Here is a 115,343-nt window from a genome sequence, read left to right as displayed (position 1 = left end):
CATTCCTTGCTTACCAGCAAACCGATATGAAGCGCTTACTTGCGTATACGTCTATTTCGCACATGGGTTTCATCTTACTTGCAATCTATGCAGGTAATATCCTGACATTCCAGGGCCTCATGATCATGATGTTGGCACATGGCTTGTCATCTGCTGCATTGTTCATTATGTCGGGTCAGGTGTATGAGCGTTTACACACACGTGATTTACGTTTAATGGGCGGTCTGCGTGGTCAGCTGCAATACTTGCCATTCTTCCTGATGTTCTTTGTAGCAGCATTGGTTGGTGTACCAGGTCTAGGTAACTTTATTGGTGAATTCCTGATCTTGATGGGTTCATTCAAAGCTTATCCAGCTTTCACCATCATTGCAGCAGTGAGCCTGGTATTTGCTGGTCTTTACGGTCTGATCCTGATTCACAAAGCATTGTTTGGTGAGCCAAACCCAGAGCAAAAGCAACACTACAAAACTCCTCTGAAAGATTTATCAGTGCGTGAAGTTAGCATTTTGATGATCTGTGTGATTGGTCTGGTTTGGTTAGGTATTTACCCGCAAACATTCCTGGATATGTCACATTCAAGCATGCAGTGGTTAGTAAATAGTTATATGCCAGTACAAGAAGTTGTTGAAACTGTTCAACAGGCTGCAACTCAACTTGAACATGTGGAGATGCAATAAACCATGAACTTCACAATTTCTTTTTCTGAGCTGATGCCTTTAGCTCCCGTGATGATTGTGGCACTGACCGCAATCGTCGTGATGTTGTTGACTGCGATTAAACGTAATCACAACCTCATTGCGACCACTTCGGTTGTCGGTTTAAACCTTGCTGCAATCTTTATTGCATACACCATGTTTACTGGGCATTTTGCCCCAGTCAACGTGATGGGCATGTTTATGGTTGATCCATTTACCATGCTCTATCAATTCCTGATTCTGATTGCTGCCTTGGCGTGCTGTACTTTGTCTCATGCGTATATCGAGACCTATAAGGAAAACCGCGAAGAACTTTACATCTTGCTGCTATCTTCAGTGGCAGGGGCAATGTTACTGGTGGCAAGTTCGCACTATGCAGCATTCTTCATCAGCCTGGAGTTGATGTCGATTCCTGTATACGGCATGTTGGCATATACCTATCAGCGTAGCCAGTCTTTGGAAGCGGGGATTAAATACCTGGTACTTTCAGCGACTGCGTCTGCAATGTTGTTGATGGGTATGGCGTATATCTATGCTTATACCGGTTCATTGTCATTCTATGACTCTGTTCAGGCATTGTTTACTGCAATCAAACAACCCATGGTGTTATTGGGCTTAGGCTTAATTATCTTTGCTGTTGCATTCAAACTTTCACTTGCGCCATTCCATAAATGGACGCCAGATGTATATGCCGGTGCACCAGCGCCAATGGCTACCTTTTTGGCTACGGCTGCGAAAGTGGCAACGATCGGTTTATTTGTGCGTTACTTACTCACTTCGGGTGCGATCCTGATTGAGTCGATTGTGACAGTGATTACCATCATTGCAGTCTTGTCGATTGTGGTGGGTAACTTACTTGCAGTACGTCAAGTCAACTTGAAGCGTATCCTCGGTTATTCATCAATTGCACACTTTGGTTATTTGCTGATTGCTTTGATCAGCATGACTTATGCAAGCCTCGGTAGCGTAACGGTTTACGTGATTACCTATGTACTCACTACTATCGGTGCGTTCGGTGCAGTTGCATTAATGTCGAGCCCGTACAACAACGTGGATGAAGCACAAAGTCTTGCCGACTACCGGGGTTTGTTCTGGCGCCGTCCGATCTTGACTGCAACATTAACGGTAATGATGCTGTCTTTAGCGGGTATTCCATTAACTGCAGGCTTTATTGGTAAGTTCCTTGTAGTGATGGCTGCGGTCACCACTCAGCACTGGTTCCTGGCTGCCATGATCGTGGTAGGTAGTGGTATCGGTTTGTATTACTACTTACGTGTGATGGTGGTGATGTACATGACACCACCAGATGTACCACGTATTGATGCCGATGCACACTGGGGAACTAAAGTAGGTGGCTTGATGGTGCTTGCTGCTGCATTACTGGTGTTCGTGATGGGTGTCTATCCAGATCCGATGATTAATCTGGCTTTGAAGGCTGAGATATTGTCTCCATTGCACTTTATGTTGTCTCAACAACAGTAATCGTCTGATTTGTACAAAAAAGCCTCCAAAATTGGGGGCTTTTTTATTGCCGAGTAAAAAAACGCTTTATAATAGGCAAAGATTAACATTACCTAGGTACTCACTCGTGTCGATTCAAGAAATTCGTCATCCGCTAATTCGCCATAAACTTGGTTTACTACGTCGTTCTGACATCAGTACCAAGAACTTTCGTGAATTAGCGCAAGAAGTCACGATGTTACTGACTTATGAAGCAACAAAGGATCTTCCTGTTGTTGAGCATGAAATTGATGGGTGGGCAGGGAAAGTCTCAACTCAGCGTATCGCAGGGAAGAAAATCACCATTGTACCGATCTTGCGTGCGGGTATTGGGATGCTGGAAGGCGTATTGAGCCTGATCCCAAGTGCCAAAGTGAGTGTTTTGGGTTTAGAACGTGATGAAGCAACTTTAGAAGTTCGTACTTACTATAAAAAGTTAGTACCAGATGTTGCCAATCGCCTGGCCATGATTATTGATCCAATGCTGGCGACGGGTAATTCACTCATCGCTGCGATTGATGTATTGAAAGCCAGTGGCTGTAAAGATATTCGTGTTATGGTGCTGGTGGCTGCACCAGAGGGCGTAGCTAAAGTAGAAGCGGCACATCCGGATGTTCGTATTTATACCGCCTCGATTGACCAAGGTTTAAATGAAGAAGGTTATATCGTTCCTGGTCTGGGTGATGCAGGCGATAAAATCTTTGGTAGTGTTCAAAAAGACTAATTTTTGACACATTCATAAAAAGAGACTTGATCTCATCCTGAAGCTGTTTTGGGGATCGATTGAAAGTCTCTTTTTTATTTTTATATACTGTCATCATCGCATTGAGAAAATAGGATAAATGTCATGAAGCAAGAATTCTATCAAGGCAAAATTAAACAATATAATCCAGACAAAGGCTTTGGTTTTATTGGCACTTCTGAAGGGGATGTATTTTTTCATATTTCTGAATATCCAGCGGATGCTGAACCGAAAAGAAATGAAAAAGTAAAATTTATCGTGGTTGAAAATGACGGGAAGTACAAAGCGACCAAGATTGAACGTCTTGATCCGAATCCTGCCAAAACCAAGAAGACCAAAATTGCTGAGCACAATAATTCGATTACATCGGCATTATTGTCAAACTTCCGCCGTTAACTGCGTTTTATTTATTATTTCTTTGTTTAGTTATCCATTTAGACATGATGAGAAAAAGAGGCTTTAGCGCCTCTTTTTTATTAGAATAGAGCCTATATAAAAATAGAGTATAGAGCATGATTCTTGAGGGGAAAATTAAAAAATATAATACTGAGCGTGGTTTCGGTTTTATACATGTAGAAAGAAGAGCATCAGATATTTTCTTTCATATTTCTGATTTTCCGAAGAAGACGGGTGAGCCGAAACTTGGGGAAAGACTCAAATTTCTAGTGGTTGAAGAAAGTGGAAAATTTAAAGCAGTCAATATTGTCAGGCTGGACTTAAAAGAATCACGCTCTATTTCTGAAGTCACGGCAAATGAAAAATTGTCCGTATCCTCGTTATCTGGCCGTAGTCGATCTCAGTCGAACAGAGGGCTAATCTTTACCCTTGTAGGCTTGATTGTAATTGCAATCTTAAGTGCTTTGGTTTTTCAAAAATATCAATCCTACCAGCAATCAAAACAACTTAAAGCCGCGCGATTGGCAGAGGAACAAAGCAGAATTATAGAACAACAGCGCAAAGCAATTGGTGAATTACCTAAGCTGAAGTTCTCAGAAAAGACCGAGCGGGCTTTACAGCATCAACAGGTGCAGCCGATGCAAGCAACGCGTTCGACCAGTGCTACCAACACTCAGTTTCGCTGTGATGGAAGGCAACATTGTTCTCAGATGAATTCTCGTGCGGAAGCTGAATTCTTTATTAAAAATTGTCCTGATACCAAAATGGACGGTGATAATGATGGTATACCTTGTGAAAATGATTCCCGTTGGTAAGGCATTCATTGATCTATGAGGCTGCATTGGCGCTTAGAGCTATATTTTTAGAGATGAGGAGAAATAATTTAACGTCTTATTAGAGAATGTAAAAGAAGTAATAAATAATAGTTATGATATTGTTAATGATTTTTATTATCATTTGTTAATTTGTCTTATATAATGTGATCAAATTTTTATCGGGGTCTGATTACATGAAAAAGAATCTATTATTTTTATCTCTCATTGCATTACCGATGTTTGCCGTTGCTGAAGACAATACGGTTTTACCAACGATTAAGGTGAAAGCCGGTCAGCAAGACAGTTATGCGAATGGCAAGCTTAAGAAAAATTCAAACCTAGGTAGTTTAGGCAATAAATCCCTTATTGATACTCCGTTTTCTGTTACAACTTATTCGGATCAGCTGATTCAGGACCAACAAGCTGCCACTGTTTCAGAAGTATTAAGAAATGATCCAAGTATTCGTGAAACGACCAATGCAGGACATTTAAATGAAAATGTCCAGATTCGTGGTTTTAGTGTGGGCTTTGAAGACTACAATCTAAATGGGCTGTTCGGGATGGCACCGACTGGCCGTATTCCAACAGATATTCTTGAATCTGTGACTGTATTAAAAGGTCCCAATGCTTTAGTGGCAGGGATGGCACCAGCAGGGGGGGTTGGGGGGGGGGGCATGGCACAGACTAAACGTGCCAATCGAGATCTGACGCAAGTATCTGCCAGTTACGAAGATGGAGGATATTATAAATCTGGTGTTGATATCTCTCGCCGTCTAGGAACAGATCAGGAGTTTGGTATTCGAGCCAGCGGAACTTATGGTAGCGGAGAACATCTGATTGAGGGAATGGATGATCGCAATGCGGCAGGTGTGCTTGCACTGGACTATACGACAGAGCAATTAAAACTGAATTTTGATGCCTATGCGATGCGAGATCATCGGGAAGGTGGTTCTCCAGCCATGGTTTCAATGGGCACGATCAAACAGGTGATTGCAGCGCCAGACGGCAACAATAACTATTTCCCAAAAATTGAAGGAAAGCAAAATAGCCAATATGCTGGATTGTCTGGAGAATATAAATTTAATCCAGATTTAAAAATGTTCGCAGCGGTGGGATATACGGAAAAAGAATATTCCGGTCATCTCTTCGGTACACGTATGATTGTACAAAATGCTGAAACAGGGGCAGCAAAGTCCCAATATTATCGAGTGGGGACACAGGAGCACAATGTTGCTGCAAATACGGGGCTGGAAGCAAAGTTCGATACGGAAAGCATCAAGCATACTGTCGGGTTAAGGGCAGATTATTTAACACGTAAATATTGGCAGCATGCGGCTGCAACGGTATCGGCTTTTGATACCAACCTGTATCACCCAGCAGACAATGGCGCAATGCCGATCAATTATCCTGACATCGTTCCTTATGCAGATAACCGCTATGTGAGTTATACCCTGACTGACCAGCTTTCCATGCTAGATGACAAGTTGCAATTGATTCTCGGAGCACGTTATCAGGATATTGATACCAAAAATTTGTTTAAAAAAACCGATTACTCAGCAGATAAGATTTCACCAAGCCTGGGTATTGTGATTAAACCTTTCGGTGACAACCTTTCATTGTATGCAAGTTATGTTGAGGGCTTATCTGAAGGCGTTGAAGTATCCAGCATCACTTATCCAGATGCAAAAAACAAAGGTGAAACTTTTGCTCCCTATCAAACCAAGCAATATGAAATAGGGGCAAAATACCAGACAGGTTCATGGTTCAATACATTTGCCCTATACCAAATTGAAAAACCAGATATCTATCTGGACAAGGCTTCCTCGACCGTAAAAGATGATGCTGAGACCCGTTCGCGAGGGATTGAATGGTCTTTCTCCGGTAATGTGACAGAGGATTTAAGCTTATTGGGTCATCTGGCTTATATAGATGCGGAATATGTAAAGTCTGGTACGCCTGCGCTGGAGGGAAAAACCGTTTATGGCATACCTGATTTCACTGCGGGACTGAGCTTAGACTATAAGATCCCCGGTATTGATGGCTTGAGTGTAAATACACGGGCAACCTATGTGAGCACACAGTATTTAAATAACTCAAATAGTTTAGAGTTGCCTGATTATACGATTGTTGATTTAGGGGCGAAGTATGCAACTCAACTGGGAGGCGTAAATACAACGCTTAGAGCCAATGTAGATAATGTCGCTGATAAAAAGCATTGGGCAGGGGTATTTAATAATGATTATGCCATTATTGGCGCAGGTCGTACTTATAAACTCGGGGTGAGCTTCGATTTCTAAATTGAAGGGTATAAAAAATGCTTCCAGCTGGAAGCATTTTTTATTTTAAAAAGCTAAACCTGAGCTTCGCAGAATTGCAAAAAGGCTTTTAAACCGGGACCTTGATATTTCTGACGATGTACCAGCATATACAGCGGACGGGTTAATTCCCAATAAGGGGTATCCAGAATCACCAACTGGCCTTTTTCCTGAAGCGGCTCAATTGCCAGTTTGGAGATACAGGACATGCCTAAACCACCGGCGACAATTTTTAAAATTGCTTCGTTATGGCCCAGGGTTAAACGGATATTGGCATCTGGTAAATCTTGTAAAATGGCATTATCAAATACTTCACGTGTGCCTGATCCTTCTTCACGCAAGATCCATTCTACTTCATGAAAATCTGCCGGGGTAATCGGGCGGTTGAGTTGTGCCAACGGATGCTCCGGCGCACAACACACGGCCAGTTCATCATTGCGCCAATGAATACATTGCAGTTGCGGTAAATGACAGGAACCTTCAATTAAGGCCAGATCAAGCTGGAACTGATTCACTGCTTCGATCATTTGACGGGTATTACCCACTTGCAATTGCAAATGTGCTTGTGGATGACGTTGTAAGAAATCAGCCATTAAGTCAGGCATTAAATAATCACTGATAGTGAGTGTCGCCCCGAGACGTAAATCAATGCTCTGCAACTCACCTTTGGCTGCCTGCTCAAAAGCATCGCAACGACCTAAAATTTCAAGGGCTTGAGGAAGTAGAAAGCGGCCTAAATCATTGAGTTGTAGGCGTTTCCCGAGACGGTCAAACAGTGGTGCACCCAGACCATCTTCTAAATCTGCTAAGGCCATACTTGCCGCACTTTGTGTGAGACGAACAGCATCACTCGCTTTGGTTACAGTTCCTTCTTGAGCGACCGCCACGAAAACAGCCAACTGGCGTAAAGTCATGCGCATGTTAAATAGCCTTAATGTTTTGAGTATCCATCATTTATTCGATCATGCTAACATGAGCCTACTGTTTCGTGCCACGTTCAAATCATGTCAATTGAAAAATTTAGCGTAGAAAAGGTTTTATCTGTACAGCGTTGGACTGACAATCTTTTTAGTTTTACCATGACCCGCCCAGCCCATTTTAAATTTACTGCAGGGCAGTTTGCCCGAATTGGTTTAATGGTGGATGGCGAACTGGTGGTCCGTGCTTATTCTGTGGTGTCTTCCCCCTTTGATGAAACGCTAGAATTCTTTTCGATTGTGGTCCCCGATGGCGCATTTACCTCTAATCTGCAACATCTGAAAGTGGGTGATGAGCTGTATCTGGAAAAGATCTCCTATGGTTATTTAACCCTTGCTCGTTATCAGCAACCTTTGCCACAGGATTTATGGTTGTTGGGGACCGGGACGGGTCTGGCGCCGTTCTTATCGATGTTGCAAGATTTTGAAACATGGAATAAATATCAGCAGATCAATCTGGTTTACAGCGTTCGTACTGAATCTGAGTTGGCTTATGTCGAGCGTATTCAGGAGATTGCAGCACTCTTTGGTGAAGGGCATACCGGCTTTAAGTTTATTCCGATTATTACCCGTGATCCGAATGCAGCCTTGCATGATCGCTTACCGGTTCTGATTGGCAATGGTGAATTGGAAAAAGCAGCAGGACTTTCTTTTAATCGAGACAGTAGTCATGTGATGTTATGTGGTAATCCGCAGATGGTGGAGGATACCAAGGAAGCCTTGAAGCAACGTGGTCTGATTATGAACCGCCGTGGTGAAGGCAATATTGCCGTGGAGAATTATTGGTAAAGTAAGGATTGAGTGATTCCAGCTTACTCAATAATAAGGAAAACAATGGCATGGAAGAACAAGATAAAAAAAAGAGAATAGGCAAAGTACCTTATATGGCTTTTTTTGTCGGTCTGCTGTTGATGCTTGTGCTGATCATTTATAGCTACACGACGGTTTATGCAGGAGGCTGGGGCGATTTAAGCCGGAATATCATGCTAGGGCTAACTTTATTGGCATTTGCTGTGTATTGCTTATTCTTTTTTATTTGTTCGCTGTATCTTTGGATGGTTTATCAGAAACAGCCCAACTTGGATTTGTCTCTCACAAATTGGGCTATGGGACTACATGGCTTGGCAGTTGGGTTGATATTATTGTTTTTTGCAGGCAGCTAAAGCCATAAGAGCATAAATTAAATACCAAATTAATGGACGAACATATCCATAAATTCACGAATTTCTTGAATCGCGGTGTCTACATCTGTAGTTAACCAGGTCGGTTCAAATAACCCGATATAGTGCTCCAGGCGTTCTTGGGGAACGACCAAACGGACTGGACAATCTTCTTCAAGCAGGCGCCAAGGTAAAATGGGTACTTCATTGTCGAGGAAAGGCTGTACATTACGAATATCAATGATCATGGCATTGATACAGTCAGGCAGGGGCATCACCGAAAACTCTTCTGTACGGCGACGAAAATATTCCAGATCTCCCCATTTCAAGATATAGCTTGGCTTATTAAATTCAATAATGCCAATCAAATGTTCATCGCGCGTGTGATGTAAAAAACATTGATGCGTAACATCAGTGTCCAAATCAAGAGAAACGCTTTGTTGGCTATAGGACATAAAGCAAAACATTTAAAAAACGGGACTGCATAGTATAGCTTATTTTTGTTGCCCGCTAAAGCCGACTATATTTTAAACAAAAAATAAAATAAAAAAAGTAGAGTTCTGCAACTGGCGCAACGATAGTCCGAAGCTTCTTCACACAATGCTACATAGGGGATTGCTAATATAAATATTGAAAAGTAATAAGGAAGAGGGCTGCTATCATGCATGATTTTAGTAAGCCACAACCCCATGTGGCGAGCAAAGAAGAAGTTACCAAAAAGAGAAGATTACCCGTTTATATTTTGATTCTAGTGGGAATCTTTTTAGTTGCATTACTTGTTTATATGGTTGCTGACCATTCGGCCAATCCAACTGCGCAAGTGATCTTGTCACAAATGCAGTCGGCAGTTCTGAATGCTTAGACAAGCATATTTTAAGACCGAGAATTAATTCTTCAAAAAGCTCATTGGTGTGAATCAATGAGCTTTTTTGCAATATTTTGCGCACTTTTTGTTGTATTAGTGCTGCCATTTATTGATTGGAAAATAGACAAAAATTATGGTGGAAGCATCCATAAATCATGTTCTTAGTTCATAGAGCAAGCATGGGTGGTTAAGACCAAAACTGAAAAACACAACATAAGGATAACAACATGAATGATTTTTTTAATGACCCCTCCAACCGTGGAGGATTTGACGCAATGTATTATTGGGATCAATTTCACCCTATTTTAGCTGCAATCGTGATCCTGCTGGTGGGCTGGATTATCGCGTTGCTGATTGCTGCCGGCGTGAAAAAATTACTGCAAAAACTTGATACCAATCATAAATTGTCGTCTGCAACTGGCCGTACCCCAAATATTGAGAATCTTATTTCCAAGCTGGTGTTCTGGTTTATCATGATTCTGGCGGTCGTGGGTGCATTAAATGTTTTAAATATTAGTGGTGTAAGTGACCCATTCAGCAATATGGTCGGGCGTATTCTGGCCTTCATCCCGAATCTGTTTGCTGCAGTTGCAGTCGGCTTTATCGGCTGGATCGTTGCCCGTCTGGTACGTGCAGGCTTGACCAATGTTCTGGCAAGAACCCAACTGGATGAGAAACTCAGTGGCGAGGTGGGTGTCAGTTCACTGAGCAGCAATATTGCCGAAATTTTCTACTGGTTGGTTTTATTACTGTTCTTACCGATTGTGCTATCAATCCTTGGTTTAACAGGTCTACTGATTCCTGTACAGAACATGGTCAATGAAGCAGTGGCTTATTTACCGAATCTGTTTATTACAGGTGTGATTATCTTTGTCGGATATATTCTTGCGAAGATTGTCCGTGGCATTGTGGAAGGTCTCAGTAATAGCTTCGGTTTACAGGCTCAGGCTGAAAAAGTCGGTCTATTTAAAAATTCAAATGTCTCGAAATTTTTAGGATCGTTCGTTTTTGCGGTCATTATTATTACCACTTTAATCGTGGCATTTGAAGCATTGGGTATTGAGGCGATTTCGCAACCGGCAACCTCGATGCTGAATGAAATCATGCATGCAATTCCACAAATTATTGCAGCAGGCCTGATTCTAATCGTGGCTTATATCGTTTCACGTTTTGTTGGACGCTTGGTGGCTGAACTGATTTCAGGTGCAGGCGTTGATGAAATTCCGGCAAAACTCGATCTACAGCGTTTTCTAGGTCAAACACGTGTTTCTGACATTGTCGGTTATCTGATCGTTTTCTTCACCATGCTGTTTGCGGTGTCAGAAGCGGCGGACCGTTTGGGTCTGGAACAGGTGAGTGTGCTGATTGCCATGTTCATCCAGTTCGGTGCAAGTATCCTGCTGGGGGCGGTAATTCTGGTGATTGGCTTCTGGCTGGCGAATGTGGTTGCCAATGTGGTTCAGCGCGGGGAATATAATAGCTCACGCTGGTTAGGTAATCTGGTCCGTGTCTTAATTATGGGCCTTGTGATTGCGATGGGCTTAAGAGCAATGGGTATTGCCGATTCCATCGTCAATCTGGCATTTGGTTTAACCCTGGGTGCAGTTGCTGTCGCCTTTGCTCTGGCGTTCGGTTTAGGTGGTCGCCAGCCAGCAGAGCGTCTGTTAAGTGATTTATTAGACAAGGCAAAAACAGAAGGGAAGCAACCGAACCCATTGCACAAAGATGATGCTGGATCAAACAATGTTATGACTCCAACGCCAGTGTCTCCAGTTAATCCTGTGAGTCCGACACCTGCTTCATCGACTAATCCTGTGAGTCCGACACCTGCTTCATCGACTAATCCGGTGAGCCCAACACCAGTGTCACCAAATACTCCGGATAACTCAACTCCACCGACTCCGCCTTATTCGGATGAGTCGTAAAAAATAATCTTTGATTTTTTTTAGCAATTCGACCACTCTAAGCAGGGTGGTCGTTTTGTTTTTTATGAGTAGGAAGGCCTTTGGTTATAACCAGATCAGCAACATTAAGACATAGGCTTCTTAATATCGCCGAATGGGAAATGACTTAAATCCGGAGTGATGTCGAAAGTATGGATGGGGCATTTGAGGTGGTCGAAGTAAAATTTGGCCTAAAAAGCAATTCATTTATAGAGCAAGTCGCCCTAGTCTCTCAATAAAAAGTCGATAGGAGAACAGAATGAAGAGGCCAAATCGTGTATTTGCACCAGTTATTATTGCAGGTATTACTGTCGGTTTTTTGGCGAGTGCCTACAAATTTGTGGTGGCGAAATCAAGCCCAAGTAAAGACAAGTCAATGCAAAAAACACAGAAGATGCCTTCGACAGAAGCCGCTAATTCTTCAGATGAACAACATTAAGTATGGTTTCATCTGAAAAAGCAGGTGATTTGCATCAAAACCCTGTTTAAACGAATTGGGCTGCTGCCTGTGCAGATGACCATGCCCACTGGAAGTTATAACCCCCCAAGTGTCCGGTCACATCCAGTACTTCGCCAATAAAATAGAGACCTTTCTGTTTTTTACTTTCCATGGTTTTGGATGAAACTTCACTGGTGTCGACACCACCCAATGTCACTTCTGCGGTGCGATAACCTTCAGTTCCAGAAGGTTTGACCGAGAAGGCATGGAGTTGTGCTGCAATCTGTTCCAGTTGCAAGTCGCTGATATTGCCAATCGCAGTTTCACTTTGCTCTGCCCAGATCAATTGCTGCAATTCCAGCACGATACTTTTGGCGGTAAATTCACTAAGTAGGGTCCGTAGCAGCACCTTCGGTTGAGATTTTTTCTTGTCCTTGAAAAATTCAGCAAAGTCCTGACTTGGGAAGAAATCAATTTTAAAGCTTTCACCGACATGCCAGTAGTTGGAAAGTTGCAAGGAACTTGGGCCGCTAAGTCCGCGATGGGTAAACAGTAAGGCTTCGGTAAATTGATGACGCTCATTCATTAGCGTTGCATCCAGTGCATTACCGCTTAGACGTGTCGTTACTTCTTTAAACTGGTCAGAGAAGGTAAACGGAACCAGACCTGCACGGGTTGGGTAAACATGATGCCCGAACTGCTGTGCCAGCTCATAGCCAAAGCCTGAACCGCCTAAAGTTGGAATAGACAAGCCGCCTGTGGCAACCACCAGCGATTCACACTGATAAGTCCCTTGACTGGTTTCAATGCTAAAACCTGACTCTGCTTGTGCCTTGACTTGCAGGACTTCGCAATATGTCTGAATCTGTACACGCTTGGCTTTCGCACATTCTGCCAGTAACAGTTCCAGGATTTCTTTTGATCCTTTCAAGGTAAACAGCTGACCGTGCTTGCGTTCTTCATATTCAATCCCGTATTCGCATACCAGACCAATAAAATCCCAGTTGGTATAACGGGTCAGGGCAGAAATGACGAAATGCGGATTTTCAGAAAGATAGTTCGCAGGTTCGACCTCCAGATTGGTAAAGTTGCATTTACCGCCACCAGACATCAAAATCTTCTTACCGACTTTATTGGCTTTTTCCAGCACAGCAACCGAGCGCCCACGTTTGCCTGCTTCTGCAGCCAACATCAAGCCTGATGCACCTGCACCTAAAACAACAACATCAACTTGATGAATCATGGGAGAAATACTCAAGAGCGGAAAAGCGGGCAATTATAAAAGATTTATGCAGCTTTTAGTATGTTTTCAACTTTCCTTGTAACCCCCCTGTGTGAATCGCCAGAATACGGGTATGTTGTGGGAAATGCTGCCTTTGCATCAGGTCAAACAGACCCATCATCATTTTGGCGGTATAGACCTGTTCCAAAGGAATTCGGTATTGCTGTTCAAACTGTTGCATAAAGTGCAGGAGTGCTGGACTGGTTTTGGCATAGCCACCGCAACTATAGGCATCAGTTAAAGACCAGTTCTGTTTATTGGTCCATTGTTGAATGTCTTGTTTTAGAAAATCCCCTTTTAAGGCAGAAAAGCCCAGCACATGCTGTCGATCAGAACTGCTTTCAATCAGCCCGGCAATGGTTCCACCGGTGCCGACTGCACAGCAAATCACATCATAATTTTCGCGGTCATCTTCAGTTAAGATTTCCTGTGTTCCTTTTAGCGCCAGTGCATTGCTGCCTCCTTCAGGAATAATCAATGCTTGCGGATAGCGCTGTTGTAATTGCTGTAAATACGTGGCTTCATGGCGCAGCCGATATTCGGCCCGACTCACAAAATGCAGATGCATACCCAAATCTTGTGCGGTTTGTAGGGTAGGGTTTAAGGCTTGCAAAGCCAGCTCTTCACCCCGAATCATGCCAATACTTTGCAAACCGAAGTGCTGGGCAGCATAAGCGGTTGCTGCAATGTGGTTGGAGAATGCACCGCCAAAGGTCAGTACTTGTGTCAAACCTTGTTGCTGTGCGACAAGCAAGTTGTATTTGAGCTTAAAAAACTTATTGCCTGAAATGTGTGGATGAATCTGGTCCAGACGCTTAATGGTCAGTTGGACCGTACCGGGAAGCGCTAATGTTTGATAGGGAGTGGGAAAAGCAATGTGATCAAACATTTTCGAACAAGAGAAATAAATTTGACCACATTGTAAATGGATTTGATTGAGAATGTCAGTATCGTTTAGGAACTGGTATCTACCGAAGTAATCACCGACATCCCGGGACGTAAATTTTCTATGCCTTGCTGATTCGGATCTACGGTGATCCGCACCGCAATACGCTGTACCACCTTGGTGAAATTACCGGTTGCATTGTCCGGTTTTAACACGCTGAATTCTGAGCCAGCTGCAGGCGAGATCTGTTCGACTTGTCCGGTGAATTTCTGATGATTCAGGGCGTCTACCGTGAAAGATGCTTTTTGACCAATTTTCATATTGGCAATTTGGGTTTCCTTAAAGTTGGCAATCACCCAGGTTTGTTGTGGAATTAAATACAGCAATTGTGTACCCGCAGCAACGTACTGGCCCACGCGTGGATTGACTTCGCCCAGTTGACCATCCAGCGGCGCCACAATGGTGCTGTAATCCTTGGTGGTATTGGCCTGATCCAGTTGTGCCTGTGCACTATTGACCTGAGCCTTTAAACCAGCTTGTGCCACTTGCGCTGTTTTTAAGGCTTCTTGCGCAACCTGAATGTTGGCTTGGGCCTGTTTCAGCAAGGCAAGGTTATTTTGTGCATCGGCTGCTGCTTTATCCTGCTCTGATTTTGATGCCGCACCACTATCGCCAAGTTGTTGGTAGCGTTTGAGTTGCGCGACGGATAAATCGTATTGTGCCTTGACCTGATCCATTTTGGCCTGTGCCGCAACCACATCAGCCTGACGCTGGGCAATGGCCTGTGTCTGATTGGCCAGGCTATTTTGTGCCTGCTCTACACCAGAGACAGCTTGAGTCACTTTCTGGTCATAGGTGGTTGCATCAATATGCATGAGTACCTGACCCTGTTTGACATGATCAAAGTCCTTGACCAGCACATCCTTGATGTAGCCATTGATCTGTGAGGAAAGAATGGTGGTTTTACCTTTCACATAGCTGTTGTCGGTCTGCTCAATCGCCGTGTGGAATGGCCCGATTCGCCATGCCCATAAAATAATCGTGATCCCGACAATAAGCACCAGCAGCATCCACCATAAGGTTGAACGCTTGGTCTTGATCAGCTTACTGGTTGGCGGTGGTGGAGGCGGTGGCATTTGAGCCACCGCTTCTGACGCCTTTTCAGCTGGAACCGTCTGGTTTTGCCCGTTGTTCTGGGCATTGGTGTTTTCTGGTTTATCTTGTTCAGACATAATGTTTTCTCAATCAAATACCATCAGGGTTAACTGGCTGCTTGCAGATTTTTTCGGGTCATGTACTTGTTACGCACATATTTAAATAAGCCCCATAGCAGTAAAACCACAGCAAAAATGCCATTTAAGACAATCACATCGTTATAGGCACGAACCTGTGCTTCGCGGGTTACTACTTTGTTTAGGTTCTGCAAGGCCTGATTATTTTGCAGGACCGAATCATTGGTACTCGCCATGGCACTGCGCTGATAAGCCTGTAGGCGTTGGGCCACCAATGGGTCGGTCGGGTCAAGATTGCTGTTGATCTCGACTTTATAATCATAGGTATGGTGTTGCTGGTAGGTATTAAAGAACGATGAACCGACCAGACCACCAAAGTTTTGTGTGGCTGAGAACAGGACAATAAAGGTCACCACATATTGCGGCCCGCGTTGCAAGGTCCGCATAAAGCCCATCAGCAACAGTGGCCCAATAAACACACCACCGGCAAAGCTCACTAAAAACTGACTACGATAGAAATTGGCTGGGCGTACATCACTGGTCAGGTGGTAATCCAGTGCACAGGCAATCAGAATCAGGATTTCAGCAAGGAATAAATTTAAAATTAATCGTTCACGGTGGAAGGTCAGGGCACTAAAAACCGAACCGGCAATGGTTCCGCAAAAGATCACCACATATAACGGCACGAACTGGTCTGGCCCCATGCCCATGGTCTTCAGGAAATTCACGGCCGCATAACTTTGCTCTGACATCAGCAGGCGTAATGCAAAAGCACTGACAACAAAACTAAGTAAGTCCCCCGCCGCCAGCCAACGGGTCATGATTAGCGGATTGGTCCGGTAATGTTCGTAGGTGAGACCCAACACAATCAGACAGAAGCCAATGATCAAGGTATAAGCCAGCCACGGACTATCGAACCACCATAGAATTGGTCCTTGGGTGAGCACGATACACAGACAGGCAAAGCCGGGTGCCAACAGGGCAAAGGTAAAGAAGTCCTGCTTCTCGAACACTTCCAGACGCAAGCTGCGTGGCAATTTGAGCGATACCACCATGGCAAAACAACAAATAGCCAGACCCAGCTCAAAGGTATAAATCACATCCCACTGGTTTGCGCTGAGGAGGAACGGTGAAATAATCCAGGCCAATGGCAATCCCAATTGCTGAAAGCCAAAAGCCAGATAAATGCCTTTGGCCATATCGGCCTTGCCAAAGGCCTGCATGGTGTAATACATGCCGAGCGAGCTGAGGGGGGCTGCGGCCAGACCCGCAATAAAACGGACAAAAAGCGCCATTTCATAGGTTTTGACAAAGATGTGCAGAATCAGTACGCCAAAAAAAACCAGTAACCCGTTTTCTGAAAACAGGCGAAAGCCATATTGCTGACGGGCCTTAAACAGGATCAGGTTTGAACTGACATTGGCCATGACATAGGCCGCAGGGAGCCAGGCCGCTTGTGAAGCGGTTAATCCATACTCCCCCTGAAAAATCGGTAAATTGGCAACAATAAAGCCATTACTGAGACTGGCAGCAATACAGATCAGCAGGCCAATAACAAAGTAGGCGAAACGTTTCGGGCGAGCATGTGCAATCGCTGCAGGCGAGCCCGGTAAGGTTGGACGCTCATCTGCAGACCAATCCGGAGGAGTCTCTAGATAGCGAGGGTTTTTATCCATATTCTTCCTCGAACTACACTTTAATGCCGTTTAATAATAATTCTATTGCGCGTTTCGCCAGCCGTAGCTGGTCGCTCGCCTGATGTCCCTGAAAGGAAGACCCCAAAATCGCGGTGATCATACCAAAATCCTGAGGGGTAAGATCAGCACGACATAACTGGTGCTGGATCGCCTGATCAATCAGCGGTTGTAATGCTTTATCACGTCGTTCATAAATGTTTAGCATGATTGGGTCTTGTCGATCAATGATGCGCCAGTAATCAATCAGCACCACCAGTTGTGGAATCTGTTCGATATGACCTTCGATTAAACGGATAAAGCCATCATTAAAGACCCGTAATTCTTTGGCCTTCTGCTCCAGACGAGTGATGGCCCGTTCCAGCAAAGCTGCAATCAAGGCCTTACGATCAGCAAAATTACGATAAAAAGTTGCCCGTCCCACACCGGCATGATCAATGATGGCCTGTAAAGGCACATGAACCCCTTGCTTGCGGAAAATTTCCTCTGCGGCGTTGAGGAGTTCATCACGATTGTGAGCCGCCAATTGCTGACGTTTTGCCATGACCAAGACTCGTGTAAGATATAATGTGAATTAAACGGACATTTTTGTCCGAAGTAAATATATAGTGAAAATTTATTTTGTTTATTTTCGGTAAAAACCATCGTAGAAGATATTTTTCCAAGTGCATACAGTGTTAAAAAATAAAGTGAAATGAATCATGAATAAAAAATACAATCAGGTGAAGCATGCAAGGATTTGTACAGGGTTTTGCGAGAGGGATAAAACATCGTCCTTACCTGTCCGCAACTTTTAGTCTGGGGTTGCTGATCTATGCGGCATTGCACTTTTTTACCGACTGGAAATGGGCCACCTGTTTGCAGTTAGGCTGGAATATTGCCATATGGCTATATTTGTTTCTGACCCTGAAAATGATGTGGCATCTGGATGCAACACACATTTTAAAACGTGCCCGGCAACAGGATGAAGGCAAGTGGGTGATCCTCACGGTGGTATTGATTGCGATTGTGGTCTGTTTTATTTCAATTGTGGTGCAGCTCAGTCATGTGCCGAAAGATTTTCCTATTTTAAAAAGCACCCTGATTCTACTGACCATCGGCACCATATTTTCAACCTGGTTATTGCTGCATACTTTATTTGCAATTCACTATGCCCATGACTATTATCTGGCCAAAAGCCGTCATGAAGAAGCAGGACTGGACTTTCCTAAAACAGATCAACCTGACTATCTGGATTTTATTTATTTCAGCTACATCATTGGTACCTCGGCTCAGACAGCAGATGTGTCGATTACAAGTTCTGCACTCAGACACTTAAATATCTTTCATTGTGTCCTAGCCTTTATCTTTAATACCGTGATTCTGGCGGTTGCGATCAATGTCGCGGCGAGTTTAATCGGATTAAATTAATAACTTATTTTTATTAATAAAATTAAAATTGATCATTTTTATTTTTGATTGTGGCTGTTTATTGTAAAGGCAATCAGACACAGCAAGGATATGAATATGAGCACCCAGCATCAAGTCAATCAACAGCAATATCAGGATAAATCTCAGGCCTATTTAACCAGTAGCGTGCATGCGCAGGGGATTGAATTTCAGAAAATGCAGCAGTTGATTCAGGCGCATCAATTTAAAACAGCACTGGATTTGGGCTGTGGCGGTGGGCATGTCAGTTATCAGGTTGCACCTTTGGTCGATCAGGTGACTGCCTATGACTTAACGCCATCGATGGTCGAACTGGTGGCTCAGCAGGCCACGCAAAAGGGCTTTGATCATGTCATGGCCGTACAAGGGGCTGCTGAGGCTTTGCCTTTTGCCGATCAAAGTTTTGATTGCGTCATTAGCCGTTATTCTGCGCATCACTGGCACAATGTTGCGCAAGCCATGAGTGAAATCTACCGCGTCGTGGCGCAACAGGGCAAAGTGATTATGGTAGATATTCTAGGGAATTCTAATCCCGTCATGGATACTTTTTTCCAGACAATTGAAAGCATTCGCGATCCAAGTCATGTCCGTAATTATAGTTTACAAGAATGGATGCACTTTGCTGAATGCGCAGGATTTCGAATCGAATATGTTGAAAAACAGCATTTAGAGTTAGAGTTTCAGAGCTGGACAGAACGGATGCAAACGCCTGATTATGCAGTCCAGACTATACGGCATTTACAGCACAAAGCTTCCGATCAGACGCGCCACTATTATCAGATTCAGGCAAATGGCTCATTTCGTAGTGAAGTGATGTATCTGGTTTTGAGTCGGGCTTAAGTTTTATATAAAAGGTATAGGCTCAAAAATATTGTATTCAAGCGTGAAAAATAAGAGGGCAACTCAAAATTTATCTATCACCTTGATCCTGTTTTTAAGTAAAATCATTGCTTGAAAATTATTCTAATCTAGAGGTTATCTTGGAATCGTTATTGATTTTAGGTTCAATTGCGTTGGCCTTAATGTTAGGGGCGATTAGCCCGGGCCCTACATTTATTTATGTGGCGAAGAATTCAATTGCGATTTCACGTAAACATGGCCTATTTACCGCTTTAGGTACAGGCACGGGGGCAGCCTTGTTTGGTTTGCTGGCAGTCATGGGCTTACAGGCAATTTTATTGGCGGTGCCTTCTGCCTATATCGCTTTAAAAGTATTTGGCGGCCTGTATTTGCTTTGGCTGGCCTATAAGATCATTAAGCATGCCAAAGAGCCAATGGAAGCAGTCAATGGTACTGTGAATCAGATGAGCTATGCACAAGCCTTTCGTTTAGGGCTGATTACCCAGCTCAGTAACCCGAAAATTGCCATTATCTTGGCCAGTATTTTCACGGCCTTATTACCGAAAGATATCCCAAGCTACTACTATGTGGTGTTACCGATGTTGTGCTTCTTTATTGACGCAGGTTGGTATTCGCTGGTGGCGGTTGCCTTGTCAGCAGAAGGGCCACGCAAAGTCTATTTAAAATCCAAATCCGTGTTTGATCGTATCGCAGGTGGCGTGATGACGCTGTTGGGATTAAAGCTGATTTTTGGAATGAAATAATACAGCAGAAAAAGCGACCACGAAGGTCGCTTTTTTATTGTCTAGAATCCACTTATTCAGCTTAATCTTTAAAATGCACTGGAATCCATTGATAGCTCTTACCATCTGCTGAATAAATATGCCCCATTCCTGGGAAAGGTAAATGTGGTGCAGCAATGGTTTGGCCATTTTTAGCGAAATCAGCAAACTGTTTTAAACGGGTTGCCACTGCTTTTTTCGGATCAATATCGTATTCAATCGCAGTTTTAGGTTGATCAAATTGCACGGTATGTGAATGTACGATATCGCCAATAAACACTACGCTTTCGCCTTTGCTTTTGAGTTCATAACTAAAGTGGCCTGGAGTATGTCCCGCCGTGTTAATGACTTTAAAACCCTGAATGTCATCACCAAGTTTATAAGTTTTAAAGCGTTGCTTGGCTTGGTAAGGAGTAATCGCCTGTTTAATTTGCTTCACAGTTCCTTCATAGCCCGCTTGTTTGTCTTTTGGAAGCTTGGCTGCCTGTTTGGGATCTAACCAGTAATTGGCTTCATCATTCGAGACATATACGGTTGCATTGGGGAAATTGGCAACGCCATCTTTACTGATGCCACAGACATGATCAGGGTGTAAATGTGTGAGTAAAATGGTATCGATTTGTTCAGGTTTGTAGCCTGAAGCGACCAGATTTTTCAGGATTGAACCTAAGTGTGGGCCAAAGCAACTGGCTGCACCGCTATCGACGAGTACCAATGATTTTCCTGTATTGACGAGGAAAGCATTGATGGATGTTTGCACTCCTTTGTCTTGGTCTGCGTAGTATTTTTTCAGGATATGTTGGACTTGTTGCGGTGAAATATCTTTAAACAGGCTTGGTGACATAAAGTTAGTGCCATCGAGCAGGGCAGTGATTTGCACATCACCCACTTGGTGTTGATAGAAGCCTGCTACCTGTTTTTGTTGTTCAATGATCGGCAAGGTTTTGCTTGTTTCTGCATGGCTCAGTAAAGGGATGCTGCTCAAGAATGAGATAGAAAGAAGTAGGGCTGTTTTTTTCATTTATAAATATTCTCAATTTTAGTTGAATTGTCTACTTTTTAGCACGGATATCTATTCTTTAAAAGAGAATAATCATTATCGAAGAAATACTATAATCTCCGATTGCTTTATTGTTTGTAGTTACGCTTGGGCTGGAAGAAAGGTACAACTTGTATTTAGTTTGAGAGAATTTATTTGATTAAAAGTATTAACTATTATTTTGATTTTTTCCATTCAATAACGGCACAAATAGTCGTAATTGGCAGGATTAAAACAAATTGTAGATATAAAAAAGTCAGCAACCATTCGTGAGAAAATTGTGAAAGTAGCAATAAAAGAGGCGCCCATAATAAACTGGTAAAACAACCATAAGCGATGGCTTGGTATAGATTTGCATTTACTAACTTATCTTTGAATATATGTAAAAATAACTCACCCGTAATATAGGCAGGAATGTAGCCAACAACATATCCGACTGCGATCGCAATTAACATTAAGCAAAGCATAGGAATAACTATACTGGGTGTGATTAGACTTTGTAAAAAACGGATTGGATGGTCTAGATAAATCAAGATATGGAAACTGATTACAATGATAAATGTTCCAATAGTTGAACCATAACGTGTAAATGTGGTTGTTTCTGAGTTGTTTTTATTCATTTTGAGCTTTATTTGATTTAATTAAAAATAATATAAAAGGGCTTCCGAAGAAGCCCTTGATATTTTATAAATTAAGACACTTTATCGCCTGGTTTAGCGCCTGTTTCAGGTGAAATCACCCAAACACCTTCGCCATTACCTGCGGCAAGTACCATACCGTTAGAAATACCAAAGCGCATCTTACGCGGTGCAAGGTTTGCCACCATCACCACCAATTTGTCTTTAAGCTGTTCAGGCTGATAAAACTCACGAATGCCACTAAACACATTACGCGGTTCAGCTTCACCGACATCCAAAGTCAATTGCAGCAATTTATCAGAACCTTCAACAGTCGCAGCTTCCAATACTTTTGCTACACGAAGATCAATTTTCATGAAGTCTTCAATACCAATGATTTCAGCTTCACCTACTTTTGGCTCAGGCTTCTTCTCGACTTTCTTTTCTTTTTTCTTCTCTGCTTTTGGCGCTTCTGCCGCAGCAGCTAAAGAATCTTTAGATGCATCCACCATTGCAGCAACTGCTTTGGCATCAACACGTTGCATTAAAGGTTGGAATTGCGCAATTTCATGACCAAGCAAGATCTGCTGACGTGATGCAAAGTCGAAGCTTTCAAGTTGTAAGAAGGCTTGAACCTGTGCCGCAAGCGTTGGTAAGACCGGCGCCAAGTAAATCGCAAGTTGACGGAACAGGTTAATCCCCACCGAACAAACGTCATGAACTTGTTGTTCCTGACCTTCTTGCTTGGCAAGTGCCCATGGCTTTTTCTCATCAATATACTGATTGGCACGGTCAGCCAACGCCATGATTTCACGGATCGCAGCCGAGAATTCACGTGCTTCATAAGCTTGTGCGATTGAATCACCTGCATCAATAAAGCTCTGCACCAGTTCAGATTCTGCACATGTATTCGACAAGGTATTATTAAAGTTGCTGTTAATGAATTTTGCACAACGGCTGGCAATATTCACCACTTTACCGACAAGGTCAGAATTCACTTTTTGAACGAAGTCATCCAGGTTCAAATCTGAATCTTCAACTTTGTCAGACAGCTTAGACGCAAAGTAATAACGTAGATATTCAGGATTCAAATGCTGTAAATAGGTTTCTGCTTTGATGAATGTACCGCGAGACTTCGACATCTTCTGGCCATTCACTGTCAAGAAACCATTTACGAATAAACCTGATGGGGTACGATAGTTGGCACCTTCAAGCATTGCCGGCCAGAACAGGGCATGGAAGTAAACAATGTCTTTACCGATGAAGTGATAAACTTCTTTATCACTGTCTTTTTTCCAGAAATCATCGAAGCTTAAATCTGGACGTTTGGTTTTGATGTAGTTTTCAAAACTTGACATATAGCCAATTGGTGCATCAACCCAAACGTAGAAATATTTGTTTGGCGCATCTGGAATTTCAAAACCGAAATAAGGCGCATCACGCGAAATATCCCAATCCGATAAGCCTGCTTCAAACCATTCATCTAATTTATTGGCAATCGAAACTGGCAGACGACCTTGATCACGAGTCCATTTCTGTAAGTATTCTGAGAAATTCGGAAGTTTAAAGAAGTAGTGATCTGATGATTTTTCAACAGGGGTGGCACCACTTAAGGTTGAACGTGGGTTTTCCAGTTCAGTGGCATTATAGGTTGTACCGCACACTTCGCAGGCGTCGCCGTATTGATCTTCTGACTTACATTTCGGGCATGTGCCTTTAATGAATCGGTCAGACAGGAACATACCTTTTTCAGGATCAAATAACTGGGTAACAGGGCGAATCGCAATATTGCCTGCTTCACGGTTTTTGATATAGATTTCTTCTGAACGTGCTTTGTTCTCGTCGCTATTGGTTGAATCATAGTGATCGAAGTGCACACCAAAACCATCAAAGTCACGGATATGTTCTTTCTGAACATTGGCAATTTGCTGTTCCGGGCTAATGCCATTGGCTTCAGCACGCAGCATGATCGCGGTACCGTGAGCATCATCCGCACATACATAAGTCACATCATGGCCCATTGCACGCATCGCACGAACCCAAATATCTGCTTGGATATAACCGAGTAAGTGACCCATATGGATAGGACCATTGGCATAAGGTAGGGCATTGGTGACTAAAATTTTACGCACGGATATTGTTCTCTCATTCGTATTTGCAAGGCAGATGATTTTACATGACTTGACCCCGACTTGCACAAGGGATTCAGTGAAATCTTTTCAAGCTAGGTTCGGAGGCAATTTTGACGGCTTTATACAGACTTCATTTGCCCTAGAATTAACGATATAACTTCTGGATGGGCTTTTACTTTTTCTCTCTATGGTCTTGTTCTATAGGTCATCTAAATTGAACTAATATTTAGCATTTATGATGTTATTTGAAGATGATTATCTCAATCTATCTTATAATAAATTTTACATACTTGCTTTGTTAAGTGTTTGTGTAAGTAATTAATATTTATATTAAATAAAAAGAGAAATAGATGAAGAATTATTATGGTGAGCAGACTTCCTTTGTCTGGTGGTGTATCCGTTCAGTGATTTCGGGCACAGTTGCAACGCTCAGTATCGTGTTTTTTGTTTGGGGATTTTTGATTTATGAACAGGATTTTTCACCTCAAGAACTCTCTAATGGGGTTCTTAGAGGTGTTGCTGCAATCATCATGTTCACGCCAGTTTTAATTGGTTGGCATAGCTTTCTTTATTTTATTAGTTATTATTTTTTACGACATCCAAAAAAGTTAATCGACCTATCTCAGTTGTTAAAAGGCGTAGGGTTTTTACTGGGAGGGTATGTCATTAGTTTTATTGTTGTATGGGGGCTTCCAGATTTTAATTTAGAGTTATTTATGACGTCTATTTTCTTATTTATGGTTATATTATTACCATTGATATTAGGATTTATAATTGCAAATATATTTAAAAATTAGAGAACCAAAATCTGAGATTTTTACTTTAAAAAGCATAGAGTATGCATCCCGAAGGATTACATACTCTGCATTTGCTTGACTGTGATGCTGTGCTTGGAGTTCTTTCTTAACGAAATAACTTTTCCTTTAGACAGGAAATGGATGTAATAGCTCTTTAAGCCGTCTGTTTTCGGATCAAGCGTAATCTCAGCACACATTGGCGTTTGCCAAAGCTCATCACTGCCCAATGTGCCTAACCATGCCTGTGCTTTTAACACCACAGTAAATTGATCTTTGATTTCAAGATCAGTAATGCTCAGTTCGCTGCACCAATGTTCCGTTTTAGGAAACTCGGCTTTCGAAAATTTCCAGCAAATGGTCAGCGCCAAACTGCTTTCAACCGGCGCTTTATCATCACTGATCTGATCAATAACCGGAATTAACTGTTCAGCCAAATCCTTTTCAAAAGACAGAATCATGTTTTGGATTCTTCTTTTACTTGAAACAATGTACTTCAAGCGTTTTTCTTGGGCCTGAAGTTCCTGTTGAATTTCTAGAAGTTCATTTTCATTCATATAGGCAATTTTGACGACAAGGTCTATGATTGAGATATTTTCAGCAGTATATCCGATCTATCTCCTTATATTGTTAATAGTTTTTAATACACATTTATTGGTTCTAAAAATGATCGAAACAGCCAGATTACGTCTCAGACAATGGCGAGCAGAGGATAATGAAGCCTTTGCGGCCATGAGTAGCAATCCTCAAGTAATGCAGTACTTTCCGAACCTGCTGACACGGGCAGAAAGTGATGCCTTGATTGAGCGCATGAAATCGATTATCGACACGCAAGGCTGGGGGTTCTGGGCGGTTGAGTTAAAACATAACCAGCAATTTATTGGCTTTACCGGGTTGCATAATCAACCGACACAATTCTCCTTTTCGCCTTGTGTGGAAATTGGATGGCGACTCGATCAGGCGTATTGGGGACAAGGCTATGCGCCTGAAGCTGCCCAAGCTGCGCTTGCATTTGCTTTTGAGCAGTTAAAGCTGGATAAAGTGGTGGCCTTTACTACCATGGACAATACGAAATCGCAAAGAGTCATGCATAAATTAAACATGAATAAGGTCGGTGAATTTCAGCATCCCGCTATAGCCAAAGATCATCCACTCGGTTGGCACGTGCTCTATGAGATATTAGCCAAGGATTTTATTCGCTAGGCAGGATGTTATTCATTTATATGCTTTTTATATCTGATAATAAAATAATTTATTGTTCGGCAATAATTTGAATCTTCCTGTATTTCATTTGTTTCAATTTGCAGCGCTCAGCAAAAAATAGCGTTAAACGCGGTATAACTAAGATTGCTCCAAACAATATGTTTTTTACCTATAGTGAGGAAATACCATGACAAATGAAAAACTTGATGAATTAAAAAACCAAGCCGCTGAATTGGGCGATGATTTAAAACACAAAGCAAAAGAAACTCAGCTACAAGGTGAAAAGGCAATTGATGACTTAAAACATTCTGCCGCAGAACTGAAGTTAAAAGGCGAAAAAGCCGTCGATGATCTAAAGAAAGATGTCTCTGAAAAAAATGCTGAAGGTAAAGAAGCGGCTTCGAGCAAAGTGGATGATATCAAAGCAAAACTGGAAGATACCCAGCATGCGGTTCAAGACAAATTTGACCACTTGAAAGAAGAAGCCAGCCATAAACTGGATGATGCCAAAGCCAAAGCCGCTGAATTGAAAGATGAAGCTGCAGCAAAATTTGACGATCTTAAAGCTCAGGCCAGTCACAAGCTGGATGATTTAAAGAAAGCCGCAACGGATACCATCAATAAATTCAAAGGTTAATACGTTTAATCTGCGAATAGGGTGAAAGACTTCCTCAAACATATCTACGCTATGTTTGGGGATTTTTTTTATTTAAAGGGATTTAAAAATATCTGGGCGACATGAGACTGAATATCCAGTCTCGCGTTGTTCGATCTAAGCTTTTCCTGACAAAAATGTGTATTGTTGGGTAGAGAAATCTAAAGCAGAAAAGTTGCTATAAAAAATGAGCAATTATCTGCTTTGAGAGGAGCGTCAATTGTTCAATACTGCTAAACTAAGCAAACTCAATGCTATGTTGATCTGTTTTTGGAGTAAACAAAATGTCGTGGCTTTCTTCCTTAAAATCTGTTTTTTCACCAGCGCAAGAAGTGAAGGAAGACGAGATTCAAACAGTTCTACAAAGTTATGTGTTACCGCATTCAGAAAATGCGCTCAAAGATCGGATTAGTCAGGTCAATGTACAAGGCCGCATTCTACAGCTGACCATTAATACCTTTCCCCAAGAAAAAGATCATTTGCAACAGATTCATGACGAACTTGCAGAAGCATTGGAAAAGTGTGGCATTCAGGAATTAAACCTCCATATTATTCAGCAAAAACATGCGGCACATGGTGAGGCAGGTCATAGCTGCTCATCCAAACCAAAAGCAGAAAATAGCAATTTACCGCCAGTGATGAATGCTGCACCTCAGGCAGAAGCAGATCCTAATAATCCGCCGATTCAAAAAGCGGCACCGCAACAGCGCGACGTGGCAGCTCATCCCCGTATTCAAAATGTGATTCTGGTGTCATCAGGTAAAGGCGGAGTGGGTAAATCAACCACCACAGTAAACCTTGCACTTGCACTACAACAGCTCGGCCTAAAAGTTGGGGTGCTGGATGCCGATATCTATGGCCCAAGTATTCCAACCATGTTGGGCAATGCCGGCAAAACCCCGCTAATTGAAAATGAACACTTTGTACCTTTAGATGCCTATGGCATGGCCGTACTGTCGATTGGTCATTTAATCGGTGAGCACAATACGCCTGTGGCATGGCGTGGACCCAAAGCTACAGGTGCATTGATGCAGTTATTTAACCAGACTTTATGGCCTGATCTGGATGTACTGGTCATTGATATGCCACCGGGCACGGGTGATATTCAATTGACCTTGGCACAACGTATTCCGGTCACGGGTGCAGTTATTGTCACCACCCCACAAAATGTGGCGTTAATGGATGCGACCAAAGGCATTGAGCTATTCAATAAAGTGAATATTCCTGTGTTGGGTGTAATTGAAAATATGTCGACCCATATTTGCTCGAATTGCGGACACGAAGAACAGATTTTTGGTACAGGCGGTGGCGATCAATTGTCAACACAATACCAGATTCCATTACTGGGACGCTTACCTTTAGATGCGAAAATCCGTGAGCATGCCGATCAGGGCACACCAAGTGTAATCGCGAAGGATACCGCCGCCGAAAGCTATCTCAATATTGCCCAGGCCGTGTTGCAACACATGGATAAGCTGCCAAAGCGCCAGAAAGACGATAAACGAATTTTCTAAGTCCACCGAAAACCCAACACGCAAATGTTGGGTTTTTGCTTTCTAATCGAAATTAAATTTTGATCTAGACCATTCCTCAACTCACTTCCAAAAACAAAGTAGGTACATAACTTGCTTTGTATAGACTTTCTTTTTTAAGACAGGTGAATGATGCAATTCAAATCTTTTATCGGTATTGCCACGCTATGTACGACGCTTTTTTTAGCTGCATGTAATGGTGATAGCAACTCAAATTCGACTCAACCTCAAGAACAAGCGAAACTCCAGCCGATCGTGATTCAGGGGGCATTACCTGTCGAGTCGGAAAAAATGGCTGCTCAGTTAGAGAATGCGACTGTAGAAATGATTGGGGAATGGAAGTTCTGGAAAGGCACCTATAAAGGTTATCCTGTGGTGATTTCTAAAACCCGGATGGGCATGAGTAATTCTGCTGCGGCGACTGCACTTGCAATTCAACATTACAAACCGATTGCGATTATCAATCAGGGAACGGCGGGGGGTCATGATCCAGACCTACATGTCTTTGATATTGTGTTAGGTAAATACACCACCAATATCGGTGCATTTAAAACACCCAATAAACCTCTGGGTGGTGGTTCAAATGCTTTAGAGTGGAATGAAGCCTTTGATGTCTTACCTGATGATGAGTCTAATCCTGAGCCAATTGCGATCCGTAAATTTGAAGGTGACAAAGAACTCTTGCTAGCTGCTTATAAGGCAAAACCAAATTACAGCAAAGGACAAGTGGTGGAAGGTACGATTGGTTCGGCAGATACCTGGAATAACGAGCTTGATCGCATCAAGCAGTTCCATACGGTTTATGGGACTTCGGTAGAAGAGATGGAAGCAGCTTCAGTGGCCCAGATTGCCCATCAGTTCAATGTGCCATTCTTGGGGATCCGTGTGTTGTCCAATAACATTACCAATAATGGTGCCTATGACCCTGCCACAGGTGAAGCATGTCAGGAATATGCACTCGATGTGGCAGAACAATATATGAAGGCCAAAGCCGCAGCGAAATAAGTATTTTTATTAAGAAGAAATCATTTAGATGATTTCTTCTTTTCTCTCTTTCTCACGATTTTTCCAGCTCCGAATCACACTCCAACGCCAGAGTAAGTGCGTCGCCGCATAAAATAAAACCGCAAATAAAATCGCTTCAATCATCAGCCCTGAAACCAGAATCTTGGCAAGGCTAAAATCAATATGTCCATGCCCAAAATTTTTGATCCAGTTTAGAATCTGATGCAGAACACCAAGCAACATGTCTTTATTGATCATATTGACGTGATAAATCTTGCTACCGAACCAGAACCCTAAATAAAGAATCGGTACAACCGTAAAGGGATTGGTTAACCATGCCATGCATAATCCAATCGGCAAGTTCACTTCAAACAGTAGCACGGTCAGGATAATAAACACACTATGAAACGGAACCGGTAAAATGCCCCAGAAGGTGCCAATAAACATGGCTTTTGCAATAGAACGGCGATTTACATACCAAAGCAGTGGATTTAAGGTGCGTTCACCAAAAATCTTCATAAATTTTAGTCGAGCGACTTTTTCCGAAGAAGGTAGCCACTTATGAAAAAATTGCTTAGGCATAAATCATGTGGAGCGAATAAGAGATAGGAGGGGAAACAGCTTATAAAATAACATTAATTACTTAGCAAAAACTTAAAATCATGTCTCCATTTATCTGGGGGTAGCGGGGGCACTTATCAAGCCATCTCCAGAATTTGAATCTTAAATACTCAGGCGTCTGCCTGTGACTGTGCAGTTGGTACTACTTGTAATTTTAAAAACATAAATAAAATAAAAGCTTATAAGAATTTTCGTCATAAGTCCTTACAGTTATTTTTTTGCTATAGCTGAGTAATTGGATTAATCTGAAAATCTCTCATAGTGAGGTCATTCAATGATTTCATGGTTTTTTATTGGTTTAGTAATCACCATTCTGCTGACACCAGGCCCAACTAATACCTTACTTGCATCTTCAGGGATTCAGGTCGGATTACGTCAATCTTTACTGCTTATTCCAGCGGAAGCGGTCGGCTATATTATTGCCATTACGGCTTGGGGCATGTTGATTGGTAAAGTATCGGCCACTTTTCCTTTATTACCGACGTTTTTGAAATTATTGAGTGCTGCTTATATTATTTTTCTTGCCATCAAGTTATGGCGGACTGCGAATCAGGATGTGGTTTTAAACCAGCCGACCATTCGCCCTAAAGAACTCCTCTGCGCAACCTTGCTCAATCCTAAGGCTTTACTGTTTGCTTCTGCTATTTTCCCTGCTGCTGCCTGGAAAAGTCAGGATATTTACTTGGCACATATGGGGACATTTGTGGCTTTAATCCTTCCGATTGCTTTATTCTGGATTTCAGTCGGTGCAATGCTGGCAAGCAAGAAGGTGAACTGGCTCTCTCAAGCGAAACTACAACGTACCGCCTGTGTGGTGCTGGTCAGCTTTGCGATTCCAATTAGCTATTCAGCGCTCAACAATTTATAACATTCCCGTCTCTATTGAAGCGAACGTATGAGAGGTGTTGTTTTCATTAATAGCATTTTAAGTTAAAGTACTCGCCAATTATTAACTTCGTCTTTGGATAAAAAGTCATGGCTATAAAATCTGATCGTTGGATTCGTGAAATGAGCGAAAAACACGGCATGATTGAACCTTATGCGGAAAATCAAGTTCGTTTTGATAAAAACGGTGAAAAATTGATTTCTTACGGGGTATCGAGCTATGGCTATGATGTCCGTTGTGCGCGTGAGTTCAAGGTGTTTACCAATGTGCACTCAGCCATTGTTGACCCTAAGAACTTTGATGATAAAAGCTTTATCGATATCGAGTCTGATGTGTGTATTATTCCGCCAAACTCGTTTGCCTTGGCACGGACTATTGAATATTTCCGTATTCCGCGTAATGTATTAACCGTTTGCCTTGGCAAATCAACCTATGCGCGTTGCGGCATTATTGTAAACGTGACCCCGTTAGAGCCAGAGTGGGAAGGTCACGTTACCCTGGAATTCTCCAATACGACCAACTTGCCAGCACGTATTTACGCAGGTGAGGGTGTTGCACAAATGTTGTTCTTTGAAAGCGATGAAGTATGTGAAACTTCATATAAAGATCGTGGTGGTAAATACCAAGGTCAAACTGGTGTGACTTTGCCGAAGACCTAAAATTTTATAGTTGTCAAAAAGAACCATTGGTCCACGGAGCAATGGTTTCTTTATAATAGAAAAATTAGAATTTAGATTTTCAAGATAAATTTAAAAATAATAAAAACTAATTTAATTTTTCAATATTCACTGATTTATTAGTTAATTATTCTAAATAAAAAACAGCACTTATTTTAAGTTATTTGTTTTTTCATCTAAAATATTTTCCTTACAATGAATATTTTTTATCACCATTGGTCAGAAAAAGTATTGAAATTATTTAAAATATAAAAAGATATGCTAAAAATAAACTGCAATTTTTTTAAAATATTAAAAATAGGTGGAAATAATTGTGAATAAAATCTATCGAGTTATATGGAACGCTACACATTTTTGCTGGCAAGCCGTAAGTGAAATCGCAAAAGGGGGAACAGTAGTAGAATCATCCATTAAGAGAAATAAATTAAAGAAACCGTTCTTAGGGGTGAGCACAAAAACAACAGTTTTCGCTGTGAATCTATTAAGCGCTAGTATTGCACTAGCTGGTCCGACAGGCGGGGGAGTAAGTTCTGGAACGGCAACGATTTCAACCGCAGGAACAACGACAACAATTAATCAATCCACAGCTAAGGCTGCAATTGACTGGAGTAGCTTTTCCACCAATAACAATGAAGTAGTCAATTTTGTTCAACCAAGTTCCAGTTCAATTACCTTAAATAGAGTGACAGGCTCTAGTGCTTCAAATTTAAATGGTCAACTCAATGCCAATGGACAAGTTTTTATTATCAATCCTAATGGGGTGTTATTTGGTAGTACATCACAGGTAAATACAGCAGGGTTAGTCGCCTCTACTTTAAATCTGAGTAATAGTGACTTTAATAATAACTTATTCAATTTTAATAATACCGGGAATAACAAAAGCATCGAAAACCGTGGGAAAATTACAGTACCAACGGGAGGAACGGTTGCTTTGCTTGCCCCGACGGTAAAGCATACTGGCATCATTAAAGCACCGCAAGGCAATGTTTTATTGGCTGCTGCTGGTGATATTACCTTAAATCTAAATAATGGTAGTTTATTGGGTTACACCATTAATCAGGGTAAGGCCCAAGCCTTGATTAACTCTGGCGGAATGATCCAAGCCGATGGTGGTAAAGTTGTGCTTACCGCAAAGGGAATTGATGAATTAAGTAATGCCGTGGTGAATAGTGTTGGGGTGATTCAAGCGCAAACTGTCAATAATGTCCGTGGTGTAATTGAATTAGGCAGTGACTTAACCAGTGGCACCCTGAACGTAGGTGGTACCCTAGATGCTTCTGCACCGAATGGTGGTAGTGGTGGACAAATTAAAACATCTGCGGCCAATGTACAGATCAGTTCTGGTGCGAATATAACAACACAACGTAATTCAACGACAGGATTACCACCAACTACAAGTGGTTGGGAATTACAAGCAAAAAATATAGATGTCGAGTTCTTTGGCGGGAGTGTGAGTAGTACCACATTAGGTGATGCCTTAAACAAGGGTAATGTCACCTTGAATGCGGTAGGCACAGCAGCAGGTCAGGGCAATATTAATCTTAATGATGCAACGAGCTGGAATGCCAATACAGCGCTGACACTTACTGCTTCCAAAGATATTAACTTCAATAGTGATCTGGATTTAAGTGGTGATAAAGCTAAGCTTGCCATGAACTTTGGGGGTGGTTCAGATTACAACTTAAATAATGGTGCCAAAATTAATATCAGTGGTTCTTCACCAACTTTGTTAATAAATGGAACCTCATACATTGTAATCAATGACTTGGGGGAAGAGGGTGATGCCAATATCAATACTTTACAGGGAATAAATAATAATCTCACTGGTAATTATGCCTTGGGTAGCAATATTGATGCTTCTGATACAGTCAATTGGAATAACGGTAAGGGATTCGATCCTATCGGAGATTTTGGAACCAAGTTAAAAATATTTAATGATCCTAATCTACCTAGTGGGATTGGAATTTCTCAAGAAGTTATTGATAGGCCGTTTACTGGAGAGTTCCATGGCCTTGGGCATACGGTATCTGGACTTTATATAAATCGAGTAGATCCACTACCTTTCCCCATTCCAACTGAATTACCAGCAACAATCGATTCTCATTCGATAGGTTTATTTGGGGCCACGACGAATATAATAAGAGATATTGGAACAATTGGTGGTTCTATAAAAGGTACCAGTAATATTGGAGGATTAATTGGTTTTCAAAAATCTGGTATCGTCAAAAATGCATTTAGTTCTAATTCTATCCAAGGATTTAATGTATTAGGAGGATTGATCGGGACAAGTGGTCTACGGGATGAAAATCATAATCAAAGTTCTGGTTCTATTTTAAATTCTTATGCTACAGGTGAAATTACAATACTGAGCTTCAGCTCTCCTTTGATTGGTGGAACAGTCGGCGGATTGGTAGGACGAAGTTATAGTTTGATTAAAGATAGTTATGCGACGGGAAATATTCATGCAGCACAGGGTGAAATTTCTACGGTTGGTGGATTGGTAGGACAACAAGTAAATAATGACATTATTCAGAGTTATGCAACTGGAAATATTTCTGGCGCCATCGATAATTTAGGGGGCTTAGTTGGCTCTTTATTATATTCTCAAGGGAACACTAAAATTTCTCAAAGTTATGCAACAGGTACATTAGAAGGCAAGTATAGAGCAGGTGGTCTGATAGGCTCTATTGGTCTGGAAGCTGTTTATAATAATCCTACTCGTGATATTGATGCTATCGCAACCGTTGAGCAAAGTTATGCAACAGGTAATGTAAATGCTTACGATGATACTTATCTGGCATCTACAGGTGGACTTATTGCTTCTATTAACGGTGCGGTTAAGGTTAAAAACAGTCATGCGACTGGAGCTGTAAACGGAACATCCAGAACAGGAGGATTGGTCGGCTCAATCAGTAATAGTTTCCCAAGTACGCAACATAAAACTGAAATTGAAAATAGTTATGCAACGGGTCAGGTCATAGGAACTGAGTATACAGGTGGTCTAGTCGGCAATAATTTATCCGAAAGTGTTATTAGAGATAGTTCTGCTCAGGGACAGGTAAATGGAACAAATTATGTAGGTGGCTTAGTAGGATTTAATGCGACTGAAATTATAAATAGTTCAGCTTCTGGCGTTGTAAATGGTGAGAAAAATGTTGGGGGATTAGTTGGGAAAAATATGAAGGCCGTAAGTAATAGTTTTGCGACAGGTAATACAACTGGAGTAGAAAATGTTGGGGGTCTGATTGGTTTTAATGAACAAATAATCGATACACGAGCAATTAATAACAGCTATGCCACAGGTAAAATAGAAGGAACTAGAAATGTAGGGGGATTAATTGGACTGAATCATTTAGGTAGTGTGACGTCCAGTTATGCCAGTGGAGATGTGAAAGGCTATCATTATACTGGGGGGCTGGTCGGAAATACGCAAGGAGGCAGTCTTCTGAATACTTACGCAGTGGGTAAGGTGGCTGGAAATGATTCCTCTGGGGGGTTACTAGGAGGGACATCTTCAACTTATCTGGCAAGTGTTGAAAATAGTTTTTCTTCTGGGCTTGTGACGGGGGCAACACATACAGGTGGTCTAATTGGTAACAATAATGGAATCTCTATCGATAAAAATAGTTATTGGAATAAAGAGACTTCTGGACATGATCAAAGTGGTGGAGGTATTGGTAAAACCACGGCTGAACTTCAACAAATCTTAACTTTCTCAGGTTGGAACATTGCCGATGTTTCAAATCCTAATTCGACTTCGGTCTGGGTGATAGAAGAAGGCCAGAGTGCACCATGGCTTCGCTATACTCATTAATTTAAGAATAAAAGTGAGAGGCAGGCAAGAATTTTGAATTCTTGTCTGTCAAATCAACCCGTAATAAAGCTAAAAGCTAGATGAACAATGACGTTATATTTCAATAAAAAGAAAGAAATGCAATATCGTGGTGGCTATAAGTTTGTATGGCTCGTTTGTACTCTTGCAAGCAGCTTAACTGCGCAGGCCGAAACGGTTATACCAGATAGTGGAACCATTACCAAACAACTCAGTCCTGCACAGTTCAAAGAAACGCCTAAAACAGATCAACAGTATTTAGGTTCTGAATCATCGCAGAAAAATTATAGTCAGGATCAAACGCCAATATGGATTAACAAAGTTCATATTGAAGGCAATCAAAAAATTGAAGCTTTAGTTTTGCATAGGCTGGTTGAATCTTTAGAAAATAGGAACAATGTACTTGCCGACTTACAGGCAGGGACAGACCGAATTACACAATATTATAAAAAACAGGGCTATTTTTTAGCCAAAGCTTATCTACCTCAGCAAAAGTTAGAAAATGGAACGTTAGTCATTCGAGTATTAGAAGGAAAGCTTGGCAAAGTTATTTTAATGAATCAGTCTAAACTTAAAGATACAACGATTCAGCGCTATACCGATCAGATTCCTCTTGATCAAGCTTTACAGCAGCAACAAAGCAACCAAACATTGCTTCTCATCTCTGATTTATCAGGCGTAGGACAAATTCAGGCCAACCTACAGGCTGGTGAGGAAACAGGACAAACAGATCTTGTTTTGGATATTCTGGGGCAGCCAACCTGGCTAGGACGTATCGGTGTCGATAATTCTGGTAGTCGCTATACAGGAAAATATCGACTTTCAGGGTATCTGCAAAGTAATAGCTTGTTAGGCTATGGAGAAAGGTTATCGGTACAAGTGTTAGGCAGTAATCAAGACTTGATCTCAGGTGGCTTGAATGCACAATTTCCAATTGCAGGAAATGGTTTACTGCTTGGGGGAGGCTATAGCCGAACGGAGTATGAATTGGGAGAACAATTTAAGTTATTAGACGCCACAGGAAGCTCTGAAAACTATAATTTAAACCTAATTTATCCATTGATTCGAAGCCAGAAAACGAATTTAAATTTAAAACTGTTGGCTGAAAAAAGAAAGCTATTCGATGAAATTGCAGCGACTGATACGGAAACTTCAAAGCAGATAGATGCCAGTCGAATTGCACTGAATTTTAATCGTATCGATGATTGGGGTGTCGGCAAGGCCAAAGGTGGTATGAATCAACTTGAGCTGATCGCTACAGTCGGAAATTTGAAAATACAAAGTCCTTCTGCTTTAAACATAGATCGTTTATCTGCGAAGACTCAAGGTAGTTTTAATAAATACGAACTTAAACTTGCCAGACAACAGAGATTAACGGCGTCATCATGGTTAACCAGTGAACTCTACGGGCAGCTCGCCTCGAAGAACCTGGATTCTGCGGAAAAATTTTCTTTGGCTCCGATGCGTGCTTATCCAGTTGCAGAAGGTCTTGGAGATCAAGGCTGGGGGACATCAATTCATATTTATTATCAACTGACTCCGTTTTTAACCCCGTACTTATTTCAGGAGGTCGGGCAAACTCAGCAAAATAAAAATCCCTACCTTGCTGATAAAAATAGCCGCACTTTAGCCAGTACAGGGATAGGATTGAGCGGAGGGTATCGAGATTTCGATTTTAATACTACCCTAGCATGGCGAAATACGTCAGCTGCGAAAAGTGATCAAGATAAGCAACCACGGTTACAATTTGCAATAGGGTGGAGATTTTAATGTTTCATCTGATAATTTAAATGAGATAGATGTTTGATTGGGTGATCAGAAAACAACAAGGCTACATTTTTAGTGCTATCGGTGGTCTGACCTAGGGTTGCTATCAATACAAATTATAAAAAATTTGTATAACAGGAATGTTGCTCAATGCATAAATTAAAGCTGTTAAGGCGTAAGCCTCTACTTACATTTTGCAACAATCATGGGCGCTTGTTGAAAAGCTTAATTTGATTGTATAGAAAATAATAACAAGATGAAAATCATCGATCTAATTATATTAAAAATATTCAATGTTGTGTTTCACTCATCGGAAAGTATACCGTTTACCTAAATTATTTTGCATTTGTGTAAATTATCAGCATAATGAAGAATGAGATTAGGTAGGCAGATTGCCTGCATTTGAGTGAAGCATAAATGCAGTTTTTCCTAGAGTTTGTAGGGCGTCACTCAAAAAAAGGTTGTTAGAAAAAGAATGATGATGCGGAGCATCAAGTAATAGGAAGGTCAAGATGACTAAATTAACTTCTACGGTTTTATTTAAAAAAACTGTTTTAGCAAGTTTTATTAGCTTATGCGTAAGTCAATCTGTTTTTGCATTACAAGAAATTTCCGATGATGCTCTGAGTGAAACCACAGGTGAAGGGATCGCACTTCTGCCTGAAAATTTTTCTTTCCGTTTTAATGGTGCAGATAATGCCAACAATGGCGCTGGAACATATGGCGCAGGTTCAATCCGCCTAATTCCTGTTGGGCCTTTAAGTGCCACTGCCACTGCAAAAGGCTATAAAAAAGCAGACGCATGGTTATACGGACTATCTTTATCACAATCCAGTAAAAATTTAGGTGCTGCCATTGATGGTAGTGATTGGGGGAATTTATATGGTCGTCCAATTGACTCATGGGGCACTGCAGATAACCCTTGGGTGCTTACTACATTAAATGATCAAAATGTTCCTAACTTTGCAGGCACAATCAGTAATGTCACCTATTTAGCGCTTGAAGCACCTTTGCGTAAAATGGTACTGCCTGCTGCAGGTACAGCAGAGTCCTCAGCTTACAATTTAAAACTGGGTTTATGGACTGACATTTTTCAAAGGGACGCAACTGTTGCTGAAAATGGTTTGAATGGGTTAAGTAATCGTTTACGTCTTGCCGCAGTGTGGGATGGCTTTAGTATCAATGGTTCGAATCTGAAAGTATTTCAAACCTTGGACGGTGTAACACCATCTATGGGGGGGACTTATAATGCAACCTTGAAGATTAATAATGTGCCGACGGTAAAAACCTTTAACTACGGGATGAATACCAACTATAACAAAACCTTTGGTGTAGCAGGTTTAGTCCGTCTTAACAGTGGCGCAACCGATACCAAGCGTGGCACAGTCAGCAATCAGACTACGATGCGTGAAATCGTACAGATGAACTATGATCCTGCAACCAAGACTTTCTCTGAAGGAGCAGTATTGGCAACCACCAATGGAACCATGACAAGTACAGCAGCAAATGGTACCAATACGACGGCTGGTATTACTACGACCTATGTTCCAATGACCAACGGTGGACTTGATCCTAACAATAAGTTTTATACAGGCAGTTTTCCAAATGGTGGAGTGTGCACCTCTCCCAAAGGAAATACTAGTGGTGGCAATTCACAAGTAGGGCAGTGCTTAAATCAAAATGCTTTTACCACCCGTCGTTTAAGGGTTAAAGGCACCAATGACTGGACAGCACCAACCGCGACCAGTGTTTTCCGGATTAGCACGCAAGAAATAGCAGGTGGAACTTACGATAATAGTACCCCGGCATTAGGCGGCGCCGTACCTAATTTTCAGCCCAATGCCAATGCAGATGGTATTTTTCTTTATGATATGAATGTGAATCTGGTGTTGGGTAATTTATATCAACCCTTAATGCTTAGCACCGATGGCAATAACTTCTCGATTGAACTGGCGCGTATTCCTAACGCACAAGAAGTATACCGTCGTATTTATACCCGTTATGAAAATATTGATCCAGCCGCATCAGTCGATCCAGGAGTGACCTATTTAGGTTCAACCTGTAATATCTACCAGTGTGGTACTTCGACTGTTGCTGGCTACCAAGGAAGTAATGCGACGCACAGTAGTATCACCATTGGTGCGACAGATTATGACCCTGCAACCAATAGACTCTCTGCCCATAAAGGAATCGGCTCTTATGGGGTTTCGATTGGAGAATTAAAATCGGGTACAGGCTTGGCCAGTTCAACTCAGGAAGACTTTACTCAGGTATGGCAAAGAACCCGAGGTACAACCACTCAGAGCTGTGGTTTTTTGTGTACGGAAACTGTTTGGGGGGCATGGGGAGCATGGGGAGCTGTAGCACCGAAAGCACCTGTGACAGGACAACCACATCCTTCATTAAATCGTCCAAATCCTTACGAGACTACTTGGCGACAAAACTATAATAACCAGGTTTTAGGGATTCAGACCACCACACCAACAGATATTGCTGGGCGTATTAACAATATGCAGCCACCAGGTGCAACGGTCAATAATAACTTTGGTTCAGCCGCCATTGATGGCCTATTGATTCAGCATCTTAAGCTAACCACAACGGGCTTATAAGGATATAAGACGATGAAGTTTATCACTTATAAAAAGTACGATTATCGTGATCTGCTAATCAACTTGATCAAAGGATGTGGTGCGCTATTACTTTCAACATCCCTTTATGCAATGGAAAGTTTGGATGACACCAGTCTGGAGAATGTTACGGGTCAGGCGGGCGCAGATCTCTCTTTAAAAATGATTTTAAATCAGGATGATAATGCAAATTTTTTATGCGCAGATTTACTCTATTGTCGGCTTGCCTTGTCATTAAATAATCGTTATCACGATGGCACGCAAGACACCTATGATGCTCAAGGCAATCGTGTGCCTTCTGCCACAGGGCGTAAGCAGTGGTTAGTCATGAAGGGAATTCAAGGCACTGTCAATATTCAACAAATTAAGCTCGATGGTGAGGACGTGATTTATGGCGGTCTTAATCATGCAGCGATCAAGTTGGGTTTTGATCCTACGATGCCCATTCAATTTCGTAATGTTGGTTTCCAATCCTTATCGATAGAGACCGATACATGTACAGAGGGTAATCAAAACTGTTCTGCGGGTTCTACCAACCTACCAGGGTATTTGACACCTGCCACAACGTATGGTGGCACTGGCTTTGATGCCAATAAGGAAAAAGGTTTTATTGGCGTAAATATGAATGGCAATCTGTCTATGACAGGCCAGGTTAAAATCTTTTCCTGTGGTACATCACATCCACGTTGTTAAAATAAAAAGGGAATGGGTATGAAACGGACGGTCAATAAAAACAAGAAACGCCATTTTGTTTTAACAACACTGGCAAGCAGTATCTTATGTCTGACTCACACAGCATATGCATTGCAGGAATTGCAAGATACCGATCTAAGACAGGTCAATGGTCAGGATGGGGTATCTTTACAAACCACCTATGATGAAATCAAGGTCGATCAGCTGTACTGGGAAGACCGGGCAGGAATGGCTAGCAATGCGGAGCAGACGCTACGAGCTGTTGCAAATGATGTCAGGGTTCGTAAAAACCTTGCCTATGATGCGGGTGCAGGTGCAGGTAATTATAACTTGGGTACCGATTATAAAATTAATACTGGTTCAAGCGGTTCTAAAACAGGTCTGGATCTGCAAATCAAAAGTATGCCATCGACCATTTCGGTTGGAAGTTTCCAGATTTGTGCCCAAACGCCAACTGTCAGCTGTAATGCCAGTATTGGTAACTTCGCAATTCAGACGGGTTCGCCGCAGATTATTGCGTTTAATACCAAAGATGGTCTGTTCAGCGCAAATTCTCAATCGCTATTACAACTCGGATTGCAAAATATCAATTTGTATGCAGGTTTGGGGACTGGTACGACAAATGAATATAACCAGCTCATTTTAAAGAATTTTAACTTTAACTTTTTAGGCAAGGGGGCAATGTATGTTGACCCGGTTAAGGGTTTGATTTTACAAACCAATTTGGGCAGTGCTTCGGCAACTAAAGCCACCAGTCCAGATAGCACCTACGGTTATGTCGACTTTACGCGTGTGACAGATCCCAATCAGTTAGGAGCTGCAACGGGTACCTATGCCGGGACCAGTTCAGGCTTAAATATTGAATTAATGACCAAAAGTAATACAACCATTAATCCAAGTAATCCAGTCTATAACCTGGATAACAGTAAGGGATTGATTCGTCTTGGGATGAGTGGACGTATTGTCAACGGTGCGCTTCAGGTTAGAGGGACCAGTGCCAATGGGCTAGCTGCACCTGCGGATAATAATGCCACCAATACCCATACTTTAAACAATGTTTTAGGTTTCGCTAGTGACTCTGGCACGACGGCCACTGGAGCCAATGGGACGGTGATGGGCTCTAGTGGTCTGGCACTTCGTCTCCGAGGGGAGTTTACCCAAAAAGGTGATGCCATGTTAGGTGGGGATGACAGTAAGGCAACTACATTAGAAATTGGTGGTGCAGGCTCGAATACCTTTGGTTTCGAGTTTGGAGATCTAAGTCCTTTAGTGATTAACTCGAATCAACGTGCATATTTTGACAGTGGGAACGTGTATATCAACCTTGCTAATACACGGAATTTAAGAATGCCTGAAAACTCCGTGCTACGTAATGCACGTTTGGGGGGCAATGGCGGTACCCTAACCAGCGCGACAGATTATATCCAGCAAATTCATAATAATGCTGTGAATCCTTATAGTTTAGTGGTGGCTGTTCGTGGAGCTGACTTCCAAGCGCTTTCTAGAAGAGGCCGTTTTACCTCAAGTAGTGGCGTGTCTGCTGGCAATGCCATCGCCTCGAATGCTGGCTTAACTAATAAATGGGGGCTAGGTCTACCATTCTATAACGTTAATGCCAATCTGGCGACTTACGCAACCAATTATACCGGTGAGGTTTTTGGCTTAAATAATCTGAACAATACTATCACCCGCTCAGCGGTGACCAATTCCCAGCGTCTAGGACTTGCGGTGGCATTAAGCACAGAAGGACGCAATGCCGATGGAAGTAAAACCACTTCAATTTTAATTGTAGATGGCGATAAGAATTATTATATGGGACTTCGTAATATTGATATGTTATTACGTGGCTATGGCAGCATGGGTTTTGAAGCTGGAAATGTCAATGTTGAGTTAAAAGACCTGCTGATGGTGATGGCAGCTGAAATTGCTGCCGGATATTTACCTACTTATAGCAACCCCAACAGTGCGACACCAGTTATCGTCAATCCATTTAATACCAAAGATGACGTGCTATTCGGTCTTAAACTGAAATTCTTGGGAGATATGAATTTGAGTTTGGTACCCAATAATGAAATTACAGCAAACAATGGCAACAGGTTGTCTTTTATTGGGCGCTATCGTCTCAAAGACGGCTCATTACAAATTAGTGACCCAATTGATGAAGCCAGTATCGGCTTTGACAATATGACCGGCTTGGTCCAGTTTAATAATGCGATTGTAGTGAACAAAGACAATGTTGGTTTTAATCTTGGTTTTAACTTTAACCCAGACCGGACCCCTAATGATGTTTTCCGGGTGCAAGACATTAACTTTTATCCACGCGTAGATGCCGCCAATAATAAAGCACAACGTCTTGGAGAGATGGTGATGACAGGTGGGCAACTCCGTACTGAATTTGCGATCAGACCTCGTAATTAACTGAATAACAGGAAGAAAATGATGAAAAAAGAAATGCAAAAATCAATATTGACCTCTTGTTTACTCATGTCTGTATTTGCAACACAGACCTGGGCCAGTAATGGTTTGGTTGAAATGAATGATAGTGAGTTATCTGCTGCCAGAGGCCAGGCATTATTATCATTGGGTTATACGGCACCTGATAGTTCGAATGCCTTAAAGAATTTTGGCTATTATAAATTGGGTCTGGAAGCAAAATTAGAGTTAAATGCCAATATTCGTGGTTTACAATTGGGTTGCGGTGGTCGAAATGGTGCCGGGGCCTGTGATATCGATATGGAGAATGTATCACTGAGCGGACCGCCAGATGGAAAATTGGCTGATGGTACCCCGACCTGGTCCAAAGGTCGTGCCAATACCAGTGCTTCCTTGACCAATCCTTTTATTGAGTTTGCCATTAAAAATCCGAATAGTGCCTCAACAAGAGAGGTGTCAGGATTCCGCCTGAGTGCTGAAGAAATTTTAGGTTATTTATCAGCGGGTACTGCTAACGACATTAATGGTAGTGGTGTATCTACAGGGGGAGGAATTAATACATTTAGTGGATTTATCAAAGTTGGTCAAACGCCTGTAAATGCTTTTACTGATCCAGCCATGTTTGGTACAACTGAAGATCAGCTAATTCATGCAGGAATTGATATTAATTTCTTAGGTCTAGGCCTTTTTCCACGAACTGCGACAACCAATCCTAATAATATGACCCCTGGTCGACCAGGATATATTAATCCAGCTACTTCCAGCGGAGCTAATTCGCTTTATAAATATAATGGTAATCCTATTTGGGGGATTAACGTTCCAAGTCAGCAAGTCGCCTTTAATTTCCCAGAAACTATTGTGACAGGCAGTCGAATGAAACAACTGAATCTGGTCGTGAAAGATGTCCCGATTCCAACCATTTCAATTGGTGCAGATAATGGCGGGGTATCATTAACATTAGATGATGATATTAATTTATTGCTAACTTCAGTAAAAAATGCAACTTTCTTTATGGGGGGGCAAGGCACTACCTCTGCAGGTTGTGCAGCGGTCAGAGATACAAATAATTGTTCATATATTACGAACTTAAAAGCCAATGTACAGGTTAATCAAAATTTTAACCTAATTCATAACTTACCTATTACCAGTGGTGGTTATCTTGCTTTACAAAATACTGCCTTGCAATGGCCAGGTGCAGATGCTGCGGATATCGCACAACCAGGTTGGTGGCTATCTTTTAAAGATCCATTGGATTTTGGGGCCCTAAACCCAACGACAGGTATTCCAATGCAGGATGTATTGCCACAAATTGCTACCTTTATTACTGATTATTTATCACAAAATAAAATTTCTTTGTCACTTACTGATGGGGTAGCAGCTGCATTAAACTTGCCAGTTTATAAAGGAATTGGTGATGTACGATTAGCAGATAATGCACGGGCAGTGATGGTCTTGGAAAACCTTTTACTCGACAGTAACCAGAAACCTGTATCTAACTGTTTTGGCGGTTTAAAGTTCTGTTAAGTTAAATAAAACTTTGTATAAAAAAATGAGACTAAGCCCTCTGAAAGAATAAAAGAGGGCTTTATAAAAAATATAAGCGATTGTTTTAATTGCTCTTGGAGAAAAAATGAAAAAAATATTCTTTGGAACAGTATTGCTGACCGCAGCCATTTATCAGCCAGTTTTTGCGCAATGTAATTTTAGTTTTAACGCAACCCAAGCCCAGATCCAGCAGGCATATCCCAATTCGAGTTCTACAAATTTAAGATTTCCGAGTATTAATGGTATGAAGGCTTCTTATACGGTTGCTGCCAATCCTGATATGGCAACCAAAATTAATTATTTTGCTTTAAATGGAGACGGATATAAGTTTTCTTTACCCCAGACCGGAATTATTGCCTATGAATATCAATTTAAGGTACCTACTTCTGTAATAACTGGTGAAGGTAATATTGTATTTTTACCTACCATAGGTAGAGGAGTAGGGGAAGATCAAATTCCTTTTAGTGTAATGATTGTCTATGCAAATAATTTTGATTCAACGCAAAATCAGAATAATATTGCGGTGGGCATCTACAATTATAATAATGGATCAGGTAGTACATCAGGTCAGGCTTTTAATGTGAGTAATACACCAAATGGCTACCAACGTTTAGGGATTTATATTAATCAGGATACCAAACAGGTTGGAGCTATCTTTAATGGCGTCAACGTTGGTTATATCGGAACTGCGTCAACCAAGCCTGTAAATTATTATTTTGAAATGAATTTGGGTCAGTATGCAATACCTGCAGGGAATGCCGTGATTGGTCAAGAAATTTCACAAGAGTTAATTTTGGATAAAAGTCAGTTACAGTTTAAATATCCTGTTGGTACCAAAGACATCTGTGGAGCAGTTCTTTAATCGTTGAATAACTTCAAATATTATCCCTTTTGTGAAACCATCTGAAATGGCTCGACTTTGGGGATTTTATGTTGTGGTTTATCCAGATTATGCTAAGCTATAGTACATATTTTAAACATTTGTCTACGGATGAGGACAATGAATAAAAACAAGAAATTAGGATGCTTGTCGCTATTGTTATTGAGCCCGGTCTCAATGGCAATGCAGCCGATGGATGATCAAAGTCTTTCTGCAATGACGGGCCAAGATGGCTTAACGATTGGTGTCCAAGCCAATGTGCAATTTAATCAAATGGCCATTATTGATAATGATGGCCTGTCTTATGGTGGCTATACATCTCCTTCATATACCAACCGTGCAGGTTTGGTGATTGCTGGCGTAGCTGGGCAAGCCACGGCTGTACCCGTAAAAGTGACTGGCCTAAATGGCACGGCCGAGACAATACTCGGTTTTAAAGCTGCCGTAGATACGGATGCTGGTTCCGCAGCAAAAGGCGGTGCATTTGCGAATATCGCCTTAGCTTTTAATAATAATGTAACGGGTCTTCGGATTTCTCCATTTTCGATTTACACCGCTGGTCCTGCTTCTCTTTCCAGTTTAAATGGAAGCACCTATACACGTAATTCTATTTTTAGTTCCGGGACTTTACTAAAAAGTGATGTGAAAGAATTATTGCGTGTAGGTGGAATTGATATTGTTTTTGCAGCAAATAAACCCAGCATGAATATTCAGATGGGTGCAGCACCACAAGGGCATATGGTGATGTTTGATGGTGCGATCGAGTCTATCTGTGGCACAGGGACGGGATGTAACATCATGCTGGTTTCAGATTATGCGACGCCAGGAAACTCGACGACAGCACCTGTTGGTGCAAGCTTTGATTTTAAACTGACCGGCAATAATGGCAATCCTTTCGGGCTGAAAGGTTTTTATGCTGGAATCTATGGTCCTTCTGGTACAACAGATAAAGGTGGAGTGATTTTTGGTAATACCGGCACAAGTAATAAGTTCAATTTACAATTAAATAATTTGTTATTAGGTACAAGTGGTGCTCAGCAGGCTGGGGCTTTTAATAACTTACCTAATGCTTCCATTGGTAATATTGGCATGACGGGTGCTTCTGTAACGAACCTCAAGATGAAAGTCAGTGGCATGTAATGAAGTGTTTTTGGGTTTTCCAAAGCGGCTTAGGCCGCTTTTTTTTATTTAAATCTTAAGTACAAGCCTCAGCTCTGTTTTAAATACTGAAGGATATCTTCAAGCTGTTTGATCTTCTTCACGTGTGCCCACAGTTGCTGGGCTTCAGGATAGGCCTTGGTCATCATTCCTAACCATTGCTTATAACGTCCGACCATGCCAATTTCGGTCTTGTATTGTCCACTCAAGAAGCGTAGCTGCAGTTCAACCAGTTCAGGCCAAGACAGCAGCGCATGATCCATATCATGACGAATGCATAAGGTTAAATCTGGTGTAGTCACAGCACCGCGGCCAATCATTAAATCCTTGCAATGAGACTGTTCCAGACAGGCTTTTGCATGGCTATTGTTCCAGATTTCACCATTGGCAATGACATTGATTTTTAATGCTTCGGTAATTGGTTGGATCTTTTCCCAGTAGGCTGGCGGGGTATAGCCATCCGCTTTGGTACGTGCATGTACGGTGAGCCAGCTGGCGCCTGCATCTTCAATGGCATGGGCATTGTCTAAGGTATGATTTTCATCAAGATAGCCCAAACGCATTTTGGCTGAGACTGGGATATGTGCTGGTACGGCATCACGAACGGCTTTGACTAGCAGATGTACGGTCTCCGGTTCATCCAGTAATACAGAACCACCACGATGGCGGTTTACGGTTTTGGCCGGACAACCAAAATTCAGGTCAATGGCAGGTGCACCCAGTTCAACCACTTTGGCTGCATTGGCTGCGAGCATCTCTGGATTGTTACCTAGAAACTGTACATGTACCGGGGTGCCAGCCGCAGTCTTGCCGCCATTTTTTAGTTCTGGACAAAAGCTGTAGTAGATATGATCGGGCTGAATGCTATCGGTAATACGGATAAACTCGGTCACGCACCAATCAAAACTGCCAACATGGGTGAGCACATCACGCATGATCGGATCAGTCAGACCTTCCATTGGAGCGAGTACAAGTTTCACGATTTTTACCTAATTGAGCGAAAACAGCGTTATACGCATTTTTTGGTAAGATGTCTAGAAAATGATAGGGGGTTCTACATAAGTTGATATTGGACCTTTACAGAGAAGTTAATCCATAAGTTTTCATCATCAAAGTTTTGCACATAAAGCTTAATTTTTTGTTGAGGATAAATATGGTCTGTTCCTAAAATAGATTCGCAATCTTTATAGTTCGCTAGACCATAAAAACTTTCTCCAAATTTTACAATTACTCCTTGGGGATAAAAACAAACGATTTCTGAATCAATGCATTGATTGATCTGAAATCTGGTCTTTAACCTATTCCATGCCTCTAAATATTGAAATGTAGATTTATGCCAAAAGTTTAAAAACTCTTCTTTTGTCGTTACAGATAATTGTTCTAAATTTTCAGAAAAGCTTCCTTCTGGGAGGAAAAAATTAGATTGTTCATTTATAAAAGCTGTATTTAAAATTACTGATGGTGTGACACAAATTGCTCTTAAGCAGTAATATTCCTGATCTAATTCATACAAGACCATTACACCATCTTTATCTGTATTTTTATAGTAAGAGTACATGAGAGTCCATATTAGAACGTTTTATCAACGTCCTAATATCATTTCTAAAACAAATTTGCTGCCCATAAAACCAATCGCAAGAAGGACAAAACCGGTAATGGTAAAACGAATTGCTTTGCGTCCACGCCAGCCAAACTTGTAATGTCCGATCAATAATGCGCCGTACAAGAACCATGAAATGATACTAAATGCAGTTTTATGTGCGAGATGTTGGGCAAAAAAGTTATCAATGGTAAAGAAACCGAACAATAATGCGGCAGTAAGCAGGCCAAATCCGGTAATAATCAGGTCAAATAACACAGATTCCATGACCTGAAAGGGCGGAAGTAAATTCACCCAGATGCGTCGTTTTTGTTTCTTTTTCAGTTCCCGGTCCTGAAACCATAAAAGCACCGCATGAATGGTCGCCATCAGCAGTACGGCATAAGCCGCCAGCGACAGAATGATATGTAGGTCCAGACCAAAGCTATGTTGTTCAATCACCTGATTAGGTTGGCTAAATGCGAAGCCCAGAATTAAACCAAAGGCAGCTACAGGGGTGCCAATCAGGTTGAGAGGCAGGATCGGGCGAATCAGGCTCAGGATCAGGCTCAGTGCCAACATCAGTCCGGAAGTGAAGGACATCAGGTTGAATACATCATAGTTCACCCCAATAGATGTCAGCATGTCTTTGGAAAGAACGGTGGCATGTAGCAACAGCCCTAAACCGACCATCAGGCCATAACACCAAAGATTTGGAGTACGTTTTGACATCAATCGAATAAACAAATACCAAAATGAACTGGTATAGGCGATAAGTGCCAAAATTGTGTAAACCAAGGGGAGACTGATCATGTCAAACCTTTTTTAGGAGGATGAATAATATTCGCCATATAAGATATAAATTCGCTTCGAACTACAGTATCCTATAGCATCTTATGCATAAATTTTCTATTTTAAGAAAGATTTTTTTGCAACTAGCCATTTTAAGCGGATTTCGCAATGTTTGATACCTTAACAGAACGACTCACACAGAGTTTAAGAAATGTTACTGGCTCAGGGCAGCTGACCGAAGACAATATTAAAGATACCCTGCGTGAAGTACGTATGGCACTTCTTGAAGCCGATGTCGCGTTACCTGTAACTCGTGAATTTATCGCGAAAGTTAAGGAAGAAGCGCTCGGTCAGGAAGTCATGACTCAGCTTTCTCCTGGTCAGGCATTTGTAAAGATTGTCTATGATGAACTCACCAAGATGATGGGTGAGGCTAATGAAACATTAGATTTAAGTGCAAAACCACCGGTGGTTGTACTGCTTGCCGGTTTGCAGGGCGCGGGTAAAACCACGACTGCTGCAAAATTGGCACGTTTCTTAAAAGAACGCCAAAAGAAAAAAGTGATGACGGTGTCTGCCGACGTATACCGTCCAGCAGCGATCAAGCAGTTAGAAACAGTATCGAATGAAGTCGGTGTCGGTTTCATTCCATCTGAAGCGTCTGAAAAGCCGATTGATATTGTCAATCGTGCGATTGAACAGGCCAAAATCCAGTTTGCTGATGTTCTGATTGTCGATACAGCAGGTCGTTTACATGTCGATGAAGACATGATGGACGAGATCAAAGAATTACATGCGGCGGTGAAACCAACCGAGACTTTATTCGTTGTCGATGCAATGACCGGTCAGGATGCTGCCAATACTGCCAAAGCTTTTAATGATGCTTTAGCTTTAACGGGTGTGATTCTGACCAAAACCGATGGTGATGCACGCGGTGGTGCAGCACTTTCGGTTCGTGCCATTACCGGTAAGCCAATCAAGTTCTTGGGTATTGGTGAAAAACTGGATGCGCTTGAGCCATTCCATCCGGATCGTGTTGCACAACGTATCTTGGGGATGGGTGACGTCCTTTCTTTGGTCGAAGAAGTTGAACGCAAGATCGACAAAGAAAAAGCCGAGAAAATGGCGAAAAAACTGCAAAAAGGCGGTAACTTCAACTTTGAAGATATGCTGATGCAGTTTGAGCAAATGAGCAAAATGGGCGGCATGATGGGCTTCCTGGATAAATTACCCGGCATGAGCAATGCGGGTATTCAGGACGCAATTGAAAAAGCCAACCCTGAAAAGCAAGTCAAGCGTATGGAAGCCATCATTCAGTCCATGACGATCAAAGAACGTCGTAATCCTGATCTGATTAACCCAAGTCGTAAAAAACGTATTGCTGCCGGCTGTGGTATGGACGTTGCTGAAGTGAATAAACTGATCAAGCAACAGGCACAAATGGCGAAAATGATGAAGAAGTTTGCGAATCCATCTGGTATGAGCAAAATGCTGAAATCATTGGGCAATATGCAAAAACAATTCGGCGGTGGCGGTGGAATGGGACCTTTATTTGGCAGTAATGACCAGAAAAAGTAAGTTCTATCGACTTCCTGAAAAGGCGCGTAATGCGCCTTTTTTTATGCTCATGTTATGAGTGGTATTGTATAAAATTGATACAAAATAGCAATGTTAAGCGTGATTAAAAAAGAGCAATATATATTTATAAGTTTATGTTTTTATTGAAAAATAGTGTTAAATATGTCACATAATTCAAAAAATAGCGTATTTATTCTGCATTGTGAACATGCCGATCCCGACCAGCATTGGTATGCCTGGTTAGAACACCAACTGAAAAGCGATGAACTGATCGTCGAGCGTGTATTTCTTGCCGATGCCAGTCACCCTGAAGCCGAGATTTGGCAAACCTGTCTGGAAGCGCAATTAAAAGGACTGAATGAGCGGAGTATTGTCGTGGCACATGGGCTGTCCTGTGTGGCGCTCTCAAGATTTTTAGCCAAGAAATTACAGCACATGACCATCAAGGCGGGAATTTTTATTGCGGGTTTTAATGACCCAATTGCTCAACATCCAGAATTTAATGCTTTTATTCAGCAGGCCCAGTTTGAGAGCGGCATGCTGAGGGCGAATATTCAGCGACGACTGGTGTTCTTTTCCAGTAATGATCCCGTGATTCCTGTGCCATTGACCTTTAAATTTTCAAACCTGTTGAATGCCCAACTGATTGAGGTCACTCAGGCAGGGCATTTCCGAGCAGAAGATGGTTTTAAGGAATTTCCACAGTTGTTGCAGGCACTTCAGACCTTGCTCAAAGCTGAATTGAGCTGAGCATAATGTTTTAAACCTTGCAACAGTAAATCGGATTCGACTTGAGGCTGATAATGATTAAGGAACTTGGCAAACAAAGCGGCATCGCCACCAGTTAAGATTAAATTTTTCGGGGATTGTTGCATGATTTGATCAATGGTACTGATCAGACCCAGCAGAATACCGTGATGGACTGCATCGACCGTGTTATGTCCCGGTTTTAAATTATCGAAAGCTGAATCTGGAATTTTGATCCCTTTGGTATTCTGGATCAGTGAATCCCGTTGCAGATATAAATTTGGCAGAATATAACCGCCCAAATGCTGTAATCCTTCCACCAGATCGATGGTCAGCGCTGTCCCGCAACCAATCACACAAAAGTTTTCATTAGCTTTGGCCACGGCCAATACTTGCAGCCAACGGTCAATCCCGAGCTGGCTTGGCACATCGTAACCGCATCTCAGGCCGGCATACTCGGCATGCACTTTGGCAAAGATGATCGGGATATCCAGAATATCCAGAATCATCTGAATCCGCTGATTATTCTCTGAATCCAGGACTGAGGAAATACCGACCTGAGTCAGCTTTTGATGACGAAAATGCTGGATCAAACCGAGTAACAGATCAGCAGGGGATTGCAGGTGTAATTCGGCTGCATGTTCAAGCACCTGATCGTTTTGCGTAATCCAGTATTTTAGGCGGGTATTACCAATATCAAGCCATAAACTTTTCATAGAATCTTCACTTCCTCAGATCGATGCCAGACGTAAGCGACCTTGATAAAATTGCTGGATTTGATCCGTCTTGATCAATACCGCCCCTTCATTGGAAATCCCTTGAAAGAGTCCCTGCACCGTGCCTAGAGTGTGTTCAAATTCGACTTGCTGATTGAGCCAGATAGCATGGTGGTTAAAACGCTCTGCCAGGTTATAACTGCCATGCTCAAACCACTGGGCGGCCTGCTGGATTGCTGTGTAGAGCTCGGCAATTAAGCCGATTCGGTCAATCGGATCTAAACCGAGCATTTGCAATGAGCTAATTTGCTGGTCTGGATTTTCTACTGGTGGTGTGGTGAGGTTGATTCCCACCCCAATAATCGCTTGATGGGTCGATAGCGGTTCGACCAGAATGCCGCCCCATTTGCCTTGAGGACTATATAAATCGTTGGGCCATTTCACTTCTAGATGAAGACCGTGTAAGCTCGGCATCTGTAGAATATTTAAAGCAATTTCCAATGCCAGACGACCGTCGAGTGCTGTCTTGGTCTGGATCAGTGTGCTTAAATAAATGTTTCCTTCAGGAGAGGACCATGGTCGTTGATGTTGACCACGACCTTGTGTCTGCTGTGCACTACACACCAGTCCTGTAGTAATCCCTTTTTCTGCAATCTCACGCATATCATCATTGGTTGATGTCGTGGAGGTCTTGAGTAAGACCACTTCGGGAAACTGATTTTTTGCGTTCAATAACTGTTGAAGCTGGCGTGTTGCGAAATCATCCATCATTTTTACAAGTAGCGTGGTCATGTGTTTATGGAGTTAATCATATATTTGCTGATTGGTGCAATTGCCGGATTTGCTGCGGGGCTGTTTGGCGTGGGCGGTGGCCTAATTATTGTGCCAATTTTATATATTGTGTTCACGCAAATGAATTATGACCCGAATGTCATTATGCATATCGCGGTGGGGACATCATTAGCCACCATTATTGTGACCTCAATCAGTTCGGTAACAGCCCATCATAAGAAAGGTGCGGTGCTGTGGTCCGTGTTCCGTAATCTGGCACCGGGACTGGTAGCGGGTTCATTCTTAGGCGCCGGTATTGCCGACTTGATGTCAGGGCAGCATTTGCAACTGGTAATTGGCGTATTTGCGGTCTGGATGGCTTATAAGATGTTTAAAGGGGCCCATGCTGTGGTTGATCCAAATCGACACTTGCCATCCGCAGCGTTACAGCTGGCTGCAGGTGGTGGTATTGGGGTGGCATCGGCGATCTTTGGTATTGGTGGTGGTAGCTTGACCGTTCCTTATCTAAATCGTCATGGGGTGGTGATGCAAAAAGCCGTTGCAACCTCTGCTGCTTGTGGATTACCGATTGCTGTGGCGGGTGCTCTGGGCTTTATGTGGTTTGGAGCCAAAGAGCAGATTGACGTTCCCAATACCATTGGCTATGTCCATGTATATGCCTTTTTCGGCATTAGTGTTATGAGCTTTATCACGGCGAAATTTGGTGCCAAGGTTGCTCATCTGTTATCGCCCGCCATGTTGAAAAAATGCTTTGCAGGCTTACTGGTGGTGGTGGGCTGTTATTTTATCTACAAAGGACTGATGTAGGTTTTAATTTATCTCTTTGGTTATGTACTTCAAGAATGGATGAAGACGCTTATGTGCGTATTCATCCATGATTAAATTGCGATTGATTTAATATAAATAATATTTTTTGTGATTTATTTCATAAAATTAATACTGGATCAGATGAGTGGTTCACGACTCATCAAAAAGATAAATATTTGATACTTAACAGAGAAAAAATGATTTTTTAGTCTATTTTGAGAATGGATCGGTGTTTTTTCAGGACGATTGGCTTAAAAAGCAATAAAATTGTCAGACAATGATATAGAATTTATAGGGTGAGATCAGTTAAAACAAAAAAGCGTAAATAGCATTGGACAATGCGTATAACAAAGATAGTGAGGCGCTCATGAATCTCGAAGAGGCTGATAGTCTTTCTGAACAGATTGCAAAATATATTAGTGAACAAATTATTAGCGGCGAGCTGGTTGAAGGCGAACGTATTCAAGAGTTGCGCATTGCAAAAGAACTGGATGTCAGTCGCGGTTCTGTCCGTGAAGCATTGTTATTACTGGAACGTACCTATTTAATCGAGATTTTTCCACGACGTGGTGCGATTGTCTCGGAAATGTCGGCACAACAGGTCAAAGCGTTGTTTGATACCAATGTGATGGTACTCGGGCATATCGTGCAACGGATTAGCGAAACCTGGCGTGTCAATGAAGCAGAGCATTTACAAGCGTTACTGGATCAATTGGTGGAGTTCGTACGCGCTGGTGACATTGAAAAATTTTACGATGCGATCTTTAAATATTTAGCCGAACAACATGAAATGGTGGCAAATCCATACCTCATGCAATTTTATAAGGAACTGTTGCCGTCCTTGCGTCGTAGCTATTTTCTCACCCTGAATACCTCGCGTCGGGAGCTGCAAGAGTCATTTACCCTGTTTAAGCTGGTGATTGATGCTATTTTGATCCGAAAATCACAACAAGCTGCTTTATTTATGGAAGATTTTTGTCGACACTTGCGTAACCTTGTGTTGGAATCTCTGACACGTATGAAACAGATTGAATTGGCTTGGGCTAGACGCTCACGCCGCTAGTTAGGGCAGTATGCGTTTAAGTAGTTTAAAACTTTCAGGCTTTAAATCTTTCGCCGATAGTACAACATTAAATTTCAAGGCGAACCGAACTGCGGTTGTGGGGCCGAACGGTTGTGGTAAATCCAATGTCATTGATGCGATTCGCTGGGTTATGGGCGAGTCCAACGCACGTCAATTGCGTGGCGGTAGCATGCAGGATGTCATCTTTACCGGGACCGCCAAGCGTAAACCTGTTGGTGTCGCCAGTGTCGAACTTCGTTTTGACAATACTTATGGCAAATTGGGTGGGGCATATAACGCCTATAATGAGCTGGCCGTCCGTCGTCAGGTGACGCGTGAAGGCAAGTCTGAATACTTTTTGAATGGCACACGTTGCCGTCGTCGTGATATCACCGATATTTTCTTGGGGACCGGTTTAGGACCGCGCTCATATGCGGTGATTGAACAGGGCATGATCAACCGTCTGGTGGATGCCAAGCCTGAAGAAATGCGGGTCTTTATTGAAGAAGCGGCTGGGGTATCACGTTATCAGGCGCGTCGTCGCGAGACTTTGCAGCATTTAGAGCATACTGAACAGAATCTGGCGCGTTTAGATGACATTGCTGCAGAACTGAAATCACAGCTGAGAAGTTTGAAGCGTCAAGCTGAAGCTGCGATTCAATACAAAACCTTAGAAGGCCAGATCCGTACTTTAAAAATTGAGATTCTGTCTTTCCAAGCCAATCAAAGCCAAAAACTACAGCAAGAATATACCGTTGAAATGACGGCATTGGGTGAAAACTTTAAGCTGGTGCGTTCCGAGTCACAGACCATTGAACATGATCTGGAAGCAACCAGTGCTTTATTCCAGCGTCTGATTCAGCAGTCTTCACCGTTGCAACAGGAGTGGCAACAGGCAGAGAAAAAACTGGCTGAGCTGAAAATGACACTGGAACAGAAGCAGAGTCTGTACCAGCAGAATAGCAGTAGCCTGGTGCAGCTTGAGCAGCAAAAAGTCCAGACCAAAGAACGTTTACAGTTGTCTGAGCTACAGATCGAAACTTTATCTGTCCAGTTTGATGAGCAAAATGAAACATTGTTGGCATTAGAACAGCAAACACAAACGGCTGAACAAAATGTGAGTGATGTGCAGGCCCAGCACAAGCAGGCATTGCAGCAGTTTGAGCAACTGAAAGCACAGGTCGACAAACAGCAACAGCAAAAATTGCAGATGGCTGCACAAATTGAGCAGCTTGCCAAAAATGTGCTGCGAATCGAACAGCAAAAGCAAACGCTACAATCGCAAAGTGGTCAGATCCGTGCGCAGGTTCAAGATGAAGAACAGGAGCAGCTTGAGCAATTGCAGCAACAACTGCATCTAGAGATGGTTGAGCTGGAAGCAGCCATTGAAGAACTACAGCAAAATTTACAGGCACAACAAGAACAACAACAGCTGGATAAGGCGGATGTGCAAACGCTTAAAACCGAAATACAGGTTTTACTGGCTGAACAAAAGAATTTGAATCAACTGGTGGCAAAGCAAAGTCCGAAACAGCAGCAGAATACGCTTCGCTTGATGCAAAGCCTGCGTTTAACCGCGCAAGGTAAAAGCCATGCCAGTATCATTGAAAAGTTCTTAGCCAAATGGTTACAAGCGCATTTACTGGAGGATGAGCAGTCATTTCAGGAAGGTGTGGCGCGTCAGTTAAAGTCAGCGACGCAGCAACGTATTCAAATTCAACATTTGAGCTGTTTAAGCGACTGGATCGAAACCCCGCAATCTTCACTCTGGGCCAGTGTGGCTGTGGCCGAAAATCTGGCAATTGCCTTAGCGCATCAAGCACAGCTCCAACAGACGCAGTCAATTTTAACGCTGGATGGTTATCATGTCGGTGCAGACTGGGTGATTGGTCTGCATTACGATGAAGATAGCCAAAGCGCACAAGGTATGCTCAGTCATCAGGTGCGTTTAGATGAAATAGCGCTGCAACTTGCGCAGAAACAGCCTAAGCTGCTTGAACTGGAACAGCAATTTTCTCAACAGCAGCAAACCTTGCAACAGCAACAACAGCACTTACAGCAACAACAGCACAGCCTGAAACAAAAACAGAAAGAGCTACAACAGCTGGATGTGCAAATTGCCAAATTGCAAAGTACCGCGCAGGCTTTTGTGTTGCAGCAACAGCAATTGGCAGATCAACTGAAACAGCTTGATCTACAGCTTGAAGAAGATGCCATGCAGCGTGATGATCTGGAAATAGATTTGCATGCACTTGCACTCAAACTCGAAGCAGTATTGCCAAATTATAAAACCTTGCAGTTTCTGGTAGAAAACCTGAATGAGCAACTGGATGAGCAACAGCAACAACTGCTTCAGCAGCAACAGCAACGTGAAAGTCTGCGTCGCCAGACCTCTCAGGCCAATCAGCAAATTGAACTGTTAGAGAAAGATATTTCGTTCTTGAAAACGCAATATCATCAGATCATTGAACAAATTGAGCAGGCGAAAAAATTTGTTGATCCGATTCAGCTGGAGTTGCCAAATTTAGAGTCACAATTTCAGCAGCAATTTCAGCAAACCGAAAAATTGCAAAAAAACTGGAATGAATGGCAACTGGAACTGAATCAGATTCAAGAGAAACAGCAGCAATTGACTGAACAGCGTCATCAAGCCCAGCAAAAAGATGAGCAGGTGCGTGAACAGTTAGAGCAAAAGCGTTTGGCTTGGCAGGCAGCCAAATCGGATCGTGAGCACTATCTGGAACAACTGAAAGAGTTGAATGCAGACGTTTTATCCGATTTGTCGATTGAAATCAAAGATCATCAGCAGAAACTGGAAAAGGCCCAGCAGCAGTTCGAAAAAATTGGTGCGGTCAATCTGGCAGCCTCACAAGAATATGAGGAGGTGTCGCAGCGTTTTGATGAGCTGAGTCATCAGATGCAGGACTTGCAAAATACGGTTGATCAACTGAAAGATGCCATGAAAAGCATTGATCAGGAAACCCGTAAGTTATTTATGAGCACTTTTGATCAGGTCAATCAAGAGATGCAAGTCCTCTTTCCTAAAGTCTTTAATGGCGGGGAAGCCAGCTTAAGTCTTGAGGATGACTGGCAATCTGGGGTGAAATTGATGGCACGCCCACCAGGTAAACGCAATAGTTCATTGGCGCTGTTGTCTGGTGGTGAAAAAACCTTGACGGCCTTGGCGCTGGTGTTTGCAATCTTTAGATTAAACCCTGCACCATTCTGTGTTTTGGATGAAGTTGATGCACCTCTGGATGATGCTAACGTGCAGCGATATTGTAATTTGGTAAAAGAGCTTTCTGAACAGGTGCAATTCATTTACATTACACATAATAAATTGGCGATGACAATGGCAACTGACCTACTGGGAGTGACCATGCCAGAGCCAGGCACATCAAAATTAGTGACTGTCGATTTAGAGCAGGCAAAAGAATACGGGTTAGTTGCGGAGTCATAGTATGGAAATGAATACAATAATAGGCATTGTTATCGCCGTTGTGATTATGCTCGTTGGTTTAATGATGCTGTTTAGAAAACCAAAACCGGTCGAGCCGTCATTAGAAGCGGATTTATATATTAATCCTGAAAGTCAGCAGCCTGTTATTCCTCGTCATGTACGAGATCAAGTTTTACCAGACGAAGTGGTCACCACAACTGAACGTGTTGAACCAAGTCTGAATAAAGACGCGGTTGCGGTAGAGACTCCGGTACAAACAACAGGTGAGACTGCAAATACTGTAGAAAAAACAGAAGCTGTGGTTTCAACAGCAGAAGTCGCTAAAGAAGAAGATGTTGAAGCAGTTGTAGACACTGAAACTGTTCAAAAAGATGAGACCGTGACTGCTGAAGCAGAAACAACAGTCGTCCCTGAAAATGCAGAGACTACAGAGAAAGCTGAGGAAAATAAAACCGAAGCAGAACTCAGCTTGAACCCGAATATTGAAACGGTCGCCATTGAAGAGTTTGATGGCGAAAGTAATATTCTGGATGTGCATTTACACGAACAGCAACGCTATGACGATGAGAGTGCTTTAGCCACCGCAGAGCAGATCATTGCCCTGAATGTTTATCCAAATCCGCGCCGTGCCTTGTCAGGTGATAAAGCACTCAAAGTCTTATTGAAATACGGTTTACGTTTCGGCGAAATGTCGTGTTTCCACCGTTATGAAAATACCGATGAACCAAGTGCCTTGATGTTCTCGGTATTGCGTATGACCGATAATGGCCCAGCGGGTTTTGATCTGGAAACCTTATCTGGTGAACAGGTGCAAGGTCTTGCATTCTTCCTGGCTTTACCAAATAGCAAAGCTGTTACGGGTTATGACATGATGACCAGTATTGCCGGTTTAATTGCGCGTGAAGTGGATGGTAAAGTTTATGATGAAAATAATCTGGAATTTACCCCGCAGTTAAAAGAACATTGGCGTCATCACGTGATTGATTATCGTCCAAATCAGGCGGCAGTTTAATTAGTTGTTTCTTCATAAACTGATTAACATATTTTTAAATTTTAAAAATAAAGAACTTAACGGAGTCATGTTGGGTTCTCATCCTATTTCTGGATAACCTTCGGTTCGACTTACTTTTGTTTCGGCAAAAGTAAGCAAAACCATTGTCATCTGCAAAACCTGTTTACTTCTTTCATCAAAATTCTTTTATTGCAAAAACATTATTTTGCTTAAACCACGCAGGTTGCAGATGACATTTCTGAGTATCATATTTCATGTCTAACTCAGGTTCGATATACTAAATTTAGTAAAAATTATAGGGCGGTTTTTCCGCCCTTTTATATGGTGAAATTTAAATGGAACACAACTCAGTTATTGAGCAAATGCGTCAGTTGATTCAACTGATTGCAAAACATAATCATGCTTATTATGTGATGGATCAGCCTTCCATCTCAGATAGTGAATATGACCATTTATTTCATCAACTGAAAGCACTCGAACAACAATATCCAGACTGTATTCAGGCAGATACCCCAACCAATAAAGTGGGGGGACAAGCCTTATCGAAATTTGAAAGTGTCACCCATGCAGTACCGATGCTGTCATTGGGCAATGTCTTTAATCAGGAAGACCTGTTTGCTTTTGCCCGTCGTATTGATGAACGTTTACCGAATCAGAAAGTCCAGTATGAAGTAGAGCTGAAACTGGATGGTTTAGCGATTTCACTGTGGTATGAAAATGGTGTACTGGTGCGTGGTGTGACTCGTGGCGATGGCGAGACCGGTGAAGACATTACCCAGAATGTTAAGACCATACGGAATCTGCCAAAAGTACTATCAAGTCAGCATCAGGCCATTCCACAGTTTCTTGAGGTTCGTGGTGAAGTATTGATGCCGAAGCAGGGCTTTGAAAAGCTCAATGCCGATCAGGAAGCCAAAGGTGATAAAACCTTTGCCAATCCACGGAATGCTGCAGCAGGTAGCTTAAGACAACTTGATCCGAATATTGCAGCCTCACGCCCATTGGCGTTTTATGCCTATGGGATTGCGCAGTGTCAGCCCAATCATGGTCTTGAAACCATGCACGACAGCCTGCACTGGTTAACCCGATTTGGGTTTGAAATTGCAGAACGTCAATTCCTGTGTGCTTCGATTGAAGAAGTACAACAGCGCTATGAACAGATTCAACAAGAACGCCCAGACCTCAAGGTTGAAATTGACGGTATGGTGATTAAGGTAGACAGCCTTAAACAGCAACAACAACTCGGCTTCCTGAGTCGTGAACCTCGTTGGGCCACGGCTTATAAATTCCCTGCACAGGCCGCACTGACCAAAGTTGAAAATATTGATTGGCAAGTGGGACGTACAGGAACATTGACACCGGTTGCACGTTTAGCACCTGTCTTTGTGGGTGGGGTAACGGTATCGAATGTGACCTTACACAATATTGGTGAAATTCATCGTTTAGATGTGCGCGTTGGCGATACTGTCAGTGTCTACCGTACTGGTGATGTGATTCCGAAGGTCGAGAAAGTCTGGGCAGAGTTTCGTCCTGTTGAAGCAGAAGTTGTACATCTTCCAGAAAATTGTCCAGTCTGTGATTCACCAGTGGTGATGCCGGAAGGTGAGGCCTTGGCTCGTTGTTCGGGTGGTTTATATTGTGCAGCGCAGCGTATCGAGGCGATTCGTCATTTTGTTTCACGTAAAGCACTGGATATTGAAGGTTTAGGCGATCGTTGGGTGGAGTCACTTCTGCATCTCGACCTACTTAAAGATGTGGCTGATATTTATCATTTGCATGAACATCGCGCGACCTTATTGACCATCGAGAAAATGGGTGAGAAATCGGTTCAGAACCTGATTGATGCGATTGAAGCCAGCAAGAAAACCACGTTGGCACGCTTTATTTATGCTCTGGGGATCCGTGGGGTGGGTGAGACCACAGCACGTATGCTGGCGAATACCTTTCAGACGCTTGAGGCTCTGAAATCAGCGGATATTGAAGCACTCAAGAAAACGCCTGATGTGGGGGATATTACTGCAGAATGGATTGCTGATTTCTTTCAGGCACCGCATAACATTGAGGTACTGGATCGTTTAATGGCTGCGGGTATTCATTGGGATGCACCGACTGCACCAACGCGTCAACCGCTGAATGGTGAGAGCTGGGTGGTGACTGGAACGCTGGAAAGCATGGGACGTGATGAAGCGACACAAAAGCTGCAAGCCTTAGGTGCCCGTGTCAGTGGCAGTGTGTCCAGTAAAACCAAATGTGTGGTTGCGGGCGAGAAAGCGGGTAGCAAGCTGGATAAAGCGCAGAAACTGGAAATTCGCGTAATGAATGAACAAGAGTTCTTAGAGTTCTTGCAACAGTATGAAGCATAGATTCTTGATTTAAATTTTGAATCAGTGTGAATTGATAAAAAGGCGGCATCAATGCCGCCTTTTTCTTGTATTAAATATATTTTTTTACAATGCCATCATCCAGCAATTGCTGGAAATGTTCACAGACACTTTCTCGCACATCGCGATATTCAATGCCAAGTTCTTTGACGCTGCGTTGCGCATTAAAATAGATTGGATAACCCATATTCAATTTTACAAATTCACGTGAATGGCCGAGGACTGGCGCAACAAAAGCAAAGGCATTTTTTGGCACAGTAAAATGCGGGAAGGGAAACTTATAGCCAAACTTCTGAGTAAGTGCTTTGCCCATGTCCAATAAACTGAGTGTGCCACCACAAATGATATAACGACCGTGTGCTTCCGGATTCAATGCAGCAGCGACATGGGCATCTGCCACATCACGTACATCAACAATGCCATTCCACATCGGTGGTACACCAAACAAGGTGGTACCATTACCAAACTGTTGCAATACTTCAATACTGCCTGACTGACTGGCATCGGTGAGGGATGGACCCATCACTAACGCTGGGTTAATGCACACCAGATCCCAACGATCTTGCTGTTCTACCATTTCCCAGGCTTTGCGTTCGGCCATGACTTTGGAATAAGGATAAGGCTGATGTGTTTCGCTACTGGTGGTGTTCCAGTGATTTTCATCAAATTCATTATTGGCAGTGTCTTGAATCTCAACTGCATCGCCATAGGTGGAGGCAATACTTGAGGTGAGTACCACACGTTTAACCGATTCAGTGCGATTAACGCTGTTCAAAACATTTTCTGTGCCTTTTACCGCTGGCTCAATAATGTCTTTGACTGCATCTTTATAGTTGGTGACCACGAACGGTGATGCGGTATGAATCACGATTTCACAATCTTTCATTGCTTCATCAAATGAACCTGTTTCAAGCAAATCTGCTTTGAAAAACTGGATGTGCCCGGATGATTGCTCTGCCAGATCATAGAGATGCTGAATCTTGTTTTTCTTTGATGGATCACGCACTGTGGCATGAACCGTATAACCTTGCTTGAGCAGGCGTTCAATAATCCAGCCTGCAATATAACCCGTCGCGCCAGTGACCAAAATCGGCTTACTTTTATCCATTGTGGTTTCCACATTATGTTTTTGTGATTGCTGTTATTTACCGAATTTTGCTTAAACAAACAACAGCTGGGCAGTCATTTTTTAGGCTTTTTTGATCAAAACTTCGGCGAAATAAGAAGCATTGCTAATCGTTACAAAAAATCAAACAAATGATTTTCAATAGAATTATCCATTTTTAAAGCAATAAATGATATGCAAAGGCTTATTTTATTTAGATAAATTCGGCTAACCAGAACTGTAAATGCGTATGTTTCTCATTTTAATTTTATAAAAATCATAAACTTACACACTTTTATTTTTGCAATTCCATTATAACTTGGCCATAATATTGTCATTCGATAGGAGTAAGTATTATGCGTGGCAATCCAGAAGTCATCGACTATTTAAATATGCTCATTGGCGGTGAATTGGCTGCTCGTGATCAATATTTAATTCATTCAAGAATGTACGAAGATTGGGGCCTGAACAAAATCTATGAGCGTATTGACCATGAAATGCAGGAAGAAGCATCTCATGCCGATGCCATTATTCGTCGTGTTCTGTTCCTTGGTGCTCAACCGAATATGAACCGTGAAGACATTAATGTCGGTACGGATGTTGTCAGCTGCTTAAAGGCGGATTTGGCACTTGAATACCATGTCCGTGAAAAACTGGCAGTGGGTATTAAACTGTGTGAAGATAAAGGCGATTACATTAGCCGTGATATGTTGCGTCAGCAGCTTTCTGATACAGAAGAAGATCATACCTACTGGTTAGAAAAGCAATTACGTTTAATTGAATTGATCGGTTTGCAGAATTATATTCAGTCACAAATCTAATTGAGCCGTTTGAATGTGTGCTGCAAAAGAGAACTTCATCTGAAGTTCTCTTTTTTTTGTAAGGAAGAAATATAAGACTTAGAATTTTTTACTATAGTTCACAAATAAGCGGTCTTCACCAAAGTCATTGCCATGTTTGACATCATAGTCGATGCGGATGTACTGCAAAGCAAAGCCTTTGAGATACGGCTGTTGAAAGGCATAATTCACAATAAGATTGGACTCGGTCTCATGGTTTTTCTCACCATTGGTTGCCTTAAAGTCATGTCCATAAACATATTTCACCATCGCATTCAGCCCAGGCATATAGTCCTTAAAATCATAGCCATACATCAGGTGATATGACTTTTCATTCTTTTTGAAGAAACCTGTGGCATTCCAGTTGATAAAATAGGTTTCAGGCAGGAAGCCGTCAGGTAAAGGATAAGCAGACTCCCCGATAATCTGTTGATAGCCCAAACCAAAAGACTGATTATTTAGTTTTAGCATTTCCAGAACACCAATATTTTGCGCATCAATATTAAAGTTGCTACCGTCATTTTTGGCATTGAAATATTTAAACTTGGAATTCAGGCTGAAGTTCGGTTGTTTCCATATATGGTCTAGCCCAAGGTAGTGTTTATTGTAGAGGTCTTCTAAATTACCAAAGTAGTATTCGGCCTTTAATGAAGGTGTCAGTTGATAACGCAGATCCAGATAATTTAAGCCGTCAGAATATTCAGTTTTGCCATTGGCGGTAAAAGAAAATTTACGAAAATCTTCTTCATTGCGGGGGGAGACTTTGGTGACTCGGCCTATTTCGGCATAGAGCTGATCAGAGAGCTGTGACTTTAAATTGGTGCCCCAATAGGAAGCCAATAACTGGCGACTGGCATCTACTGCCGTTACAGGCAAATCCAGCCAGAGTTCACCGACACTGAGCAGAGTCTTGTCATAGCCCAGTTTCAGGGTCGCACCATATTTTAAATAATCAGAGGCTTGTGATTGGGTTTGGGTGTCAAAGGGTAACACCGTATCCGCCACATGCTTATCCTTGCTTAAACGGACTGCATATTGTACCGAAGCATCCGCCCCAATGGTGATCGCTTTGTCTGCGATTTGCAGTGGCGTATCCTGCATATTGGATTTGTAGAATAAAGACGCCGCTTGTGACCAGCTTCCCGTATCTTTCAGGCGTGGGTTGTCATAGTCGCGATTGATATAGGCATTTTTCAGGGTAAATTTCCATTCATCCTGAGTAGGCTGAGTCATCTCGGCAGCAAAAACCATTGGGCAAGCCAAGCCGCCCATTGTCAATAAGGTTGCAACCGTTAAGTGCGAAGGGGAAAAGTGCTGTAATAATTTCATAATCCATATCCGAAGTCAGTGCACCCGTCCTCGGTGCACGGGGTTTTATTGCTGAGTCAATGAAGGTTGGGAGTTAAAGCGGGTCGCGGGTTGCGCTGCAACAGAGACTTTTAAGTTCACCAGAAAGATGGCGAGTGCTGCGATAATGCCGGGAATCGCGATGGCAAGAAAATTCATCTGATGGGGCAGTTCAAAGGTCAGTAAAGCACCCGTTAACACAGGACCGATGATGGCACCAATTCGACCAATGCCTGAGGCCCAACCCATACCGGTTGAACGTACTGCGGTAGGGTAGAATTGGGCCACAAAGGTATAGAGCAAAATTTGTGAGCCAATCGTGGCTGCACCAGCAATTGCAATCAGGCTATACAAGATAAATTGTGGGCTATTGAAACCCAGTAACATCAGGGCAGCAGCACCGATCACAAACATGCTGGTAATTACAGGTTTTAAGTGGAATTTATCTGCTAATGCGCCCCCGCCAATTGCACCGACCATGCCGCCAATATTCAGTGCAAACAGGAACAGCATACTGGCACCTAGAGAATAGCCCGCCTGTAGCATCAGTTTTGGTAACCAGCTACCCAACGCATAGACCATTAACAGACACATAAAGAAGGCAATCCAGAACATAAAGGTGCTAAAGCTACGACCTTGCTGGAATAAGGCACGGACAGGGGCATCAGTGCTGGTACTTTCATTTAGAACCAGCGCTGAGTTGTGGGTTAATTCAGTTTCAGGTGCGATTTTAGTGACAATCATTTTAGCTTGCTCGTGATGGTTCGATTTCACTAAAAATGCGAGAGATTCAGGCAGGAATTTCCAGATCACAGGTAACAGTAACAGGGGAATACCTGCAATTAAAAACATGATCTGCCAGCCCATGTCTTTGACTAACCATGCACCGAGTAAGGCAGAACTCATCCCGCCAATGGCATAGCCACTAAACATCAGTGCAACCAAAGTACTGCGGATTTTTTTCGGCGCATATTCGGTCATCAATGCGACAACGTTTGGCATCACACCACCAATGCCAAGTCCCGCGATAAATCGTAAAATGGCAAATTCAGTGGGGCTTTTCGCAAAAGCACCTAAGAAGGTAAAGCCACTAAATAAAGTGACGCAGATCAGAATGGTTCTTTTACGGCCCAGTTTGTCTGAGAGTGTGCCAAAAATCATGGCACCAAACATCATTCCGAACAACGCTGCACTGGCAAGTAATCCTGCTTGCACGGCAGTCAGTGACCATTGCTGCATCAGCAGGGGTAAGGCGACGCCGTAAATAACCAGATCATAACCGTCAAAAATAATAATGATCAGGCACCAGATTAAAACCTTCCAGTGAAATGCCGTAAAACGGGCTTTATCAATAATGTCATTAATATTGACCTTGTTTGTATCCATTGCTTCACCTCCGATTTGTGAAGTACAGGTTATTTTTTATTAAACTATTTTGTTATCGGAGCAGAGTCAAAAACCTAATTGATATATCTTTATGTCTTTAAAGTATTGTGGTTTTTATTGTTTAAATATTTGAAAAATAATGTTTTTAATTTATGTTTTTATGCTGCGGTATAAAAGGCTGAATTAGTGTTAAATATTGAAATACGAGAATACTGGTCATTTTAAAGTGGTGTTTTTAAATATTTTTGGATGAATAATCATAAGTGAATAAATAAGGTTTTTATTCAATGGTCGGGTTATTTTATCAAGCGTTAAAATACTGGATGAAATTCATTTTGTCTTCGGATTAATTCTTTTTGAGTTTAGCTTTTTAAATGCAAAAATCCAGAAAACGTCTAGCAAGAGCTGAGTTTTCTGGAAAAATAGAGCGTATGATTTAGAAAAGAAGTGTAATTTTGTTATTAAGTCGAAGCTGCATGCTTGCTTGGCGTGAGAATCAGATGCGCAATTACCCCGATACAAATCCCCCAGAAGACTGAACTTAAGCCTAGAAAATGCATGCCAGAAGCGGTTGCCAGAAAAGTAATCAGTGCAGCATCACGGTGTTGAGGATTCTGCATGGCAGCGGTGATATTGGTTGCAATTGCGCCGAGTAAGGCGAGACCAGCCAAAGCCGCAACCAGCTCTTTAGGCAGCAAACTAAACAGCATCACAAGACTGCCTGCAAACAGTCCGCCGAGAATATAAAAAATCCCGTTGGCAATCCCTGCGATATAGCGTTTTTCTTTCAGTTCATGTGCATCTTTGCCCATACACAAGGCCGCTGTAATCGAAGCGAGGACGATGGTAATTCCACCAACACAAGCCACAGCAAGAGAGGCAATACTGGTAGCACTGATAATGGGTTTGGCAGGCGTGTCATAGCCACTCAGTTTCATGATCGCCATACCTGGTAAAAACTGGCCGGTTAGACTGACTAAAATGAGAGGAACAGCGAGGTTGAGTGTTGAGTTCCATGTCCATTCTGGGCTAATCCACTGTGGAATAGCTAAACTAAAACTCACATCAACCGGATTCATTTTGCCTAAAATGAGACTTAATAAAACTCCAGCAGCTAACACCCAAATCATGGTGTAACGCGGCATCAGCCTTTTAGCGCCCAAGAACACAATCAACATGCTAAACACAATCAGCGGCATATGATCTGAAGCCGTAAACAGATTGATGCCAAACTGGAACAGGATTCCCGCCATCATCCCTGCAGCAACATCTTGCGGAATCCATTTCAGTAGTTTGTCGAAACAGCCTGTAATCCCAATGAGAAAAATCACGATGGCGGAGGTGATATAGGCAGCAACCGCTTCATTCAGTGAAATGTCAGGAAATAGCGTCACCAATAAAGCGGTTCCGGGCGCAGACCAAGCAGTAATGACGGGAGTTTTATATTTAATCGAGAGATAAATCCCTGCAACAGCTGCACCGATGGAAATGCCCCAAATCCATGACACCATCATCTCGGTTGAGACATGGGCACGTTGCGCCGCCTGAAAGAAAATAATGAGTGGTCCTGAATAGGAAATCAGAACCGCAAGAAAACCAGCAACCGTCGCTGAAATGGACCAATCTTGTTTTAATGTTTTGAGTAAAGTTGTCATTGGGTGATGGCCTCCATGCACATACGGTACTTTATCTAAAATGCAAAAGATCAGGATTAACCCTGATCTCCACCTCCCACGGGGATGACGCTGCCGGTGATATAAGAGGCATCATCGGAGGCAACGAAGACAATGGCTTTGACCTGTTCCTCAATACTGCCATAACGGCCCATGAAGGTGCGATCTATGGTTTGATCCACCACTTGTTGCATCCAGTCTTTTTCATTTTGACTGAGTGGATTGCTATTGCGCGGTACTTTACGTGGTGGGGCTTTGGTGCCACCTGTAGCGATGGCATTGACGCGAATTCCATCTCTGGCATGTTCAAAGGCCAGCGACGCTGTCAGTGCATTGACGCCACCTTTGGCGGCAGAGTAGGGAATTCTGTTAATCCCGCGAGTCGCAATCGATGAAACATTGACAATCACCCCCGCCTGTTGCTGAATCATTGCAGGCAAGACCGCTCGGCAGCACCATAACGTTGGAAACAATGAGCGATTCACTTCCTTGATAATTTCCTGTTCGGAGAATTCCTGAAAAGGTTTCATCCAGATTGCACCACCGACATTGTTGATCAGCACATCGACCCGACCAAAATGTTGAATAGCTTTGGCAACCACAGTTTGTGCACCTGCAAAGCTTTCCAGATCGGCTTGAACCGTAATGGCCTCAGTACCTAAGGCTTTGACTTCGGTCAGTACCTCCTGCACATAATCGGAAAGGTCGGCCAGAACCAGTTGCGCACCTTCCACCGCCAGTTGTAGTGCCACCCCACGGCCAATGCCCTGAGCACTACCTGTGACAATCACCACTTTATCGCTAAATCTTTGCAGGTTTGACATGGATAACTTTCTCACCTTGAATTAGTTTGCTGAGAATTTCTCAAACAGGAAGTTGGCAGGTTTGATCTGTTCAGCATCTAACCAGCCACGGACAGCTTCGACCATCGGGACAGGACCGCACAGATAAATATCGACATCGCCGCTATTGAGCCATTCAGATTCAATATGGCCTGTGACATAGCCTTTACGCGCATGTTGACTGTCAGGATTTGCCACCACCGTTCGATATTCGAACCATGGAAATTTCGCCTGCAACTGATTCAGTTTTTCTAAAGCCACCAGATCAAAGTCGTTGGTCACGCCAAACACTAAACGTACAGGTTGGGTAGAACCTTTTTCTTCCAGCACCTGTAGCATCGAGATAAAAGGCGCAATACCGGTACCACCTGCCAGCATCAGCACAGGTCGCGTTACATTGCGTAGATAAAAGCTACCGAAAGGACCGGTAAAGGTCATTTTATCGCCCGCTTGTGCGGTCTTGCTTAAGAAGTCGCTCATTTTGCCATTTGGGACATTACGCACCACAAAGCCCGTTAAGCGGTTGCCCGGTTTTGAGCTAAATGAATATGAACGGGTTTCACCTGTTTCAGGTATTGCGACATTGACATACTGTCCTGCAAGGAAATGAATATCGGGTTGACCTTCATCCAGCTGGATATCAAAAGTTATGGTCGAGTCTGATAGATTCTCAACACGTGCCAATGTGCCTTGGAAAGCATGAATTTCAGTTTTGCAGACATCAGATGACGCCTGAATTTGGAATACAGCATCTGAGCTTGGGCGGCATTGGCACGCCAGAATATAGCCTTGCTCTGCTTCTTCTGGGGTGAGGGCATCTTCGATATAACTTTCTTCCGGCATGTCATAACTGCCAGATTCGCAGAATGCACGGCAAGTACCACAGGCACCATCACGGCAATCCAACGGGATATTAATTTTTTGGCGATAGGCTGCATCGGACAGGGTTTCACCTTGAGCGACACTGATAAAACGTGTCACACCATCTTCAAATTGAAGTGCGATATTGTGGTTTGACATGGCATGTATCCTACAAAAATATATGAAACTTTTATCCTCAGCCAACGGTTCGTTTGGCTGAGGAGAGCTATTTTTTACAGGTGGTAGATATCAATCACTTGATTGATATAGTCATTTTTCAAAACCACATACTTGCTCAAGATTTTGGGCTGATCACCGGAACAATCGATCACATAACGTGACATGCCAAAGTAGCTATAGGTGGTTTTGTAGCGGAAGCTCAAGGTATTCCAGTTGAAGCGAACGGTGACTTTATCCCCGTCGCGCTCTACGATTTCAACATTGGCAATATTGTGGCAAGTACGGGTATCAGGCATGGTGGCAGAAGAGCGTTCGGTCTTGATCCGGAACACACGGTCTTCCAGTCCCTGACGATCCGGGTAATAAATCAGGGAAATTTCAGACTGTGGATCCTGCGTGAGCTGGTCATTGTCATCCCATGCCGGCATCCAGAAACTGGCTTCAGGCGCATAGCAGTTGAGCCAGTCATTCCATTGTTCATCATCTAAAAAGCGAGCTTCACGATAGAGAAACTGAGCAATATTTTCTAAAGTTAGATTGTCTTGGGCACTCATACTGTTTCTCCCTGATCAGCAATTTGTTTCTCTGATGCAATCGCATGTTTCATGGTTTTTAACCAATATTGATGTTGGGCAAGATAAAGTCCTTCATCTTCGGTTTTAATCCCACTGAGCATGGGTTTTAAACCAATTTCATTGGCAGCCTCATCAGGACCATAAATCCAGTGCTTGGAACCACGGCACATGTCGTTCCATTCCAGTGCGATGCCTGCATAACCGGCCTGACAGGCACGGAATTCTTCTAGATCATCGGGAGTGGCCATGCCTGAGGCATTGAAGAAATCTTCGTATTGACGAATACGACGCGCACGTGCCTCCGGGGCTTCACCTTTTGGCGCAATACAGTAAATCGTGACCTCAGTGCGATCGACTGAAATAGGACGTAACACCCGAATTTGCGAACCGAACTGATCCATTAAATATACGTTTGGATACAGGCAGAGATTACGCGAGCGTTCGATCATCCATTTCGACATGGCTGCACCGTATTTCTCGGTATATTCATCTGCTTTCGGGAAATTTGGACGGTCTTCTGGATTGGCCCATTGTGTCCAAAGCAGCATGTGTCCATTTTCAAAACCATAAGAACCACCACCTTGTTTGCCCCAAGAACCCGCGCTCATGGCCCGAATATTATCGGCAGCTTGGGTCTCTTTACGGTGTTGTGTGGTGGCAGCATAGTTCCAGTGCACTGCTGATACATGATAACCATCAGCCCCATTTTCAGCAGTCAGTTTCCAGTTCCCTTCATAGGTATAAGAGGAGGTGCCACGTAGTACTTCTAAACCATGCTCGGATTGATCAACAATCATGTCGATGATTTTGCTGGTTTCACCCAAAAACTCTTCAAGTGAAGGTACATCTGGATTGAGGCTGCCGAACAAGAAACCTTTGTAGTTTTCAAAACGGGCGACTTTTTTCAGATCATGTGAACCGTCTTGGTTAAAGCAATCCGAATAACCTGCTTCACTGGGGTCTTTCACTTTGAGGAGTTTGCCTGAGTTGTTAAAGGTCCAACCGTGGAAAGGGCAGGTATAGGTGGCTTTGTTACCGCGCTTATGGCGGCAAAGTTGAGCACCACGATGGGAACAGGCATTGATCATGGCATTCAGTTCGCCGTTACGGTTGCGGGCGATGATGACAGGTTGACGACCAATGTGGGTGGTGTAGAAATCGTTGTTATTGGGAATTTGGCTTTCATGGGCCAGATACACCCAATTGCCTTCGAAAATGTATTTCATTTCAAGGTCAAATAGGGCTTGATCGGTAAACACTGAACGATGAAGTTTAAATTCACCGGTGTCGATATTATCGACCAGTAATTCATCAATGCGGTCAAGATGGCTGGTATTGATTACAGGAATACGTGGCATGTCCGTTCTCCGACTTTCCAAAACTGTGGAAGTCATCGAGTTGCGCTTAAAGCGTCTCGATATCCTAATAAGTTGAATGTGGCGAGTATGGTGGCTTGAACCGATAAGGATGAATGTGGGCAGCTGGAATCTAGCGGAAGCGATTCATAACTTCATCGGTTTATCTCTTGTCTATACCTTAAAAGAATGAGTAAACTCTGTCTAAGACTGAATTTATATTTTTATATATCTTAAAGGTATGGAAACCTCATGGAATTACGTCATTTACGGTATTTTGTTGCGGTCGTTGAAGAGCAGAGCTTCACCAAAGCTGCAGAAAAACTATTTATTGCTCAACCTCCTTTGAGCCGGCAGATTCAAAATCTGGAAAGTGAGTTGGGTATTCAACTGTTCGAGCGCGGTAGTCGACCTCTACAAACTACACCTGCCGGACATTTCTTTTATCAGCATGCGATTAAACTTTTGTCTAATGCTGAAGAAATTAAAAGTATGGCGAAACGGATTGGACTGATTGAACGCAGTGTCACCATTGGTTTTGTCGGATCGTTGCTATATGGCCTATTGCCACGGATCATTTATTTATTCAGGCAACAGCAGCCGCATCTTAATATTCAACTGGTGGAAATGAGCACCACAGAACAAGTGCAAGCCTTAAAAGAAGGTCGCATTGATGTGGGCTTTGGTCGCTTAAGAATTAGTGACCCTGCGGTTAGGCGAATTTTATTGCGCAAGGAACGTCTGATGGTGGCGGCGCATACCAGCCATCCGATTGCGCAGCGGACGGAAGGAGTCTATCTGGCTGATCTGATTGATGAAAAGATGTTTATGTATCCCACATCTCCAAAACCTAATTTTTCGACTCAACTGCTGAATATTTTTGCCGAGCATAGCCTGGTTCCCAAAAATATGCATGAGATACGGGAAATCCAGCTGGCTTTAGGTCTCGTGGCGGCAGGTGAAGGTTTGTGTGTGATTCCTGCCAGTGCGGATACCATTCGTTTTCCCCATCTCAATTACATTCCAATTCTGGACAATGGAGCCGTCAGCCCCATCTTTCTGACCGCACGGGCAATGGATCGTAGTGAAGACCTACAGCTGTTATTTGATTGTGTTTATCAGGTCTATGATCTGGAAGGTATTCCTTATCAGCGCACTGTATTTACACTGGATCAGAATCCGATTGATGATTCCAATGGCATTGATTTTTAAGTAAGTATAAAAATGCCTAGACTTCAAATAGCTAGGCATATTATTACTCATTAAGATGACTCAGAATCTTCAAAGCGATTATTTGCTTTGTAAGGTTTTTAAATCCTTTAACACTTGATCAGCATGAGTTTGTGTATTCACGCTGGTGTAGTGATACATCACCGCGCCTTGAGGATTAATCAAAAAACTCTCGCGTTTGGCAATTTTAGTAATACCCAGGTTTCGAACGATGCCAAATTTAGTTGCCAGTTCACCCTGATCATCAGCAAGAATCGGGAAAGGCAGGCCGAGTTTTTCCGAGAATTTTTGATGTGAGGCAACATCATCCAGACTGACACCCAGCACCACAGCATTTGCTTTGGTAAATTGAGGATAGAGTGATTTAAATTGATTGGCTTCTTGGGTACAACCCGCCGTATTATCTTTTGGATAGAAATAGAGCACCACCCATTTGCCTTTATATTGGCTCAATGTATGCCATTTCCCACTCTGGTCTTGCAGTTTGAAATCCGGTGCGGATTTTCCAACCCATTCTTTTTGTGCAGTATCTTGTTTCGAAAATAAGGTACTTTGTGCGCTACTGAGCATCGGTGCGCTGAGTAAAAAAAGTGAGCTACATATAACGAGAACTTTGGACTTTATCGTATTCATCATGTTGATCTCAAAGTGTAATAGCAGCTACTTTAGCAAATTTAGAGATTGGATGGGGTAGAAAATTCTTTACAGGATTTTGATCTGCTTTATATATTTCAATTGAATCATAGAGCGCTTTTAAAAGCCGAGAAATGATGAATGTTGAAAGTCATTTCTCCTTTGGGGAGGAGGGCTGCAAGTCAGCAATAGGATGAGTGGGACTCTTCATATAAATCCTCTCCCTAGCCCTCTCCTTTAAAAAGGAGAGGGAACTTTCATTGAGAATTTAATACAGCTCAAAAAATGATTTATACAAAAAATTCTAATGATTTGAAAAAAGAGAAAATTAATGGAGGTTGGTGCAGTCCTGATTAAATTAAAAGCCAATAGCATGGCCGATGTCGAAGTCTGGCAACGTGAAATTCAACAACGTAAAGCCGAAGCGATTCAAACGCTGCAAGCTGAAGGAGTAACCGTTGAATCTTGGTTTCAACTTGAACTGAATGGCGATGATTATTTACTCGCCTATATGCGTGCCAAAGATATTGCGCATGCACAACAGGTAGCAAGAAACAGTACCTTTGAGATTGATCAAGTTCATCGACAGTTTAAGCAGCATTGGGAGCAGGTGATTCCAGCGCAGCTTTTGGTAGATTTGGAAAATAATGAGCAGTATTAATCGCGGTATACTGCGTTGAAGTTTTTGGAATTGGGCAAGCGCGTGACCTATAAGATTTTACTCATCACCGGCTGGGGTGGTGGTGCCGAATTATTACAACCCTTACATGAGGCTTTAGAACAAAAGGGACATCGCGTTGAGCGAATCAATATCTTTAATGCGCTGGATGAGGATATTTTACAACAGCAGGTCGAACATGCAGTGAAGTTCGATGTGATTGTTGGGTGGTCGCTTGGCGGACAACTGGCGACTTTACTGGTCGATCAGATCTGGAAAAAATATGCTGAGCAGAAAGTTTTAATTACTTTAGCGTCAAATCCATGTTTTGTAGCACAAGCAGATTGGAGCACTGCTATGCCTGTGGAAACCTTTATGCAGTTCAAAAAGTCATTTGAACAGGATGCGATTAGTACTTTAAAGCGGTTTGGCTTGTTGGTCTGTCAAGGTGCAAATTCTGCAAAGAAAGATTTCGTAGCCATGCAGAAATTGATTCGTTCGCAACCGATTGCCTTGCTTCGGCAGGGATTACAGTTACTGGAGCAATTGAACTTGGTTGAATTGTATAAAAATTATCAAGGTAAGCAGTTGCATGTCTTTGCAGAGCATGATGCTTTAGTTCCTTACCAAGTTGTGCTAAAAATTAAAGATTTGACTGCAAAGAATCTATCTGTTGTTTCGATTGATGACGCTTCGCATGGTTTTCCGTGCTTTATGGTGGAGCAGACTGTGCAAATAATTGAAGATTTTATTCAGTAGACGGTTTAATCTTGCTTGAATTGAAAGTTCTCGCAATATATTTTAGATTTTGACAAGTTTAAGATAAAACCTATTTTATAGATCTAACGGAATCGTGCCGAGTACTCATCCATTTTCAGGATATGCCTTCGGCGACCTACTTTTTTTTCGGGAAAAGTAGGCAAAACCATTTGTCATCTGCAAAACCTGTTCACTTCTTTCATTTTTTCTTTTGATCAAGTGTACGAAGCCTTGTATTTTATTTATACCACGCAGGTTGCAGATGACATTTCCGAGTATCGAAAAGTGTGATCAGGCAAATGGTAAATTTTGAAACAGCAGCAAATGAGGTAAAGGATGACCGATTTATTTGATTTAGAACATATATGGCATCCCTATACTTCGATGTTAAATCCACTGCCAACTTTTAAAGTCAAACGTGCCTATGGTGCAACCATTGAACTGGAAGATGGTCGAACTTTGGTAGATGGCATGTCGTCATGGTGGTGTGCGATTCATGGTTATAACCATCCCGAACTGAACAAGGCCGTTGCTGATCAATTGCAGAACATGGCACATATTATGTTTGGCGGTTTGACTCATGAACCGGCGATTGAATTAGGTAAACTCTTATTAAAAATTACGCCACCGTGCTTGGATAAGATTTTCTACGCAGATTCAGGTTCTGTTGCTGTAGAAGTGGCCTTAAAAATGGCCGTGCAATATTGGACTGCATTAAACAAATCAGAGAAAACCAATTTTATTACCACGCGCTCTGGCTACCATGGTGATACCTGGAATGCAATGTCGGTGTGTGATCCGGTCACGGGAATGCATCAGATTTTTGGTACCAGTTTACCCAATCGAATTTTTGTACCCGCGCCACAAAGTCGCTTCGATGCAGAATGGGACCCGCAAGACATCCTGGAACTTAAACAACAGATTGAGCAGCATCATCACAGTATTGCAGCCCTCATTATCGAGCCAATTGTACAAGGTGCAGGCGGCATGCGTTTTTATCATCCTGAATATTTACGTCAGGCCAAAGCGTTGTGTGAGCAATACAATCTATTGTTAATCTTTGATGAAATTGCCACGGGATTTGGGCGCACAGGTAAAATGTTTGCGTGGGAACACGCACAGGTGGAACCCGATATCATGTGTATGGGTAAGGGCTTAACAGGCGGTTATATGACCCTGTCTGCGACCTTAACCAGCAAACAAGTGGCTGAAACCATTAGTCGAGGGGAAGCAGGCGTATTTATGCATGGGCCAACCTTTATGGCGAATCCATTGGCGTGTGCAGTTGCTTTAAGAAGTACTCAATTATTGCTGGAACAGGATTGGCAAGCCAATATTCAACGGATTGAAAAGATTTTGGCTGAACAATTAACCGATTTAGCTCAGCTCGACCATGTTGCGGATGTACGGGTTTTAGGGGCGATTGGTGTGGTTGAATTAACATCTAATGTCGACATGAAAATCTTACAGCAACAGTTTGTGCAGCGTGGTATCTGGGTACGACCATTTGGGAAATTGGTGTATGTGATGCCGCCGTATGTAATTAGTGATGATGAACTCCATTATTTATTAGCACAGATGAGTGAGGTGGTGAAAAATATGCAAGGAGCAAATAGCAATGTCCTTGCTTGATCATTATGCCGAGCAGCTTGAGCAACTCAAACAGCAAGGTAATTTCCGCCAATTCACTTCAAATGAGCAATCTGGACGATGGATTACCATTCAAGATCGAACCATGTTGAATCTGGCATCCAATGATTATTTAGGCTTGGCCGCTGATTTAAATTTAAGAGAAGAATTTCTTGATACGCTGAAAATCGAACGAGCGCTTTTTAGTTCATCTTCTTCACGCTTACTGACGGGTAATTTTGCGGAATATGAACAGTTTGAAAATAGCCTAAGCAAAGCCTTTGGCCGTGCGGCCTTACTTTTTAATAGTGGCTATCACATGAATATCGGTATTTTGCCAGCCTTAGCTGACAGTAAGACCGTGATTCTGGCCGATAAACTGGTGCATGCCAGTATGATTGATGGCATTCGATTATCAACTGCTCTATATGTACGTTATCGTCATAATGATTTGCAGCATCTGGAACAGTTATTGCAAAAGTATCATCAAGATGAGCAAATTGAACGCATTATTGTGGTGACCGAAAGTATTTTTAGTATGGATGGCGACGAGACGGATTTAGCTGCATTGGCGCAGTTAAAACAGCGTTATGTCAAAACCATGTTGTATGTCGATGAAGCACATGCGATTGGCGTCAGGGGTGAGCAAGGTCTGGGTTGTGCTGAACAATATGGCGTATTGGATCAGATTGACTTCTTGGTTGGAACCTTTGGTAAAGCAATTGCCTCGGTAGGCGGCTATATCATTTGTGATTCAATCATCCGGGATTATCTGATCAATAAAATGCGCCCACTGATTTTTAGTACTGCGTTACCGCCGATTTCGATGGCATGGTCAGATTTCATGTTTAATAAAGTATTGAGCATGCAGGCACAGCGTCAGCACTTGGCTGAGATCAGTCAATATTTACAACAGGCGGTGATCGCAAAAGGTTTCTCTAGTCCTTCCAGCAGTCATATCATTCCGATTATCGTGGGTGAAAGTCAGGCTGCGATTGAAAAAGCGCGTCATGTACAACAACAGGGTTTTTATGCCATGCCGGTACGCCCGCCAACAGTGCCACAGAATAGTTCACGCCTACGAATTTCTTTAACCTCTTTGGTGCAAAAAAACGAATTGGAGCAATTGGTGGAGTGTTTGTGAGCATCAATAAAGCATTGGTTGCACGACGTTTTGCCAAAGCAGGGCAAAGCTATGTCGAGCATGCTGTGGTACAGAAACAGATTAGTGCGCAATTATTTGAATATCTGAAAGCATATTATCCACACAACTTGGACTCAGTTCTTGAGATTGGTTGTGGTTCGGGTAATCTCACTCATTTGTTTCAGCCCTATTTTCAGGTTAAACAGCTGTTTTTAAACGATTTATATGGCGATGTAGAGCAGCATTTTTCAAGCGTCGACAAGATTAATTGGTTGATCGGTGATATTGAGCAACTGATGTTACCGCAATGTTTGGATGCAGTGATTTCCAGTTCTGCTTTGCAATGGATGATGGACCTGCCCGCGTTATTGCAACGGATTCATGGGGCGTTAAACCCTCATGGATATTTCGGCTTTTCTACCTTTGGTCCTGATAATCTCACTGAAATTAAGCAACTGACAGGACAGGGTTTAAATTATATCGATCGTGATGTGCTGCAACAGCAGTTGCAAAAGCAAGGCTTTGACGTGCTATTCATCGCGCAAGAACTGAAGCAGGTTTATTTTGATCATCCCAAATCGGTATTGCAGCATTTGAAAGCGACAGGGGTAACCGCAACAGCAAAATCACATCGCTGGACCAAGCAATCCTTGCAGAAGTTTTATGCAGATTATCAACAGTTTTATGATGAGCAGGGTTTCCGCCTGACTTATCATCCGATTTATGTGATTGCACGGAGAGCGAAATCCTTATCGTTGGGTGATGAATAGAATCATGTCAGATCGATTAACACCCAGACATAATGTGGTACATGGTTATTTTGCATTAACCATAAGTTTAATTTTTTTGATGTTTTCTGCTTTCCCTTGGGCAATAGTTTGCTTGATTTTGGGTGTTTTGCTAATTGGCTTAGGATATGTACGGGTTTGGAAAAAAGACCGAATCCCCAATCCAGTGGTAGAGGGAACGGTTTTAATGATGATTCTATTTTCTCTTTGGTCAGCTGGCTGGATAACAAATTATATAAATCAAAACGCGCCGCGCAACACCACCTGTGGCTGGGTTAAAAATATTAAAAAGCCAGGACGGAGTAGCGGTCAGTTTACACTGGTAAATGAACAGAATAGTCAAATTTTCCCTTATACCGATCAGATACGAGACGATTCAGGCAGTGAAGTTTGTATTGAATATTCTTTAGATCAGCGTTTCAGTGATGATCCTTACATTCATGAAATTTATCCCAAAAGTTCGATAACTCGGGGAAAGGAAATTAAGTAGATGAGTCATATTTATTTTGTCAGCGGCATTGATACCGAAATTGGTAAAACTTATGCCACAGGCTATCTCGCGAAGCTTTGGACCGAACAGGGACAGCGTGTGATTACCCAGAAGCTGGTGCAGACGGGGAATGTTGATGTCTCGGAAGATATTGAAAAACACCGTGAAATTATGGGCAGTGGCTGGTTTCAGGAAGATCATGAAAAGTTGACCATGCCTGAAATTTTTACCTATCCAGCCTCGCCGCATTTAGCCACACGACTGGATGGGCGTGATCTGGATTTTGCCAAGATTGAAGCTGCGACCAAAGAACTGGCTCAGCGTTTTGAGGTGGTGTTGTTAGAAGGTGCGGGTGGTTTGATGGTGCCTTTAACCACAGAATTGCTGACCATCGATTATATCGCTCAGTATCAATTTCCTGTGATTTTAGTGACTTCAGGACGTTTGGGAAGTATTAACCATACTTTGTTGAGTTTAGAGGCATTAAAGCAACGTGGTTTGAGTTTGCATGCTTTGGTGTATAACTTAAAGGATGAGTCGAAAGATCCGGTGATTTCAAAAGATACCGCAGATTATTTAAAAGCTTATTTGGCAATACATTTTCCTGATGCCCAATGGATTGAGTTGGAAAAGTTTAAATAACTTAAATTTTAATTGGAATCAAAATAGTGGCTCTTCATGGAGTCGTGCCGAGTTTAAGCTAAGATTAGGGATAAACCTGCGGTTCGCCCTACTTTGGTTTCGCCCAAAGTAGGCAAAGGCATTGTCATCCACAAAACCTGTTCTCTTTTTGTTCTTGTTTTTATTATTTCGCAGAAACAATATATTGCAAAATTCACGCAGGTTGTGGATGACGTTTCCGAGTATCATATTTTATGTGAGAGTTTCGCTTGCATAAAAGTAAGGTCTAAAATGAACAAGAAAAATAAATTAGCTCTATCCATATTATTTGGATTTTTGATTCCAGTCTCAGCATCCTATGCTGCTGTGCCAACAGATAAAACCATCATCAGTTGGATCACCAACTTACAAGATTCAAATGCCAATCCCCCCCAAGCCATTCAGATCGATTCTACTGAAGCCGTAAAACTGATCTCAGGAGAAGAAGCTTATTTATCGGGCGTAAGTTTTGAAAATACAGGACGTAATTTTTGGGCTGGTTATGTATTAACCCGTCCAAAATTAAAACAGGCTCGAATCTTAAAAGAGTTTGGTGGCCAATCGAATAGCTTTAAAGTGCATTCAACCGTTTATAAAGGCAAACCGATTCAACTGATCGAAATTGAAAGCGCAGGCTCAGGACAGGGCACGGTAGAGTCGAGTAAAAGTCTGGTTTATTTAAATCAATGGACCATCAAGCTGATTGCAGAAGTCGAAGAATCTTCTTACGAAGGGCGTTATGATGATAAATCAGGAGCAGAAGACTGTCGTACTGGTCGGGATAATTCAGGTTATTTAAATGTGATGCCTTATTCACCTTATGTTATTCGAACCACCGTGACAGGGGATGCCTGCAACAATAAACCTCAAGGCTATAAAGTGAGTAGTAAGCTGATTCCGATTGTAATTAGTGAAATAAAATAAAAAAAGCTAACAAGCGAACTTGTTAGCATAGGAGTAAACTTGTCATTATTGGAGGAATTTTTTATTTTTTAGTTATTGCTGACGATACCAATTTTGGTGACATTGCTCTGTTGAGCTAACGCCATCACCATGGCTATGTTTTTATATTCCGCCTGGGCATCAGGCTTAAACTTGATTTGATCCTGATCGACTTTTTTGGCAACTGATTCAAATAAAACCTTTAATGCCTGACGATCAGCCACTGCCTGATCATTCCAGAAAATATGCCCTTGTGCATCGACCCGCAGATTGATGGTCTCTGGTGGTTTTTGATCTGTTGGTGGCAGTGGCGTACCATTTGGCAAATTAATGTTAATCGCATTATTCGGAATCGGGATAGTGATAATGAACATAATCAACAACACCAACATGACATCAATCAGAGGTGTCATGTTGACGTCGAGCATGACATCTTCTTCATCATTTTTTGAACCTACATTCATACCCATAGGTGAGTCCTCCTGTTATGGTGTGGTCGCAGGTGGGGTCGTGACAAATGCAATTTTGCCAATACCCGCTTGCTGAGTTGTACTGATTACCTGATCAATCGCGTCGTAATGTGTCAGTTGATCGCCACGAATATGAACCTCAGGCTGCGGACGTTTTTGTGCTTCGGCGTGTAAGCGCGCAAGTAAGGTTTCCTTATTTGCAACATGTTGTTCATTCCAGAAAATATCACCGGTTTTATTCACTGAAAGCTGGATATTTTGTGGTGTAGTGGCATAAGGTGTATTTTTTTCTTCAGGCAGTTTTACCGGAACGGTGTGTGTGACCACTGGCACTGTAATTAAAAAGATAATCAGCAGGACCAGCATGATGTCGACTAAGGGGGTGGTGTTAATCGTTCCGATCACATCATCATCATTTTGATCTGAATTAATCATCATGCCCATAATGGTGTTCCTTATTTAGAATCACGGTTTGGGTGATTACTGTTTAAGTCACCGCTGAGAAGTACGGCATGTAGGTCTGAGCCAAAAGAACGAACATTGTCCATGACTGCTTTATTGCGACGGGTTAACCAGTTGTAGCCCAGTACTGCCGGTACTGCGACCGCAAGACCAATCGCTGTCATAATCAAGGCTTCACCGACAGGGCCGGCCACTTTATCAATTGATGCCTGACCTGAAATGCCAATTGCCGTGAGCGCATGGTAAATCCCCCAAACGGTTCCAAATAAACCAACAAAAGGTGCAGTTGAACCAACAGTCGCCAGAAAGGCCAGGCCATTGCTCAGATGGCTTTGAACTTTTTCAATAGCTCGTTGAATTGAAATGGTCACCCAGGTATTGAAGTCGATACGTTCTAATAAGGTGCCGTCATGGTGTTTGGTTGAACGAATGCCTTTTTCTGCGATATAGCGATAACTGCTATTGGTATTGAGGCTTTCAGCTGCGCTATTTAATGATTCAGCTTCCCAGAAATTACGTTCAGCTTCTGTAGCATGGCGCTTGATTTTACTTTGTTGAAATACTTTAGACAGAATGATGTACCACGTCCCAATTGACATCAGCACCAAGATAAACAAGGTTGATTTCGCGACTAAGTCACCTTCGCGCCACAGGGCTTCCAGGCCATAAGGATTATGGACTTTTTCAACAGTTGCAGGTAATGGTGGCGGGGTTGGTGTTGCTTGTGCTGTGGCATCAGTCGTTACTGCCGTTACCGCTGTGGTTTGCGTAGTTTCATCGGCCCACACGGTTGTAACAGGTAGTAAGGTACTTCCTGCAATCAGGCCAATTGCTGCGATTCGAGAGATATGTTTTGCTGTATTTTTCATCTGTAAATTCTCCAAAAATTGTTTATTCAATATATTTAATTAGGAAAGCGTGAATGGATATTCGATCTCGTACCATTCTTGCTGTGGCACACCGTCTTTCATTGCCGGTTTAAAAGTACACAGGCTATACGCCTTGACCGCCGCTTTATCTAAGCTCTTACTACCACTCGATTTTTTGACTTTTGAATCGATGACTTTGCCTGAGCTGTCCACCAATACGCGAATACGTACCGTACCTTCCTCTTCGTTCATCAGTGCTTCACGCGGGTATTCTGGTTTTTGACAACCAGCTTCACCTTCGGAAACACCACGTGAAATTCCTGCAGGTTTGGCAGGAGCAGCAGGCGCAGCTGGGGCTACAGGGGCTGCCACAGGACTCGGGCTTGGTGTCGCAGGGGCAGGGGTCGGTGTTGCAACTGCTGTTTGGGTCGGTTGTACAGGTGCCGGTTTTTGTATAGGTGTGGCTTTCTCCACCTGTTTGGGTGGGTCAGGCATTTTGGCCACTTTCTCGACCATCTTTGGTGGCTCGGGTGGCTTTTCTTTGGGTTTTGGTTCCTCTGGTTTTGGCGGAGGTGGTGGTTTAATGTCCTGAATAATCTGTAGTTCTACAGGCTTATCGACAGGCTTGCTAAAGTCAGTCGCTAAACTTGTCATCAGAATATAGGCGATAATGAGATGTAGAAATAACACCAGACCAATACCGACAAGGCGTTTGGCAGGTTGATTTTCATTCTCAGAAAAGGGGATGCCCATAATTACTCCTGAAATTGTAATCTTGCATTCATCTTTTTTCGGCGTAGAGCATCAATTTAAAATTGATACGGACCACTTTAATGTTCAATGAATCAGAGGATTACGGTGAACCACTACGACAGAAGGAAAATCATGTCGTAGTGGCGAAACACATTAGAATTTATAAGTGCCACGGGCGAAGTAGGTACGACCAGTTGGATCGCTGAAGCGAGGGTCATAACCATACTGGAAGTTAGTGACTGTATTGGAAACCGTTGGATCTTCATCAAACAGGTTTTTAATACCAAGTGTTAAATCTAGGTTTTTAAAACCTTTGTAAGTCCCAGCAACGTTATAAACGGTATAGTCACTTACACGATGATTCTTATAGCCATCGGCGAGATTGTCAGAGTTTTGATCTTTGTACCCACTTGTGAATTGTTGCTGGAAGTTCAGAGCCCAATTTTCGTAGTACCAATTTAGGTTTGCAACATGCTTCCAGCGAATCGTTGGCCCACCATTACTGATCGGGCTATTATCTTTATACGCCCCTAGGTTGCTAAACCATTCACCATCTTTCTCAGTTTGGTAATCGTATTTCGTGATATAGGTTCCATCAATACCAAAACCAAATCGACCAGTAGAAGTTACAGGAGTGAGATAATTCAAACCAAGGTCAATACCTTCTGTTTTAATATTTCCCATGTTTTGCATGGTTGTGATGACATAGTCGATTGAACCATCTGTCTTACGTACGAATTTGTCTTGGTACTTGTTTGGATCGGCAAAAATGGCAGCAGAATCAAGTGCAGAAATTTGATTTCTGATTTCAACATTGTAGTAATCTAGAGAGAACACCAGGTTTTTGATCGGTTCTAATACGAAACCAGCTGTAATAGAAGTTGATTTTTCTGGTTCTAAGCTTTTATTCCCCCCTTGCATACGATCAAATTGTTGACCACAGTCCCGAGCTTTTACTCCACCTAATTGTGCATTTGGTACCCCATTCGGGCATAGCACAGGATCATCGCTGACAGGTGCGAGTGTTCTACTATTACTTTTATTAATTTCATAAAGTGTTGGAGCGCGGAAGCCTGTACTGTAAGAGGTTCGGAGCATTAATTGTTTAATCGGTTCCCAACGTAAAGCAATTTTAGGATTAACGGTGCTACCTACATCACTATAGTTATCATAACGAGCGGCAATTTGTGCTTCTAAAGTTTTATGTAGTGGGATATGGAACTCTGTAAATGCTGAGCTAATATCACGTTTGCCTTCTTGGCTAGGATTATCTGGATCTGCACCAACGCTTGGGAGTCGTTCGGCAAGTTCTGAATTTACGTCTGAATTCCATTTGTCATGACGGAAACTACCACCAAAGGCAAAACCAACATCACCAGCTGGGAGAGTATAGATTGGACGACTTACAGTGAAATCTGCAGTTGTTGATTCTAATTTAGCAGTATTGTATTTGCCTGAAAGAGAGAGTTTATTCCAAATCTCAGGGTCATCTCCAGCTGCTTGGGGCCCAAATGGATTTAATTTGCCATCATCTAAAGCAGATTGTACAGCTGCTTTATCTAAGTAACCGCCTAATGCACTATCTGCTGCTTTACTTTGCGCATAAGTAATACCTGCATTAATGTCCCAACCTGCTGCTTCACCTTCAATTCCAGCAAATAAACGATGTGATTCATTTTCCGATTCACTGATTCGATTACCTGCTTGAGAGCGCAAAGAGAGTTGTAACGGGCCTCCGCTAATACCCGTGACATTTGGGACAATGCCTTTACCTGGATAATATTTACTGGTGTTGCTGATGGTTACTTTGTTATTGCCATTATAGACGTCGGGAGCAATTGCAGACGTTACTTTATTTTTTGCGTAGACATATTCACCAATCGCATTGAAGCTATCGCTCAATTTATAAGTGAGACGTCCCATCGCTGAAATATCTTCAGTTTCAGGAACAATACCAATTAAACGTTGTGTGTTTAATAAGCATACGCCATCTTCAGAAGAAGTACCTTCATAACCTCCACAATTGGATGCAGCATAAGGATTGCCACCAATTTTACTGGTTGGATCATAGAAGTTAGCAGGGAATGAACCCGTACTACGTGCATCTAAGCCAATCTCAGGAATTAAGCTTCCTTTGGCACTCAGTTTGCGGTCTTTGGCCATAATATCGTTGGAACGACGGTAATCGATGACACCGAAAACATTAAAACCATTGTCTTCTAGATCACCATAGCCACCGAAAATACTCATATCTTGAGTATCTCCCCCTTTTTGCTCAGGCTGGGTTAATCCACCACTAATATTCAGTCCTGTGAATTGTTTTTTAGTAATAAAATTGATAACCCCACCGATGGCATCAGTACCGTAAATTGCAGATGCGCCATCGCGGACAATCTCAATACGTTCCAGCATGGCAAGTGGAATAATATTTAAGTTGGTCACCCCACTATCAAATGCGTTGGCTGCTAAACGACGTCCATTGAGTAAAATCAATGTTTTATTTTCACCAACACCACGTAAATTTGCTGTTGCTCCGGAAGTATTACCACGACCAACATTCTGAGAAGTAGTGAATCCAGCTTGGTTGGCAGTAATTTTAGTTAGTGCTTCTTCTGTAGTTGTGATCCCTTGTTTCAGAATTTCGTCTACTTTGACTATGGTAATCGGTGATGCACTCTGTGCTGCAACGCCTTTAATTGACGAACCTGTAACCGCAACTTTTACGACTTTGGTTGGCTTTTCCTCTGATGGTGACTCGGCCTCAGCAGCGTGAGCCATGGTTAAACACAACATACTTAAACTAAGCGTACTGAGTTTGAGTATGATTTTGCCCGATTTTTGTGTGAAGTCAGGTGTAGCGAAGTTGGCTTTTTTCATTGTTTATTGAACCCCTAAATGGTTTGCCACTCTAAAATTAGATAAATCCGTTTTAGCAAGACCTGTGCCAAGCTCTAGTTTTAGATTTCGCTTAATGTAGAATAAATTATGTAAAAGTGTTTTAGTTTTTATATATAAGCTTTTCATATTTTTACTAAATATTAAAAAACTAAAAATAATGATGAGTGCGGATAAGTTGTCATAAAGTTACAAAATAGAAGTTTGCTATTGATGCATTAAAATGAATCATAAAGTTTTATTTTTGCTTTTTTCTAGTGCAAATACTTTTATATTTCAATAAAACATGTATTTTATTAATCTGATTTCATGGAAATGGGAAATAATATAAAAAAATATGATTTGGCATAAAATTACTTTTATTTAAGATGCCTGAAAACTAGTTTAGCTTTGCATAGTTTTTGGTTAGAAAATAATCACAAATTTTTTATTTGAAAAGTGGCATGAATTTAGCAAGGTAATTTTTAACTTGGAAATGATTTTTCTTCCGATTTAATTTTTCCGAACGGTAAAATTAAATCAAGTAAATGATTTTTTAATGAAAAAATTAAATCTGATTCAGGTTAAGAGAAATGGCAGCGGTGTTGAATGCTATGCAAAAGTCTAGTATTTATTAAAAAACGATGATGTGAGTATTGAGTTGAAGTCTATTTTTTTTACGGTCACCGTTTTATCTGGTGTATTTGCATTCATGCCATATGTCTATGCAAAAACACCTGCGCAAGCGGATAAGGTACTTCGGGTTGCTTTTGAAGCTCCGGATGATGGTTTTGACATGGTTAAAACTTTCAATTTCTATAGCGGGAATGTGGCGGATGTAATTTTTGAAAGGCTGGTTCAATATGATTATCTGGCAGACCCCGTTAAACTGATGCCAGGAACTGCACAAAGCCTACCTGTGATTGAAAAAAATGGGCAAGTGTATGTCTTTAAAATAAAATCAGGGATTTATTTTACGGATGATCCTGCATTTAAAGGCAAGCGCAGGGAGCTGGTGGCTGAAGATTATGTTTATTCCATTAAACGTATATTAGATCCTAAAAATCACGCCTCATCATTTTCTTTTATTGATAATAAAATTGTCGGTGCCAATGCGCTGATTGAACAGGCAAAGAAAACTGGAAATTTTAATTATGATGCCAAGATTGAAGGGATCAAGGCACTCGATAAATATACGATTCAATTTACGCTGACGCAACCGGATTATAACTTTCCTTATATTCTGGCCTATAGTTCATTTGGTGCAACAGCACGTGAAGTAGTTGAATATTATAAAGATCGTTTGGCCATGCATCCGGTCGGTACCGGCCCCTATATGTTGAGTAAATATGTCCCTCGCAGCAAGATCGAACTGGTTGCCAATCCGGATTACCGAGGCTTTGTCTGGAATTTTAAATCTTCTGGTACAGCCTGGGACAATCAACTGGTCAAGGAAATGAGTGGTAAGCAGATGCCACAAATTGGCAAGGTTAACATCAGCATCATCGAAGAAGAACAGTCGCGCTGGTTAGCATTTCAGTCCAAACAACTGGATTTTGATAAAGTCACAGAAAATGCCATACCCAAGGTACTAGATCATAACAATCAGTTAAAACCTGCGATGCAGAAACAGGGGATTCGCCTGTATGCCAATAAAGAGGCTGAAATTACCTATTCGATGTTCAATATGCGTGATCCGCTGGTGGGTGGTAATAGTCTGGATAAAGTGGCATTAAGGCGTGCTATCGCCCTGTCGTTTAATGTGAATGAATATATTCGCATACTACGCAAGGGACAGGCGGTAAAGGCTGAAATGCTGGTCCCCGCAGGTGTCAGCGGGCACAATCCCAATTACCGCAGTAGCATTGGCTACAATCCAGTTTTAGCCAATAAACTGCTGGATCATTTCGGTTATAAAAAGGGCGCAGATGGCTATCGTAATCTTCCCAATGGAAAGCCGCTGACCTTAAAAATCAATACAGAAACCGGTTCGGCAAAAGTCATGTATTCGGAACTTTGGAAAAAAAGTCTGGATGCGATCGGGATACGTTCCGATTTTAAAGTCAGTAATTTTGCCGATAACTTAAAAGCTGCATCACAGTGTAAATATATGATGTGGAGCGGGGCATGGCATGCCGACTATCCTGAAGGAGAAAACTTCACTCAGTTACTGTATGGACCCAATGTTGGACGCGGTAATCAGTCCTGTTATCAATCTACTGCTTATGACAATTTATATAAGCAGGCCATGCAGCAACCACCTGAAAAACGCATGCCATTCTATGAAAAAATGAGTCGCCAGATTGAGGCCGACAATACCTGGATTTTACAGGATACACGGATTCGCAACTGGTTGATTCAACCAGAAGTTCAGGGGTTTAAGGCTCATCCTATTATGAATACCAATTGGCAATACCTTGATATTGCTTCACCAAATCAAAAATAAGTGATGTGTATACGATGAAGCAAAATTTTAAAATTTCTATTTTGCGTGCAGGACTGGCACTGGTATTGGGGACGACCCTAGGTTCAGGTTTCAGCTCAGTACAAGCCAAAAGCCCCGCCGATCCTAAAAAAGTCTTGCGTTATGCTTTTCCAGTGGCAGAAACGGGCTTTGATCCCGTGGCGACTCAAGATTTATATTCTGCCCATGTTTTATATTCTGTCTTTGAAACCCTCTATACCTATGACTATCTGGCATCGCCAGCACAATTGGTACCTAATACTGCCGCTGCCTTACCCGAAGTGAGTGCGGATGGACTGACCTACACCATACGGCTGAAGAAAGGGATTTATTTTGCTGCTGATCCTGTCTTTAAGGGTAAACCGCGAGAGCTCACGGCAGCTGATTATGCCTATTCCTATAAGCGCTTACTGGACCCGAATTTACGCTCACCGAATAGTTGGTTATTTGAAGATAAAATTGCCGGGATTGATCCTTTAATTCAACAGGCCAGTAAAACTGGAAAATTTAACTACGATCAGCCGATCAGCGGATTACAGACCCCTGATCGTTATACCTTGGTGATTCGCCTGAAAGAACCGAATCATAATTTTCCGATGCTGCTTGCCCATCAACCGACAGGGGCAGTAGCACGTGAAGTGATTGAACATTATCGGGATAAAACAACAGGCTATGCCATGGCGCATCCCGTCGGAACAGGCCCGTATGTGCTGGCACACTGGACGCCAGGTTCACGGATTATTTTGAAAGCCAACCCTGATTATCGCGGTTTCACCTGGAATTTTAAGGCCAGCAATCCAGAAGACCAGAAAATTGTCCAGCAGATGCAAGGTAAAAAAATGCCGCAGATTGGGGTCATTGATATCCGTGTCATTGAAGAATCACAATCAGGATGGCTTGCTTTCCAGAAAGACGGGCTGGATTTATTTACACTGGACGGTGAGTTGCCTGCACAAGCCTTACAGCAAGATGGTAGCTTAAAACCCGAGCTGGCCAAGAAGGGAATCCAGTTGTCGCGTATACCCGATCCGTCGATTGATTATCTTTACTGGAATATCCAGAATCCGGTGGTCGGTGGTTTTGGCAAAGATAAAATTGCATTACGTCGTGCCATGTCAATGGCCATTTCCAAAGACAAAATGATTGCGATTCTGGCCAAGGGAAATGCCAAAAAACTGGAAACACCGATTCCTTATGGGGTCGCGGGGCATGATCCTGAGTATAAAAGCAGTATTCCTTATTCGGTCAAGGCTGCAAATCTGTTACTGGATCGGTATCACTATAAGGTCGGGGCCGATGGCTGGCGCAGACTGCCTGATGGCAAGCCACTGGTGATTGAGTTTATGCCATCCACCAGCAGTGCCCGTAGTATGCAAATGGCTGAACTACTCAAGAAAGACCTGAGCAATATCAAAATTAATATGGTATCCAAGCCTGTGCCTTTCGCGGAAGGTTTAAAGGCGGAAAAACAGTGTAAGACCATGTTTAAAGCCTCTGCCTGGATTGCTGACTATCCTGATGCCGATAATTTTATGCAGTTATTCTATGGTAATAATATTCATGCCACTAATCATACCTGCTTTAAATTACCAGAATATGACCGTTTATATGAACAATCCCTGAAACTGGAAGATGGTCCTGAGCGCGATATGTTATATCGCAAAATGTCACGTCTTTTAGAGTTTTACTCACCCGTACAATTCGTCTCGACCCGTTATCGGACTGTGGTCGCACAGCCTCGTGTGCTGGGCTATAAAAAGCATCCTATCTTGCCAGCCGAGTGGATGTACATTGATATACAAGATAAGAAATAACCAACACATTAAATTGGAGAGAAAGAATGGCGAAAAAAATATTGCAATTATCGAGTCTGGCTTTGTTATCCATGACGGCCGTCGGCATGAGCCAGAATATCTGGGCTGAAAGAACCACCTTACCTATTTTAAAAACCGCGGCGAGTTCGCAATGGTGTGATGCCAACTTAGAAAAATTACAACAGCGTATTGCTCAACTTGAAAAACAAACAGTAAAACAGCAGTCTGATGCCGCACCAGTCTTGGCTGAGTGGGATCAACTGATGGCAAGCTTTGAAGATTTTGCCGGACCGATCAGCTTATATAGCAATGTCGATCCGGATGCGAAATTGCGTAAAGCTGCTGAAGATTGTGAAGTCAAATTGAACCAGCTACAAACTGAAATTTATCAGAATCCGAAACTGTATCAGCGCATTAAAAATACCACGGCAGCAGATGCCATTGATCGCAAATATCGTCAGGATATTCTGGATGCTTTTGAAGATACTGGGGTGCAATTAGCCCCAGAGAAGAGAGCTCGGGTGAAAACGATTTTTGATGAATTGACCAAACTTTCGCAAGAGTTCTCCCGCAATATCCGTGATAATCCGGAAAAACTGGAATTTACCCCTGCGGAATTAAAGGGCTTACCTGACAGTTATATTGCAGGGTTAAAGAAAAATGACAAAGGTAATTATTTATTAGGCTTTGAATATCCTGAATATCAGCCTTTCATGGAACTGGCAGACAGCGATGCTGCACGTAAACGTTATCAAACCGCCTTTACCCGTCGTGGTACGGAAAAGAATCTGGTTTTACTGAAACAGATTATCGACTTGCGCTATGAACTGGCGCAGTTGTTTGGTCAGGCTAGTTATGCTGATCTGGCCTTAAAAAAACGCATGGCGAAAACACCAAAAACAGTGAATAGCTTCTTGACGGATGTACATAAAGTGGTGGCACCACTCGAGCAAAAAGAAGTAGAAGAACTACGTGCGTTTAAAGCCAAAACCTTAAACACGCCGATTGAAAAAACAGAAATTAATCGCTGGAATGTGGGCTATTGGAGTGAGAAACTGCGTAAAGCTAAATACCAGATTGATCAGGAAAAACTGCGTGATTATTTTCCAACTTTAGCTGCGCAAAAATGGTTATTTGCGATTTCTTCAGATCTGTATGGCATTGAGTTTAAGCCCGCCAAAGTCGATACATGGCAGGATGAAGTTGAATATTACGATGTGACAGACAAGAAAACCGGCGAAGTCTTGGGTGGCCTGTATATGGATAAATTCCCGCGTGAAGGCAAATATGGTCATGCAGCGGTGTGGGGCGTATATGGCGGCAGCACTTTAAGCAAGCGTAAACCGATTTCTGTACTGGTCACCAACTTTAACCGCAAAGGTTTAAATAGTGATGAGCTTGAAACCTTTGTGCATGAGTTTGGTCATGCCTTACATGGCATCCTGTCGAAAACCCGTTATTCAGGCCAGTCAGGAACCTCGGTAGAGCGTGATTTTGTTGAAGCGCCTTCACAAATGTATGAGGAGTGGGCTCGCCGCAAAGAGACCTTAACTAAAGTGGCGGATTATTGTGATCCAGCTTGTCCACGTGTGGATGATGCCCTGATTGCCCGTTTGAAATCGGTCCATAATTATGGACGTGGTATGCGTTATGCACGTCAGACCCTGTATGCACAATACGACATGGCTTTGCATGGTGCCGATGCCTTGAAAGTCCAGCCGATGGATGTCTGGAAGAAAATGGAGTCAGCCACGGCATTAGGCTATGTACCTACTACCGAATTCCCAGGCCAGTTCGGGCATTTGATGGGCTATCAGGCGGGCTACTATGGTTATATGTGGTCTGAAGTACTGGCGCTGGACATGTTGTCTGCTTTTGGGGACAACCTGAACAATCCGGTCGTCGGGCAACGCTATCGTCAAACCATTCTGTCACAAGGCAGCCAAAAGGATGCAGCCCAACTGGTAAAAGACTTTTTAGGTCGAGAGCCTGATGACAAAGCTTTTTTTAATGAAATTACTGGTCAACGGGTCAAATAAGGATTTGCCATTATGCTTGCTTATGTCGTGCGTAGACTATGGCAAATGATCCCGACCATGTTGGGTGTTATTTTGCTGATTTTCTTTTTATTTAACTGGGTGGGGGGCGATCCTGCATATATTCTGGCAGGAAAGATGTCTAACCCGGAGCAAATCGAAAACATCCGTAAACAGTTGGGCGTAGATCAACCTTACTACATACAGCTATGGATTTTTATCAAGCAAATTCTGAGCTTTGATTATGGTGTCAGCTGGAGTACCGGTGAATCGGTCTCACAGATTATTCTGACCCGTTTAGGGCCATCACTGACGCTATTGATCCCACTGACGATTTTACAAACCGTAATTTCAATCATCTTGGCACTGGCTGTTGCTTCCGTGCGTGGCTCGCTGACAGACCGTATGGTAATGATGCTGTGCACCATTGGTATGTCGATCAGTATTCTGGTGTATATCATTGTCTTCCAGTACGTTTTGGCTTATCAACTGAGCTGGTTTCCGGTGCAGGGCTGGAGTGATCATTTCAGTGAAAACCTGTTTCAATACGCCTTATTACCGATCCTGATTATGCTGGTGGTAAGTATTGCACCGACCTTGCGACTGTATCGCAGTTTTGTGCTGGATGAGATTCATCAGGATTATGTGCGTACTGCTCGTGCCAAAGGTGTGGGCGAATCGCGTGTACTGGGTGTGCATGTGCTGCGTAACGCGTCCATTCCGATTGTGACCGAAGTCATGGCAAGTTTACCGGCTTTGTTAATTGGTGCCTTCCTGATTGAGCGTTTTTTTGGCATCCCGGGAATTGGACGGGAAATCATTATTGCGGTAGAGCGTAGCGATTTTCCAGTGATCAAGGCAATTACGGTCTATATCGCTGCGATGACCATGATTTTTAACCTGATCGCCGATCTGATTTATAAGCTCCTCGATCCTCGTGTTCAGTTGAAGTAGAGGAGAGCACAATGCTAAGTACAATTTTTAAAAGCAAAGCATCTTCTGGCGAAGCAACGGCTGCAACAGGATTATGGCAACTGGCATTAAAGCGACTGAAATCAGATCGTATTGCGGTAGTTTCCTTTATTGTAGTGCTGTTCTATTTCATCCTGCTGGCCTTATCCATGACCGGTGTCATTGCATCGGACTGGAATAAGGAAGTGGCGGTCAGTTATGCACCACCAACGTTTTTAGGCGCAGATGCCGATACCTCGTCAACTGGGGAAGCGGCGAAGCTTAACGAAACGCTGCCAGAAAATCCGGTAGATCCCTTAAAAGATGTCATCCGCCAGCTCAACAGCGAGATCCAGAATGAACAGCAAGGCGGTTATGTGGATCATTATGGTGTGGTTGATCCTTTGGCGGAAGATATGCAGCAAATTGATCAGCAACTGGGTGGGCATTTGCTTGAACAAAAGCAGGAGTTAAAAACCACCTTGCCATTTGGGGCCGATAAATGGGGGCAGGATATCCTATTGAAAACCATTAAAGGAGCGGAAACTTCAATTCTGGTCGGTTTGTTGTCAGCACTGCTGGCCGTGGTGATCGGGACTTTTCTGGGGGCAATTGCAGGTTATTTTGGCGGTTGGGTCGATGATATTCTGAACTGGTTTTATAACATTTTCACCTCGATTCCTTATTTGTTGCTGGTCTTGGCGATTGCCGCAGTACTCCAGCAAAAAGGGATTCTGTCGATTGTACTTATTCTCGGTTTGACGGGCTGGACTGGGGTATTTCGTCTGATTCGTGCCGAATATATGAAACACAAGTCGCGTGAATATGTGCTTGCTGCCAAGGCGATTGGTGTCAGTCATTTACGCCGTATGTTTGTGCATATCTTTCCCAATGTGAGTCATATTGCACTGGTACAGATTTCGATTCTGGTGGTGTCTTTTATCAAATCGGAAGTGATTCTGAGCTTCCTAGGTTTTGGTGTGCCTGTTGGTGTGGTGTCGTGGGGCAGTATGCTGAATGAAGCGCAAAGTGAACTGATTCTGGGGAAATGGTGGCAGCTGGCAGCAGCATCAATGGCAATGGCGATACTGGTCACGGCATTCTCGATGTTTACCGATGCTTTACGTGATGCACTAGATCCTAAGTTGAAATAGCGGAGAGAACAATATGCAACATCAGAATGAAATACCGTTATTACAAGTACAAGATCTTCGGGTCAGCTTTAAAGGCGAAAATAAACAGTGGATTGAAACCGTGAAAGGAATTTCATTTTCGATCCCTAAAAATAAAACCGTGGCTTTGGTAGGGGAATCCGGCAGCGGTAAATCAGTGACCTCATTGGCGGTGATGGGGCTATTGCCAAAAGGTCAGAGCCAGATTGCAGAACGCAGCCAGATCAAGTTTGAAAGCAAGGATTTACTGCACCTGTCAGCAGGTGAAATTCGCAAGATTTGTGGTAAAGACATTGCCATGATTTTTCAGGAACCCATGTCCTCATTAAATCCGGTATTTACGGTCGGTGATCAGATTGCCGAAGTGCTGCGTATTCATCTGGGCATGCGGCGCAAGGAGGCCAGAGCCCGAGTATTGGAATTGCTCCGGGAGGTTGGTATTCCTGCTCCTGAAACCAAGATTGATGCCTATCCCAGCCAGCTTTCGGGGGGACAGCAGCAACGGGTCATGATTGCGATGGCTATTGCCTGTGAACCGAAGCTTTTGATTGCGGATGAACCGACCACGGCTTTGGATGTCACCATTCAGAAACAGATTATTGATTTGCTAGAGTCATTACGACAACGCCACCAGATGTCGATGTTATTTATTACCCATGATCTGGCGCTGGTCGGGGAAATTGCCGATGAGGTGATTGTCATGCGGCATGGGGAAGTTCGGGAATGTGGTCCTGTTGAGCAAGTGCTGGAACGGCCACAGGATGTCTATACCAAAGCTTTGCTGCATTGTCGTCCGCAGTTGGCTTCACGACCTTACCGCTTGCCTGTGACTAGTGACTTTATGAAACAGGAACATGGACAATGGGTTGAAGTGAGTCAGCGATCTGACCTGAATCTCAAACAACGTTCTCGTGGTCTGAACGGGGATGAACAGATTATTTTAGAGGTCAAAGACCTGAAAAAATCTTTTTATAGTCGTAAAGGCTTATGGGGACGAGAGGAGTTTCAGGCCGTGAAAGGGGTGTCCTTTCAACTGGCCAAAGGCAAAACATTGGGTTTGGTCGGTGAGTCGGGTTCGGGAAAAACCACCATCGGGTTGTTATTGATGCGTTTACACGAAGCAACCGGTGGACAGGCGCTGATTGGCGGTAAAGACATTCTTGCCATGAGCGAGAAAGAGTTTTGTCAGTACCAACGCAAGATCCAGATCATTTTCCAGAATCCTTATGCCTCACTCAATCCACGCTTTACCATTGGACAGATTTTATTGGAACCGATGCGGATTCATGATATTGGTCAAAATGACGCCGAGCGTAAGAAAATTGCCTTGGAATTATTAGAGCGTGTCAGCTTGCCTGTGCAGGCTTATGATCGTTATCCGCATGAGTTTTCTGGCGGGCAACGGCAACGGATTGCGATTGCACGTTGCTTGACTTTAAAACCTGAGATTTTGATTTGTGATGAATCTGTTTCTGCACTGGATGTGTCCGTGCAGGCACAAGTGCTGAATTTATTGCAGGATCTACAGGATGAGTTTGGATTGAGCTATATCTTTATTTCACATGATTTATCGGTGGTGAAATATATTTCAGATCAGGTGATGGTGATGAATCATGGTGAACTGGTTGAAATCGCCAATTCGGATCAACTGTATTTACATCCACAGCATGAATATACCAAGAAACTATTGAATGCAATTCCGCAAGGGATTGCCCATCATTAAAATCAAGTCATAAAAAAACGCTCTAATCAGAGCGTTTTTTTATTTCAGATCTCAGGCTTAAAACTTTTTAAAGCCTTTGTTGAAACCAATGGTTTTACGACCATTGTTATTGTTGCTATTGCCGCCTGAACGTTGCTGTGATTGATCTTGTTCATCATCACGGCGCTGTTGACGTAAATATCCACCACGACGTGCAGCCATCGGCTTTTCTGCCATACGTTCGGTACGACGTTTTGCCATGCCGAATAGACCAGTCCCTTGACGTGGTTTTAACTCGACTGATTTGGCTAAATTGTCGATATCGGTTCTATCCAGTTCCATCCAGCGACCGGTACGTAATTCACGCGGTAAAATCACCGTGCCGTAACGGGTACGTAACAAGCGGCTGACTTTCAGGCTTTGTGATTCAAAGATACGACGTACTTCGCGGTTACGACCTTCTTTAACTACCACTTGATACCAGCGGTTGATGCCGTCACCACCGATTTCAGAGAAAGATTCAAATTTCGCCGGGCCATCTTCAAGCTCAACACCTTTTAGCATGTTGTTGCGAATTTGCGGTGTCACTTCACCCATGACACGAACCGCGTATTCACGCTCAACTTCGTTTGAAGGGTGCATTAAACGGTTGGCAAGTTCACCATCATTGGTGAATAGCAACAGGCCTGTACTGTTGATGTCCAGACGACCCACCATGACCCAGCGGTCATTGGCAATTTGAGGTAAATGATCAAATACGGTTGGGCGTTTTTCAGGGTCATTGCGTGAGCAAATTTCACCTTCTGGCTTATAGTAAATCAACACACGACGACGGATTTCGTCTTCAATCTGGAACTGTACTTTACGACCATCGATACGGAGTTCATCACCTGGTTCGATACGTTCACCGACCTGGGCAATACGACCATTGATACTGACACGACCAGCAGCAATGACTTCCTCCATATAGCGACGCGAGCCGAGCCCGACTCTCGCTAAAACCTTTTGTAATTTTTCACTCATGACAGCACAACCTTAGACATAATGATCAACAGTTCACCTTCTCAAGACTTCGGCGCATGTGCATCGAGAGCCATGAATGCTTCCTTGGCGTTCTGCAGGGGAGGCAATTGACCTAGCGAAGCTAAACCAAAAGCATTTAAAAATTGGGGCGTTGTAATCAACAACGCAGGTCTTCCGGGTAAATCTCTGAAACCGGCTTCTTTAATCCAGTTCCAGTCAAAAAGTGTTCTTAAAATCTGGCTGTTATTAGAGACACCACGAATCTGCTCAATATCGGCACGGGTTACAGGTTGATGATAAGCAATCACTGCGACAGTTTCGAGTAATGAGGGTGATAACTTGGTCGGACGTTCCGGCCAGACTTGTGCAATGATATTGCGATATTTGGCGCGCACCTGAAAACGAAAGCCTTGCGCCGTTTCAATCAATTCAATCGAACGGCCATGCTGCAACATGGCAAGTTGCTGCACAAAGGTCCGCAATTGTTGCTTATTATATTGGTTTTGAAAGGCTTCTTTTAGACGGGCAATCGAAACTGGTGAGTCACTGGCGAACAGGATCGCTTCGATTTGTAATAAAACATCGTGATGAATGTCTTCAAGTGACAGGCTTTCATTTTGTTCTAACTGTTCTAAACTCATGCGGCAATTCCCTGAATGGTCAACGGAGCTTCAATACCAGTATGAATAATCTGGATTTTTTGCTGACGTGTGAGTTCAAGTACGGCCATAAAGGTCACCACCATCCCCATACGACCTTGCTGGGGATTTAATAATTCAATAAAACTCAATGCTTCACCTAAGGCAAGCTGACGCTCAATAAAGGCAATCCGTTCTTCTAGCAAGACGGGTTCTTGTGCCACCACATGCGTGACCGGTTCAGGGCGGTTAAATACACAAAATAATGCATCATGTAAGGCGGCGACATCATAGCCTTCATAAATCGGTGCAATATGCCCCAGACTGACATTGGCACTAAAGGTATCACGCTCGAAGATCGGCATTTGTCCCAATCGTTCGGCAGCCTGTTTAATGCGTAAATAGGTTTCCAGACGGTCAATCAATTCCTGTTTTGGATCTTTTTCAAATTGATCGACAACCGCAGGTTTGGGCAATAACAGACGTGATTTCAGATCAGCCAGAAGCGCGGCCATCACCATATAATCCGCTGTCAGTTCGATATTCAACGATTTCATACTGTCCATATAAGACAGATACTGGGTGGCAATTGGTGAAATATCCACTTGTAATAAATCAAAGCCATTTTTTTGAATCAGGTAAATCAGAAAGTCTAAAGGACCTTCAAACTGTTCCAGTAGAATTTCAAACGCGGCGGGTGGAATATACAAATCTTCAGGTATGACTTCTTGCCACTCGTCAAGCACGCGAATGGAAGGAGTGGACTCCAAAGTTTGGGGGAGAATTTGGTTCATTACCGTTATAAGCCACGCGAATTTTCAAAAGCATGAAAAGATATAATTTTTGTGCAGGAAAGGCACATGCTACCAAGAGCACGCTCATTCTACTCGAAAACCCGAATTTAATAAATTGCTGACTTACAAAAACCTTAAACTTCTCAGGGTATTTTTCCTATTTATGTAGGATCAGCTAGGTCAGCTAAAAAACTTATGCTTAAATGAGCAGCGAAAATCATGTTTGCTTCTTAATTATAAATTGCCATGAAAAAATATTTAAAAACGCAACAAAATCCGTTTGGACAAAGTGTTGGCTTTGCCATTGATCATCAGCCCTGTCTACCCATTGAGCAAAATCTGACGGGGCAATACGTTCAACTGCTTCGTATTGACGGTGAAATTTCCGATCAGGCTGCCAGTGAAATCTGGCAGGCTGTAGAAACTGAGCCTGATGCGGCATGCTGGACCTATTTACCTTATTCTGCGCCAGAGAGCAAAGCACAACTAAAACAATGCTTAGACGATTTATTTGGCTTTCAGGGATCCACCCATTTTCTGATTGAAGTGGATGGCAAAGTTCAGGGCTGGATTGCGCTATTGAACCCACGACTAAACTACGGGGCGATTGAAATCGGTAATGTGTACTACTCACATCAGATGAAAAAATCCAAAGCCTCGACCGAAACCATATTTTTACTGTTACAACAATGCTTCAAACAGGGCTTTAGACGGGTAGAGTGGAAATGTGATGACTGCAATGCACCCTCTAAAGCAGCGGCTTTACGCTTCGGGTTTCAATATGAGGGGCTATTTCGCCAAGACCGCATCACTAAAGGCCGTAACCGCAATACTGCATGGTTTTCAATCATTGATGAGGAGTGGCCGGCACTGCAACAATGCTACTTACAGTGGTTAAATCCATCAAATTTTGATGCCCAGGGATTCCAGAAACAGCGGTTATCAGACTTTTTTGAAATCTGAGTTGTTGTTCGTCGTTTTAATGAGAAATATTGCGGTATATCACTTCAATGAAAAGAAAAATAATTGTCAGCCTGATGCTGACCTTACCGGTTGTTCTGATCGGAAGTTTTTTTGTCTGGAACAATCCTTCTGTTCAAAAAGAACTGTTAAGGCAGTATTTAGGCAGATTGATCGTCAGCAAGATTAATCATCGCGCCAACCCGACGGCTTCGAAGTGGAACATGGATATTCACGCCGTTAATTCCTACCCGAAGATTAGGGTGAAGATGAAATTACGGGGTGAAGGCCATAACCCGGTCAGCGCTGCGCAGCTTCAGCAGCAAAGCTGTATCTTTCTAAAAAACTTTCAGACGCTTAAACAAAGCACAAGAACCAAGGTGTATGGGCTTTTAATTGAAGATCGGCTGTCATTTGAAATCGAAATTTTTAATATGTCTGGCCAGAAAATACAAAGTACCCAGCAAGTTCTGGCGCAATGTCCAAACTTTCCCTATGCCTAAGCTTGGGAGAAGAAAGCGGGTGTCAGTCCTTATTCAAAAGCACTGACATCACCGACACCACGACGCACGATTTCAGGATTTTCTCCTGACAGGTCGACAATACTGGTGGTCGATAAGGTTCCGAAACCACTGTCGATAAATACATCAATACGTTTACCCAACTGGTTTTCAATATCGTATGGATCATCCAGTGGGTCTTTCTGATCTGGCAAAATTAAAGTACTGGTTAGCAACGGTTCACCGAGTTCTTTTAATAAAGCTTGCGCAACAGGATTACTAGGAATACGCAGGCCAATGGTTTTTTTCTTCGGATGCATTAAACGTTTTGGTACTTCGCTGGTCGCCGGCAAAATAAACGTGGTGACAGCAGGTGTATTATTTTTTAATAAACGATACATGGCATTATCGACTTTGGCATAGGTCGCAATATCAGAAAGGTCACAGCACATAATGGCATATTGATGCTTTGGCCCCAGACCACGAATTTGTGCAATACGTTCCATCGCATTTTTATTTCCGATCTGACAACCGATGGCGTAGGCCGCATCGGTCGGATAAATCACCACATCCCCAGCACGAATACGTTCCACTGCTTGTGTGATTAAGCGTGCCTGTGGATTTTCGGGATGAATATGTAAATGCAACATCTTTGAACTCCCTGATCTATATGGCTAATTTGAGTATGAAGCGGGTTGCGGTCAAGTTGCAAGCATTAGATGTGACAATTTTGTCCTTTAATCAAGGTCTTCACGTTTAAATTCATCGAGTTGTAACGGTCGGCCATGACGGCTACATAGACAGATGTAATGAATGAAATGCGCAGCATCGCGTGGTAACTTGGCTTCACCTGAAAAATAATCTTGTAGCTGAGCAAAAACATGATCTTTAAATTGCTGGCCATTGCCGCCATCGCCGGTCAAGTTATCTAAAGAGACACGGAATTTCCGGCCGAAAGCCTTTGCAAACAACCATTCAATGGCTTGTGGCTTGATTTCAACCTGCTCAAATAAGGCTTGCTGTTCAGCAGTTCGACCATCTGGCGCATACCAGTATCCCAGATCCGGGAGTAGGCGACGCTGTGCACCCGAGATGCTCCAGTGACTAATTTCATGCAGTGCACTATTAAAGAAACCATGGGCAAACTGGATTCTTGCAGGCTGACCATTTTCCGCCGGGAAATATTCTGGTTCAAAATCACCTTTAACTAGTGTGACATTATGGTGGGAAAACCAGTGATTAAAGTGTAAAATAAGCCAATCGACCTGTTCTGGTTCTGATGTTAACTTTTGCCAAGATGAGCGTTGCACTTGATCTGGCGTTAATGCAGGAGCAGAGGTTGAATGGGTGCTTACAAGTAATGAAGTTGTTACTTCAAGTTGCGGCTGCAACAGGTGCATTGCTTAATTTACCCCGAGTTCTGTCTAAAGAAGTGCAAAATTGTATCTTAATCTTTGACAGAGTACCGATGAATTTGTAGAATTGCCGCCTTAATTATGTCAGCAAATACCTTTCCGGCACAGATTGAGCCGTTTAAATGGGCTGAACAGGGCTTTACATGGTCAGGCACACTGCCATTGTCTCGCTTTGCTCGTATCGCTCGTGAAGCTGTTGGATCAATTAATGATCGATTGATCAACGTAGACTGTAAGCTATCAATGGATGCATATCATCGCATTGTATGGCTGGATGGACGTATTGAAACGAGAGTTCCAATGGAATGCCAGCGTTGTCTGGATACTGTTGAAACTGAACTTGTTTCAGATTTTCATTTGGCCTTGATCGATGATGAGTCACTGATAGAGCGCTTGGATGAGGATGCTGATTTCATCGTTTTAGGTGAAAGCGAATCTTCGAAAAAAGGTGATTTTGATACACCTGCTTCGATTGATTTGCTCGCACTACTAGAAGATGAACTGTTATTGTTGATGCCTTTATCTCCCAAGCATGATGTTTGTGAGCATAAGCATCGACCTGCCATTCAGGACGTTGTCGAAGAGAAACGGGATAACCCGTTTGATGTTTTGGCAAGTTTGAAGGGTAAACTTAACTCATAATTTGTGATATAATGTTGAGTTAAGACAACTGAATTTGTTTCTGATCCATTTTTTCGATCTTTGTAAGGAGCCATCATGGCCGTTCAGCAAAACCGTAAAAGTCGCTCTCGCCGTGACATGCGCCGTTCACATGACGCTTTAACCGAGAATGCATTATCTGTAGACCAAACTACGGGTGAAACTCATCGTCGTCACCACGTGACTAAAGATGGTATCTACCGTGGTCGTCAATTATTCGCTAAAGCAGCTGATGCTGAATAATTGAACCATATGCATTAAGCGTTAGCTTAAAGTATAGAAAAAATGGGAGCGAAAGCTCCCTTTTTTGTTGTTTTTCGCAATTAAAAAACGATTTAATCAATGGTAAATTGCCGCATCGGAAAAGAGTCTGTTGTCATTCTCATGTAGAATCATGCATGTTGATGAAATTGGCGATAGACCATTTTAAGGATTTTTATATGTCGACTAAGCGACTTGAGCAGGCTGCTCAAGCAACAAAAACAGCATTTGTTTTTCCTGGTCAGGGTTCACAAAAAGCAGGTATGTTGGCTGAACTTGCAGAGCAATTTAGTGTCGTTCAAGACACATTTGCAGAAGCATCGGCAGCACTTGGTTTTGATCTTTGGCATATTGCCCAGAGCGGTGAAGGTTTAGACCAGACTGAAAACACCCAGCCTGTGTTATTAACTGCAAGTATTGCCTTATGGCGTGTGTGGTTAGAACTGGGTGGAATTGTGCCAAAGTACCTTGCTGGGCACTCTTTAGGGGAATACAGTGCGCTTGTTGCAGCAGAAGCCATGACTTTAGCTGATGCGGTTAAACTGGTTCATTTACGCGGTCAATTAATGCAGAGCGCTGTTCCTCAAGGCGAAGGCGCAATGGCAGCAATTCTTGGCTTGGCAGATGACAAAGTGGTTGAACTTTGTGAAAAGGTCTCTGCTGCGGGTCAAGGTTCTGTTGAAGCTGCAAATTACAATGCACAGGGACAGGTTGTGATTGCGGGTAGTGCTGCATTGGTTCAGCAAGTGATGGCTGAAGCAAAAGAGCAGTCAGGTAAAGCGATTGCATTGCCAGTTTCAGTGCCTTCACATTGTACCTTGATGAAGCCGGCAGCAGAAAAGTTTGCTGAAGCTTTGGAACAAACTGCCATTGAGCTACCATGCCTTCCTGTAATACAAAATGTCAACGCGGAAATCGCGACAGATGTTGCGCAGTTACGTCAGGCCTTAACAGCCCAATTGTACCAGTCGGTTCAATGGACACGGACCATGCAATATCTGCAAGATCAGGGAATCCAGTACATGGTTGAATGTGGACCAGGGACTGTGCTCAGCAATCTTGCCAAGCGATTACCGAACATAGAAAAAGCATTTGCCATTGATAGCAAAGCACGTATGGAAGATGCCCTAAACGCAGTGTTAGTGGCAGAAGGAAAAATTGCATGACACAACAACGAAAAGTTGCGTTAGTGACAGGAGCAAGCCGCGGTATTGGCGCTGCAATTGCACAGCAACTCATTCAAGACGGTTTTTTTGTGGTTGGCACCGCAACTTCTGAAGCAGGCGCGCAAAAGCTGACAGAAAGCTTTGCTGAACATGGTGCAGGTGCTGTACTCGATGTGCGTGATGGTGCTGCGATTGATGCACTGGTTTCAGACATCGAGCAAAAATACGGTTCGGTGCTGGTGTTGGTCAACAATGCAGGCATTACCAAAGATAATTTGTTGCTGCGTATGTCGGAAGATGACTGGGATGACATTCTCAATATTCATCTGAAAGCAGTATACCGCTTATCTAAACGTGTATTGAAAGGCATGACCAAAGCACGTTTCGGCCGCATTATTAATATTAGTTCAGTGGTTGCTCATTTTGCCAATCCTGGACAAGCGAACTACTCGGCAGCGAAAGCAGGGATTGAAGCATTCAGTCGTAGCTTGGCAAAAGAGATGGGGAGCCGTCAGATTACAGTGAACAGTGTTGCACCTGGTTTCATTGCCACTGAAATGACTGATCAGTTAAGCGAAGAGATTCGTAAAAAAATGACTGATCAAGTAGCTTTAAATCGTCTAGGCGAACCTCAAGATATTGCTGATGCAGTGAGTTTCCTTGCCAGCGATAAGGCGAGTTACATTACTGGTACAGTTTTACACGTAAATGGTGGTCTATACATGGCCTAACTGGCGATGTATAAACTTTTAAAAATTTTTATATTCAATTAAACTAGTGGCAAATTAAAACGCCACAAGCAATGAGGAGAATTCCTGTGAGCGATATCGAACAACGCATCAAACAAGCTGTAGCTGAACAATTAGGTATGCGTGCTGAAGAGATTAAAAACGAAGCATCTTTCATGGATGACTTAGGTGCTGACTCTTTAGATTTGGTTGAACTTGTAATGTCTTTCGAAAACGATTTTGACATCACGATTCCAGATGAAGATTCAAATGAAATCACAACTGTTCAATCTGCAATCGATTACGTAACTAAGAAACTTGCTTAATCAGCTTGCATGATAAAAAAGCCACCGTCAGGTGGCTTTTTTATGGGCTATTGAACAAGAGCAGAAAATATCCTGAGTTTTAGTGGATATACATATATTTACAAGACCGCTTTAAATTGAAACTCGAGTGATTATTTTTTTCGGTATAACTAAAGTAAGTCTATTTTGACGATTTGAGATTAATAATTACAGAGGTAATAACAATGGGTCTTTTTGATTTTGTTAAAGGTATCGGTAAGAAAAATACAGCACCAGCAGAGCCACAAGCTGCGCCAGCAACACCAGCTGAACCATCAGCTCAAGAGATTGCAAATAAGTTATTAGGTTTGATTAAGAGTTTGGGTCTAGGGGTTGAAGGTTTGTCTGTGACCTATAATGGCAGTACAGATACCGCAACAATTAAAGGTCAGGTAAAAAGTCAGGCGGATAAAGAAAAGATCGTATTGGCGGTCGGAAACACAGATCATGTTGCGAAAGTGGATGATCAGATGACTGTGGAAACACCAGAACCAGAAAGTAAATTCTATACCGTGAAATCAGGCGACAACCTGTCGAAGATTTCAAAAGAATATTATGGTGATCCAAACCAGTACAACAAGATTTTTGAAGCGAACCGCCCGTTACTTAAAAATGCCGATGACATTTTCCCGGGACAGGTTTTACGTATTCCACAGTAATCTGATGGAACTAAAAAAGGCGCTTGATGCGCCTTTTTTAATGAAGTTTTTTTGAAAAAACCACCGGTTTCTGCAGCGCTTAAAAGCGTTTTGGAATCTTTTGCCCATTAGGTACAGGGGTTTCTGCCTGTTTCAGTACGCCAAACAACCAGGTTTCGGCATGTTGAACGGCAATTTTTAAAGAATCACCTAGTGCCAAACGTCCTGCAATGAAGCTTGCCAAAGAGCAACCTGAACCGTGATATTGACCTTCTAAGCGTGGACAGCGGCTTTCTGCAAGCATTTTTCCATCTGCATAGAGCACATTGCGGATATGATCAGGCGTATCTTCATGGCCGCCTTTGACCAATACTGCTTTTGCACCCATTTCAAACAGTTTTTGAGTGGCTTGTTCAATATCTTCCAGACCTGTTAAAGCTCTTAATTCAACCGTATTGGGCGTGATTAGCGTCGCTAAAGGAATCAACTCCACGAAGGCTTTGACTAATGTGGCTTGGTCACCCAATGAACCGCCGCTATTTGCGACTAAAACAGGGTCTAGGACATAGAGATAATCTGGATGGGCGCGCAAGAATTCAGCCAGTGCAGCAATATTATCGGTTGTGCCCAGCATGCCTGATTTTACACATTTAATCGGCAAGTCACCGACCACGGCATTGGCCTGTGCAAGGAGCAATTCTTTTGAAGTGGCTTCAAAGCCAAATACTTGTTGTGAGTTTTGGATGGTTAATGCGGTACAGGCAATGGCAGCATGCGCACCACTTTGTCCAATAGCTTCAATATCTGCCTGTAAGCCAGCCCCGCCAGATGGATCTAAACCTGAAAAACAAAGCACGGTCGGACGCACTGCAATTTCCTTTTAGTCTTCAATATACGGTAGTATAGGGAAGTTTCGAGAAACTCTCGACTCTGTTGTGTAAGGCTGCAAGAGATTGAACGAATGACGATCAAAAATATTCTCATTGATTTAGATGGGACGCTGACTGACCCTAAAACAGGAATTCATGGTTCAATTCGTTTTGCTTTGCAAAAGTTAGGTCAACCTTTGACTGATGACGTGGATCTGGACTGGACCATTGGCCCACCCTTAAAAGCTTCTTTGGCAAAATTACTCAATACTCAGGATGATGAACTGGCTGAGCAGGCATTACTGGCTTACCGTGAGCGGTTCTCAGTCACAGGCCTATTCGAAAATGAAGTTTATCCGTCAGTCGCAGAAACACTGCAGCAATTACAGGCGGAAGGTTATCGACTATTTCTCGCTACTGCCAAACCCGTGGTCTTTGCCAAACAAATTTTGGCTCATTTCAAGCTGGATCAATATTTTACCGCCATCTATGGTAGTGAGCTGACCGGTGAGCGGACTAATAAAGCGGACTTGATTGCCTATATTCTTGAGCAAGAACATCTCGATGCCCAGCAATGTATCATGGTGGGGGATCGCCAATATGACATTATGGGTGCGCGTGCCAACGGGATTGAAACCATTGCGGTTAATTATGGTTATGGTCGGGCAGAGGAACTGGCTCAGGCACAGCCGGTAACGCAAATTTCTCAATTTAGCCAGCTGATTGAAACGGTGGCTGAACTGAATGCAGAACGTAAGGTTTCTTAAAATCCAAGCAATAAAAAGCCTCGAAATATCGAGGCTTTTTTATGTCTAATCAGACATTATGTTTTAAGCGGTATTGAACCAGTTCTTCAATGCTAATCACGGTCAAGCCATGGGTCTGTGCATAAGCTAATACTTGAATACCAGACGCCATAGAACCATCCGGGTTGGTCAGTTCACATAATACGCCAGATGGTTTTAAACCTGCCAAACGCGCCAGATCAATCGTACCTTCGGTGTGACCACGACGGGTCAGAACACCGCCTTCGCGTGCACGTAAAGGGAACACATGACCTGGACGGCTTAGATCACTCGCCACAGCCCCATCTTTGGTGGCTGCCAAAACGGTGGTGACGCGGTCTTTGGCCGATACACCTGTGGTTACACCTTGTGCTGCTTCAATGGTCACGGTAAACGCAGTTTTAAACTGGCTTGAGTTATCCACGACCATCGGTGGAAGTTCTAAATGATCTGCCAGTGCTTCAGTCAAACATAGGCATACAATACCTGAACCATCCCGGATCATTTGCGCCATGGTTTCAACAGTCAGTGTTTCGGCAGCAATAATCAGGTCAGCTTCGTTTTCACGGTCAAAGTCATCCATCACCAACACAGGTTTGCCTTGGCGGATATCTTCTAAAGCTTGTTGAATACGTTGTTCAGCAGGGGAAAGGGCTGAGAAGAAAAGTTCGGGTTGAATTAAACTAGACATAATGAAACGCTCTCGTAAATAGGATACGGTTGAACATTTCAGGACTGATGTAAAAAATAAGCGTACACCAAAACAACGCAAAAGCGTGTTTCAGTGGTTTCGTCTTCTTTCATCCGGACTATACCGTCGGCTTTGGCATCTCACCAAATCTGCGAGTATATAAAAATATATACAGGCTCGTGGGCTGGTTAGGTCATTTGATTGTGTTGCCTAACTTACCACCGGTGGGGAATTTCACCCCGCCCTGAAGCGATGTACGTCGATTATAGCCAGATTTTTAAGTGAAAAGGCAACTTTTTATAGAATGTATCGTTCTATAAAAATGAAGAAAACTGCTGAGACTTGACGCTACTTTCTATCATGATCAGTGCAACTGGTAATCCATTTCAATTGAGCATAGACTGAAAAGATAAAACAACAATAATCTGGAGTAGCTTCTATCATGGAAAAGACAGATAAAATCGAGCTGGAACAGCTAGCACAACAATTACATCGGCCTGTCATGAGCCTGAAGGCATTTTCTCAATTAAGCCCGCAGGAGTTGGCCTGGCTCAACCAACAATTACAACATACCCTAGAACATGAAGATCAGAAAATGAATCAGAGTTTGTATCAAACTCCTTTTTTTCTACGTTGGCTGTTCCGAGATAAAGCCTAGGGGGCAAGCTTATGACTCGACTCGCGGTACAGGCAGAGATAATCAAATTGGCGCGTATCTTGAAGGTCACCGAAGCGGAATTAGCCTTTCTGCAGCCTTTGGCGCCAGAAAATTTAAGACAATTCCGTTTTGCGATATTAGAACGATTACAAAATCAGCAGAAAAAACGCTTCCGTTATTTGGCTGCCTGGGTAAGCTGGTTGCCGCGCTGGATCAGTGTTTTTATGGTCAAACACTGCTTAGAGCCGTTTATCGTGGCACAAATTGCCGTGTATTTATCGACAGAAAGTTCTTATCGCATCGTAAAGCATTTACCTGCCAAAACTGTAGCTGCTATCTCAGTGTATCTCGACCCACGCTTGGCAAGAGAATTGTTGGGCTATCTCACCACGCATCAGATTACGGAGATTACCCGAGTTCTACTGGAACAACGTGACTTTGTCACCATGGGGCGTTTCGTCAGTATGCTGTCCGATGCGGTATTACAAGATGTGGCGCAAGTGGTCGAGAGTGAAAGTGACTTGCTGGAAATTGCATTTTTTATTGAGTCACGCGAGCAAATTGACCATCTGGTGCATGTCTTACCGAAACAGCGGATCGAGAAAGCGTTATTGATTATTGGCGATCCGGCACAGCGTCTCATCTGGCCAAAAGTTTTGGCCTTGATGAGTTACATCAGTTATGGGTTGAAGCAGGAGCTGGGTGATCTGGCGGTTCTGCAAGGTGAGCCTGTGATCAATGCGATTATTCAGGCTGCGCAAGAAGATCAGTTGTGGGAAGATATGCTACCGGTGGTGGCTTGCCTGTCAGCACAAGCCCAGCATTTCGTTGCTAATTTGCCGGCCTTAAGACGGGTCGAGATTATCCAGAGTATCGTCGAGGCGGCTGACCGTTGTGATTTATGGACGGATATGCTGGTGATTGTCAATTATATGCAAGATGAGGCCAGAGACGTGGTCGCCTGCGCGATTGCACAAATTGATGAGCAGGTCCTGCACCATATTGCCTATGCTTCGTTGTTGCGTTCCCAGTGGGAAGTGACATTTGATATCATGCGGCGCATGCCCGTTGCAAAGCAGCAGGAGTGCCATCGAATCCTTGATGGCTATATGCAGCAGCTAGATCCTGAAACCTATCAATATTTAGATACATTGCTTGAGCGTTACCAGATTCAGTCCGCTATGACCGGATCGGGAAGCTAAATTCAAGATGAGGGAAGTGTATCCCGAATAGGCAATAGCATTTCGAGCGCATGTTCATATCCGCGTTCGACCAGTTCATCCAGTTTATGCCAGTCAAACATGCCAATTCCTTCAATCGGCATACGAATGTGTAAATTCGCCCGTTCAATCGCTGCACTTTGAATCATGGTATCGCTGGCAAGGGTCGCAGTACGCATCAGGATCTCAGCCAGTCGTGGTGCGTGTAACAGCTTATCTTTGATAATTTTATTCCAGTTGAGCAGGGCACTCTGATCGGGTTCTTCCAGTCCGATACCGGGAACGCGAATATCATCATGCAAGCTGACATTGCTGGCAATAATGGTGCCTCTTTCCAGATTTTGCATGACATCGGTGGGCAGGTTATTGATCACACCGCCATCGCAGAGCAGGTTTTCATGCCAGGCCACAGGGGGTGCAACGCCTGGCACACTCATACTGGTGCCAACCCAGGTGGCAAGTTCCCCCTGATCATGAATGACTGCCTGTCCGGTGGTCAGATTGGTGGAGATACAGTAATAGGTCTGTCTGAGTTCTTCAATCCGCCGTTGCCCAAAGATGGCATGCAGGCGACTATGGAAACGCTGTCCCCGAATCAGGGAAACCCGCGGCATGGTGTAATCATTCAGATAGTTACGTGCCACAAAAGTCTCATAGGCGATATGGGTCATCTCGACACTATCAAAACCACATGCCACCAGCGCCGCAACAAATGCCCCCATACTGGTTCCACCGACAATATCAATCGGGATATGTAGCTGTTCCAGGGCGCGAATCAAACCGATATGCGCGAATCCGCGTGCACCGCCACCACCCAGCACCAACCCGACCCCCTGACTGGAAATCTGACGTGCTACCGCACAGATGTCATTTTGCGCCCAAGGATGGACAAAATAGTGGGCGCGGGCATGATAAAGTTGTTTCCATAATAGGGTATGGGGAGAAGGATCACCTTCGGAACGCAGCAAAACCAGTTCGATCGGACTTTGCCAGTCATGTTGACTGAGCACATGCGAGAGTGGAGTTCGTGTCGGGGTCTGATTGGCTTCTGCCAGAATCAGAATCCGGTCTGCCTGATGTAAACAGCGTTTTGACCATTCATCTTCACTATTATCGGCAGCATACAGGACATAGCAATGTTTTTCTTCCAGGCTGGCAAGCCACTGTCTGAGCTGTAAATCTTCAGCACTATAGTCTAGTGGAGTTTGACTAAAACCAGCCCCAAACAGGGCATCGACATGTGCTGCAGACACCAAGCGAACATGCGGCCAGCGCTGTAAATGTTCAGTCAGTTTTTCTGCCAAATGGGTGGCAGGGATATGGGCTGAGACAGGAATAACAGAGAGCGTTCGGCTACTGCCCATGGCATGACTATGCTGCTGTTCGGATTGCGAGCGATGAATGATCAGCCGGGATAAAGCGAACAGGACTTTGGGGTGCTGATGGATGAAATCCAGAAATTGTTGTTGTGGAATGCCAATGAGAGCAGTGTCCCGAACTGCATTGACTGTGCAATGATGTGGCTGATTGGAAATCACACCGGTTTCGCCAACCAGTTCATGACGGCCATAGTAGGTCAATACTCCCGTTGTGGTGGTGAGCTTGACCCGCCCATAAATCACAATATAAACATGATCGGCAATATCATGGGCACAGTACAGAGTTTGTCCGGTTTGTAGATGACGAATATGGCAAGCGGGAATCAAGCTCTCAAGTGTTGAACCATCCAATTCAGCAAAGAGGCTGACTTTGCTGAGAATATTAAGCATATCCATATTGATCAAATTATCGTTATTGTCTGTTTATTAAACAAAGCTAGGCGATGTTTTTCAAGTCTGTTTGCGTAAAATCAGGCTTGAATTGAAGTAGGATAGCTTTTATGCGAATAGGGGAGGACGGTTTGGGGTGGCAATAAAAAAGCCATGAGCAGCTTCATTCGCGGCACATGGCTTTTTAGGAATCTTTTATGCTTTATGCAATTTGTACCGGAATACAGTTTGCGGTGTGATTCACGGTATTGTCCGGGTTTGCATACACCAGACGTGGTTTGTGAAGATTGGCTTCAACTTCAGTAAAATCACCGAAGGTTGCGATAATCACTAAATCACCCACATCAGCTTGATGGGCTGCGCCACCATTGACTGAGATAATGCCTGAATCGTCTTCACCACGGATTGCATAAGTGGTGAAACGTTTGCCATTCGTAACGTTCCATACGTGGATTTCTTCGTATTCACGAATTCCTGCCAAGTCCATTAATACGCCATCAATTGCACAAGAACCTTCATAATGAAGCTCTGCATGCGTCACAACTGCACGGTGAATTTTACATTTTAATAAACGAGATAGCATGGCTAGCGTCTCCTGAGTAAGACCTAAGATGATTATCTTATGGTTGACTTGTCACGTTTTCCGCGGGCTAGGGGCGGTTTGATGCGCATTTTGCGCCTAAAAATGCAATATGGCAAGCGTGATTGATCAACAATTCAGTTTAAGCGGGTTTGTAAGCATTAATTTGATTCATTGCCTGTGATACTTGTCCGTCAACAAGCATTTTCACTTTCGATAAGGCATGATCAATGGCTGCATCCATTAGAGCTTGTTCACTACTAGGCGCTTTGCCGAGCACATGACCAGAAACACGTTCTTTTGAACCTGGATGTCCAATGCCAATACGTAAGCGATGGAAATTTGCACCGATATGCGGGACGATATCACGAAGACCATTATGTCCGCCGTGTCCGCCACCTGTTTTTAAACGGATGATGCCAGGGTCCATATCCAGTTCATCATGGGCAATTAAAATTGCTTCTGGTGCAACCTGATAAAATTTGGCAAAAGGGACAACACTTTGACCAGAACGGTTCATAAAAGTGGTGGGAAGTAAGAGACGTACGTCGCGACCTTCAATTTGACCACGACCGCTGTATCCATGAAATTTAGGATCAGCTTTTAGGGAAATGCCATAACGGTCTGCAAGCTGTTCAACGAACCAGAAGCCTGCATTATGGCGGGTTTGGGCATATTCCTTTCCAGGATTGCCCAAACCGACAATTAGCGAAATATTTGACACTAATTTACGCCTTTAACACTTATGCGCGTTTGAAGTCAGCGTGCATAGGTGTGTTTTTCGCTGGGTGACGTTGTAACGCTTGGATTTTAACGTTTTCAACTTTGTCACCGATTTTGATTTCGATCACTTCTTCGAAGAAAGCATTGTTTTCTAAAGCTTTAACGATTTCGCGAAGCTCTAAAGTGATTGCTACAGGCTCAGCGCTACCACCGTAGATGATTGCTGGAATTTGTGAAGTGTGACGAAGGCGGCGGCTCGAACCTTTCCCTTGTTGTGCGACTTCACGTGCTTGAGCGTTTAATACGAAGTTTGCCATGGGCATATCCTCAATGGAGTTTAATGAACTAAACTTGCGACCAGTTTAGTGATAGAAAAACCCTAGCGAGCTAGGGTTTAAGAAAAAAAGCTGGGCTATTATAGATAACTATCGAACATTGCGCTAATAGATTCTTCGTTGTTAATACGACGAATTGTTTCAGCAACCATGCTCGCAACCGAAACCTGGCGAATTTTGCCGAGGCTCAAGGCTTCATCTGAAAGTGGAATGGTGTCCGTAACAACCAGTTCATCAATCACAGAATTACGAAGGTTATCAATGGCTTTGCCAGATAAAACAGGGTGGGTTGCATAAGCAACAACACGACGAGCACCAAATTGTTTTAGTGCATCGGCAGCTTTGCAAAGCGTACCTGCTGTATCGACCATATCATCAACGATGACACAATCACGATCTTTTACATCACCAATCAAATGCATCACTTGTGATTCATTTGCTTTTTGGCGACGTTTATCAATGATGGCTAAATCGATATCACCCATTTGCTTGGCAACAGCACGGGCACGAACAACACCACCAACGTCAGGTGAAACCACCACGAGGTTATGATGTTGTTGTTGACGTAAGTCAGCCAATAGCGCTGGCGTACCGTAAATGTTGTCAACCGGGATATCAAAGAAGCCTTGAATTTGGTCTGCGTGTAAGTCAATCATGACTACACGGTCAATACCTACAGTTGTCAGCATGTCTGCAACAACTTTGGCAGTGATCGGTACACGTGCAGAACGTGGACGACGATCCTGACGGGCATAACCGAAGTAAGGAATGACGGCAGTGATACGACCAGCACTTGCGCGACGCAAAGCATCAGCCATCACCAAGATTTCCATCAGGTTATCATTGGTTGGGGCACAAGTAGATTGGACGATAAAAACGTCTTTACCACGAACATTTTCAGTAATTTCAACTGAAATTTCCCCATCAGAGAACTTACTTACAGAAGCAGCACCGAGTGGGATATGTAAATGGCTTACGACTTTTTGGGCGAACTGTGGATGAGCACTTCCACTAAAAACGACAAGATTGGGCATGAAGCACCTGAGCGAGGGTTAAGCGAAGCTATGCTTCGACCGAGCGCAAGGGAAAAATTTTTAATTTTTCCAACGGGTAATTTGGAAACAATCTATTATATGGCAGGGGCGGCTGGATTCGAACCAACGGATGCCGAGATCAAAACCCGGTGCCTTACCACTTGGCGACGCCCCTAATGCGGCAGAACTTTAATCGTTTTATAGGACAATGTCAATATATTTGAGCAAATATCGATACAAAACAAGTCTGTCTAAAGATATGGCAGGGGCGGCTGGATTCGAACCAACGGATGCCGAGATCAAAACCCGGTGCCTTACCACTTGGCGACGCCCCTAAATTCGATGATATGTAATGGCAGGGGCGGCTGGATTCGAACCAACGGATGCCGAGATCAAAACCCGGTGCCTTACCACTTGGCGACGCCCCTATTACATATACATCTACAGGTGAAAATTGGCAGGGGCGGCTGGATTCGAACCAACGGATGCCGAGATCAAAACCCGGTGCCTTACCACTTGGCGACGCCCCTAACGTGTAACTGAGAAATGTCTTAACGGAGACTCTACTAAACTGTTGACCAAGTAAGATTTACAAGGCGAGTTTTGCAAAATTTGCGCTGTATCCATTTCACCGGTTACTTCAATAAAAACACAAGCACCTGTACCTGTAAGCTTTGCTCGACCAAACTGATCTAAATACTGCATTGCTTCTTCTACTTCAGGGTATAACTGTCGAGCCAGAGGTTCAAAGTTATTTCCAAAATTAGAAGGTTCTATCTGATAGGCGCAAAATTTAGTGATCTTAGAGTCTCTTGTCAATGTTTTTTGCGAAAAAAGCTGTTGAGTGCTGATAAAACAGTCAGGTTTCAGGATTATGAATTTTTTTTGAGCTAAGTCTATGAATGATAAATGTTCACCGATGCCTTCAGCCCAAGCATTGCGGCCAAAAACAAAGATCGGAACATCCGCACCCAGCTGTACACCATAGTCGGCGAGTTGTTGCTCGTTTAAGCCACATTGCCAGAGCTGGTTCAGCACAATCAGGGTGGTCGCGGCATTGGACGAACCACCACCCAGCCCAGCACCCATCGGAATATTTTTTTCAATCCGGATATTCAGCCCACATAGTTTTTTGGCATGCGAACGTAAGAGCTGTGCAGCGCGATAGATTAAATTCTGTTCGAGTTGTACTTCTGCCAGACCTTCAATCTGAATATTTTCTTCTGCATGCGGTTCAAAAGTCATCCAGTCGTATAAATCAATCAACTGAAAAATGGTCTGTAATTCATGATAACCATTGTCACGACGACCGGTGATATGCAGAAACAAATTCAGCTTGGCGGGGGAAGGCACTCTAATCATAAAAAATAATCTAAAAAATTATCGGTTTTGAATCACCATTGTAATACGGTTTTCTTTACCGTCTGCAAGAGCTTGCTTCAACAAAAGCTTATTCGGAAGCGTTTGTGCATCGTTATAACTGAAATCTACAGTCCAGCCATCTTCAACTAGCTGTTTAAGACGATTTTGCTCATCTTTACTCACCTGAGCATTCTGGGTTGCGGGTTTGGCTTGTATCCAGTAGGCAAGATGCATAATCGGCGCTTGCCAACCGGTTGCTTTTTCTAGTAATTCTTCTGGTGTTGCGGCCGTAATCAAGCCTGTTTTAGCGCTATTTAAGGTGACTTGACCAGGTTTGCCTTCAATCTGGGTTTTACCTACGCCGAGGATACCGGTCAGCTCAATATCAAACTGATCCTGTTGTTGTACCCATGTAAAAAATGCACTGCCAGATTGTTGCGGTGTGCGGACACCGATTTTGCCTTGCAGGTTAAAATTATTTTCGTCTTGTAGTTGTGGTGAAGCAATCACTTT

Annotated in this window: 108 protein-coding genes, 4 tRNA genes and 1 riboswitch (1 of these 113 running past the window's edge); of the genes, 63 read left to right on the top strand and 49 right to left on the bottom strand. The window is 42.9% G+C overall.

From position 1 onward, the window contains the following. The 6 genes from nuoM to J699_RS02960 form a co-directional block, all read left to right on the top strand. On the top strand, positions 1–677 hold the final stretch of the coding sequence (gene nuoM, locus J699_RS02935; RefSeq protein ID WP_005228928.1) for an NADH-quinone oxidoreductase subunit M. Its footprint begins 922 nt before the window's first position; only the last 677 of its 1,599 coding nucleotides appear in the window; the start codon falls outside the window, past its left edge; it ends in the stop codon at positions 675–677. Positions 678–680: 3 nt separating this feature from the next. Further along, positions 681–2,177: an NADH-quinone oxidoreductase subunit NuoN gene (gene nuoN / locus J699_RS02940; protein WP_005228929.1), complete on the top strand. Its 1,497-nt coding sequence runs from the start codon at positions 681–683 to the stop codon at positions 2,175–2,177. A 106-nt stretch (positions 2,178–2,283) separates the two neighbouring features. After that, entirely contained in the window at positions 2,284–2,919 is a 636-nt protein-coding gene (gene upp, locus J699_RS02945; RefSeq protein ID WP_004770784.1) for a uracil phosphoribosyltransferase, read from the top strand. A gap of 123 nt (positions 2,920–3,042) precedes the next feature. After that, positions 3,043–3,333 (top strand): cold shock domain-containing protein, encoded by a 291-nt coding sequence (locus tag J699_RS02950; RefSeq protein ID WP_005283667.1) that lies wholly within the window; start codon positions 3,043–3,045, stop codon positions 3,331–3,333. 116 nt (positions 3,334–3,449) lie between these two features. Further along, a complete protein-coding gene (locus J699_RS02955) occupies positions 3,450–4,148 on the top strand; it encodes a cold shock domain-containing protein (protein WP_032868070.1) in 699 nt (232 codons plus the stop codon). A gap of 236 nt (positions 4,149–4,384) precedes the next feature. Next, a complete protein-coding gene (locus J699_RS02960; RefSeq protein WP_171076943.1) occupies positions 4,385–6,445 on the top strand; it encodes a TonB-dependent receptor in 2,061 nt (686 codons plus the stop codon). A gap of 53 nt (positions 6,446–6,498) precedes the next feature. On the opposite strand, the gene gigC is transcribed toward J699_RS02960, so the two are convergent. After that, complete coding sequence (gene gigC, locus J699_RS02965) at positions 6,499–7,383, bottom strand: LysR family transcriptional regulator GigC (protein ID WP_005228933.1); 885 nt, start codon at positions 7,381–7,383, stop codon at positions 6,499–6,501. An 84-nt stretch (positions 7,384–7,467) separates the two neighbouring features. Here gigC and J699_RS02970 point away from each other — a divergent pair, with 84 nt between their 5' ends. After that, positions 7,468–8,229: a ferredoxin--NADP reductase gene (locus tag J699_RS02970; RefSeq protein ID WP_005228934.1), complete on the top strand. Its 762-nt coding sequence runs from the start codon at positions 7,468–7,470 to the stop codon at positions 8,227–8,229. A 50-nt stretch (positions 8,230–8,279) separates the two neighbouring features. Beyond that, positions 8,280–8,603, top strand: a complete 324-nt coding sequence (locus tag J699_RS02975) for a hypothetical protein (protein WP_032868066.1) — start codon at positions 8,280–8,282, stop codon at positions 8,601–8,603. Positions 8,604–8,632: 29 nt separating this feature from the next. Here J699_RS02975 and J699_RS0218885 read toward each other — a convergent pair whose 3' ends face one another. Further along, positions 8,633–9,055 carry a hypothetical protein gene (locus J699_RS0218885; protein ID WP_004770789.1) on the bottom strand — a complete coding sequence of 141 codons (423 nt, stop codon included), beginning with the start codon at positions 9,053–9,055 and terminating at the stop codon, positions 8,633–8,635. 206 nt (positions 9,056–9,261) lie between these two features. Here J699_RS0218885 and J699_RS02980 point away from each other — a divergent pair, with 206 nt between their 5' ends. From J699_RS02980 to J699_RS02990, 3 genes are all read left to right on the top strand, one after another. After that, positions 9,262–9,462 carry a hypothetical protein gene (locus J699_RS02980; protein WP_005228936.1) on the top strand — a complete coding sequence of 67 codons (201 nt, stop codon included), beginning with the start codon at positions 9,262–9,264 and terminating at the stop codon, positions 9,460–9,462. Positions 9,463–9,692: 230 nt separating this feature from the next. Continuing rightward, positions 9,693–11,390, top strand: coding sequence for a mechanosensitive ion channel (locus J699_RS02985; RefSeq protein ID WP_032868064.1), 1,698 nt, complete (start codon positions 9,693–9,695; stop codon positions 11,388–11,390). A gap of 277 nt (positions 11,391–11,667) precedes the next feature. Next, entirely contained in the window at positions 11,668–11,847 is a 180-nt protein-coding gene (locus J699_RS02990; RefSeq protein ID WP_032868062.1) for a hypothetical protein, read from the top strand. Between the two features lie 46 nt (positions 11,848–11,893). Here J699_RS02990 and J699_RS02995 read toward each other — a convergent pair whose 3' ends face one another. The 5 genes from J699_RS02995 to J699_RS03015 form a co-directional block, all read right to left on the bottom strand. Next, positions 11,894–13,090: an NAD(P)/FAD-dependent oxidoreductase gene (locus tag J699_RS02995; protein ID WP_032868061.1), complete on the bottom strand. Its 1,197-nt coding sequence runs from the start codon at positions 13,088–13,090 to the stop codon at positions 11,894–11,896. A gap of 55 nt (positions 13,091–13,145) precedes the next feature. Then, positions 13,146–14,018, bottom strand: coding sequence for a 1-aminocyclopropane-1-carboxylate deaminase/D-cysteine desulfhydrase (locus J699_RS03000; RefSeq protein ID WP_032868058.1), 873 nt, complete (start codon positions 14,016–14,018; stop codon positions 13,146–13,148). 65 nt (positions 14,019–14,083) lie between these two features. After that, positions 14,084–15,151, bottom strand: a complete 1,068-nt coding sequence (locus J699_RS03005) for an HlyD family secretion protein (RefSeq protein ID WP_228131918.1) — start codon at positions 15,149–15,151, stop codon at positions 14,084–14,086. Positions 15,152–15,276: 125 nt separating this feature from the next. Further along, positions 15,277–16,923 carry an MFS transporter gene (locus tag J699_RS03010; RefSeq protein ID WP_032882961.1) on the bottom strand — a complete coding sequence of 549 codons (1,647 nt, stop codon included), beginning with the start codon at positions 16,921–16,923 and terminating at the stop codon, positions 15,277–15,279. A gap of 13 nt (positions 16,924–16,936) precedes the next feature. Beyond that, a complete protein-coding gene (locus J699_RS03015; RefSeq protein ID WP_005228943.1) occupies positions 16,937–17,485 on the bottom strand; it encodes a TetR/AcrR family transcriptional regulator in 549 nt (182 codons plus the stop codon). Between the two features lie 185 nt (positions 17,486–17,670). Here J699_RS03015 and J699_RS03020 point away from each other — a divergent pair, with 185 nt between their 5' ends. The 3 genes from J699_RS03020 to J699_RS03030 all read left to right on the top strand — a co-directional run bounded on the left by J699_RS03020 (position 17,671) and on the right by J699_RS03030 (position 19,973). Then, positions 17,671–18,351: a DUF1345 domain-containing protein gene (locus tag J699_RS03020; RefSeq protein WP_032868055.1), complete on the top strand. Its 681-nt coding sequence runs from the start codon at positions 17,671–17,673 to the stop codon at positions 18,349–18,351. A 96-nt stretch (positions 18,352–18,447) separates the two neighbouring features. Further along, on the top strand, positions 18,448–19,209 hold the full coding sequence (locus J699_RS03025) for a class I SAM-dependent methyltransferase (RefSeq protein WP_032868053.1): 762 nt from the start codon (positions 18,448–18,450) through the stop codon (positions 19,207–19,209). 140 nt (positions 19,210–19,349) lie between these two features. Next, positions 19,350–19,973: a LysE family translocator gene (locus J699_RS03030; RefSeq protein WP_005228946.1), complete on the top strand. Its 624-nt coding sequence runs from the start codon at positions 19,350–19,352 to the stop codon at positions 19,971–19,973. Between the two features lie 61 nt (positions 19,974–20,034). On the opposite strand, the gene J699_RS03035 is transcribed toward J699_RS03030, so the two are convergent. The 3 genes from J699_RS03035 to metG all read right to left on the bottom strand — a co-directional run bounded on the left by J699_RS03035 (position 20,035) and on the right by metG (position 23,779). Next, on the bottom strand, positions 20,035–21,012 hold the full coding sequence (locus J699_RS03035; protein ID WP_032868051.1) for an MBL fold metallo-hydrolase: 978 nt from the start codon (positions 21,010–21,012) through the stop codon (positions 20,035–20,037). 194 nt (positions 21,013–21,206) lie between these two features. After that, on the bottom strand, positions 21,207–21,650 hold the full coding sequence (locus tag J699_RS0218880; protein ID WP_032868049.1) for a hypothetical protein: 444 nt from the start codon (positions 21,648–21,650) through the stop codon (positions 21,207–21,209). 71 nt (positions 21,651–21,721) lie between these two features. Continuing rightward, complete coding sequence (gene metG, locus J699_RS03040) at positions 21,722–23,779, bottom strand: methionine--tRNA ligase (RefSeq protein WP_032868047.1); 2,058 nt, start codon at positions 23,777–23,779, stop codon at positions 21,722–21,724. 350 nt (positions 23,780–24,129) lie between these two features. On the opposite strand from metG, the gene J699_RS03045 reads away from it, so the two are divergent. Beyond that, positions 24,130–24,576 carry a hypothetical protein gene (locus tag J699_RS03045; RefSeq protein ID WP_032868045.1) on the top strand — a complete coding sequence of 149 codons (447 nt, stop codon included), beginning with the start codon at positions 24,130–24,132 and terminating at the stop codon, positions 24,574–24,576. 56 nt (positions 24,577–24,632) lie between these two features. On the opposite strand, the gene J699_RS03050 is transcribed toward J699_RS03045, so the two are convergent. Further along, complete coding sequence (locus J699_RS03050; RefSeq protein WP_032868043.1) at positions 24,633–25,130, bottom strand: hypothetical protein; 498 nt, start codon at positions 25,128–25,130, stop codon at positions 24,633–24,635. A gap of 109 nt (positions 25,131–25,239) precedes the next feature. On the opposite strand from J699_RS03050, the gene J699_RS03055 reads away from it, so the two are divergent. From J699_RS03055 to J699_RS03070, 4 genes are all read left to right on the top strand, one after another. After that, positions 25,240–25,776, top strand: coding sequence for a GNAT family N-acetyltransferase (locus J699_RS03055; protein WP_032868041.1), 537 nt, complete (start codon positions 25,240–25,242; stop codon positions 25,774–25,776). Positions 25,777–25,963: 187 nt separating this feature from the next. Beyond that, a complete protein-coding gene (locus tag J699_RS03060) occupies positions 25,964–26,413 on the top strand; it encodes a hypothetical protein (protein ID WP_005228953.1) in 450 nt (149 codons plus the stop codon). Positions 26,414–26,715: 302 nt separating this feature from the next. Then, a complete protein-coding gene (gene apbC, locus J699_RS03065) occupies positions 26,716–27,945 on the top strand; it encodes an iron-sulfur cluster carrier protein ApbC (RefSeq protein WP_032868039.1) in 1,230 nt (409 codons plus the stop codon). 147 nt (positions 27,946–28,092) lie between these two features. After that, the gene (locus tag J699_RS03070) at positions 28,093–28,968 is read left to right on the top strand and encodes a 5'-methylthioadenosine/S-adenosylhomocysteine nucleosidase (RefSeq protein WP_171070835.1); all 876 of its coding nucleotides are present in this window, start codon (positions 28,093–28,095) and stop codon (positions 28,966–28,968) included. A gap of 24 nt (positions 28,969–28,992) precedes the next feature. Here J699_RS03070 and J699_RS03075 read toward each other — a convergent pair whose 3' ends face one another. Beyond that, positions 28,993–29,550, bottom strand: coding sequence for a DUF2062 domain-containing protein (locus J699_RS03075; RefSeq protein WP_032868033.1), 558 nt, complete (start codon positions 29,548–29,550; stop codon positions 28,993–28,995). Between the two features lie 313 nt (positions 29,551–29,863). On the opposite strand from J699_RS03075, the gene J699_RS03080 reads away from it, so the two are divergent. The 10 genes from J699_RS03080 (at position 29,864) to J699_RS03125 (ending at position 46,069) form a co-directional block, all read left to right on the top strand. Next, the gene (locus J699_RS03080) at positions 29,864–30,457 is read left to right on the top strand and encodes a LysE family translocator (RefSeq protein WP_032868030.1); all 594 of its coding nucleotides are present in this window, start codon (positions 29,864–29,866) and stop codon (positions 30,455–30,457) included. Between the two features lie 107 nt (positions 30,458–30,564). Then, positions 30,565–31,134: a dCTP deaminase gene (gene dcd / locus J699_RS03085; RefSeq protein WP_002120290.1), complete on the top strand. Its 570-nt coding sequence runs from the start codon at positions 30,565–30,567 to the stop codon at positions 31,132–31,134. A gap of 331 nt (positions 31,135–31,465) precedes the next feature. Beyond that, on the top strand, positions 31,466–34,966 hold the full coding sequence (locus tag J699_RS03090; protein WP_032882960.1) for a GLUG motif-containing protein: 3,501 nt from the start codon (positions 31,466–31,468) through the stop codon (positions 34,964–34,966). Between the two features lie 87 nt (positions 34,967–35,053). After that, the gene (locus tag J699_RS03095) at positions 35,054–36,754 is read left to right on the top strand and encodes a ShlB/FhaC/HecB family hemolysin secretion/activation protein (protein ID WP_032868025.1); all 1,701 of its coding nucleotides are present in this window, start codon (positions 35,054–35,056) and stop codon (positions 36,752–36,754) included. Between the two features lie 509 nt (positions 36,755–37,263). Beyond that, positions 37,264–39,360, top strand: coding sequence for a hypothetical protein (locus J699_RS03100; protein ID WP_032868024.1), 2,097 nt, complete (start codon positions 37,264–37,266; stop codon positions 39,358–39,360). Positions 39,361–39,372: 12 nt separating this feature from the next. Then, positions 39,373–40,071, top strand: a complete 699-nt coding sequence (locus J699_RS03105) for a hypothetical protein (protein WP_032868023.1) — start codon at positions 39,373–39,375, stop codon at positions 40,069–40,071. Between the two features lie 18 nt (positions 40,072–40,089). Continuing rightward, the gene (locus tag J699_RS03110; protein WP_032868022.1) at positions 40,090–42,489 is read left to right on the top strand and encodes a DUF6160 family protein; all 2,400 of its coding nucleotides are present in this window, start codon (positions 40,090–40,092) and stop codon (positions 42,487–42,489) included. An 18-nt stretch (positions 42,490–42,507) separates the two neighbouring features. Next, complete coding sequence (locus J699_RS03115; protein ID WP_079376496.1) at positions 42,508–44,028, top strand: hypothetical protein; 1,521 nt, start codon at positions 42,508–42,510, stop codon at positions 44,026–44,028. Between the two features lie 106 nt (positions 44,029–44,134). Beyond that, positions 44,135–44,911, top strand: coding sequence for a DUF4882 family protein (locus J699_RS03120; RefSeq protein ID WP_032868018.1), 777 nt, complete (start codon positions 44,135–44,137; stop codon positions 44,909–44,911). A 138-nt stretch (positions 44,912–45,049) separates the two neighbouring features. Next, on the top strand, positions 45,050–46,069 hold the full coding sequence (locus tag J699_RS03125; RefSeq protein WP_032868016.1) for a DUF6160 family protein: 1,020 nt from the start codon (positions 45,050–45,052) through the stop codon (positions 46,067–46,069). Between the two features lie 68 nt (positions 46,070–46,137). On the opposite strand, the gene J699_RS03130 is transcribed toward J699_RS03125, so the two are convergent. From J699_RS03130 to J699_RS03140, 3 genes are all read right to left on the bottom strand, one after another. Next, positions 46,138–47,067 carry a tRNA dihydrouridine synthase gene (locus tag J699_RS03130; RefSeq protein WP_032868014.1) on the bottom strand — a complete coding sequence of 310 codons (930 nt, stop codon included), beginning with the start codon at positions 47,065–47,067 and terminating at the stop codon, positions 46,138–46,140. 74 nt (positions 47,068–47,141) lie between these two features. Beyond that, positions 47,142–47,645 carry a hypothetical protein gene (locus J699_RS03135; RefSeq protein ID WP_032868012.1) on the bottom strand — a complete coding sequence of 168 codons (504 nt, stop codon included), beginning with the start codon at positions 47,643–47,645 and terminating at the stop codon, positions 47,142–47,144. A gap of 24 nt (positions 47,646–47,669) precedes the next feature. Beyond that, positions 47,670–48,479: a cytochrome C assembly family protein gene (locus J699_RS03140; RefSeq protein ID WP_032868009.1), complete on the bottom strand. Its 810-nt coding sequence runs from the start codon at positions 48,477–48,479 to the stop codon at positions 47,670–47,672. 147 nt (positions 48,480–48,626) lie between these two features. On the opposite strand from J699_RS03140, the gene ffh reads away from it, so the two are divergent. Continuing rightward, the gene (gene ffh, locus J699_RS03145; RefSeq protein WP_004770827.1) at positions 48,627–50,036 is read left to right on the top strand and encodes a signal recognition particle protein; all 1,410 of its coding nucleotides are present in this window, start codon (positions 48,627–48,629) and stop codon (positions 50,034–50,036) included. A 162-nt stretch (positions 50,037–50,198) separates the two neighbouring features. Next, complete coding sequence (locus J699_RS03150; protein ID WP_032868007.1) at positions 50,199–50,786, top strand: RBBP9/YdeN family alpha/beta hydrolase; 588 nt, start codon at positions 50,199–50,201, stop codon at positions 50,784–50,786. On the opposite strand, the gene J699_RS03155 is transcribed toward J699_RS03150, so the two are convergent. Next, positions 50,756–51,499 carry a pantothenate kinase gene (locus tag J699_RS03155; protein WP_032868004.1) on the bottom strand — a complete coding sequence of 248 codons (744 nt, stop codon included), beginning with the start codon at positions 51,497–51,499 and terminating at the stop codon, positions 50,756–50,758. The two genes, J699_RS03150 and J699_RS03155, sit on opposite strands and share 31 nt — an antisense overlap. A gap of 15 nt (positions 51,500–51,514) precedes the next feature. Then, entirely contained in the window at positions 51,515–52,291 is a 777-nt protein-coding gene (locus tag J699_RS03160; protein WP_032868001.1) for a biotin--[acetyl-CoA-carboxylase] ligase, read from the bottom strand. 6 nt (positions 52,292–52,297) lie between these two features. On the opposite strand from J699_RS03160, the gene J699_RS03165 reads away from it, so the two are divergent. From J699_RS03165 to ligA, 5 genes are all read left to right on the top strand, one after another. Further along, complete coding sequence (locus J699_RS03165; RefSeq protein WP_032867999.1) at positions 52,298–53,098, top strand: sulfite exporter TauE/SafE family protein; 801 nt, start codon at positions 52,298–52,300, stop codon at positions 53,096–53,098. A 367-nt stretch (positions 53,099–53,465) separates the two neighbouring features. Continuing rightward, complete coding sequence (locus tag J699_RS03170; protein WP_004770835.1) at positions 53,466–54,161, top strand: GntR family transcriptional regulator; 696 nt, start codon at positions 53,466–53,468, stop codon at positions 54,159–54,161. Positions 54,162–54,171: 10 nt separating this feature from the next. After that, a complete protein-coding gene (smc, locus tag J699_RS03175; protein WP_032882958.1) occupies positions 54,172–57,621 on the top strand; it encodes a chromosome segregation protein SMC in 3,450 nt (1,149 codons plus the stop codon). Between the two features lies 1 nt (position 57,622). Then, the gene (locus J699_RS03180; RefSeq protein ID WP_032867993.1) at positions 57,623–58,633 is read left to right on the top strand and encodes a cell division protein ZipA C-terminal FtsZ-binding domain-containing protein; all 1,011 of its coding nucleotides are present in this window, start codon (positions 57,623–57,625) and stop codon (positions 58,631–58,633) included. 335 nt (positions 58,634–58,968) lie between these two features. Further along, positions 58,969–60,996, top strand: coding sequence for an NAD-dependent DNA ligase LigA (ligA, locus tag J699_RS03185; protein ID WP_032867991.1), 2,028 nt, complete (start codon positions 58,969–58,971; stop codon positions 60,994–60,996). Positions 60,997–61,066: 70 nt separating this feature from the next. On the opposite strand, the gene J699_RS03190 is transcribed toward ligA, so the two are convergent. Continuing rightward, positions 61,067–62,122, bottom strand: coding sequence for an SDR family oxidoreductase (locus J699_RS03190; protein ID WP_032867988.1), 1,056 nt, complete (start codon positions 62,120–62,122; stop codon positions 61,067–61,069). A 353-nt stretch (positions 62,123–62,475) separates the two neighbouring features. Here J699_RS03190 and ftn point away from each other — a divergent pair, with 353 nt between their 5' ends. Beyond that, positions 62,476–62,940, top strand: a complete 465-nt coding sequence (gene ftn, locus J699_RS03195; RefSeq protein ID WP_009516307.1) for a heteropolymeric bacterioferritin subunit Ftn — start codon at positions 62,476–62,478, stop codon at positions 62,938–62,940. Positions 62,941–63,018: 78 nt separating this feature from the next. Here the strand turns inward: ftn and J699_RS03200 are convergent, their stop codons facing one another. From J699_RS03200 to benA, 7 genes are all read right to left on the bottom strand, one after another. Then, a complete protein-coding gene (locus tag J699_RS03200; protein ID WP_032867986.1) occupies positions 63,019–64,287 on the bottom strand; it encodes an OprD family outer membrane porin in 1,269 nt (422 codons plus the stop codon). 45 nt (positions 64,288–64,332) lie between these two features. Beyond that, positions 64,333–65,691, bottom strand: coding sequence for an aromatic acid/H+ symport family MFS transporter (locus J699_RS03205; protein WP_032867984.1), 1,359 nt, complete (start codon positions 65,689–65,691; stop codon positions 64,333–64,335). Between the two features lie 461 nt (positions 65,692–66,152). Continuing rightward, the gene (gene benE, locus J699_RS03210) at positions 66,153–67,346 is read right to left on the bottom strand and encodes a benzoate/H(+) symporter BenE (protein ID WP_032867983.1); all 1,194 of its coding nucleotides are present in this window, start codon (positions 67,344–67,346) and stop codon (positions 66,153–66,155) included. A gap of 56 nt (positions 67,347–67,402) precedes the next feature. Further along, a complete protein-coding gene (benD, locus tag J699_RS03215; protein ID WP_032867982.1) occupies positions 67,403–68,188 on the bottom strand; it encodes a benzoate diol dehydrogenase BenD in 786 nt (261 codons plus the stop codon). 21 nt (positions 68,189–68,209) lie between these two features. Next, entirely contained in the window at positions 68,210–69,226 is a 1,017-nt protein-coding gene (gene benC, locus J699_RS03220) for a benzoate 1,2-dioxygenase electron transfer component BenC (protein ID WP_032867981.1), read from the bottom strand. Between the two features lie 74 nt (positions 69,227–69,300). After that, positions 69,301–69,801 (bottom strand): benzoate 1,2-dioxygenase small subunit, encoded by a 501-nt coding sequence (gene benB, locus J699_RS03225; RefSeq protein WP_032867980.1) that lies wholly within the window; start codon positions 69,799–69,801, stop codon positions 69,301–69,303. Beyond that, positions 69,798–71,180 (bottom strand): benzoate 1,2-dioxygenase large subunit, encoded by a 1,383-nt coding sequence (benA, locus tag J699_RS03230; RefSeq protein ID WP_032867979.1) that lies wholly within the window; start codon positions 71,178–71,180, stop codon positions 69,798–69,800. The genes benB and benA overlap by 4 nt, the downstream gene beginning before the upstream one ends. 249 nt (positions 71,181–71,429) lie before the next feature. Here benA and J699_RS03235 point away from each other — a divergent pair, with 249 nt between their 5' ends. Further along, positions 71,430–72,389 (top strand): LysR family transcriptional regulator, encoded by a 960-nt coding sequence (locus J699_RS03235; RefSeq protein WP_032867978.1) that lies wholly within the window; start codon positions 71,430–71,432, stop codon positions 72,387–72,389. A 78-nt stretch (positions 72,390–72,467) separates the two neighbouring features. Here the strand turns inward: J699_RS03235 and J699_RS03240 are convergent, their stop codons facing one another. Further along, the gene (locus tag J699_RS03240; RefSeq protein ID WP_079281783.1) at positions 72,468–73,043 is read right to left on the bottom strand and encodes a peroxiredoxin; all 576 of its coding nucleotides are present in this window, start codon (positions 73,041–73,043) and stop codon (positions 72,468–72,470) included. Between the two features lie 328 nt (positions 73,044–73,371). On the opposite strand from J699_RS03240, the gene J699_RS03245 reads away from it, so the two are divergent. From J699_RS03245 to J699_RS03275, 8 genes are all read left to right on the top strand, one after another. After that, positions 73,372–73,701, top strand: coding sequence for a DUF6176 family protein (locus J699_RS03245; RefSeq protein WP_032867976.1), 330 nt, complete (start codon positions 73,372–73,374; stop codon positions 73,699–73,701). Between the two features lie 42 nt (positions 73,702–73,743). After that, complete coding sequence (locus J699_RS03250; protein WP_079281787.1) at positions 73,744–74,457, top strand: hydrolase; 714 nt, start codon at positions 73,744–73,746, stop codon at positions 74,455–74,457. A 336-nt stretch (positions 74,458–74,793) separates the two neighbouring features. Continuing rightward, entirely contained in the window at positions 74,794–76,089 is a 1,296-nt protein-coding gene (bioA, locus tag J699_RS03255) for an adenosylmethionine--8-amino-7-oxononanoate transaminase (protein ID WP_032867974.1), read from the top strand. Continuing rightward, the gene (locus J699_RS03260) at positions 76,076–77,230 is read left to right on the top strand and encodes an 8-amino-7-oxononanoate synthase (RefSeq protein ID WP_032867972.1); all 1,155 of its coding nucleotides are present in this window, start codon (positions 76,076–76,078) and stop codon (positions 77,228–77,230) included. The genes bioA and J699_RS03260 overlap by 14 nt, the downstream gene beginning before the upstream one ends. Further along, on the top strand, positions 77,227–78,000 hold the full coding sequence (gene bioC, locus J699_RS03265) for a malonyl-ACP O-methyltransferase BioC (RefSeq protein ID WP_032867970.1): 774 nt from the start codon (positions 77,227–77,229) through the stop codon (positions 77,998–78,000). The genes J699_RS03260 and bioC overlap by 4 nt, the downstream gene beginning before the upstream one ends. A 4-nt stretch (positions 78,001–78,004) precedes the next feature. Continuing rightward, positions 78,005–78,508, top strand: coding sequence for a hypothetical protein (locus J699_RS0218875; RefSeq protein WP_032867969.1), 504 nt, complete (start codon positions 78,005–78,007; stop codon positions 78,506–78,508). Then, on the top strand, positions 78,509–79,150 hold the full coding sequence (gene bioD, locus J699_RS03270) for a dethiobiotin synthase (protein ID WP_032867967.1): 642 nt from the start codon (positions 78,509–78,511) through the stop codon (positions 79,148–79,150). It abuts the gene before it with no gap. A gap of 270 nt (positions 79,151–79,420) precedes the next feature. Then, the gene (locus tag J699_RS03275; RefSeq protein ID WP_032867965.1) at positions 79,421–80,092 is read left to right on the top strand and encodes a hypothetical protein; all 672 of its coding nucleotides are present in this window, start codon (positions 79,421–79,423) and stop codon (positions 80,090–80,092) included. Positions 80,093–80,160: 68 nt separating this feature from the next. Here the strand turns inward: J699_RS03275 and J699_RS03280 are convergent, their stop codons facing one another. The 5 genes from J699_RS03280 to J699_RS03300 all read right to left on the bottom strand — a co-directional run bounded on the left by J699_RS03280 (position 80,161) and on the right by J699_RS03300 (position 85,541). Then, a complete protein-coding gene (locus tag J699_RS03280; RefSeq protein WP_032867963.1) occupies positions 80,161–80,580 on the bottom strand; it encodes an ExbD/TolR family protein in 420 nt (139 codons plus the stop codon). Between the two features lie 15 nt (positions 80,581–80,595). Next, positions 80,596–81,024, bottom strand: a complete 429-nt coding sequence (locus tag J699_RS03285) for an ExbD/TolR family protein (protein WP_032867960.1) — start codon at positions 81,022–81,024, stop codon at positions 80,596–80,598. 11 nt (positions 81,025–81,035) lie between these two features. Then, complete coding sequence (locus tag J699_RS03290; RefSeq protein WP_032867958.1) at positions 81,036–81,911, bottom strand: MotA/TolQ/ExbB proton channel family protein; 876 nt, start codon at positions 81,909–81,911, stop codon at positions 81,036–81,038. A 39-nt stretch (positions 81,912–81,950) separates the two neighbouring features. Next, a complete protein-coding gene (locus tag J699_RS03295) occupies positions 81,951–82,664 on the bottom strand; it encodes an energy transducer TonB (RefSeq protein WP_032867956.1) in 714 nt (237 codons plus the stop codon). 153 nt (positions 82,665–82,817) lie between these two features. Continuing rightward, positions 82,818–85,541 carry a TonB-dependent receptor gene (locus J699_RS03300; RefSeq protein ID WP_032867954.1) on the bottom strand — a complete coding sequence of 908 codons (2,724 nt, stop codon included), beginning with the start codon at positions 85,539–85,541 and terminating at the stop codon, positions 82,818–82,820. A 658-nt stretch (positions 85,542–86,199) separates the two neighbouring features. Here J699_RS03300 and J699_RS03305 point away from each other — a divergent pair. Genes J699_RS03305 through J699_RS03330 form a run of 6 tightly spaced genes read left to right on the top strand, consistent with a single transcriptional unit; the run spans position 86,200 to position 95,698 of the window. Beyond that, positions 86,200–87,984: an ABC transporter substrate-binding protein gene (locus J699_RS03305; protein ID WP_032868287.1), complete on the top strand. Its 1,785-nt coding sequence runs from the start codon at positions 86,200–86,202 to the stop codon at positions 87,982–87,984. A 14-nt stretch (positions 87,985–87,998) separates the two neighbouring features. Continuing rightward, entirely contained in the window at positions 87,999–89,816 is a 1,818-nt protein-coding gene (locus tag J699_RS03310; RefSeq protein WP_032867952.1) for an ABC transporter substrate-binding protein, read from the top strand. Positions 89,817–89,842: 26 nt separating this feature from the next. After that, complete coding sequence (locus tag J699_RS03315; RefSeq protein WP_032867950.1) at positions 89,843–91,855, top strand: M3 family metallopeptidase; 2,013 nt, start codon at positions 89,843–89,845, stop codon at positions 91,853–91,855. Between the two features lie 12 nt (positions 91,856–91,867). After that, complete coding sequence (locus tag J699_RS03320; RefSeq protein ID WP_032867949.1) at positions 91,868–92,806, top strand: ABC transporter permease; 939 nt, start codon at positions 91,868–91,870, stop codon at positions 92,804–92,806. Between the two features lie 11 nt (positions 92,807–92,817). Next, complete coding sequence (locus J699_RS03325; RefSeq protein ID WP_032867947.1) at positions 92,818–93,957, top strand: ABC transporter permease; 1,140 nt, start codon at positions 92,818–92,820, stop codon at positions 93,955–93,957. Positions 93,958–93,970: 13 nt separating this feature from the next. Continuing rightward, positions 93,971–95,698 carry an ABC transporter ATP-binding protein gene (locus J699_RS03330; RefSeq protein ID WP_032867945.1) on the top strand — a complete coding sequence of 576 codons (1,728 nt, stop codon included), beginning with the start codon at positions 93,971–93,973 and terminating at the stop codon, positions 95,696–95,698. Positions 95,699–95,755: 57 nt separating this feature from the next. Here J699_RS03330 and rluB read toward each other — a convergent pair whose 3' ends face one another. From rluB to J699_RS03345, 3 genes are read right to left on the bottom strand one after another with little or no spacing between them, the layout of a single operon-like run. After that, the gene (rluB, locus tag J699_RS03335; protein ID WP_032882957.1) at positions 95,756–96,700 is read right to left on the bottom strand and encodes a 23S rRNA pseudouridine(2605) synthase RluB; all 945 of its coding nucleotides are present in this window, start codon (positions 96,698–96,700) and stop codon (positions 95,756–95,758) included. 41 nt (positions 96,701–96,741) lie between these two features. Then, positions 96,742–97,341 (bottom strand): SMC-Scp complex subunit ScpB, encoded by a 600-nt coding sequence (gene scpB, locus J699_RS03340; protein WP_032867943.1) that lies wholly within the window; start codon positions 97,339–97,341, stop codon positions 96,742–96,744. After that, positions 97,338–98,132, bottom strand: coding sequence for a segregation and condensation protein A (locus tag J699_RS03345; protein WP_032867941.1), 795 nt, complete (start codon positions 98,130–98,132; stop codon positions 97,338–97,340). The genes scpB and J699_RS03345 overlap by 4 nt, the downstream gene beginning before the upstream one ends. 246 nt (positions 98,133–98,378) lie before the next feature. Here J699_RS03345 and J699_RS03350 point away from each other — a divergent pair, with 246 nt between their 5' ends. Continuing rightward, a complete protein-coding gene (locus tag J699_RS03350) occupies positions 98,379–99,095 on the top strand; it encodes a GNAT family N-acetyltransferase (protein WP_032867939.1) in 717 nt (238 codons plus the stop codon). Positions 99,096–99,142: 47 nt separating this feature from the next. Continuing rightward, complete coding sequence (locus J699_RS19850; RefSeq protein ID WP_227614496.1) at positions 99,143–99,595, top strand: hypothetical protein; 453 nt, start codon at positions 99,143–99,145, stop codon at positions 99,593–99,595. 29 nt (positions 99,596–99,624) lie between these two features. On the opposite strand, the gene J699_RS03355 is transcribed toward J699_RS19850, so the two are convergent. Together J699_RS03355 and J699_RS03360 are read right to left on the bottom strand one after the other, a co-directional pair. Continuing rightward, positions 99,625–100,242: an L-threonylcarbamoyladenylate synthase gene (locus tag J699_RS03355; RefSeq protein ID WP_004770885.1), complete on the bottom strand. Its 618-nt coding sequence runs from the start codon at positions 100,240–100,242 to the stop codon at positions 99,625–99,627. 87 nt (positions 100,243–100,329) lie between these two features. After that, positions 100,330–100,992 carry an elongation factor P hydroxylase gene (locus J699_RS03360; protein ID WP_032867937.1) on the bottom strand — a complete coding sequence of 221 codons (663 nt, stop codon included), beginning with the start codon at positions 100,990–100,992 and terminating at the stop codon, positions 100,330–100,332. Positions 100,993–101,088: 96 nt separating this feature from the next. On the opposite strand from J699_RS03360, the gene J699_RS03365 reads away from it, so the two are divergent. The 6 genes from J699_RS03365 (at position 101,089) to lysM (ending at position 104,825) form a co-directional block, all read left to right on the top strand. Next, complete coding sequence (locus J699_RS03365) at positions 101,089–101,649, top strand: YceD family protein (protein ID WP_032867935.1); 561 nt, start codon at positions 101,089–101,091, stop codon at positions 101,647–101,649. A gap of 75 nt (positions 101,650–101,724) precedes the next feature. Beyond that, positions 101,725–101,910, top strand: coding sequence for a 50S ribosomal protein L32 (gene rpmF / locus J699_RS03370; protein WP_004638135.1), 186 nt, complete (start codon positions 101,725–101,727; stop codon positions 101,908–101,910). 197 nt (positions 101,911–102,107) lie between these two features. Next, the gene (gene fabD, locus J699_RS03375; protein ID WP_005229016.1) at positions 102,108–103,094 is read left to right on the top strand and encodes an ACP S-malonyltransferase; all 987 of its coding nucleotides are present in this window, start codon (positions 102,108–102,110) and stop codon (positions 103,092–103,094) included. Next, on the top strand, positions 103,091–103,825 hold the full coding sequence (gene fabG / locus J699_RS03380) for a 3-oxoacyl-ACP reductase FabG (RefSeq protein WP_005229017.1): 735 nt from the start codon (positions 103,091–103,093) through the stop codon (positions 103,823–103,825). Before fabD ends, fabG begins: the two co-directional genes overlap by 4 nt. An 86-nt stretch (positions 103,826–103,911) precedes the next feature. Continuing rightward, complete coding sequence (acpP, locus tag J699_RS03385) at positions 103,912–104,148, top strand: acyl carrier protein (RefSeq protein WP_005229018.1); 237 nt, start codon at positions 103,912–103,914, stop codon at positions 104,146–104,148. Between the two features lie 203 nt (positions 104,149–104,351). Continuing rightward, the gene (gene lysM, locus J699_RS03390) at positions 104,352–104,825 is read left to right on the top strand and encodes a peptidoglycan-binding protein LysM (RefSeq protein WP_005229019.1); all 474 of its coding nucleotides are present in this window, start codon (positions 104,352–104,354) and stop codon (positions 104,823–104,825) included. Positions 104,826–104,904: 79 nt separating this feature from the next. Here the strand turns inward: lysM and J699_RS03395 are convergent, their stop codons facing one another. After that, the gene (locus J699_RS03395; protein WP_009507133.1) at positions 104,905–105,672 is read right to left on the bottom strand and encodes a hydroxymethylpyrimidine/phosphomethylpyrimidine kinase; all 768 of its coding nucleotides are present in this window, start codon (positions 105,670–105,672) and stop codon (positions 104,905–104,907) included. A gap of 93 nt (positions 105,673–105,765) precedes the next feature. Between J699_RS03395 and J699_RS03400 the strand changes: the two genes are divergently transcribed. Continuing rightward, the gene (locus J699_RS03400) at positions 105,766–106,440 is read left to right on the top strand and encodes an HAD family hydrolase (protein WP_005283890.1); all 675 of its coding nucleotides are present in this window, start codon (positions 105,766–105,768) and stop codon (positions 106,438–106,440) included. Positions 106,441–106,489: 49 nt separating this feature from the next. On the opposite strand, the gene ribB is transcribed toward J699_RS03400, so the two are convergent. Further along, positions 106,490–107,149, bottom strand: a complete 660-nt coding sequence (gene ribB, locus J699_RS03405) for a 3,4-dihydroxy-2-butanone-4-phosphate synthase (protein ID WP_004804956.1) — start codon at positions 107,147–107,149, stop codon at positions 106,490–106,492. Between the two features lie 97 nt (positions 107,150–107,246). Further along, a riboswitch (FMN riboswitch) is annotated at positions 107,247–107,404 on the bottom strand. Between the two features lie 187 nt (positions 107,405–107,591). On the opposite strand from ribB, the gene J699_RS03410 reads away from it, so the two are divergent. Continuing rightward, entirely contained in the window at positions 107,592–107,807 is a 216-nt protein-coding gene (locus J699_RS03410) for a hypothetical protein (protein WP_032867934.1), read from the top strand. Positions 107,808–107,818: 11 nt separating this feature from the next. Next, entirely contained in the window at positions 107,819–109,009 is a 1,191-nt protein-coding gene (locus J699_RS03415) for a hypothetical protein (protein WP_032867933.1), read from the top strand. A 2-nt stretch (positions 109,010–109,011) separates the two neighbouring features. On the opposite strand, the gene J699_RS03420 is transcribed toward J699_RS03415, so the two are convergent. The 11 genes from J699_RS03420 to lolB all read right to left on the bottom strand — a co-directional run. Then, the gene (locus J699_RS03420) at positions 109,012–110,802 is read right to left on the bottom strand and encodes a patatin-like phospholipase family protein (protein ID WP_032867932.1); all 1,791 of its coding nucleotides are present in this window, start codon (positions 110,800–110,802) and stop codon (positions 109,012–109,014) included. A 196-nt stretch (positions 110,803–110,998) separates the two neighbouring features. Then, complete coding sequence (gene panD / locus J699_RS03425; protein ID WP_004655255.1) at positions 110,999–111,379, bottom strand: aspartate 1-decarboxylase; 381 nt, start codon at positions 111,377–111,379, stop codon at positions 110,999–111,001. A gap of 139 nt (positions 111,380–111,518) precedes the next feature. Then, the gene (pth, locus tag J699_RS03430) at positions 111,519–112,100 is read right to left on the bottom strand and encodes an aminoacyl-tRNA hydrolase (RefSeq protein ID WP_005229025.1); all 582 of its coding nucleotides are present in this window, start codon (positions 112,098–112,100) and stop codon (positions 111,519–111,521) included. 19 nt (positions 112,101–112,119) lie between these two features. Next, positions 112,120–112,416, bottom strand: a complete 297-nt coding sequence (gene rplY, locus J699_RS03435; RefSeq protein WP_032867930.1) for a 50S ribosomal protein L25 — start codon at positions 112,414–112,416, stop codon at positions 112,120–112,122. A 98-nt stretch (positions 112,417–112,514) separates the two neighbouring features. Continuing rightward, the gene (locus J699_RS03440) at positions 112,515–113,468 is read right to left on the bottom strand and encodes a ribose-phosphate pyrophosphokinase (RefSeq protein WP_004770906.1); all 954 of its coding nucleotides are present in this window, start codon (positions 113,466–113,468) and stop codon (positions 112,515–112,517) included. Between the two features lie 100 nt (positions 113,469–113,568). Beyond that, positions 113,569–113,643, bottom strand: a tRNA-Gln gene (locus J699_RS03445). An 85-nt stretch (positions 113,644–113,728) separates the two neighbouring features. Beyond that, positions 113,729–113,803: transfer RNA gene (locus J699_RS03450), tRNA-Gln, on the bottom strand. Between the two features lie 18 nt (positions 113,804–113,821). Further along, positions 113,822–113,896: transfer RNA gene (locus tag J699_RS03455), tRNA-Gln, on the bottom strand. A gap of 27 nt (positions 113,897–113,923) precedes the next feature. After that, positions 113,924–113,998: transfer RNA gene (locus J699_RS0218865), tRNA-Gln, on the bottom strand. Continuing rightward, entirely contained in the window at positions 113,997–114,830 is an 834-nt protein-coding gene (gene ispE / locus J699_RS03460; protein WP_032867928.1) for a 4-(cytidine 5'-diphospho)-2-C-methyl-D-erythritol kinase, read from the bottom strand. Before ispE ends, J699_RS0218865 begins: the two co-directional genes overlap by 2 nt. Before the next feature lie 18 nt (positions 114,831–114,848). Continuing rightward, positions 114,849–115,343: lipoprotein insertase outer membrane protein LolB (gene lolB / locus J699_RS03465; RefSeq protein ID WP_032882956.1), on the bottom strand; the 495-nt coding region annotated here is incomplete at its 5' end.

Origin of the sequence: Acinetobacter sp. 1000160 (assembly GCF_000588715.1) — a bacterium.
GTDB lineage: Bacteria > Pseudomonadota > Gammaproteobacteria > Pseudomonadales > Moraxellaceae > Acinetobacter > Acinetobacter courvalinii.
Note: the sequence above shows the minus strand (reverse complement) of the source record. Positions and strands in the feature narration are given on the sequence as shown.

Excerpts from the sequence above, each read along its gene's own strand:
- nuoN (WP_005228929.1), top strand. The coding sequence starts at position 681 with ATGAACTTCACAATTTCTTTTTCTGAGCTGATGCCTTTAGCTCCCGTG.
- J699_RS02950 (WP_005283667.1), top strand. The coding sequence starts at position 3,043 with ATGAAGCAAGAATTCTATCAAGGCAAAATTAAACAATATAATCCAGAC.
- J699_RS02955 (WP_032868070.1), top strand. The coding sequence starts at position 3,450 with ATGATTCTTGAGGGGAAAATTAAAAAATATAATACTGAGCGTGGTTTC.
- J699_RS02960 (WP_171076943.1), top strand. The coding sequence starts at position 4,385 with ATGTTTGCCGTTGCTGAAGACAATACGGTTTTACCAACGATTAAGGTG.
- gigC (WP_005228933.1), bottom strand. The coding sequence starts at position 7,383 with ATGCGCATGACTTTACGCCAGTTGGCTGTTTTCGTGGCGGTCGCTCAA.
- J699_RS02970 (WP_005228934.1), top strand. The coding sequence starts at position 7,468 with ATGTCAATTGAAAAATTTAGCGTAGAAAAGGTTTTATCTGTACAGCGT.
- J699_RS02975 (WP_032868066.1), top strand. The coding sequence starts at position 8,280 with ATGGAAGAACAAGATAAAAAAAAGAGAATAGGCAAAGTACCTTATATG.
- J699_RS0218885 (WP_004770789.1), bottom strand. The coding sequence starts at position 9,055 with ATGTCCTATAGCCAACAAAGCGTTTCTCTTGATTTGGACACTGATGTT.
- J699_RS02980 (WP_005228936.1), top strand. The coding sequence starts at position 9,262 with ATGCATGATTTTAGTAAGCCACAACCCCATGTGGCGAGCAAAGAAGAA.
- J699_RS02985 (WP_032868064.1), top strand. The coding sequence starts at position 9,693 with ATGAATGATTTTTTTAATGACCCCTCCAACCGTGGAGGATTTGACGCA.
- J699_RS02990 (WP_032868062.1), top strand. The coding sequence starts at position 11,668 with ATGAAGAGGCCAAATCGTGTATTTGCACCAGTTATTATTGCAGGTATT.
- J699_RS02995 (WP_032868061.1), bottom strand. The coding sequence starts at position 13,090 with ATGATTCATCAAGTTGATGTTGTTGTTTTAGGTGCAGGTGCATCAGGC.
- J699_RS03000 (WP_032868058.1), bottom strand. The coding sequence starts at position 14,018 with ATGTTTGATCACATTGCTTTTCCCACTCCCTATCAAACATTAGCGCTT.
- J699_RS03005 (WP_228131918.1), bottom strand. The coding sequence starts at position 15,151 with ATGCCACCGCCTCCACCACCGCCAACCAGTAAGCTGATCAAGACCAAG.
- J699_RS03010 (WP_032882961.1), bottom strand. The coding sequence starts at position 16,923 with ATGGATAAAAACCCTCGCTATCTAGAGACTCCTCCGGATTGGTCTGCA.
- J699_RS03015 (WP_005228943.1), bottom strand. The coding sequence starts at position 17,485 with ATGGCAAAACGTCAGCAATTGGCGGCTCACAATCGTGATGAACTCCTC.
- J699_RS03020 (WP_032868055.1), top strand. The coding sequence starts at position 17,671 with ATGCAAGGATTTGTACAGGGTTTTGCGAGAGGGATAAAACATCGTCCT.
- J699_RS03025 (WP_032868053.1), top strand. The coding sequence starts at position 18,448 with ATGAGCACCCAGCATCAAGTCAATCAACAGCAATATCAGGATAAATCT.
- J699_RS03035 (WP_032868051.1), bottom strand. The coding sequence starts at position 21,012 with ATGAAAAAAACAGCCCTACTTCTTTCTATCTCATTCTTGAGCAGCATC.
- J699_RS0218880 (WP_032868049.1), bottom strand. The coding sequence starts at position 21,650 with ATGAATAAAAACAACTCAGAAACAACCACATTTACACGTTATGGTTCA.
- J699_RS03045 (WP_032868045.1), top strand. The coding sequence starts at position 24,130 with ATGAAGAATTATTATGGTGAGCAGACTTCCTTTGTCTGGTGGTGTATC.
- J699_RS03050 (WP_032868043.1), bottom strand. The coding sequence starts at position 25,130 with ATGAATGAAAATGAACTTCTAGAAATTCAACAGGAACTTCAGGCCCAA.
- J699_RS03055 (WP_032868041.1), top strand. The coding sequence starts at position 25,240 with ATGATCGAAACAGCCAGATTACGTCTCAGACAATGGCGAGCAGAGGAT.
- J699_RS03060 (WP_005228953.1), top strand. The coding sequence starts at position 25,964 with ATGACAAATGAAAAACTTGATGAATTAAAAAACCAAGCCGCTGAATTG.
- apbC (WP_032868039.1), top strand. The coding sequence starts at position 26,716 with ATGTCGTGGCTTTCTTCCTTAAAATCTGTTTTTTCACCAGCGCAAGAA.
- J699_RS03070 (WP_171070835.1), top strand. The coding sequence starts at position 28,093 with ATGATGCAATTCAAATCTTTTATCGGTATTGCCACGCTATGTACGACG.
- J699_RS03075 (WP_032868033.1), bottom strand. The coding sequence starts at position 29,550 with ATGCCTAAGCAATTTTTTCATAAGTGGCTACCTTCTTCGGAAAAAGTC.
- J699_RS03080 (WP_032868030.1), top strand. The coding sequence starts at position 29,864 with ATGATTTCATGGTTTTTTATTGGTTTAGTAATCACCATTCTGCTGACA.
- dcd (WP_002120290.1), top strand. The coding sequence starts at position 30,565 with ATGGCTATAAAATCTGATCGTTGGATTCGTGAAATGAGCGAAAAACAC.
- J699_RS03095 (WP_032868025.1), top strand. The coding sequence starts at position 35,054 with ATGACGTTATATTTCAATAAAAAGAAAGAAATGCAATATCGTGGTGGC.
- J699_RS03100 (WP_032868024.1), top strand. The coding sequence starts at position 37,264 with ATGACTAAATTAACTTCTACGGTTTTATTTAAAAAAACTGTTTTAGCA.
- J699_RS03105 (WP_032868023.1), top strand. The coding sequence starts at position 39,373 with ATGAAGTTTATCACTTATAAAAAGTACGATTATCGTGATCTGCTAATC.
- J699_RS03110 (WP_032868022.1), top strand. The coding sequence starts at position 40,090 with ATGAAACGGACGGTCAATAAAAACAAGAAACGCCATTTTGTTTTAACA.
- J699_RS03115 (WP_079376496.1), top strand. The coding sequence starts at position 42,508 with ATGATGAAAAAAGAAATGCAAAAATCAATATTGACCTCTTGTTTACTC.
- J699_RS03120 (WP_032868018.1), top strand. The coding sequence starts at position 44,135 with ATGAAAAAAATATTCTTTGGAACAGTATTGCTGACCGCAGCCATTTAT.
- J699_RS03125 (WP_032868016.1), top strand. The coding sequence starts at position 45,050 with ATGAATAAAAACAAGAAATTAGGATGCTTGTCGCTATTGTTATTGAGC.
- J699_RS03135 (WP_032868012.1), bottom strand. The coding sequence starts at position 47,645 with ATGTACTCTTACTATAAAAATACAGATAAAGATGGTGTAATGGTCTTG.
- J699_RS03140 (WP_032868009.1), bottom strand. The coding sequence starts at position 48,479 with ATGATCAGTCTCCCCTTGGTTTACACAATTTTGGCACTTATCGCCTAT.
- ffh (WP_004770827.1), top strand. The coding sequence starts at position 48,627 with ATGTTTGATACCTTAACAGAACGACTCACACAGAGTTTAAGAAATGTT.
- J699_RS03150 (WP_032868007.1), top strand. The coding sequence starts at position 50,199 with ATGTCACATAATTCAAAAAATAGCGTATTTATTCTGCATTGTGAACAT.
- J699_RS03155 (WP_032868004.1), bottom strand. The coding sequence starts at position 51,499 with ATGAAAAGTTTATGGCTTGATATTGGTAATACCCGCCTAAAATACTGG.
- J699_RS03160 (WP_032868001.1), bottom strand. The coding sequence starts at position 52,291 with ATGACCACGCTACTTGTAAAAATGATGGATGATTTCGCAACACGCCAG.
- J699_RS03165 (WP_032867999.1), top strand. The coding sequence starts at position 52,298 with ATGGAGTTAATCATATATTTGCTGATTGGTGCAATTGCCGGATTTGCT.
- J699_RS03170 (WP_004770835.1), top strand. The coding sequence starts at position 53,466 with ATGAATCTCGAAGAGGCTGATAGTCTTTCTGAACAGATTGCAAAATAT.
- smc (WP_032882958.1), top strand. The coding sequence starts at position 54,172 with ATGCGTTTAAGTAGTTTAAAACTTTCAGGCTTTAAATCTTTCGCCGAT.
- J699_RS03180 (WP_032867993.1), top strand. The coding sequence starts at position 57,623 with ATGGAAATGAATACAATAATAGGCATTGTTATCGCCGTTGTGATTATG.
- ligA (WP_032867991.1), top strand. The coding sequence starts at position 58,969 with ATGGAACACAACTCAGTTATTGAGCAAATGCGTCAGTTGATTCAACTG.
- J699_RS03190 (WP_032867988.1), bottom strand. The coding sequence starts at position 62,122 with ATGGATAAAAGTAAGCCGATTTTGGTCACTGGCGCGACGGGTTATATT.
- ftn (WP_009516307.1), top strand. The coding sequence starts at position 62,476 with ATGCGTGGCAATCCAGAAGTCATCGACTATTTAAATATGCTCATTGGC.
- J699_RS03200 (WP_032867986.1), bottom strand. The coding sequence starts at position 64,287 with ATGAAATTATTACAGCACTTTTCCCCTTCGCACTTAACGGTTGCAACC.
- J699_RS03205 (WP_032867984.1), bottom strand. The coding sequence starts at position 65,691 with ATGGATACAAACAAGGTCAATATTAATGACATTATTGATAAAGCCCGT.
- benE (WP_032867983.1), bottom strand. The coding sequence starts at position 67,346 with ATGACAACTTTACTCAAAACATTAAAACAAGATTGGTCCATTTCAGCG.
- benD (WP_032867982.1), bottom strand. The coding sequence starts at position 68,188 with ATGTCAAACCTGCAAAGATTTAGCGATAAAGTGGTGATTGTCACAGGT.
- benC (WP_032867981.1), bottom strand. The coding sequence starts at position 69,226 with ATGTCAAACCACAATATCGCACTTCAATTTGAAGATGGTGTGACACGT.
- benB (WP_032867980.1), bottom strand. The coding sequence starts at position 69,801 with ATGAGTGCCCAAGACAATCTAACTTTAGAAAATATTGCTCAGTTTCTC.
- benA (WP_032867979.1), bottom strand. The coding sequence starts at position 71,180 with ATGCCACGTATTCCTGTAATCAATACCAGCCATCTTGACCGCATTGAT.
- J699_RS03235 (WP_032867978.1), top strand. The coding sequence starts at position 71,430 with ATGGAATTACGTCATTTACGGTATTTTGTTGCGGTCGTTGAAGAGCAG.
- J699_RS03240 (WP_079281783.1), bottom strand. The coding sequence starts at position 73,043 with ATGATGAATACGATAAAGTCCAAAGTTCTCGTTATATGTAGCTCACTT.
- J699_RS03245 (WP_032867976.1), top strand. The coding sequence starts at position 73,372 with ATGGAGGTTGGTGCAGTCCTGATTAAATTAAAAGCCAATAGCATGGCC.
- bioA (WP_032867974.1), top strand. The coding sequence starts at position 74,794 with ATGACCGATTTATTTGATTTAGAACATATATGGCATCCCTATACTTCG.
- J699_RS03260 (WP_032867972.1), top strand. The coding sequence starts at position 76,076 with ATGTCCTTGCTTGATCATTATGCCGAGCAGCTTGAGCAACTCAAACAG.
- J699_RS0218875 (WP_032867969.1), top strand. The coding sequence starts at position 78,005 with ATGTCAGATCGATTAACACCCAGACATAATGTGGTACATGGTTATTTT.
- bioD (WP_032867967.1), top strand. The coding sequence starts at position 78,509 with ATGAGTCATATTTATTTTGTCAGCGGCATTGATACCGAAATTGGTAAA.
- J699_RS03275 (WP_032867965.1), top strand. The coding sequence starts at position 79,421 with ATGAACAAGAAAAATAAATTAGCTCTATCCATATTATTTGGATTTTTG.
- J699_RS03280 (WP_032867963.1), bottom strand. The coding sequence starts at position 80,580 with ATGGGTATGAATGTAGGTTCAAAAAATGATGAAGAAGATGTCATGCTC.
- J699_RS03285 (WP_032867960.1), bottom strand. The coding sequence starts at position 81,024 with ATGGGCATGATGATTAATTCAGATCAAAATGATGATGATGTGATCGGA.
- J699_RS03290 (WP_032867958.1), bottom strand. The coding sequence starts at position 81,911 with ATGAAAAATACAGCAAAACATATCTCTCGAATCGCAGCAATTGGCCTG.
- J699_RS03295 (WP_032867956.1), bottom strand. The coding sequence starts at position 82,664 with ATGGGCATCCCCTTTTCTGAGAATGAAAATCAACCTGCCAAACGCCTT.
- J699_RS03300 (WP_032867954.1), bottom strand. The coding sequence starts at position 85,541 with ATGAAAAAAGCCAACTTCGCTACACCTGACTTCACACAAAAATCGGGC.
- J699_RS03310 (WP_032867952.1), top strand. The coding sequence starts at position 87,999 with ATGAAGCAAAATTTTAAAATTTCTATTTTGCGTGCAGGACTGGCACTG.
- J699_RS03315 (WP_032867950.1), top strand. The coding sequence starts at position 89,843 with ATGGCGAAAAAAATATTGCAATTATCGAGTCTGGCTTTGTTATCCATG.
- J699_RS03320 (WP_032867949.1), top strand. The coding sequence starts at position 91,868 with ATGCTTGCTTATGTCGTGCGTAGACTATGGCAAATGATCCCGACCATG.
- J699_RS03325 (WP_032867947.1), top strand. The coding sequence starts at position 92,818 with ATGCTAAGTACAATTTTTAAAAGCAAAGCATCTTCTGGCGAAGCAACG.
- J699_RS03330 (WP_032867945.1), top strand. The coding sequence starts at position 93,971 with ATGCAACATCAGAATGAAATACCGTTATTACAAGTACAAGATCTTCGG.
- rluB (WP_032882957.1), bottom strand. The coding sequence starts at position 96,700 with ATGAGTGAAAAATTACAAAAGGTTTTAGCGAGAGTCGGGCTCGGCTCG.
- scpB (WP_032867943.1), bottom strand. The coding sequence starts at position 97,341 with ATGAGTTTAGAACAGTTAGAACAAAATGAAAGCCTGTCACTTGAAGAC.
- J699_RS03345 (WP_032867941.1), bottom strand. The coding sequence starts at position 98,132 with ATGAACCAAATTCTCCCCCAAACTTTGGAGTCCACTCCTTCCATTCGC.
- J699_RS03350 (WP_032867939.1), top strand. The coding sequence starts at position 98,379 with ATGAAAAAATATTTAAAAACGCAACAAAATCCGTTTGGACAAAGTGTT.
- J699_RS19850 (WP_227614496.1), top strand. The coding sequence starts at position 99,143 with ATGAAAAGAAAAATAATTGTCAGCCTGATGCTGACCTTACCGGTTGTT.
- J699_RS03355 (WP_004770885.1), bottom strand. The coding sequence starts at position 100,242 with ATGTTGCATTTACATATTCATCCCGAAAATCCACAGGCACGCTTAATC.
- J699_RS03360 (WP_032867937.1), bottom strand. The coding sequence starts at position 100,992 with ATGCACCTGTTGCAGCCGCAACTTGAAGTAACAACTTCATTACTTGTA.
- J699_RS03365 (WP_032867935.1), top strand. The coding sequence starts at position 101,089 with ATGTCAGCAAATACCTTTCCGGCACAGATTGAGCCGTTTAAATGGGCT.
- rpmF (WP_004638135.1), top strand. The coding sequence starts at position 101,725 with ATGGCCGTTCAGCAAAACCGTAAAAGTCGCTCTCGCCGTGACATGCGC.
- fabD (WP_005229016.1), top strand. The coding sequence starts at position 102,108 with ATGTCGACTAAGCGACTTGAGCAGGCTGCTCAAGCAACAAAAACAGCA.
- fabG (WP_005229017.1), top strand. The coding sequence starts at position 103,091 with ATGACACAACAACGAAAAGTTGCGTTAGTGACAGGAGCAAGCCGCGGT.
- lysM (WP_005229019.1), top strand. The coding sequence starts at position 104,352 with ATGGGTCTTTTTGATTTTGTTAAAGGTATCGGTAAGAAAAATACAGCA.
- J699_RS03400 (WP_005283890.1), top strand. The coding sequence starts at position 105,766 with ATGACGATCAAAAATATTCTCATTGATTTAGATGGGACGCTGACTGAC.
- ribB (WP_004804956.1), bottom strand. The coding sequence starts at position 107,149 with ATGTCTAGTTTAATTCAACCCGAACTTTTCTTCTCAGCCCTTTCCCCT.
- J699_RS03410 (WP_032867934.1), top strand. The coding sequence starts at position 107,592 with ATGGAAAAGACAGATAAAATCGAGCTGGAACAGCTAGCACAACAATTA.
- J699_RS03415 (WP_032867933.1), top strand. The coding sequence starts at position 107,819 with ATGACTCGACTCGCGGTACAGGCAGAGATAATCAAATTGGCGCGTATC.
- J699_RS03420 (WP_032867932.1), bottom strand. The coding sequence starts at position 110,802 with ATGGATATGCTTAATATTCTCAGCAAAGTCAGCCTCTTTGCTGAATTG.
- panD (WP_004655255.1), bottom strand. The coding sequence starts at position 111,379 with ATGCTATCTCGTTTATTAAAATGTAAAATTCACCGTGCAGTTGTGACG.
- rplY (WP_032867930.1), bottom strand. The coding sequence starts at position 112,416 with ATGGCAAACTTCGTATTAAACGCTCAAGCACGTGAAGTCGCACAACAA.
- J699_RS03440 (WP_004770906.1), bottom strand. The coding sequence starts at position 113,468 with ATGCCCAATCTTGTCGTTTTTAGTGGAAGTGCTCATCCACAGTTCGCC.
- ispE (WP_032867928.1), bottom strand. The coding sequence starts at position 114,830 with ATGATTAGAGTGCCTTCCCCCGCCAAGCTGAATTTGTTTCTGCATATC.